The sequence below is a fragment of the Flexivirga meconopsidis genome (assembly GCF_026162425.1).
GTDB classification, from domain to species: domain Bacteria; phylum Actinomycetota; class Actinomycetes; order Actinomycetales; family Dermatophilaceae; genus Flexivirga; species Flexivirga meconopsidis.
The window spans coordinates 113530-226626 of the sequence record NZ_JAOBQJ010000003.1 but is presented as its reverse complement, the minus strand read 5'-3'; the positions used below and the strand labels follow the sequence as shown (position 1 = coordinate 226626).

At 67.9% G+C, this 113097-nt stretch carries 107 protein-coding genes, 1 tRNA gene and 1 riboswitch (2 of these 109 cut by a window edge); of the genes, 62 read left to right on the top strand and 46 right to left on the bottom strand.

What is annotated here, in order from left to right; all coding sequences use genetic code 11:
* The 4 genes from N2M23_RS10820 to N2M23_RS10805 all read left to right on the top strand — a co-directional run.
* Positions 1-417: the 3' portion of an NUDIX domain-containing protein gene (locus tag N2M23_RS10820; RefSeq protein ID WP_265445458.1), read on the top strand. It extends 3 nt beyond the left edge of the window; the window shows 417 of its 420 coding nt (coding positions 4-420); the start codon falls outside the window, past its left edge; its stop codon occupies positions 415-417.
* Between the two features lie 81 nt (positions 418-498).
* On the top strand, positions 499-1110 hold the full coding sequence (locus N2M23_RS10815) for a CDP-alcohol phosphatidyltransferase family protein (RefSeq protein WP_265445456.1): 612 nt from the start codon (positions 499-501) through the stop codon (positions 1108-1110).
* A complete protein-coding gene (locus N2M23_RS10810; protein ID WP_265445454.1) occupies positions 1107-2027 on the top strand; it encodes a phosphatidate cytidylyltransferase in 921 nt (306 codons plus the stop codon). The genes N2M23_RS10815 and N2M23_RS10810 overlap by 4 nt, the downstream gene beginning before the upstream one ends.
* 19 nt (positions 2028-2046) lie before the next feature.
* The gene (locus N2M23_RS10805) at positions 2047-3219 is read left to right on the top strand and encodes a lysophospholipid acyltransferase family protein (protein WP_265445452.1); all 1173 of its coding nucleotides are present in this window, start codon (positions 2047-2049) and stop codon (positions 3217-3219) included.
* Positions 3220-3305: 86 nt separating this feature from the next.
* Here the strand turns inward: N2M23_RS10805 and N2M23_RS10800 are convergent, their stop codons facing one another.
* Both N2M23_RS10800 and N2M23_RS10795 read right to left on the bottom strand, forming a co-directional pair.
* Positions 3306-3767 carry a phage tail protein gene (locus N2M23_RS10800; RefSeq protein WP_265445450.1) on the bottom strand — a complete coding sequence of 154 codons (462 nt, stop codon included), beginning with the start codon at positions 3765-3767 and terminating at the stop codon, positions 3306-3308.
* 21 nt (positions 3768-3788) lie between these two features.
* Entirely contained in the window at positions 3789-4445 is a 657-nt protein-coding gene (locus N2M23_RS10795; protein WP_265445449.1) for an isochorismatase family protein, read from the bottom strand.
* A gap of 183 nt (positions 4446-4628) precedes the next feature.
* On the opposite strand from N2M23_RS10795, the gene N2M23_RS10790 reads away from it, so the two are divergent.
* The 3 genes from N2M23_RS10790 to N2M23_RS10780 are packed head-to-tail and all read left to right on the top strand — an operon-like array spanning position 4629 to position 6629.
* On the top strand, positions 4629-5006 hold the full coding sequence (locus tag N2M23_RS10790) for a YciI family protein (protein WP_265445448.1): 378 nt from the start codon (positions 4629-4631) through the stop codon (positions 5004-5006).
* Position 5007: 1 nt separating this feature from the next.
* On the top strand, positions 5008-5394 hold the full coding sequence (locus tag N2M23_RS10785; RefSeq protein ID WP_265445446.1) for a YciI family protein: 387 nt from the start codon (positions 5008-5010) through the stop codon (positions 5392-5394).
* Positions 5391-6629: an RNA polymerase sigma factor gene (locus tag N2M23_RS10780; RefSeq protein ID WP_265445444.1), complete on the top strand. Its 1239-nt coding sequence runs from the start codon at positions 5391-5393 to the stop codon at positions 6627-6629. The genes N2M23_RS10785 and N2M23_RS10780 overlap by 4 nt, the downstream gene beginning before the upstream one ends.
* A gap of 22 nt (positions 6630-6651) precedes the next feature.
* On the opposite strand, the gene N2M23_RS10775 is transcribed toward N2M23_RS10780, so the two are convergent.
* The gene (locus N2M23_RS10775) at positions 6652-7209 is read right to left on the bottom strand and encodes a hypothetical protein (RefSeq protein ID WP_265445442.1); all 558 of its coding nucleotides are present in this window, start codon (positions 7207-7209) and stop codon (positions 6652-6654) included.
* A 56-nt stretch (positions 7210-7265) separates the two neighbouring features.
* Between N2M23_RS10775 and uppS the strand changes: the two genes are divergently transcribed.
* Positions 7266-8000 (top strand): polyprenyl diphosphate synthase, encoded by a 735-nt coding sequence (gene uppS / locus N2M23_RS10770; protein ID WP_265445440.1) that lies wholly within the window; start codon positions 7266-7268, stop codon positions 7998-8000.
* A gap of 179 nt (positions 8001-8179) precedes the next feature.
* Here the strand turns inward: uppS and N2M23_RS10765 are convergent, their stop codons facing one another.
* Genes N2M23_RS10765 through N2M23_RS10745 form a run of 5 tightly spaced genes read right to left on the bottom strand, consistent with a single transcriptional unit; the run spans position 8180 to position 13297 of the window.
* Positions 8180-8824, bottom strand: a complete 645-nt coding sequence (locus N2M23_RS10765; protein WP_265445438.1) for a response regulator — start codon at positions 8822-8824, stop codon at positions 8180-8182.
* Complete coding sequence (locus tag N2M23_RS10760; RefSeq protein ID WP_265445436.1) at positions 8821-9918, bottom strand: sensor histidine kinase; 1098 nt, start codon at positions 9916-9918, stop codon at positions 8821-8823. The genes N2M23_RS10765 and N2M23_RS10760 overlap by 4 nt, the downstream gene beginning before the upstream one ends.
* A gap of 36 nt (positions 9919-9954) precedes the next feature.
* Positions 9955-10533 (bottom strand): hypothetical protein, encoded by a 579-nt coding sequence (locus N2M23_RS10755; RefSeq protein WP_265445435.1) that lies wholly within the window; start codon positions 10531-10533, stop codon positions 9955-9957.
* A gap of 47 nt (positions 10534-10580) precedes the next feature.
* On the bottom strand, positions 10581-12587 hold the full coding sequence (locus N2M23_RS10750; protein WP_265445433.1) for an ABC transporter permease: 2007 nt from the start codon (positions 12585-12587) through the stop codon (positions 10581-10583).
* Positions 12584-13297: an ABC transporter ATP-binding protein gene (locus tag N2M23_RS10745; RefSeq protein ID WP_171152820.1), complete on the bottom strand. Its 714-nt coding sequence runs from the start codon at positions 13295-13297 to the stop codon at positions 12584-12586. Before N2M23_RS10745 ends, N2M23_RS10750 begins: the two co-directional genes overlap by 4 nt.
* Positions 13298-13406: 109 nt before the next feature.
* Here N2M23_RS10745 and N2M23_RS10740 point away from each other — a divergent pair, with 109 nt between their 5' ends.
* Genes N2M23_RS10740 through N2M23_RS10725 form a run of 4 tightly spaced genes read left to right on the top strand, consistent with a single transcriptional unit; the run spans position 13407 to position 16382 of the window.
* Complete coding sequence (locus N2M23_RS10740) at positions 13407-13844, top strand: fluoride efflux transporter FluC (protein WP_265445431.1); 438 nt, start codon at positions 13407-13409, stop codon at positions 13842-13844.
* The gene (locus N2M23_RS10735; protein WP_265445429.1) at positions 13841-14209 is read left to right on the top strand and encodes a fluoride efflux transporter FluC; all 369 of its coding nucleotides are present in this window, start codon (positions 13841-13843) and stop codon (positions 14207-14209) included. The genes N2M23_RS10740 and N2M23_RS10735 overlap by 4 nt, the downstream gene beginning before the upstream one ends.
* A 54-nt stretch (positions 14210-14263) precedes the next feature.
* Entirely contained in the window at positions 14264-15658 is a 1395-nt protein-coding gene (locus N2M23_RS10730) for an amino acid permease (protein WP_265445427.1), read from the top strand.
* Between the two features lie 49 nt (positions 15659-15707).
* Positions 15708-16382, top strand: a complete 675-nt coding sequence (locus N2M23_RS10725) for a class I SAM-dependent methyltransferase (protein ID WP_265445426.1) — start codon at positions 15708-15710, stop codon at positions 16380-16382.
* 1 nt (position 16383) lies between these two features.
* On the opposite strand, the gene N2M23_RS10720 is transcribed toward N2M23_RS10725, so the two are convergent.
* Positions 16384-16686, bottom strand: coding sequence for a hypothetical protein (locus tag N2M23_RS10720; protein WP_265445424.1), 303 nt, complete (start codon positions 16684-16686; stop codon positions 16384-16386).
* Positions 16687-17120: 434 nt separating this feature from the next.
* On the opposite strand from N2M23_RS10720, the gene N2M23_RS10715 reads away from it, so the two are divergent.
* Complete coding sequence (locus tag N2M23_RS10715; RefSeq protein ID WP_265445422.1) at positions 17121-17279, top strand: hypothetical protein; 159 nt, start codon at positions 17121-17123, stop codon at positions 17277-17279.
* Positions 17280-17322: 43 nt separating this feature from the next.
* On the top strand, positions 17323-18210 hold the full coding sequence (locus N2M23_RS10710; protein ID WP_265445421.1) for a crotonase/enoyl-CoA hydratase family protein: 888 nt from the start codon (positions 17323-17325) through the stop codon (positions 18208-18210).
* Positions 18211-18376: 166 nt separating this feature from the next.
* Here N2M23_RS10710 and N2M23_RS10705 read toward each other — a convergent pair whose 3' ends face one another.
* Positions 18377-20080, bottom strand: a complete 1704-nt coding sequence (locus tag N2M23_RS10705; protein WP_265445420.1) for an APC family permease — start codon at positions 20078-20080, stop codon at positions 18377-18379.
* A gap of 226 nt (positions 20081-20306) precedes the next feature.
* Here N2M23_RS10705 and N2M23_RS10700 point away from each other — a divergent pair, with 226 nt between their 5' ends.
* Positions 20307-20789 carry a MarR family winged helix-turn-helix transcriptional regulator gene (locus N2M23_RS10700; RefSeq protein WP_265445419.1) on the top strand — a complete coding sequence of 161 codons (483 nt, stop codon included), beginning with the start codon at positions 20307-20309 and terminating at the stop codon, positions 20787-20789.
* A 2-nt stretch (positions 20790-20791) separates the two neighbouring features.
* Here the strand turns inward: N2M23_RS10700 and tadA are convergent, their stop codons facing one another.
* A complete protein-coding gene (tadA, locus tag N2M23_RS10695) occupies positions 20792-21259 on the bottom strand; it encodes a tRNA adenosine(34) deaminase TadA (RefSeq protein WP_265445418.1) in 468 nt (155 codons plus the stop codon).
* A 16-nt stretch (positions 21260-21275) separates the two neighbouring features.
* On the opposite strand from tadA, the gene upp reads away from it, so the two are divergent.
* The gene (gene upp, locus N2M23_RS10690; protein ID WP_265445417.1) at positions 21276-21914 is read left to right on the top strand and encodes a uracil phosphoribosyltransferase; all 639 of its coding nucleotides are present in this window, start codon (positions 21276-21278) and stop codon (positions 21912-21914) included.
* Positions 21915-21993: 79 nt separating this feature from the next.
* Here the strand turns inward: upp and N2M23_RS10685 are convergent, their stop codons facing one another.
* The 4 genes from N2M23_RS10685 to N2M23_RS10670 form a co-directional block, all read right to left on the bottom strand.
* A complete protein-coding gene (locus tag N2M23_RS10685) occupies positions 21994-23610 on the bottom strand; it encodes a M4 family metallopeptidase (RefSeq protein WP_265445415.1) in 1617 nt (538 codons plus the stop codon).
* An 86-nt stretch (positions 23611-23696) separates the two neighbouring features.
* Complete coding sequence (locus N2M23_RS10680; protein ID WP_265445414.1) at positions 23697-24962, bottom strand: MFS transporter; 1266 nt, start codon at positions 24960-24962, stop codon at positions 23697-23699.
* Positions 24959-25519, bottom strand: coding sequence for an ArsR/SmtB family transcription factor (locus N2M23_RS10675; protein ID WP_265445413.1), 561 nt, complete (start codon positions 25517-25519; stop codon positions 24959-24961). Before N2M23_RS10675 ends, N2M23_RS10680 begins: the two co-directional genes overlap by 4 nt.
* A gap of 241 nt (positions 25520-25760) precedes the next feature.
* The gene (locus tag N2M23_RS10670; protein WP_265445411.1) at positions 25761-26744 is read right to left on the bottom strand and encodes a small ribosomal subunit Rsm22 family protein; all 984 of its coding nucleotides are present in this window, start codon (positions 26742-26744) and stop codon (positions 25761-25763) included.
* A 153-nt stretch (positions 26745-26897) separates the two neighbouring features.
* Here N2M23_RS10670 and N2M23_RS10665 point away from each other — a divergent pair, with 153 nt between their 5' ends.
* The 7 genes from N2M23_RS10665 to N2M23_RS10635 all read left to right on the top strand — a co-directional run bounded on the left by N2M23_RS10665 (position 26898) and on the right by N2M23_RS10635 (position 30877).
* On the top strand, positions 26898-27071 hold the full coding sequence (locus N2M23_RS10665) for a hypothetical protein (protein WP_265445410.1): 174 nt from the start codon (positions 26898-26900) through the stop codon (positions 27069-27071).
* Positions 27072-27081: 10 nt separating this feature from the next.
* Entirely contained in the window at positions 27082-27852 is a 771-nt protein-coding gene (locus N2M23_RS10660; protein WP_265445409.1) for a PH domain-containing protein, read from the top strand.
* A gap of 57 nt (positions 27853-27909) precedes the next feature.
* Positions 27910-28485 (top strand): peptide deformylase, encoded by a 576-nt coding sequence (def, locus tag N2M23_RS10655; RefSeq protein WP_265445407.1) that lies wholly within the window; start codon positions 27910-27912, stop codon positions 28483-28485.
* 25 nt (positions 28486-28510) lie between these two features.
* Positions 28511-29380 carry an SMP-30/gluconolactonase/LRE family protein gene (locus tag N2M23_RS10650; RefSeq protein WP_265445405.1) on the top strand — a complete coding sequence of 290 codons (870 nt, stop codon included), beginning with the start codon at positions 28511-28513 and terminating at the stop codon, positions 29378-29380.
* 84 nt (positions 29381-29464) lie between these two features.
* Positions 29465-29537: transfer RNA gene (locus N2M23_RS10645), tRNA-Arg, on the top strand.
* 142 nt (positions 29538-29679) lie between these two features.
* Positions 29680-30321, top strand: a complete 642-nt coding sequence (locus tag N2M23_RS10640; RefSeq protein WP_265445404.1) for a dihydrofolate reductase family protein — start codon at positions 29680-29682, stop codon at positions 30319-30321.
* A 52-nt stretch (positions 30322-30373) separates the two neighbouring features.
* On the top strand, positions 30374-30877 hold the full coding sequence (locus tag N2M23_RS10635; RefSeq protein ID WP_265445403.1) for a GNAT family N-acetyltransferase: 504 nt from the start codon (positions 30374-30376) through the stop codon (positions 30875-30877).
* A 73-nt stretch (positions 30878-30950) separates the two neighbouring features.
* Here the strand turns inward: N2M23_RS10635 and N2M23_RS10630 are convergent, their stop codons facing one another.
* The gene (locus tag N2M23_RS10630) at positions 30951-32501 is read right to left on the bottom strand and encodes an MFS transporter (RefSeq protein WP_265445402.1); all 1551 of its coding nucleotides are present in this window, start codon (positions 32499-32501) and stop codon (positions 30951-30953) included.
* Positions 32498-33055 carry a TetR/AcrR family transcriptional regulator gene (locus tag N2M23_RS10625; protein WP_265445400.1) on the bottom strand — a complete coding sequence of 186 codons (558 nt, stop codon included), beginning with the start codon at positions 33053-33055 and terminating at the stop codon, positions 32498-32500. The genes N2M23_RS10630 and N2M23_RS10625 overlap by 4 nt, the downstream gene beginning before the upstream one ends.
* A 64-nt stretch (positions 33056-33119) precedes the next feature.
* Between N2M23_RS10625 and N2M23_RS10620 the strand changes: the two genes are divergently transcribed.
* Together N2M23_RS10620 and N2M23_RS10615 are read left to right on the top strand one after the other, a co-directional pair.
* Positions 33120-34127, top strand: coding sequence for a ketopantoate reductase family protein (locus N2M23_RS10620; protein WP_265445399.1), 1008 nt, complete (start codon positions 33120-33122; stop codon positions 34125-34127).
* Positions 34128-34212: 85 nt separating this feature from the next.
* Positions 34213-35886, top strand: a complete 1674-nt coding sequence (locus N2M23_RS10615) for an HAD family acid phosphatase (RefSeq protein ID WP_265445398.1) — start codon at positions 34213-34215, stop codon at positions 35884-35886.
* A 123-nt stretch (positions 35887-36009) separates the two neighbouring features.
* Here N2M23_RS10615 and N2M23_RS10610 read toward each other — a convergent pair whose 3' ends face one another.
* Complete coding sequence (locus N2M23_RS10610) at positions 36010-38082, bottom strand: chloride channel protein (RefSeq protein WP_265445397.1); 2073 nt, start codon at positions 38080-38082, stop codon at positions 36010-36012.
* A 152-nt stretch (positions 38083-38234) separates the two neighbouring features.
* On the opposite strand from N2M23_RS10610, the gene N2M23_RS10605 reads away from it, so the two are divergent.
* The gene (locus N2M23_RS10605) at positions 38235-39692 is read left to right on the top strand and encodes an amino acid permease (protein WP_265445396.1); all 1458 of its coding nucleotides are present in this window, start codon (positions 38235-38237) and stop codon (positions 39690-39692) included.
* Position 39693: 1 nt separating this feature from the next.
* On the opposite strand, the gene N2M23_RS10600 is transcribed toward N2M23_RS10605, so the two are convergent.
* Together N2M23_RS10600 and N2M23_RS10595 are read right to left on the bottom strand one after the other, a co-directional pair.
* On the bottom strand, positions 39694-40620 hold the full coding sequence (locus N2M23_RS10600) for a GNAT family N-acetyltransferase (protein ID WP_265445395.1): 927 nt from the start codon (positions 40618-40620) through the stop codon (positions 39694-39696).
* A 25-nt stretch (positions 40621-40645) separates the two neighbouring features.
* Positions 40646-42064 carry a sugar porter family MFS transporter gene (locus N2M23_RS10595; RefSeq protein ID WP_265445394.1) on the bottom strand — a complete coding sequence of 473 codons (1419 nt, stop codon included), beginning with the start codon at positions 42062-42064 and terminating at the stop codon, positions 40646-40648.
* 157 nt (positions 42065-42221) lie between these two features.
* Here N2M23_RS10595 and N2M23_RS10590 point away from each other — a divergent pair, with 157 nt between their 5' ends.
* From N2M23_RS10590 to N2M23_RS10540, 11 genes are all read left to right on the top strand, one after another.
* Positions 42222-42428: a helix-turn-helix domain-containing protein gene (locus N2M23_RS10590; protein ID WP_171152762.1), complete on the top strand. Its 207-nt coding sequence runs from the start codon at positions 42222-42224 to the stop codon at positions 42426-42428.
* A 37-nt stretch (positions 42429-42465) separates the two neighbouring features.
* Positions 42466-43233, top strand: a complete 768-nt coding sequence (locus N2M23_RS10585) for a Clp protease N-terminal domain-containing protein (RefSeq protein WP_265445391.1) — start codon at positions 42466-42468, stop codon at positions 43231-43233.
* A gap of 164 nt (positions 43234-43397) precedes the next feature.
* Positions 43398-44135, top strand: a complete 738-nt coding sequence (locus N2M23_RS10580) for a beta-phosphoglucomutase family hydrolase (RefSeq protein ID WP_265445390.1) — start codon at positions 43398-43400, stop codon at positions 44133-44135.
* On the top strand, positions 44132-46507 hold the full coding sequence (locus N2M23_RS10575; RefSeq protein WP_265445389.1) for a glycoside hydrolase family 65 protein: 2376 nt from the start codon (positions 44132-44134) through the stop codon (positions 46505-46507). The genes N2M23_RS10580 and N2M23_RS10575 overlap by 4 nt, the downstream gene beginning before the upstream one ends.
* A gap of 92 nt (positions 46508-46599) precedes the next feature.
* Entirely contained in the window at positions 46600-47985 is a 1386-nt protein-coding gene (locus N2M23_RS10570; RefSeq protein ID WP_265446157.1) for a class II fumarate hydratase, read from the top strand.
* A 128-nt stretch (positions 47986-48113) separates the two neighbouring features.
* Positions 48114-49259 (top strand): magnesium and cobalt transport protein CorA, encoded by a 1146-nt coding sequence (locus N2M23_RS10565; protein WP_265445387.1) that lies wholly within the window; start codon positions 48114-48116, stop codon positions 49257-49259.
* Positions 49260-49416: 157 nt separating this feature from the next.
* Positions 49417-50433, top strand: coding sequence for a Gfo/Idh/MocA family protein (locus tag N2M23_RS10560; protein ID WP_265445385.1), 1017 nt, complete (start codon positions 49417-49419; stop codon positions 50431-50433).
* Positions 50430-51701: an ATP-grasp domain-containing protein gene (locus tag N2M23_RS10555; protein WP_265445384.1), complete on the top strand. Its 1272-nt coding sequence runs from the start codon at positions 50430-50432 to the stop codon at positions 51699-51701. Before N2M23_RS10560 ends, N2M23_RS10555 begins: the two co-directional genes overlap by 4 nt.
* 7 nt (positions 51702-51708) lie before the next feature.
* Complete coding sequence (locus N2M23_RS10550; protein WP_265445383.1) at positions 51709-52929, top strand: ATP-grasp domain-containing protein; 1221 nt, start codon at positions 51709-51711, stop codon at positions 52927-52929.
* Positions 52926-54179 carry an MFS transporter gene (locus N2M23_RS10545; RefSeq protein ID WP_265445381.1) on the top strand — a complete coding sequence of 418 codons (1254 nt, stop codon included), beginning with the start codon at positions 52926-52928 and terminating at the stop codon, positions 54177-54179. The genes N2M23_RS10550 and N2M23_RS10545 overlap by 4 nt, the downstream gene beginning before the upstream one ends.
* Positions 54180-54199: 20 nt before the next feature.
* Positions 54200-54784: a phosphoribosylanthranilate isomerase gene (locus N2M23_RS10540; RefSeq protein WP_265445379.1), complete on the top strand. Its 585-nt coding sequence runs from the start codon at positions 54200-54202 to the stop codon at positions 54782-54784.
* Here N2M23_RS10540 and pdxR read toward each other — a convergent pair.
* Positions 54747-56189 carry a MocR-like pyridoxine biosynthesis transcription factor PdxR gene (gene pdxR / locus N2M23_RS10535; protein WP_265445377.1) on the bottom strand — a complete coding sequence of 481 codons (1443 nt, stop codon included), beginning with the start codon at positions 56187-56189 and terminating at the stop codon, positions 54747-54749. The two genes, N2M23_RS10540 and pdxR, sit on opposite strands and share 38 nt — an antisense overlap.
* Before the next feature lie 147 nt (positions 56190-56336).
* Here pdxR and N2M23_RS10530 point away from each other — a divergent pair, with 147 nt between their 5' ends.
* Genes N2M23_RS10530 through N2M23_RS10480 form a run of 11 tightly spaced genes read left to right on the top strand, consistent with a single transcriptional unit; the run spans position 56337 to position 68265 of the window.
* Positions 56337-57674 carry a nucleotide sugar dehydrogenase gene (locus N2M23_RS10530; protein ID WP_265445375.1) on the top strand — a complete coding sequence of 446 codons (1338 nt, stop codon included), beginning with the start codon at positions 56337-56339 and terminating at the stop codon, positions 57672-57674.
* Positions 57671-58720, top strand: a complete 1050-nt coding sequence (trpD, locus tag N2M23_RS10525) for an anthranilate phosphoribosyltransferase (RefSeq protein WP_265445373.1) — start codon at positions 57671-57673, stop codon at positions 58718-58720. The genes N2M23_RS10530 and trpD overlap by 4 nt, the downstream gene beginning before the upstream one ends.
* A complete protein-coding gene (locus tag N2M23_RS10520) occupies positions 58702-59493 on the top strand; it encodes an indole-3-glycerol-phosphate synthase (RefSeq protein WP_265445372.1) in 792 nt (263 codons plus the stop codon). The genes trpD and N2M23_RS10520 overlap by 19 nt, the downstream gene beginning before the upstream one ends.
* Positions 59490-60671 carry a tryptophan synthase subunit beta gene (gene trpB / locus N2M23_RS10515; RefSeq protein ID WP_265445370.1) on the top strand — a complete coding sequence of 394 codons (1182 nt, stop codon included), beginning with the start codon at positions 59490-59492 and terminating at the stop codon, positions 60669-60671. Before N2M23_RS10520 ends, trpB begins: the two co-directional genes overlap by 4 nt.
* Positions 60671-61471 (top strand): tryptophan synthase subunit alpha, encoded by an 801-nt coding sequence (gene trpA / locus N2M23_RS10510; protein WP_265445368.1) that lies wholly within the window; start codon positions 60671-60673, stop codon positions 61469-61471. The genes trpB and trpA (N2M23_RS10510) overlap by 1 nt, the downstream gene beginning before the upstream one ends.
* Entirely contained in the window at positions 61468-62601 is a 1134-nt protein-coding gene (locus tag N2M23_RS10505; protein WP_265445367.1) for a DegT/DnrJ/EryC1/StrS family aminotransferase, read from the top strand. The genes trpA (N2M23_RS10510) and N2M23_RS10505 overlap by 4 nt, the downstream gene beginning before the upstream one ends.
* On the top strand, positions 62598-63728 hold the full coding sequence (locus N2M23_RS10500) for a DegT/DnrJ/EryC1/StrS family aminotransferase (RefSeq protein ID WP_265445365.1): 1131 nt from the start codon (positions 62598-62600) through the stop codon (positions 63726-63728). Before N2M23_RS10505 ends, N2M23_RS10500 begins: the two co-directional genes overlap by 4 nt.
* Positions 63728-64567, top strand: coding sequence for a sugar phosphate isomerase/epimerase family protein (locus tag N2M23_RS10495; protein ID WP_265445364.1), 840 nt, complete (start codon positions 63728-63730; stop codon positions 64565-64567). The genes N2M23_RS10500 and N2M23_RS10495 overlap by 1 nt, the downstream gene beginning before the upstream one ends.
* The gene (locus tag N2M23_RS10490; RefSeq protein WP_265445362.1) at positions 64554-65885 is read left to right on the top strand and encodes a M20/M25/M40 family metallo-hydrolase; all 1332 of its coding nucleotides are present in this window, start codon (positions 64554-64556) and stop codon (positions 65883-65885) included. Before N2M23_RS10495 ends, N2M23_RS10490 begins: the two co-directional genes overlap by 14 nt.
* Positions 65882-66958: an Ldh family oxidoreductase gene (locus tag N2M23_RS10485; protein ID WP_265445360.1), complete on the top strand. Its 1077-nt coding sequence runs from the start codon at positions 65882-65884 to the stop codon at positions 66956-66958. The genes N2M23_RS10490 and N2M23_RS10485 overlap by 4 nt, the downstream gene beginning before the upstream one ends.
* Entirely contained in the window at positions 66958-68265 is a 1308-nt protein-coding gene (locus N2M23_RS10480) for a Gfo/Idh/MocA family protein (RefSeq protein ID WP_265445358.1), read from the top strand. The genes N2M23_RS10485 and N2M23_RS10480 overlap by 1 nt, the downstream gene beginning before the upstream one ends.
* Before the next feature lie 43 nt (positions 68266-68308).
* Here N2M23_RS10480 and N2M23_RS10475 read toward each other — a convergent pair whose 3' ends face one another.
* Genes N2M23_RS10475 through N2M23_RS10415 form a run of 13 tightly spaced genes read right to left on the bottom strand, consistent with a single transcriptional unit; the run spans position 68309 to position 79194 of the window.
* Positions 68309-69019, bottom strand: coding sequence for a thioesterase II family protein (locus tag N2M23_RS10475; RefSeq protein WP_265445356.1), 711 nt, complete (start codon positions 69017-69019; stop codon positions 68309-68311).
* Complete coding sequence (locus tag N2M23_RS10470) at positions 69016-69708, bottom strand: beta/alpha barrel domain-containing protein (protein WP_265445355.1); 693 nt, start codon at positions 69706-69708, stop codon at positions 69016-69018. The genes N2M23_RS10475 and N2M23_RS10470 overlap by 4 nt, the downstream gene beginning before the upstream one ends.
* Entirely contained in the window at positions 69705-70394 is a 690-nt protein-coding gene (locus N2M23_RS10465; RefSeq protein ID WP_265445354.1) for a beta/alpha barrel domain-containing protein, read from the bottom strand. Before N2M23_RS10465 ends, N2M23_RS10470 begins: the two co-directional genes overlap by 4 nt.
* The gene (locus tag N2M23_RS10460) at positions 70391-71497 is read right to left on the bottom strand and encodes an acyl-CoA dehydrogenase family protein (protein WP_265445353.1); all 1107 of its coding nucleotides are present in this window, start codon (positions 71495-71497) and stop codon (positions 70391-70393) included. The genes N2M23_RS10465 and N2M23_RS10460 overlap by 4 nt, the downstream gene beginning before the upstream one ends.
* Positions 71498-71499: 2 nt before the next feature.
* The gene (locus tag N2M23_RS10455) at positions 71500-71874 is read right to left on the bottom strand and encodes an ectoine synthase (protein ID WP_265445351.1); all 375 of its coding nucleotides are present in this window, start codon (positions 71872-71874) and stop codon (positions 71500-71502) included.
* A gap of 27 nt (positions 71875-71901) precedes the next feature.
* Positions 71902-72690 (bottom strand): tryptophan synthase subunit alpha, encoded by a 789-nt coding sequence (gene trpA / locus N2M23_RS10450; RefSeq protein WP_265445349.1) that lies wholly within the window; start codon positions 72688-72690, stop codon positions 71902-71904.
* Positions 72683-73702, bottom strand: coding sequence for a hypothetical protein (locus tag N2M23_RS10445; protein WP_265445348.1), 1020 nt, complete (start codon positions 73700-73702; stop codon positions 72683-72685). The genes trpA (N2M23_RS10450) and N2M23_RS10445 overlap by 8 nt, the downstream gene beginning before the upstream one ends.
* Positions 73699-73956 carry an acyl carrier protein gene (locus N2M23_RS10440; protein WP_265445346.1) on the bottom strand — a complete coding sequence of 86 codons (258 nt, stop codon included), beginning with the start codon at positions 73954-73956 and terminating at the stop codon, positions 73699-73701. Before N2M23_RS10440 ends, N2M23_RS10445 begins: the two co-directional genes overlap by 4 nt.
* Positions 73953-75425 carry an AMP-binding protein gene (locus N2M23_RS10435; RefSeq protein ID WP_265445344.1) on the bottom strand — a complete coding sequence of 491 codons (1473 nt, stop codon included), beginning with the start codon at positions 75423-75425 and terminating at the stop codon, positions 73953-73955. The genes N2M23_RS10440 and N2M23_RS10435 overlap by 4 nt, the downstream gene beginning before the upstream one ends.
* The gene (locus N2M23_RS10430) at positions 75422-76192 is read right to left on the bottom strand and encodes a MaoC/PaaZ C-terminal domain-containing protein (protein ID WP_265445343.1); all 771 of its coding nucleotides are present in this window, start codon (positions 76190-76192) and stop codon (positions 75422-75424) included. Before N2M23_RS10430 ends, N2M23_RS10435 begins: the two co-directional genes overlap by 4 nt.
* 16 nt (positions 76193-76208) lie before the next feature.
* On the bottom strand, positions 76209-77429 hold the full coding sequence (locus N2M23_RS10425) for a beta-ketoacyl-[acyl-carrier-protein] synthase family protein (protein WP_265445342.1): 1221 nt from the start codon (positions 77427-77429) through the stop codon (positions 76209-76211).
* Positions 77426-78634, bottom strand: coding sequence for an aminotransferase class I/II-fold pyridoxal phosphate-dependent enzyme (locus N2M23_RS10420; RefSeq protein WP_265445340.1), 1209 nt, complete (start codon positions 78632-78634; stop codon positions 77426-77428). The genes N2M23_RS10425 and N2M23_RS10420 overlap by 4 nt, the downstream gene beginning before the upstream one ends.
* Positions 78631-79194: an anthrone oxygenase family protein gene (locus N2M23_RS10415; protein ID WP_265445339.1), complete on the bottom strand. Its 564-nt coding sequence runs from the start codon at positions 79192-79194 to the stop codon at positions 78631-78633. The genes N2M23_RS10420 and N2M23_RS10415 overlap by 4 nt, the downstream gene beginning before the upstream one ends.
* Before the next feature lie 225 nt (positions 79195-79419).
* Between N2M23_RS10415 and N2M23_RS10410 the strand changes: the two genes are divergently transcribed.
* Positions 79420-82617 carry an ATP-binding protein gene (locus N2M23_RS10410; protein WP_265445338.1) on the top strand — a complete coding sequence of 1066 codons (3198 nt, stop codon included), beginning with the start codon at positions 79420-79422 and terminating at the stop codon, positions 82615-82617.
* Positions 82618-82646: 29 nt separating this feature from the next.
* On the opposite strand, the gene N2M23_RS10405 is transcribed toward N2M23_RS10410, so the two are convergent.
* From N2M23_RS10405 to N2M23_RS10385, 5 genes are all read right to left on the bottom strand, one after another.
* Positions 82647-83651: a hypothetical protein gene (locus N2M23_RS10405; RefSeq protein ID WP_265445337.1), complete on the bottom strand. Its 1005-nt coding sequence runs from the start codon at positions 83649-83651 to the stop codon at positions 82647-82649.
* Positions 83652-83688: 37 nt separating this feature from the next.
* A complete protein-coding gene (locus tag N2M23_RS10400; protein ID WP_265445336.1) occupies positions 83689-84510 on the bottom strand; it encodes an NmrA family NAD(P)-binding protein in 822 nt (273 codons plus the stop codon).
* Between the two features lie 183 nt (positions 84511-84693).
* On the bottom strand, positions 84694-85980 hold the full coding sequence (locus tag N2M23_RS10395; protein ID WP_265445334.1) for an alpha/beta fold hydrolase: 1287 nt from the start codon (positions 85978-85980) through the stop codon (positions 84694-84696).
* Positions 85977-87473: an FAD-binding protein gene (locus N2M23_RS10390; RefSeq protein ID WP_265445333.1), complete on the bottom strand. Its 1497-nt coding sequence runs from the start codon at positions 87471-87473 to the stop codon at positions 85977-85979. Before N2M23_RS10390 ends, N2M23_RS10395 begins: the two co-directional genes overlap by 4 nt.
* A 30-nt stretch (positions 87474-87503) precedes the next feature.
* Positions 87504-89051, bottom strand: a complete 1548-nt coding sequence (locus tag N2M23_RS10385; protein WP_265445332.1) for a flavin-containing monooxygenase — start codon at positions 89049-89051, stop codon at positions 87504-87506.
* 197 nt (positions 89052-89248) lie between these two features.
* Between N2M23_RS10385 and N2M23_RS10380 the strand changes: the two genes are divergently transcribed.
* From N2M23_RS10380 to N2M23_RS10350, 7 genes are all read left to right on the top strand, one after another.
* On the top strand, positions 89249-89500 hold the full coding sequence (locus N2M23_RS10380) for a hypothetical protein (protein WP_265445331.1): 252 nt from the start codon (positions 89249-89251) through the stop codon (positions 89498-89500).
* A 10-nt stretch (positions 89501-89510) separates the two neighbouring features.
* Complete coding sequence (locus N2M23_RS10375) at positions 89511-90497, top strand: 3-oxoacyl-ACP synthase III family protein (RefSeq protein WP_265445328.1); 987 nt, start codon at positions 89511-89513, stop codon at positions 90495-90497.
* Positions 90494-91243 (top strand): 3-oxoacyl-ACP reductase family protein, encoded by a 750-nt coding sequence (locus N2M23_RS10370; RefSeq protein ID WP_265445326.1) that lies wholly within the window; start codon positions 90494-90496, stop codon positions 91241-91243. Before N2M23_RS10375 ends, N2M23_RS10370 begins: the two co-directional genes overlap by 4 nt.
* Positions 91236-91901 carry a 4'-phosphopantetheinyl transferase family protein gene (locus N2M23_RS10365; protein WP_265445325.1) on the top strand — a complete coding sequence of 222 codons (666 nt, stop codon included), beginning with the start codon at positions 91236-91238 and terminating at the stop codon, positions 91899-91901. Before N2M23_RS10370 ends, N2M23_RS10365 begins: the two co-directional genes overlap by 8 nt.
* A 39-nt stretch (positions 91902-91940) precedes the next feature.
* Complete coding sequence (locus N2M23_RS10360) at positions 91941-93572, top strand: acyl-CoA carboxylase subunit beta (RefSeq protein WP_265445323.1); 1632 nt, start codon at positions 91941-91943, stop codon at positions 93570-93572.
* A gap of 140 nt (positions 93573-93712) precedes the next feature.
* On the top strand, positions 93713-96685 hold the full coding sequence (locus N2M23_RS10355; protein WP_265445321.1) for an AfsR/SARP family transcriptional regulator: 2973 nt from the start codon (positions 93713-93715) through the stop codon (positions 96683-96685).
* 468 nt (positions 96686-97153) lie between these two features.
* Entirely contained in the window at positions 97154-98917 is a 1764-nt protein-coding gene (locus N2M23_RS10350; protein ID WP_265445319.1) for an AfsR/SARP family transcriptional regulator, read from the top strand.
* Positions 98918-98928: 11 nt separating this feature from the next.
* On the opposite strand, the gene N2M23_RS10345 is transcribed toward N2M23_RS10350, so the two are convergent.
* Positions 98929-100098 (bottom strand): calcium:cation antiporter, encoded by a 1170-nt coding sequence (locus N2M23_RS10345; RefSeq protein ID WP_425270235.1) that lies wholly within the window; start codon positions 100096-100098, stop codon positions 98929-98931.
* A 291-nt stretch (positions 100099-100389) separates the two neighbouring features.
* Here N2M23_RS10345 and N2M23_RS10340 point away from each other — a divergent pair, with 291 nt between their 5' ends.
* The 3 genes from N2M23_RS10340 (at position 100390) to N2M23_RS10330 (ending at position 103930) form a co-directional block, all read left to right on the top strand.
* Positions 100390-102219 (top strand): phosphoenolpyruvate carboxykinase (GTP), encoded by a 1830-nt coding sequence (locus tag N2M23_RS10340; RefSeq protein WP_265445317.1) that lies wholly within the window; start codon positions 100390-100392, stop codon positions 102217-102219.
* Between the two features lie 211 nt (positions 102220-102430).
* Complete coding sequence (locus tag N2M23_RS10335; RefSeq protein WP_265445315.1) at positions 102431-103069, top strand: hypothetical protein; 639 nt, start codon at positions 102431-102433, stop codon at positions 103067-103069.
* A 24-nt stretch (positions 103070-103093) separates the two neighbouring features.
* Complete coding sequence (locus N2M23_RS10330) at positions 103094-103930, top strand: aldo/keto reductase (RefSeq protein ID WP_265445314.1); 837 nt, start codon at positions 103094-103096, stop codon at positions 103928-103930.
* Positions 103931-104038: 108 nt separating this feature from the next.
* Here N2M23_RS10330 and N2M23_RS10325 read toward each other — a convergent pair whose 3' ends face one another.
* From N2M23_RS10325 to N2M23_RS10310, 4 genes are read right to left on the bottom strand one after another with little or no spacing between them, the layout of a single operon-like run.
* Positions 104039-104899 carry an ECF transporter S component gene (locus N2M23_RS10325; protein ID WP_265445313.1) on the bottom strand — a complete coding sequence of 287 codons (861 nt, stop codon included), beginning with the start codon at positions 104897-104899 and terminating at the stop codon, positions 104039-104041.
* Positions 104896-106467, bottom strand: coding sequence for an ABC transporter ATP-binding protein (locus N2M23_RS10320; RefSeq protein WP_265445312.1), 1572 nt, complete (start codon positions 106465-106467; stop codon positions 104896-104898). The genes N2M23_RS10325 and N2M23_RS10320 overlap by 4 nt, the downstream gene beginning before the upstream one ends.
* Complete coding sequence (locus N2M23_RS10315) at positions 106464-107561, bottom strand: energy-coupling factor transporter transmembrane component T family protein (protein ID WP_265445311.1); 1098 nt, start codon at positions 107559-107561, stop codon at positions 106464-106466. Before N2M23_RS10315 ends, N2M23_RS10320 begins: the two co-directional genes overlap by 4 nt.
* Positions 107558-108625, bottom strand: a complete 1068-nt coding sequence (locus N2M23_RS10310; RefSeq protein ID WP_265445310.1) for a hypothetical protein — start codon at positions 108623-108625, stop codon at positions 107558-107560. The genes N2M23_RS10315 and N2M23_RS10310 overlap by 4 nt, the downstream gene beginning before the upstream one ends.
* 73 nt (positions 108626-108698) lie before the next feature.
* Positions 108699-108821, bottom strand: a riboswitch (cobalamin riboswitch).
* Between the two features lie 44 nt (positions 108822-108865).
* On the opposite strand from N2M23_RS10310, the gene N2M23_RS10305 reads away from it, so the two are divergent.
* From N2M23_RS10305 to N2M23_RS10295, 3 genes are all read left to right on the top strand, one after another.
* Entirely contained in the window at positions 108866-109510 is a 645-nt protein-coding gene (locus N2M23_RS10305; protein WP_265445309.1) for a nucleoside/nucleotide kinase family protein, read from the top strand.
* A 161-nt stretch (positions 109511-109671) separates the two neighbouring features.
* Positions 109672-110277, top strand: a complete 606-nt coding sequence (locus tag N2M23_RS10300) for an RNA polymerase sigma factor (protein WP_265445307.1) — start codon at positions 109672-109674, stop codon at positions 110275-110277.
* Entirely contained in the window at positions 110274-111161 is an 888-nt protein-coding gene (locus tag N2M23_RS10295) for a hypothetical protein (RefSeq protein ID WP_265445306.1), read from the top strand. The genes N2M23_RS10300 and N2M23_RS10295 overlap by 4 nt, the downstream gene beginning before the upstream one ends.
* Here the strand turns inward: N2M23_RS10295 and glpK are convergent, their stop codons facing one another.
* On the bottom strand, positions 111162-112670 hold the full coding sequence (gene glpK / locus N2M23_RS10290; RefSeq protein ID WP_265445305.1) for a glycerol kinase GlpK: 1509 nt from the start codon (positions 112668-112670) through the stop codon (positions 111162-111164).
* 50 nt (positions 112671-112720) lie between these two features.
* Positions 112721-113097, bottom strand: the 3' portion of a protein-coding gene (locus N2M23_RS10285; RefSeq protein ID WP_265445304.1) for an MIP/aquaporin family protein. The gene runs 361 nt beyond the window's last position; the window shows 377 of its 738 coding nt (coding positions 362-738); its start codon lies beyond the right edge, outside the window — the gene reads right to left on this strand; its stop codon occupies positions 112721-112723.

Here is a 113097-nt window from a genome sequence, read left to right as displayed (position 1 = left end):
ATCCTGATCGCAACCGCGGTGCTCGTCCGCAATGAGCGTGTGCTCATGACACACCGTCATCCGGCGCGTGAGGCCTACCCGGACCGGTGGGCGCTCCCCGGCGGACACGTCGAACCCGGCGAATCCTCCCGCGACGCGGTCGTCCGGGAATGCCTGGAAGAGTTGGGCATTCACGTTCACGATCCTCGTCCGGTGCCGCTGACGGTGCACGCACCGCAACTGACGACAGACGGCTTCGTGGTCACCCGATGGGACGGTGAGCCAGCCAACCTGGCGCCCGACGAGCACGACGACCTGCGCTGGTGCCGGCGGGACGAGCTCGCCAACCTGCAGCTCGCACACCCGGAGTCCTTGCTCGACATCATCGCTGCCATCGACCTGACATCCGGGCGCACGGGCGGGCTGGGCTCCGCCTAGAGCGACAACGGGTACGCAACGTTTCCGCGCGTCGCCACGTCGGAACCGGCAGTATGCGACCAAGCGACGCAAGGAGGGGCGGTGCAAGGGCTCTACGCACTGAAGCCGTGGTACAGCAGGCGCTTGGGACGGGTCGTGCAATTCGCCGTTGACCGAGACCTCTCGCCTGATGTCTTCACGCTGCTCGGCGTCGCCGGCGCCGTGCTCGCCGCGATCTGCATCGCGATGGGCTGGTGGCTGCCCGCGCTGCTGATGCTCGCCGCACGCCTCGGCGGAGCCAATCTCGACGGCGCGGTCGCGCGCGCTCGAGGTGTCAGCCGGCCATGGGGCTTCGTGCTCAACGAGATCGGCGACCGCGTCTCGGATCTCATCGTCTTCGCCGGGCTCTTCGCGCTGGCCGCCCGCACCGACGGTGCCACCAGCTGGTCCGCGCTGCTCACTGTGACCGCCGCCGTCGCCGCGACCTTGCCCACGACTGCCTCCCTGGCCGGCGCCGGCGCCGGCGCCGGTGCGACGCGGCGCAACGGCGGGCCGTTCGGCAAGACCGAGCGGTGCCTGGCCATGGTGGTCGCCACCGCGTTCCCAGCACTGATCGGCTGGGTGTGCGGCGTCATCATCGTCGGTTCGCTACTCACCGCGACGCTCCGACTGCTCGGCGCACACCGGGAGCTGACGGAGCGGGTGACCGGGTGAACAACTGGCTGGTGGACACCTACCTGCGGGTGCTGCAGCTGGACCGCCGCTCGATGCGACTCGACGTCGACATGTGGTTCGTGCACCTGCACATCACCGGCCGAGGAGTGTTCTTCTTCTGGGTGACGCTCAGCATTTTGGCCGTCGCCGGGGTGGCCGTCTTCGCCTCTCGCAAAAGGGAATTGGTCACCAAGTGGGTGACCTGGGTGCTGATCCTGCCCGTAGTGGGCATCCCGATCTGGATCGGCAAGGGGCCTACGGCGGTGCTCTGCGCGGCGCTGGCGCTGATCGCCGTGCGGGAGTACGTCCGGCTCGTGCAGCTACCCCGAACGGACAGCGCCATCCTCTACGTGCTGGCGGTCGCCTACCCACTCTCCGCATGGTTGCGACCGGGTCTGCTGCACCTGGTGCCACTGATCGTGCTGTTGTGCGCCCTGCCATCGGTGCTAACCGGGGATCTGGAGCATGGCATCCGGCGGGCCGCATTCACCGGATTCGGCTCAATCTGGATCTGCTGGTCGCTCGCCAGCATGGTCCTCATCTGGCGTGACGCCTTCCTGGTCTGCTTCGCCGCCGCAGCGACCGACGTCGCAGCCTGGTGCGGTGGCAAGGGATTTCGCCGCTTCGCCTGGGCGCGTCGTCCGCTCTCCCCGCTCAGCCCCAACAAGACCGTCGGCGGGCTTGCGGGCGCCGTCATCGGCGCGTTCATCGTGCTGACTCTGCTCGGCACCATCACACCGGGCCTACTACTCGCAGTCGCAATCGGTGGCGTGCTGGGCGACCTGTTGGAGTCGATGTTCAAGCGGCAGGCCGGGGTGAAGGACGCCGGGGAATGGTTGCCCGGGTTCGGCGGTCTGCTGGACCGCATCGACTCTCTCCTGCTCGTCCTGCCCCTGGCCGCCGTCGCACTCGCCTAGCCCACCCGAGGAGTCAGTCATGTCATCGATCACAAGCGTCCTGCGGCGCCAGCTGTGGCGAGCCGTCTGCTCAATGGCTGGCGGGTTGACGACGAGCGGTGCGCCACAACGGTATTCGGGTGGACAGGTCATCGTCGCCAATCACGCCTCGCACGCCGATACTGCTGCGCTACTGGCCGCGGTGCCGGCCGCCAACCGCCTGCTGTTCGCGGCTGCCGCCGACTACTGGTTCGACGTCTGGTGGCGGCGCGCACTGATGTCAGGTCTGGCCGGTGGCCTGCCCGTACGACGGGACGGCGGCAGCGGTTACGCCGCTCTGCTCGACGCCGCGCGTGGACCGTTGGCGGACGGCCGCACGGTGGTGATCTACCCGGAGGGCACCCGCAGCACCGACGGGTCGGTCGGCCGCTTTCATTCCGGAGCGGTGCGACTGGCGCGAGACTGCGGGGTGCCGATCGTCCCGGTGGCACTGCTCGGCACCGGCGACGTGCTCGCCAAGCACGGGCGATTCCGCACGACCCCGATGGAAGTTCGATTCGGCCCACGGCTGGACGCGTCGACCGCCGATGCCGACCAGCTTCGCCAGGCTGTGATCGGCCTTCTGGGGCAAGGCCCGGTGGCGCAGTCCACCTCACCCGCTCAGCGCGCCGTTGCGCGTCTCATCGACGGAAACCGCGCAATTGCAGTCGGATTGGCGTGGGGATTTGCTGAGGCGATCAGTTGGCCGATCATGGCCGAGATGGCGTTGGTCTTCTTCGGCGTCGCCGATGCGCGCCGCATTCCGGTCCTCGCGGCGTCGACCGCCGCGGGCTCGGTGTGCGGAGTGGCGGTCACTGCCGCACTCGCCCGGCGCGGGATCCTGCCACCCGCGCCGCTGACGACCCCGAGGATGCGTGCGGCCGCGCGCGACCACCTGCGTGGCGGCGCGGCTGGCATCTGGCACCAGGCGCTCGGTGGGGTGCCGGTCAAGGTCTACGCGCGTGCGGCCGGCGAACTCCGGCTACCGACAACGCGATTCGTCGCGGCCACCGCAGCCGAGCGCTCCGCCCGTATGGCGGGGTGCGCCGCGGTCATCATGCTGCTCGAGCGTCCAGCGCGCCCCGTCATACGTCGGTTCTACGGGACGTACCTCGGCGTCACTGGCGTCGTCTTCGCCGGCACACTACGCAAGATCGTTCGCTATTGGGACTGAGCTGGGCTCGCTCGTCGGCGACCAGCACATCGCGCGCGCCCTGCAGATAGTTCTTGAGGACATCCTTCGGCGCAGTCACCACGGGCTCAGTGCTCGCCCTTGATCACGAAGTAGGAGCCGCGGATGGTCCCGGCCAGCTTCGACTTCTGCCGGGCGAACTTGAAGGCGCTCAGCTCCTCGGGCACCTCCATGCCATCGGACAGCTTGAAGCCCACGGCGCGCTTGCCGCCGTCGGCGAGTGTGTACATCACGTTGATCGACAGACCGCTCTCGTAGAAGAGGTAGGCCATCCGGATGCCGTCGACCTCGAACTCGGTCGCTTCCAGCACCGGCGAGGCGATGACGATGTCCCGTTCATCCTCGAGGATGCCGCTCACCCAGTCGATGGTCGGCTGGGCGTCGGCGGCCGGCTCGACGGTGAAGGTGTGGTCGTACTTGTTCTTGAAGTAGCGCGCCTCGTTGGCGCGCAGGCCGGCAAGCGCCTCGGCGACCGGCGAGGACTCCAGGCCGACGGTCGAGACGGTGTGGAAGTCAACGGCATACGACATGACGGTCAGGCTAGCGGCCCGTCATCGCCGGAAGAGGTCGCCGCTGGACTCGCCGATCTCCCGCTTGCGACGGAAGTAGTCGTTGATGACCGTGCGGTAGAGGTCGGCGTCGCTGCGGGCCCAGTTGCGCATCAGCTCGCAGCCGAGCGCGAGCGAGGTGATCGGGTGCGCGCCGGCCTGGACCATGCGAGTGATCGCCGACTCGTGGGTGACCGACGAGACGCCGCCGACCGCGTCGATGACCGGGTAGATCTCGTAGCCCTCCTCGAGCATGTCGAGGGTCGGGAACGCCAGGCAGACCTCGGTCCAGAGGCCGGCCATGATGATCTTCTTGCGGCCGGTGGCTTCGATGGCGGCCCGGAAATCGGCGTCCTCCCAGGAGTTCACGCCGGTGCGGTCGATCTGGTCGACGCCGGGGAGCTCGTTCATCAGCTCGGGCACCGTCGGCTGGTTGACGCCCATGTCGACCGCGACCGTAGTCACCACGGTCGGCACCTGGTAGGCGTGCGCGAGTTTGGCCAGGGTGATCGCACCGAGGTTGATCTCGTCGCGGGTGGCCGAACCAACGGTGGCGTACTGCCCCGGCTGAAAGTCGATCAGCACGATCGCACTGTTCTGTGGCGTCAGCAGGTGGTCGGTCTGCGGGTCGCGGATCGGCTCGGGTGCGGTCTTGGACATCGTCATCTCCTGCCAATCCTGGCGACACTGTGACTGGGGCGGGTGTCGCAGAGCCTAGCCGCCGGCGGGCTCGTCGGTCCCGAGAAAAGGATCGGGCACAGGTGTCGTATCCGGCACCATGCGTTCGTGGAGTTGATGTACGGCGGCCAACCCGGCCGCGAGAGGGCTTGGAGAGGAGACGAGATGCCGCAGTACCTGATCGCATTCAACGACGAGTGGGTGGGCGAACACACCCTGGAGGAACTGCGCGCCAAGAGCACGGCCGCACTACAGGTCGTCGACGAGATGAAAAAGGCCGGTGTCTTCGTCTTCAGCGACGGCGGCATCGGCGCGGAGACCGCGCTGTTCAACGTGTCGGCACGGGACGGCAAGCCGGTCTTCAGCGACGGCCCGTTCGTGGAGACCAAGGAGCACCTCGGCGGCTTCTGCGTTATCAAGGTCGACGACGACGCTGCCGCTCGCGACTGGGCCGGCCGGCTCGCGGTCGCCCTGGACTGGCCGCAGGAAGTGCATCGCTTCCCCGGTCGAGAAGAAATCCTGCAACTCAACGAAGGTGAGTGACATGCCCCGCTACATGATGTCGGTCTTCGGACCGACCGAACGCACCGAGTTCGGCGACTACGGCTCCAAGGAGGAGATGCTGCAGGCATTCGCCGACACTGGTGCCTTCAACGAAAAACTCGAAAAGGCAGGCAAATTCGTCTTTGGCGACGGACTCGCCGAAGCTACGACAGCTACTGTCGTCGACGGGCGGGCCGACCAACCGGTGCTCACCGACGGCCCCTACCTGGAGTCGAAGGAGCACCTCGGCGGGTTCTGGGTGATCGAGGCCGTCGACCTTGACGAGGCGCTCGCCCTGGCTGCCGAGGCGTCACGGGCGTGCCGCGGCAAGGTCGAGGTACGACCGTTCCAGACCGCCGAAGACTTCCAGGGTCTGTTGGATTCGTGACCTCGGCCGACGAGGCGATCGCTCGCGCACACCAGGACGAGTGGGCGCGGGTGGTCGCCGGCTTGGCGCGACGCTTCGGCGATCTCGATATCGCCGAGGAAGCCGCCGCGGAGGCATTCGCGACAGCTGTAGAGCGGTGGCCCGCTGACGGCATACCGCCGAACCCCGGCGGCTGGCTGACCACCACTGCGACGCGCAAGGCCATCGACCGGTTACGCCGAGAATCCCACCGCGACACCAAACACCAGGCCGCTCAGATGCTGTATGACGATTCGGTTCCGGAGCCGACCGGCCCCGTAGAGGACGACCGGCTTCGGCTGATCTTCACCTGCTGCCACCCGGCGCTGGCCATGGACGCCCGTGTCGCGCTCACTCTGCGGTTGCTCGGCGGCCTGACCGTCGCGCAGATCGCCCACGCCTTCCTCGTGCCGGAAACCACTATGGCGAGGCGGATTACGAGGGCCAAGAAGAAGATCAAGTCGGCCCATGTGCCCTATCGAGTGCCTAGCGCCGACGACGTTCAGACCCGCCTCGCCGGTGTCCTCGCCGTACTCTTCCTGGTCTTCAACGAGGGCTACCTGAGCAGCACCGGCGAGGCCACCGTGCGGGCAGACCTGAGCGACGAAGCCATTCGACTCACCCGGCTGCTGCGGTCCCTACTCCCGGACGACGGAGAGGTCTGCGGACTGCTCGCGCTGATGGTGCTGACCGACGCCCGCCGGACGGCACGCGTCTCGGCGACCGGCGAGCTCGTCACTCTCCAAGAACAGGACCGGCGGCTGTGGGACTGGGTGATGATCAAGGAGGGTCATGCGCTGGTGCGGGAGCGGATCGCGGCCGTCGCGGCGGGCGCGGAGCCACCTGGTCGTTATCAGCTGCTCTCCGCCATCAATGCCGTGCACACCGATGCGGCAGTCGCAACCGAGACGGACTGGGAGCAGATCGTCACGCTCTACGATCGGATGACGCGGGTCGACCCGTCACCGATTGTCCGGCTCAATCGTGCAGTCGCCGTCGCAGAAATCGACGGTGCGACTGCTGGACTGGCCGAAATCGATGCGTGGGCAGCGGAACTCGACGGTTACCACGCTTTCCATGCCGCGCGAGCGGACCTACTGCGACGGGTCGGCGAGGTCGGCGCGGCGCGCGCGGCATACGACCGGGCGATCGCGCTCGCCGGGAATCCGGCCGAGCGCGCCTACCTGAGCAGGCGCCGAGACGAACTCGGTCACTGATCCGGCGACCGACCAGGCATCGTCAGTCCGCCGATTCGCCGCGGTTGGTCCGTGCTTCTTTCATCAGCTCGATGTGGCGCGCGTGCAACTTGTCCGCCCGATCCTTGAGGGTCGGCACGCTATTACGCCAGGGCGAGCCCGGCACTCGAGCCGACTTCGGTGCTTGAACCTCGGCTGGTTGCAACGGTTTTCCGCTGATCTCGGCGATGCGGTCGGCGGACCCTGCTGGGAAGCCGGTGTTGACGATGCTGCCATCGGTCAGGAGCAACTTGGTCGTGTCGTCGTACCGGCCAGGGGTGAGGACCCGCTCCACGTCGGCCCAGCTGCGGCGCCGCCATGCGTCGACCGGTCGCCAGAAGGTGGGCGTGATCGCGGCCCGCACGACGCCGACACTGGCGACGAACCCGAGGGTGAACATGATCAGTGCGTTCACGATCTCGCCGAAGTCACGCACCGCGATCGCGCGCCCGACCACGAGGATCCCGATCGCGATGCACAACCAGGCAAACCGGCGCGCCCGCCGGGAGCGCCAAGGCAGGAACGAAAGTGACGTGCCGTCGTCAGAGACTTCGGGGAACACACCGGCATTGTGCTGCAGACCGTGCCCATTCGGTGCAGGTAGGCGATAGTGGTTGAATGCTCCGTCTGCCAGGTCGTGACCACCAACACGCGCCCGCGGCCGCGGCACGACCACGTCACGTCGGTCTGATCATGGACGGCAACCGTCGCTGGGCGCGCATGGCCGGTATGGCGAGTCCGAGCATCGGCCATCGCGTGGGCGCCGAACACCTCGGAGACCTGCTCGGATGGCTGCAGGCACGCGACATCGACCACGCGAGTGTCTACGTGTTGTCCGCGAACAACATCCGCAAACGAACAGGTGAGGAGCTCGACTACCTCTTCACCTTGATCGAAACCGTGGTGCCGCAGAAGGTTCGCGCATCCGGCCATTGGCAACTGCACATCGCCGGCGACCTCGGCCTACTTCCCGCGGCGTCCCGGGCCGCGCTCGACGCGGCTGTCGCCGAGACGGTGCATCGCCCTGGGCACCTCACGCTCGCCATCGGCTACGACCCGCAGCAGGAGATCGTCGACGCGGTACGCCGACTGCTCCCCCGCGGGAACCTCTCAGCCGATGACCTGACCGACGCAATCACCGCGTCGCTGCCAGGCGGTCCGATCAAGGACATCGACCTGGTGATCCGCACCAGTGGCGAGCGGCGCATCTCGGGCTTTTTCCCGTGGCAGAGCGGACGTGCCGAGATCCATTTCAGCGACAAGATGTGGCCCGCGTTCACCGAGCACGACCTCGATCTGGCGCTCGCCGACTACGCCCGACGGCAGCGCCGAGGGTCACCAGCGGCTCTATAGCCGGCTCACCCTCGTCATACGGGACGGGAAGGTGGAGCACGCGTTCTATCCGGTGTTCCCGCCGAACACCCATGCGGAGCAAGTGGTTTCGTGGCTGCGGGACAACACAGCTCTCGGCAGCGGCGCGTAGCCCCGGCTCGAGTAGGCAGCACTCCGCGGCTGACCGGGCTCCCCGGAAGTCATCGGTGCCTCTGCAACTGACCGGACTCCCACATGCGGGCCGCAATCTCCACCCGGTTCCGCACGCCGAGCCGGGCCTGGATGCTGGTCAGATGTGACTTGACGGTGCCGAGTGCGATCACCAGGTCGGCGGCGATCTCGGTATTGGTCCGGCCGCGCGCGACCAGTCGTGCAACGTCCAGCTCACGCTCGGTGAGATCGTCGACGCCGGGCACGTTGCGGACCTCGCCACCAGCGCGAGTGCGCTGCAGCAGCCGGACGGTCAGCTCCGGACTGATCAGCGCATCCCCGCTCGCCGCTGCCTTGATTGCTGCCACCAGCAGCGCGGGGCCCGAATCCTTCAACAGGAAGCCCGAAGCCCCGTATTCCAGTGCCGTGTCGACATATTCGTCATGATCGAAGGTGGTCACGATGACGACCTTGGTCAGCTCGCTGACCTGCCGCGTGACGGCAAGACCATCGAGCTTCGGCATCCGTATGTCGAGCAGAGCCACGTCCGGACGCAGTTGCCGGATTGCCTCCAGCGCCGCAAGGCCGTCTCCGCACTGCCCGACCACCTCGATGCCATCGGCCGCCTCGAGGATCAGCGCAAAGCCCATGCGCACCATCTCCTGGTCGTCGGCCAGGACGACGCGAATCGTCATCTCCTGTCACCCCCGATCGGCACCGTCGCCTCGACCACCCATTCTCCGTCGCGTCGTCCGGCGGACAGCGTGCCACCGACGACGGCCAACCGCTCACGCAACCCGGCAAGGCCGTAACCGCTGCCCTGGCCAATCCCGCGAACACCGGTGCCGTCGTTACTGATTCGCAACAGCGCTTCGTCCGGTGACAACGCTGTGAGGATCACCCGCACCCGCGTAGCAGCGCCCGCGTGCCGACGAATGTTGGTCAACGCCTCCGCGAGCACTCGCTGCAGCGCAGCGTCCACCTGCGCGGACAGAGCCACTTCGGCAAGGTCCACCTCCACCGGTGTCTGTGTCGTTGCAATGAAATCCGAGGCGAGGGATCGCAGGCCGGAGGTCCCGTGGCCGGTCGGACGCAGGTCCAGCGGCGCGGCGGGCTCGGTCCGCAACGTCTGCACCATCCCCCGGATCTGTTCCATGGCCTGCTGTCCGGACTCCTCGATGCGGGCCAGGGCCTGGCGCACGACTGGCTGGTCGGTGACCGATTGAGTAGCCTGCGCCAACACCACGATGCCGGTCACTTCGTGCGCGACGAGATCGTGCAATTCCCTTGCCATATCGGTGCGTTCGCGCAGCATCACCTCACGGCGCACATCCTCCGCATGCTGTCGCGACGCGCGCACCTGTAGGCCAATGCCCACAGCCGTCGCCATCGCAGTCGCCATACCCAGGGCGAGCAACACGCTCAAGTCCGGCACACCGAGCGGGCTGAGAATGCCTGCCGCGGCGATGATTCCGACATACACGAAGGCGACGCGGCTGCGCGCGACCGATGCCAGACAACCGGCAAGCACCACGAGCGACCAGCCGATCGACAGCAACCAGGACCCGCCCTGGGCCGCGACCACTTCCAGCACAAGGCCGGCAGTGGCCGCGCCAACGCCGGCCAAGGCGGGCACCGCGGCACCCCGCGCCACCCGGTCGGCAAGCCAGCCGACGGCGAATGCCAGCACGACCCCGCAGAGCGTAGCGGCACCCGGACTCGCGATCAGGTCGGCCAACGCGCACAGCACGAGCGGCGCACCGATAAGTACACGCAACGACCAGGGCATGTCAGGAGGGTATGACGAACGCGGCCGCGAGCCGAGTCACGACCGGGTCGCGACGTCGTCGGCCGTGAGCTCGACGTGGATGCCGTCTTCGGCTGCCCACGACTGTGCGACCCGCAGACCGGACACCGCTGGCACCCGCACCGCCTCCGGTGCAGCACCGGCCGTGGGACGAACCGTGAGACGCCGATCGTCCAGCGACGCCGGATAGGAGACTTTCTGACCATCCAGTCGGCCGAACCCGGTATACGAGCCGTCGGTTCGCAACACCGGCGTTGCCGCAGATCCGTCCGGGTAGGGCAGGGTGACGAAGAACGTCAGCCGCTCCGCCTTGCCGGTTTCCAGGTCCAGCTCCTGCACGAGCAGCTGCTCGGTCGAGACCCCCTCGGGGGGACTGAGTCGCAGGTATGCCGTGGACACTTCACCGTTGAAACGGCTCACGATGTAGGGCCGGCCACGCAGGTTGATGTCCTCGACGCGGCTGTCCGGCAGCGTGTCCGTGATGCGGCTGCGCAGCTCACCGGTCAGCGAGTCGGCTGACACCTTCTCGGCACCAACCAGACCACCGGCAAGGATTGCCGGAACAGCAAGGGGCAGAACGAAATAGCGAAACTTCATGATGAGTCCTTCGGAGTGTTGTGATTGGGTTTGGAGTGAGTCGACGGTCAGGCGGAGGCCGTCTTGTGCAGCAGCCCTCGGCTACCGCGCAAGGCGACGCACAGCCCCGCGACGCCGGCCGCCGCAGTGGCCGCGAGCTGCAGCAGTCCGCCGCCGGCGAGTGCACCCTCGCCCTTGGTGATCGGCAACGCGACGAACGCGCCGGCCGCCATACCCAGCGCGGCGCACAGCACCGCAGGTCCGACGCTCTCTGCGACCCGGGCCCGGTCGAGGACCCGCAGCGGGACGCCCGCCTGCCAGAGTCGGCGGTAGGTGCGTCGTCGGTCGAGCACTGCCGCCGCCGCGACGATGCCGGTCGAGGCGGCCGCCATCAGGAACGACAGGCCGAGGACGACCAGACTCGATCGGCGGAAATCCTTGCCGTAGACCGCATCCCGAGCAGTGACGTCCGCACCGGTCGCCATCGGTGTCGCCGGGAACGCCCGCTGTATGGCGGCACGCGCGCGCTGCTGGGCGGCCGGGTCGTGCGGCAGCTGCACCATGACCGAGCGCGTCTCGCCCTCGCCGGTGCTGGCGAAAATCGTTGCGCCAGAGCCATCCCCGGCACTCACCCGCGGCTCGACACCCGCGTCCCGCAGCGCCGCCCGTGCCGTGGTCAGCGCGGGAGCGGTCTGCGACTGGGTGACTGCGATGTCCAACCGGTCGGCTACGCCGTAGACCACCTGGTTGCCGGCCGGCGCGAAGAGCGCGAGGAAGCCAGCCACGAAGCAGGCCAGCACCAGACCGGAGATGGCCCGCCACCCGCTGCGCGGGTCGGCCTGGAGCCGGCGGCCGGCGATCATGGCCCCGGCGTTGCCGGTGCGGTGTCCGTGGTGCACCTGCCACGCTCCCCACAGCCGCAGCACCACTGGACCGATCGCGCCGAACACCGCGAAAACGACTGCAAACACGACGATCACGGCTGCGAGGTCCGCGCCCTTGTCCCGCGTGACCACGAAGAATGCGCCGAAGGCGGCGACCGCGGCGAGGATCCGCCACCAGATCGGGAACCGGGCGGTGTGCTCGGCGGTGATCGCAAGCGGGTTGCGCAGGATGCGGCTCAGTGGCAGCAGCGCACTGGCAGCGGTGAAGACCAAGGCACCGAGCAGCACCAGGACGGTGCCGGTGATACCCGGCCACAGCTGCCCGACCGCGAGTCGCGAGCCGTCGACCGGCACCTGCGCGAGCAGCGGCAGCGTGGACCACGACGCGACGATCCCGGCGAGACCACCCACGAGTGCAGGCGCGTCCGCCTCCAGGACGGTCAGCCCGGCAAGCTGCCGGCGCGAGGCGCCGGCAAGGCGCAGGGTCGCCAGCCGCTGGGCGCGCCGCCCGGCACCCAAGCGCGCGGCGGCACCCACCAGGGTCAGCACCGGCACCAGGAGCAGCACCGTCGCGACCTTGCCGAGCGCGACGTACTGCGCGATCGTGCTGTCGCCCCCGGCCGGGGTGCCGGCGAAGCCGGCGATGGGCGTGGGCGGGCTGAAGTCGCCGGGGTAGCTGACCAGGCTCCAGCCGGCACCGTGCAGTGTCGGGTCGCCCGTCGTCGTGCCGACGACGGCCACCAGTTGATCCGGACCGGTGAGCCCTTCGGTGCCGATCCGCCCGGAGACCTTCCCGAAGGGCTGCACCTTCGCCGGGAGATCGGCCAGCCGATCGGCCAGCGCCGGCGACACCCACGTCGTGCCGGCCCGTGGGAAGGCGTTCATCCCGGGCGGCGCGGGCAGCGCGGCCCGCGGTCGGTCGCTCGCGAGCCGTATGACGGTCACCGGCTTCTCGTCGAGGTATGTCGTCGAAGTGACCTGCGTCGCAACCGGATTCGACGCGGCAGCCGGACGCAGCCACGCCGTGCGATCGCCCCGGTCCGCAAGCGCGAGGTTGACGCCCAGCGTCAACAGCGCGACGGTGACAGCAAGGGCGACGGTCGCCGCAGACAGCCACCAGGTGCGACGGTCGGCGGGCCCGCCACCGCGGCGCAGCCGTCGCGCGAGCTGGAGCACAGCAGAGTTGTTCATGCCATCGCCCCTGCGTGCACGTCGGTGATCCGTCCGTCGGTGAGGCGCAGCACCACATCGCAGCGGGCCGCCATCTCCGGGTCGTGGGTGACCAGCACCAGCGACGAGCCGAGCTCGCGCCGGGTGCGGTGCAGCAGGTCCATCACCTCGTGGCCGGTCCGCCGGTCGAGGGCGCCGGTCGGTTCGTCAGCGAGCAACACATCCGGGCGGGTGACCACGGCACGGGCAATCGCGACCCGCTGTTGCTGACCTCCGGACAGCTCGCCCGGGCGGCGGTCGCCGAGCCCCGGCAGTCCCAGTGGCTCCAGGAGGTCGTGCGCGCGGCGACTCGCCTCGGCATACGACACACCCGAGAGGAGCAGCGGCAGCGCGATGTTCTCGACGGCGGTCAGCTCGCCCAGCAGTTGTCCGGACTGGAAGACCAGCCCAAAGTCGCTGCGGCGCAACGCGGCCCGCGCTTCGGAGCCGAGCTGGGACACGTCGACCGCCCCGCGTCGGCGACCGCGCGGGTGGAAGGTCACGGTCCCCGCATCAGGCCGCAGAATCCCGGCCAGGATGTGCAGCAAGGTCGTCTTCCCGGACCCGGACGGACCCATCAGGGCGACCGAGGCCGCTTCCGGAATGACGCAGTCGACGCCGTGGAGCACGGGCTGGCCGCCGTAGGCGTGACCGATCCCGTGCGCAATGAGCACAGTGTTCGTTGAATTCATGTCTGGGACAGTAGGTTTCGGCATACCCACGCCACATCGGCCAGATCGCCGGTCTTCGTGGCGACACCTCGGCCAAAAGGCCTACCCGACACGCGAGAGGATGCAGACAATGAGCACCGAGTCCGCGCGACCGCCGCACCTGCGGGCCACGGCACTCGCGCTGGTGCTCGTCGGCGGCTTCTGCGGGACCGCGGCCCGTGACCTGCTACAAAAGGCCTTCCCGCACAACGCAACCGGGGTGCCGTGGGCCACCTTCGGCATCAACCTCGCCGGCGCGTTCGCCCTCGGTGTGCTGCTGGAAGGCCTGGCACGCACGGGCGGCGACCCGGGTCGGCGCCGTCGCCTCCGGCTGCTCGCGGGCACCGGCTTCTGCGGCGCGTTCACGACCTACAGCTCGCTCGCTACCGACACCGTGCAGCTGTGGGAGGTCGGACATCGCACCACCGCCGGCATTGCGTATGCCGCAGGCACCGTCCTCGCCGGTCTCGTCTGCACCTGGCTCGGCCTCATGGTGGCCTCCCGCACCGCCCGCGGAGGTGCACGGTGATCCTCGTGCTCACCTTCCTCGCCGGAGCGGTCGGCGCCGTCGCTCGCTTCGTCGCCGACGCCGAGCTGCGTCGTCGCCTGCTGCCGAACGGTCCGTGGGCGACCGTGGTGATCAACGTCTCGGGGTCACTGGTCCTCGGCGCGCTCGCTGCCTGGGCGCACCGTTCGGCATCCGGGGAGTCCGCGCTCGCCATACTCGGCACCGGATTCTGCGGCGGCTACACGACTTTCAGCACCGCCAGCTACGAAACCATGCGGCTGATCGAGCAGCGCCGTTACACCGTGGCCGCGCTGAGTGGTGCCGGTGGCCTGGTCCTGGCGGTCGCCGCCAGCCTCCTCGGCTGGGCGGCCGTAGCCGCTTCCTGAAGTGATGTGACGCCCAACACTCCCTACTGATCAGTCGCGGCTTACCGTGTGCGGATGCAACCTCCCAGTGAGAACGGCCTCGGCAGCGGCCTCAAACCCCGTCACGTCACGATGATCTCCATCGCCGGAGTCATCGGTGCAGGCCTTTTCGTCGGATCCGCGAGCGCCATCAAGCTCGCCGGCCCCGCCGTGCTGATCGCCTACGCGCTCGCCGGCACCCTCGTCATCCTCGTCATGCGGATGCTCGGCGAGATGGCGACCGCCTCGCCCGACACCGGCTCGTTCTCGACGTATGCCGACCGCTCCCTCGGCCGCTGGGCCGGTTTCTCGATCGGCTGGCTCTACTGGTGGTTCTGGGTGCTCGTCATACCGGTCGAAGCAACCGCCGGCGCCGGAATCCTCGCCAACTGGACCGGCTGGCCGCAGTGGATCTTCGCGCTGCTGATCACCGCACTGCTGATGGGCAGCAACCTGCTGTCGGTCGGCAACTACGGCGAGTTCGAGTTCTGGTTCGCGCTGGTCAAGGTGATCGCGATCGTGGCCTTCATCGCGATCGGCCTGTGCGCGATCTTCGGGGTGCTGCCCGGTTCGCACACCTCCGGCGTCGGCCATCTGACCTCCGAGGGCTTCATGCCGTTCGGGCTGGGCGGCGTCATCGCCGCGATGCTGACCACGATGTTCACCTTCATGGGCACCGAGATCGTGACGATCGCGGCCGCCGAGTCGCCCGACCCGGTTGGCGGGATCCGCAAGGCGGTCAACTCGGTGATCTGGCGCATCTCGTTGTTCTACCTGGGCTCGATTTTCGTTGTCGTTGCACTGGTTTCGTGGCAAGACCCGAAGCTCGGCAGCGAGGGCTCCTACCAGGTGGCACTCGACCGGATGGGCCTCGGCGGCCTGTCGACGGTGCTCGACATCGTCGTGCTGACCGCGGTCGCGTCGTGCCTCAACTCCGCCCTCTACACCGCCTCCCGTATGGCGTTCTCGCTCTCCCGCCGCGGAGACGCGCCGAAGGCCTGGTCCTCGGTCACCTCGCGGGGCGTCCCCGCCTGGGCGATCACGATGAGCACCGTCGTCGGCTTCCTCGGCGTCATCGGCAACTACCTGCTGCCCGGCAAGATCTTCGGCTACCTGCTCGCCAGCTCCGGCGCGATCGCGCTGTTCGTCTACCTGGTGATCGCCGGGTCGCAGATCGTGATGCGTCGGCAGCTGCAGGCGCAGGGGGTGCGGCCGCCGGTGCGCATGTGGGCCTACCCCTATCTGACCTACGCGACCATGATCTTCATCGTCGCCGTGCTGGTGACGATGGCGGTCCGCGACGGCCAGCGGCTCGAGCTGTGGCTGTCGGTCGCCCTGGGCGCGATCGTGGTCGCGGCCGGGATCGCCAAGCACGGGCTGAGCGAGAAGGCCGACACCCCGCCGGCAAAAGTGGACACGCACGCAAGCTGACCGGCTGCCGTCGAGCTGGGGCGCCCCGGGCCGGGTTAGTTTGGTCGGTATGACGACAGATCAGTCCGACTCAGGGGACGTCGCCGCGTCATACGACGCAGTGGCGAAGGACTACGCCGCGGCCATCCGTGGCGAGCTCGGAGGCAAACCACTCGACCGTGCGCTGCTCGCTGCGGTGGCCGAGATGTGCGACGGCGGCCGAATCGCCGACATCGGCTGCGGCCCGGGACACGTCGCGCGCCACCTCGCCGACCTCGGCGCCGACGTGATCGGGCTCGACATCTCGCCGGCGATGATCGAGATCGCGCGGGCGGACAACCCCGGCGTGAAGTTTGAGGTCGAGTCGATGACCGACCTGTCGGAGGCGGACGGCAGCCTGGCCGGCGCGGTGCTGTTCTACTCGATCATCCATCTCGGCGAGGCGGAGCGGGCACGCGCGTTCGCGCAGGTGACTCGAGTCCTGCGGCCGGGCGGAATCGCGTTGGTGGCGTTCCATATTCGCAGCGAGGACTTCGCTCCCGGGCAGACCAATCACGTGCGCACCTGGTTCGGCCACGCGGTCGCCTTGGAGGGTCACTTCCTGGAGCCGGAGGAGGTCATCGAGGAGATCGCCGACGCGGGTCTCGACATCGTGTCGGTGACCACGCGCATGCCGCACCCGGACACCGAGTTCCCGAGCGAACGCGCCTATGTGCTGGCTCAGAAGCCAGCGCCCGAGGCCTGAGTCAGGCCAGGCCGCGGCGCAGTCGGTCCAGCGCGGCGCGCGCGCCGTCGGCATCCAGCGCGCCGCCGACGACGTCACCAAGGGTGCTGGGCGGGCGCTGGTCGGCAAGCTCGTCGACGGTCATCGCGCCATCCGCCTGCACCTCGGGCATCCGCACGTCCGGCACCGGCTCCAGCGACTCCCGCCGCCGCTGCACCGCCTCGACCAGCCGGCCATAGGCCGCGGCGTCTCGCGCGTCGGCGAGCCACGCATCGGCTGCCTCCGCGACCTGCCGGTCGTGCCACTCGCGCGCGCCCTGCACCATGTGCCGACGATAACTCCCTCACCCTCCTCCCGCGACTGACAGCCTTCTCGCCGACTGACGCCTCGATCGGGGCCGTCACTCGCGGATCCCCGCGCTCAAGGACGGGTCGACAATGCACACAGCACAGGTCGTGCGGATGCCGAAACGGTTTCGACTTATGCACGCTCCCGAGGGACCCCGCGTGCAAACGGCGCAACCGTTTCGACTTATGCACGCTCCCGAGCGACCCCGCGTGCAAACGGCGCAACCGTTTCGACTTATGCACGCTCCCGAGCGACCCCGCGTGCAAACGGCGCAACCGTTTCGACTTATGCACGCCCCTCCCACGAAGCACGCCGACCCGACCCCGCCGATTGCCTTGGACAGCAATGCTTTCGGTGATGCGGGTGGAAGAGTGCGAGACTGAGGGCACCAATCGACCCCGGGGGTTTCTCATGCGTGACTGGCCGGCCTCGGCGAAGCTCGTCGTCGCCCTGCTCGTGTTGTTCATCGTCGTGCCGATGATCTTCCGGCTGGTCTGGCTGGCGATCGTCGGTGCCGCGATCGTCGGAGTCGGCTACCTCGCCTACCAGGCGCTGGGCCGCAAACGCTGACCACGGCGTAACTTCCGTCTCGTCATACGTCAGGATGAGGCGTATGACGACTGCGAGCTTCGAGACGATCGACTACCAGGTCAGTGACGGCATCTGCACGATCACCCTCAACCGGCCCGACCAGCTCAACGCGTTCACCGTGCAGATGGCGAACGAACTGGTCGAGGCCTTCACCCGGGTCAACACCGACGACGACGCACGCGCGGTCGTGGTGACCGGCGCCGGGCGGGCGTTCTGCGCCGGCATGGATCTGTCGGTCGACGGCAACGTCTTCGGCCTCGGCACCGACCCCGAGCCGACGATGGCGGACATGCAGGAGCGGCTCGACGACCCGCGGATCCTGGAGAAGGTGCGCGACACCGGCGGCCGGGTCAGCCTGGCGGTCTACGCCTGCACCAAGCCGGTCATCGCCGCGATCAACGGGCCGGCCGTCGGCATCGGCGCGACGATGACCCTGCCGATGGACATCCGGTTGGCGTCCGACAAGGCCCGCATCGGCTTCGTCTTCGGCCGCATCGGCATCGTGCCGGAAGCCTGCTCGTCGTGGTTCCTGCCACGCATCGTCGGCATCTCGCGGGCCCTGGAGTGGACCTACAGCGCCGACATCCTCACCGCACAGGAGGCGTATGACGGGGGCCTCGTCCGATCGGTCCACGCACCCGAGGAGTTGCTCTCTGCGGCATACGAATTGGCGCACCGCTTCGTCGACGGCCACTCCCCCGTCGGCGTCGCCCTCACCCGCCAGATGATGTGGCGCAACAGCGCCCAGCCGCACCCGGTCGAGGCACACCGGGTCGACTCGCTGGCGATGTATTACACCAGCTTCGGCGACGGTGTCGAAGGCGTGGCGGCGTTCAACGAGAAGCGGCCCGCCGACTTCACCGCCAAGGTCTCCACCGACATGCCGGCGTTCTATCCGTGGCAGGACTGACCTCCACCGACTGACGTCTCATTCCCGCGAGTGACGTCCGATGCACTGAGTGACGACGCTGCACTGACGTCACTCGTTGCGAACGACGTCACTCGACGAAGCAGCGCGCGGCGGCCATCCGGCCACCGGGCGCTGCCTCATTGCACGAAACTCAGTGCGCAGAAACTCAGTGCGCGGACGCGCCGAGCTCGACCTCCTCGGCCTGCGCCTCCGCCTGTGAGTGCTCGATGTAGACATCGACCTGGTCGCGCGGCAGCTGGACGTAGTAGGCCCACGCCATCACGATGACGCTGAACACGAACGTCACCGGGAAGGCCGTGCCGAAGTGCAGCACGCCCTGACCGCCGCCGTAGTCGCCCAGCCAGGAGATCAGTGCCAGGCCGCCGAGCCACGGGATGTACCAGCTGCCGGCCTTCCAATCCCATTGCGGTTGCTGGCCCTTCGCGGCGTTGACGACATACATGACACCGAGCAGGACCACACCGAGCAACACCGCCATGAAGAGCTTGGAGTTGGTCTCCCAGCCCGTCCAGTAGACGATCAGGTTGGCCGACCAGAACGCGAAGAACGCGATGACGTTGCCGCCGGGCAACCGGAACGGCCGCTCGTGCTCCGGGATCTGCTTGCGGAAGGTCATCAGCACCAGCGGCCCGGAGCCGAAGGACAGCACCGTCGCCGAGGTGATGAAGCCGACCAGCTGCTGCCAGCTCGGGAACGGCAGGAAGAGGATCAGCCCCACGAAGAACGCCAGGATCATGCTGATCAGCGGGACGCCGTTGTTGGTGGTCTTGGCCAGCGCCTGGGGCGCGTTGCCGTTGCGGGCCATCGCGTAGGAGATGCGCGAGGTCACCGTGGTGTAGATCAGCCCGGTGTCGGCGGGCGACACGATCGCGTCGATGTAGAGGAGGGTCGCCAGCCAGCCGAGGCCGAGGATCGTCGCGATCGCCGCGAGCGGGCCGAAGTCGTCGGCGAAGTTGACCTGGCTCCAGCCCTTGGCGAGGTCGCCGCCGGACAGCGCTCCGATGAACGCCACCTGCAGGAGCACGTAAATCAGCGCGCACAGCAGCACCGAACCGATCACCGCGAACGGCACGTTGCGGCGCGGGTTGTCGGTTTCACCGGCGAGCTCGATGCCCTGCCGGAAACCGAGGAACGAGAAGACGATTCCGGAAGTGGCGATGGCCGTGAACATCCCGTGCGCACCCATCGGCGCAAAGCCCTTGCTGGTGAAGTTGCCACCGTCGAAGTGGGTCACCAGGAACGCCACGATGACGATCGCGATGATGATCAGCTTCCACCAGACCAGGATGTTGTTGACCCGCGCGAACCAGCGCACGCCGAAGTAGTTGATCACCACGAAGACGGCCATCGCGATGATCGCCACGACCATGCCGAGACCGGTGAGCGTGTGCACCGTCACCGGAGCGTCGCTGCTGCACGCGTCGACGCACTTGACGGCGGTGAAGTCGGCATATTTGGTCGCGTAGGTGAGCGCGCCCTCGACCTCGATCGGGGCCACCGCCATACAGGCAACCCAGGTGATCCAGCCGGTCATGTAGCTGGCGAACGAGCCGAAGCTGATGTGCGGGAAGCGCACCACGCCACCCGACAGCGGGAACATCGTCCCGAGTTCGGCGTAACACAGGCCGATCAGCAGGATCATGAATCCGCCGAGCGCCCACGAGATCGTCGCGGCCGGGCCGGCGGTCTTGGCGGCGTTCATCGCACCGAACAACCAGCCCGATCCGATGATCGAGCCGACACCGGCGAAAAGCAGGCCGATGCGCCCGACGTGCCGGTTCAGTTTGGGTTCCCCCGCGGCCGAGGGACTCGCGCCCCCGGGTGAATCCTTGTCAAGGATCGATGACAAGTGCACTCATCCCTTTCCCACCACGTATGCCGTGGCCCGCTCGAAAGACGGGCGACCCCGGATCGATCGGATCCATCGGCCACCAATGCCGAACGGCGACGCTACTCGCCGGATCGGGGGGCCGTGGGGTACTCAGGAGTTACACATCAAACGTTATCTCCCCGCAACAATTGCACTCGGCAATCGTTTCGCCGGCCGGAGCGAACGGGGATCGTACGATGCAGGCGTGTCCGACCGTGACGAGCCCGCCACCGACAGCACCGACGAACTGGTGACTTCTCTCCTCACTGCATCACGCGTGCTGGTGGGGGTGTCCGCGCGGTCACTCGCAGACGTCGCCGAATCACTGACGATGACGCAGTTCCGGCTGCTGGTGGTGCTGTCCAACGCCGGCACCGTCCGGCTCAATCAGCTCGCCGACGCGCTCGGGGTGAACGCCTCCACCGCACTGCGCACCGTCGATCGGCTGATCGCGGCCGGCCTGGTCAGCCGCACCGAGAACCCCGACGACCGGCGCGAGGTGCGGCTCAGCCTCACCTCCGATGGAGCGGCGACCGTGGAGCGCGCGACCGACCGACGAAGGACCGAGCTCGCCCGGATCGTCGACCGTATGCCGCAGACCCGGCGCCGCGAGATCGTCAAGGCGTTGATCGCGTTCAACGACGCCGCGGGCGAGCCGGAGGCGACCCCGCACCGGCCCGACTGGTGACCTCAGCGGCGCCGCCGGTCGCGGAAGAAGTCGGTGAGCAGTTGAGCGCATTCGTCCCGTCGTACCCCGCCGACCGCGTCGACCCGGTGGGGACTGGGGTTCTCGGCGATCACGTCCCAGGCGCTGCCGCAGGCGCCCGCCTTGGGGTCCCACGCACCGAAGACGATGTGTGAGATGCGGGACTGCATGATCGCACCGGCGCACATCAGACACGGCTCCAACGTCACCACGAGAGTGCAGTCGTCGAGTCGGTAGTGTCCGAGTTTGCTTGCGGCAGAACGGATCGCAACGATCTCCGCATGCGCCAGCGGGTCCGCGTCGGCGACCCGACGATTCGGGCCGACGCCGATGACCTCGCCGGCGGAATCCACGATGACCGCACCGACCGGCACATCGTCAGAGGCGAGCGCGTCGCGCGCCTGCACGAGCGCATCCGCCATCCAGAGGTCGGCGTCGGCTGGGCTGGTCACGACTAGAGTCTGCGGTATGCGCGTCGAGCAGGCCAACCACCCATTGATCGCCCACAAGCTGACCTATCTGCGTGACAAGCGCACGGACAGCCCGACGTTCCGGCGGTTGGCCGAAGAACTGGTGACTTTGCTGGCGTACGAGGCGACCCGCGAGGTCCGTGTCGAGCCGTTCGAGATCGAGACGCCCGTCGGTCCGACGACCGGCATCAAGCTGTCGTCGCCGAAGCCGCTCGTCGTACCCATCCTGCGCGCCGGCCTCGGCATGCTCGAGGGCATGGTCCGCTTGCTGCCCAGCGCCGAGGTCGGCTTCCTCGGCATGCAGCGCAACGAGGAGACCTTCGAGGCGATCACCTACGCCAACCGCTTGCCCGACGACCTGTCCGGCCGGCAGTGCTACGTGCTCGACCCGATGCTCGCCACCGGGGGCACGCTCGCCATGGCGATCCGCTATCTGGTGGAGCGCGGCGCCGACGACATCACCGCGGTCACCCTGCTGTGCGCCCCCGAGGGGATCAAGGCGCTCGAGGACTCGCTCGTCGACATCGACGTGCCGATCACCCTGGTCACCGGCGCGGTCGACGACCACCTCAACGACGACGGCTATATCGTTCCGGGTCTTGGCGACGCCGGCGACCGCCTGTACGGCGTGGTCTGACCTTCACTCTGTCACAACGAAACTGACCGGCTTGCCCGCGATTGCGGGCGAGCCGGTCAGTTTCGTTTGCGCGACGAGATCAGGCGACCTTGACCGCCTTCAGCGCGTTCGCGACCTGGGTGCAGTCGGCCGCCGTCGTACCGGCCACCCCGTTGGTGACATTCGCCGAGCACGCCTGCTTCAGCGCGGTGCCGAGCGAGGAGTAGGTGGCGTTGGAGGTCAGCATCGTCTGGGCGGTCCAGTAGATCTGGGACGCCTTGCCGATGCCGATCCCGGTCACCGTCGTGCCGTTCAGCGAGCCGCCGTCGACCAGCAGCTCGGCGGCCTTGTTGCCGACGCCGGAGTTGGTGTGCACCCCGCCGTAGTCGTTGTACTCCGTCGGCGTGGTGGTGGTGGGCTGCCAATAGGTGCCCTTGTAGGTGTCCGGCTGCTGGTAGGCCGTCGGGGTCTTCATGTCCCGGATCACGCCGAGCGAGCTGCCCTCGCCGATCTTCCAGCGGTTGGCAGCGGTGTCGTCGGCGCTGCCGTTGCCGAGATCCATGAACTCACCGAAGATGTCCGACATCGACTCGTTGATCGCGCCGGCCTCGTTCTCGTAGGCCAGGCCGTTGGTGTTCGACGTCACGCCATGCGTCATCTCGTGCCCGGTGACGTCGTCGGTGGTGACGCCCTCGCCATACACCATGGCGGAGATCTCGTCGCTCCAGAACGCGTTGGCGTAGGGGCAGCTGCTCCCCGAGATGCACTGCCGGACGCTGCCGCGCAACGCCTTGCCCTGTCCGTCGCCGTAGTCCACACCGATGAGCCCGGTGAGGTCACCGGCTGAGGTGTTGCGCGCGTAGAAGGTGCTGGTGTCGCCGAAGTAGTTGTAGACCGAGTTGGCGTCGGCGACGGTCGAGGTAGCCGACCCCTCCGTGCGGGTGGGTGCATTGCGGAAACCGTTGCCGCACTGCAGGTCCGAGGTGTAGACGGCCTGGTAGCGCTTGGCGTCGCACACCACACGGTTGATCTCGTAGCGGGTGGGTGTGACCGAGAGGATCCGGCTGGTGTCGTTCGCCGACACCAGCACCTTCCAGCCTTCGAGCGGCGTGGAAACCGTGAGCTGGTAGGCCGGTTCGGCCACGGTGCGAGTCGACGCACCGGATGCTGCCACCGCGGGTGCGAACCAGACGCTGTCAACCACCTTGACGCTGGCGCCCTTTGCATCGGTCACTGTCTTCGCGGTGCGCTGTGCGGCGGCGGAGTTCTTCTTCAGCGCCTGCGCGGTCGGGAAGGCACCGGTGGTGCCGGTCGCGACATTGCCCATCGACTGAATGAGCTTGCCCTGCTTGTCGACCGCATTGGTGATCGAGGAGCCGAACACGACGTGACCCCCGATGACCTGTTGGAAGCGAGCCACCGAGCCGCTGCCGAGGGACTGGCCGCGCACCTTGCGGAAGTCGGCCGACTTGTCCGAGTTGAACGTCGCCGCGAGTTCCTTGGAGACAGTGGCATTTCCGACGGTCGGGCGGCTGTCGCCCGGGGTGACGCTGCGGACCGCGCCGTTCGCGGCGTGCGTGACTCGATCCGGCCCGCCCGTGGGTCCGGCCGACGGTGCCGCCGCCAGGGCCATCGGGCTCGCTGCGATCAAGGCGACTGCGCTTGTGGCACCGGTCGCCATCGCAAGCCGAACGTGACGAGTACGTCGTTGTGACATGGGGTCTCCATTGCGGTAGATCCGATTCGGGGGTAGGGGTGAGCGTGCTCGACTCCCTGCCGCGAAACAACAGACTTGGCAAGTCTTTACGCTTTCTTGGTCAAGTCCTGTCGAACCGTTGAACTCTCCGGCTCGTCGTCCTGTCGGCGCAGTCCCCAGACCTGCGGCACGAGCAAGGTCGCAAGCGAGAGCGTCGCGTATGCCGCGCCGGCGACGATTAGCAGGGTCTCGACGTCGACCCGGTCCGCCAGCCAGCCGAAGGTCAGCGTGCCGACCGGGATAGCGACGAAGGAGCCGAGCATGTCGTAGCTGGACACTCGCGACAGCACCTCGCTGGGGATGCGCTCCATCATGGCGACGGTCCATCCGGTGCTGAACGTCTGAGTGCCCATCCCGCTGAGGAATGCGACCACCATCAGCGGCAGCGTCGCTGGTCGAATCCCCAGCATCAGCAGCGGAATCGCGAAGAGAGACATCCCCGTCATACCTGCTCGGAGTGGGTGTCGCAGGCGCACCCGCAGCAGGACCGCGGACATCACCAGCATGCCGACGGCTTCCGCGCCGACGACCACACCCCACCCGCGAATGCCGAGATCCGGGTCGTTCTTGGCGATCACGGGACCGATGACGACCCAGGCGCCGATGTGGATGGCGTTGAGTACCCCGAAGGCGGCGACGATCACCCACAGCCAGGTGCGGGAACTGAATTCGCCCCAGCCCTCACGCAATTCGGTGAGGATCGGGGTGCCGCGACGGATCGTCGACGGCAAGGACACCCGCGCCAGCAGCACACTCGCGATCAGGAAGGTGGACGCGTCGATGCCGATGGCGAGCGCCGGGCCGGTCGCCACGACGAGCGTCGTGCCGACGATCGGACCAACAAAAGTGCCGCCGTTGCGCACGAAGGACATCAGTGAATCCGCCTGTTGCAGGTGATGACGACCCACCAGCTGCGGGATCAGCCCCTGCTGCGCGGGCATCGAAAATGCAGTGACCCCACCGGAAAGCGCGCCGAGGACGATCATCGAGCCGACGGTCGCCCAGCCAACTGCGAGCGATGCCGCCATGACCCCTTGGATCACCGCCATCGCCAGATAGCAGCCCTGCATCACCGCACGCCTCGGCAGCCGATCGGCGATCACACCCCCGAAGAGCAGGAAGAGCACATTGGCGCCCATCTGCGCTGCAAGCACCAGACCGAGCGCTCCGGCGGAGTTGTCGATGTGCAGCACCGCGAACGCCAGAGTCACCGGCGTCATCATGCTGCCGATCATGTTGATCGAGCGGGACAGGAAGAACCAGCGGAAGTTCCTCTCCTGCAACACCTCCAGCGACTCGCGCAACCCGCTCACGGCTCATCCCCGTCGGGTTCGGTGTCGTCCCGGAGCTGGAAGAGGTTGGTCTGGAAGTTCACGTGCACGGTGCCGTCAGCGCGGGGGCGTTGTGCCTCGTCGTGCACCAGCCGCGATGCCTGATCGACGAGTTCCATTGCCCGCTGCCAGGTTTCGGGGGTGACCCATACTTCGGCATCCGAGCTGGCCGCCTTCGTGTGCGGCTTGCGCCGGGCGAGGCGGCGGCGCAACTCCTGGTAGGCGGCCTCGACATACAGCCGCTGCTCGTCCTCCCCTGCCGATGGGCGGCCACCGGCAGGGCGTTCGTCGGCGTGGAGATAGCGGTACCTTTTCGCCATCCCGCCGCGCACCGACTCGGTACCCACGACGGACACCTCGCCTGCGTCGGCGAGCAATCGCACGTGGTAGCTGGCGTTCGCCTGGCTGATGCCGAGCTCCCGAGCCAGCTCTGCGGCGCTCAACTCGACACCGGTGAGCAGGGACAGCATCCGCAAGCGCACCGGATGTGCGACGGCCCGTAATCCGGTCAGCCGTCGCGCCTCATCCTCCAAAGACATGTTTGGGAGTATGTCGCGGCCGCCTCCGACCGTCAAACACTTATTTGAAGGTCCCGCCATACCGCCAACCGACCACTCACGCAATCCCTCGCCGAGAGGACCACTTATCGCCGGGAGGCACACTTATTTCGCGGGTTTTGGCCCTGGATATATGAGCCTGTGGGCGATAAGTGAGCCTGTCGGCGAGGAGGCAGACTGCCACAATGCCCCTATCCCCTCTCCCCTCGGCCGGAGGAGAGGGTCAGACGGGCCAGGCGTCGCCCCAGCGGGCATCCCGAGCCTGCCGGTAGTCGCCACCGCGGCGCTTGGTCACGACGGCACGGCCGGCAGTGCCGTCGGGGCGACACAGCTGCAGCTCGACCAGACCCTTGCGCTTGACCGGGTGCCGGAGGATGCGCGCCTCATCGGGAGCGCTCGCGCCACCTTCGTCCGAGCCGGAAGCGAGCGCCACGACATACGCGAACTTCTCGTCCTCGTGCCCGAGCTCACCGCCCTTGAGCCGCCGGTGGATCGCCGACCGCTCGACCCGGGCACTGAAGTGACACCAGTCGGGTGCGACCAGTGGGCAATCGAGTTGGTGCGGGCAGGGCGCCACTAATCGCCAACCAGCAGAACGCAATTCGTCGCGAACCGCCATGATGCGCGCGTAACCGTCAGGCGTGCCCGGTTCGACCACTGCGACGGCGCGCCGCGCGGCCGACATCGCTGCCCGCGTGACGCCCAGTTGATCGGCGGCAGTGAGCTCGGACAGCACATAGGACACCGTCACCAGATCGGCGGGCGGCGCCGCGCCCCCGGCCAGCCAACGTCGGAACTCCACACCGCCCGGCTCGTCCGAGCGAAGCCGCTGCCCGAGGCGCAGCGCCGGCTCGACCTGGTCCAGCACGGTGACCGTCGCGTCCGGCCATTCCTCCAGGGCCGCCCATGCCGCCGCGCCCGTTCCGCCCCCGAGATCGACGACGGACTCGATCCCGCCCAGCTGAAAGGCGCTGTGCTGCAACAGGTTCTGGCAGGCTGCAAAGGTGGCCGGCATGCGGTAGAGCGCATAGGCCAGCACGTCGACCTCGGACGCCAGGATCGGTGCCTGCGCGGCGCCGCCCGCCCGGTAGCGGCCGATCAACCGATCGACCGACGCGGTGAGTTTCGCCAGCGGCACCCCGGCACTCTGCGCCTCCAGCGCATCACGCAGCCGGAAGGCCGCCGGTCGGTGGGGGTTCGCGGACACCGCGGCATCGTACTGACGCGTCGGCTCCGTCATACGTCCGGCGACACACCCGGAGTCGTCGCATGCTAGCCACTTACATCACATCTGCCACAATCTTGCTGAACTGTGCCTCACCGAAACCGAGGCGCCGCCCAACGCTCGCCCGGAGGAATCATGGCCCTGGACAAGGTCAAGAAGGTCGTGATCTGGGTGGTCGTCGCCTTCATCGCCTACGCAATCTTCACCTCGCCGACCCGGTCGGCCGACATCGTGCACAGCATCTGGCAGATCCTGTCCGACGGCGCCGGCAGTGTCGGCACGTTCTTCGACCGGATCCTGGGCCGTTAGCCGCTCCCGGATGGATCACGTCGATCCACACGCCAAGCGCGCACTCTCGCGCTACCTGCTCGACGACGAACACCTGGTGGTCGCGCAGGGTCAGCACTGGGCATCCCTCGCCGGTCCCGTCGGTATGGCGGTCGCCGGCTTCTTCCTGGTGCTGCTCGCCGGATTCACCGCACCCGCGAAGCTCGGCGTGCTGACCGACTTCGCCTGGAAGCTGTGGTTCATCCTCGTCCTCAATGCCGCAGCTCGCGCGCTGATGTGGCGGATCGACTGGTTCGCGGCCACCGACAAACGGCTGATCCTCACCTACGGCCTGATCAAGCGTCGGGTGGCGATGATGCCGCTGCCCAAGGTCACCGACATGTCGTTCAACCGCAGCGCGCTCGGCCGCGCGCTCGGCTACGGGCAGTTCGTGCTGGAGAGCGCCGGGCAGGAGCAGGCGCTTCGGCAGATCGACTTCATCCGCGACCCCGAGCACACCTACCGGCGGATCTGCGGGGAGATTTTCGGCGAGGCCGAACCCGACGATGCGTCATACCGGCCTGGCGAGGACGACGACCCGACCGACCCCTACCTGCACCTGCAACTGGCCGGTGCCCGCCCGGGTGACGCGCGTTACGACCCGACCGATGTGCCGGTGCGCCCGGTCGGTGCGTTCGTACAGCGGCCGGAGAAGCCGCGGCGCGGCGGTCTTCGACAACGGATCCTGCGCGGCCCGACTGAGGACGACGATGTGCCGTTCGGGCACGAGGGCGACACCGGTTGGACCAAGCACAACGATTAATCTGCGGTGTCGACACCCGCGCGCTCCGGCGCGGCTCACCAGCAGGAGTTGAGGTTCATGGCGGTCCGTCCGATCACGATCATCGGGCACAAGGCGTTGCATCAGCCGACCAAGAAGGTCAAGGAGATCACGCCCGAGGTGCGCACCCTGGTCGCGGACATGTTCGACACGCTCGACGCCGCGAATGGCGCCGGTCTCGCCGCCAACCAGGTCGGCGTCCGGCTGCGGATCTTCGTCTACGACTGCGCCGACGACTCCGGCATCGACCAGCGCGGCGTCGTCATCAACCCGGTGCTGGAGAAGGGCACCGTGCCACCCGGCGATCCGTCGCCGGAGGACGGCGCCGAGGGGTGCCTCTCCGTGCCCGGCGAGCACTTCCCGACCGCCCGATCGGACTGGGCGCGGGTCACCGGCACCGACCTCGACGGCAATGAGGTCGTCGTCGAGGGCCACGGCGGCACGCTCGCGCGCTGCCTGCAGCACGAGACCGACCACCTCGACGGCAAGCTGTATGTCGAGCGTCTCTCCCCGACCTACCGCACGCAGGCCCGTGAGGCGATCAAGCGCCGCGGGTGGGAGGCGGCGCACCTGACCAAGTGGGATCCCGCCACCCAGGAAGCCGAAAAGGTCTGACCTGTAGTCGGTTTAGGGTGTGGGCATGCGAGCCGAACCGATCGCCAAACCACACGCATTCCACGCCGAGGGCCCGATTTGGTGGCCCGAATGGTCCCTCGAAGGGCCCGGTGAGCTGCGCTACGTCGACATGTTCGCCGGCGACGTGCTGACCGTGCGCGGCGACGCCGTCGAGCGGGTGCACGTCGGCAAGATCGCGGCGGCATTGCGGCCCCGCGGCAAGGGTGGCGCGCTGGTTGCGTTGGAGCGCGGTTTCGCGTTGTCCGACAACAACGACCTGTCCGATCTGCAGGTGATGCAACCGATCTGGGCCGACGACGCGGTCCGCTTCAACGACGGCGGATGCGATCCGATGGGCAACTTCTACTGCGGCACGATGGCGTACGACCAGACGCCGGGTGCCGCGTCGCTCTACCTGCTGACGACCGACGGCATGGCATCGCCGGTGCTCGGCGACCTCACCATCGCCAACGGGATCGGCTGGTCACCCGAGGGCGAGACGGCATACTTCAACGACACCCCGACCCGGACGATCAGCGCGTTCGACTGGGAGCCGGAGACCGGCCTGACCGAGCGCCGCCCGTGGGTGCAGCTGCCCGACGACGTCGAGGGCAACCCCGATGGGCTGTGGGTCGACCAGGAGGGCGGCGTCTGGATCGCCCTGTATGGCGGCTCGGCCGTGCACCGTTACGTCGACGGCAAGCTGTCCGAGGTCGTCGAGGTGCCGGGCGTCACCAACGTCACCGCGTGCACCTTCGGCGGAGCCGACCTGCAGACGCTCTACATCACCACCAGCCGGGAGAACGTCCCCGACGGCGAGCAGCCGCTGGCCGGAGCCGTGTTCAGCTGCAAACCCGGCGTCGGCGGTATGCCGGTGGCCCCTTTCGGAGCCTAAGCCGCACCTCACGCCGGCTCGATTTCGTTCCTGCCCCAATGCTCCGGTAGAGTGTCTCGTCGTTGCCGCGTGAGCGTGCGACGGGCACCCGTAGCTCAACGGATAGAGCATCTGACTACGGATCAGAAGGTTTGGGGTTCGAATCCCTACGGGTGCACGTACTGAGTTGAGACAGTGCACGAAGGCCCTGGCGAGCGGATGCGCTCACCAGGGCCTTCGCTTTGCCCGCGTTGGTCAGTGACCCTGGCTAGAGTGCGCCTGATCGCAGGTCGCGATCCACCGCCCTCGAGAGGCCTCCGATGTCCAAGAGCAGGATCCACAACCTCTTCGTCTCGCTCGACGGCTATGCCGCAGGGGACGAGGTCACCGCGGACAAGCCGATCGGCGACGCGCAGGCGCTCTTCGCGGACTTCGACGGCCGCTTCATCCACGGCCTCGGGGCGGTCGACGCCCCCGTCACGCTCGACCGGGCACTCAGCACGACCTGGGGACAGGGCATCGGCGCCGAGATCATGGGGCGCGGCAAGTTCGGGCCGCAGACCGGGCCCTGGCCGGACGACGACTGGCGTGGCTGGTGGGGTGACGAACCGCCTTTCCGGACACCGGTTTTCGTGCTGACCCACTATCCACGACCGGCGATCGCATTCGACAACGGGACCGTCTTCCACTTCGTCGACGCCGACCCTGGGGAGGCCTTGCGGCTCGCCCAGGAGGCAGCTGACGGGCAGGACGTGCGCATCGGCGGCGGCCCGGACACCTACCGGCAGTTCCTCGCGGCGGACCTGGTCGACACGATGCACATCGTCACGGTCCCGATCGTGCTCGGCCACGGCAACCCGCTGTGGACGGGGCTCGGCGGCATTGAGCAGCGGTTCGACATTGAGACGTTCGCGTCCCCCAGCGGCCGCACACATCAGCTCTGGAATCGCAAGCCGCGCTGACTCACCGGCAATTCGGTTGCCGGTCCGGCCCTCGGTCAGGCAGCCTGCCCAGATGTTGATCCGCCGGGAGCTGCCCGCTGACGAGTCCGCGCTCCGCGCCATCCACGACGCCGCGTTCGGCGCCGATCAGTCGGTCGAGTCGCGCATCGTCGACGACCTGCGTGGCGCGGGCGACGTCATACCGCAGCTGTCGCTGGTGGCGGAGCTGGAGGGCAGGCCCATCGGTCATGTCCTCATCAGCCGCGCAAAGCTCGGCGACGACAAATCGCTCGGGCTCGGGCCGCTCGGGGTGCTGCCCGACGCGCAACGGCAGGGCGTGGGCGCCGCACTGATGCACGCCGTGCTCGCCGCCGCTGACGCGATGGGTTATCCGGAGGTCGTGCTGCTCGGAAACCCTTCGTACTACTCAAGATTCGGCTTTCGTCTCGCGGGCGAACTCGGCATCGAACCGCCGGTCGTCCAGTGGGCCCCGCATTTCCAGGTGCGCACCCTGGCGGCCTGGGACGACCGGCGCCGAGGGTCGTTCAGCTACGCCCCCGCCTTCCCGACCGTATGACGGGGGCCCCGCACCGGCTGCACGCGCACTTTCCGACAACGGTCGCGCACATCGCACGTGCGAAGCGCGCCCGTCAGTGGTGCCCGTCGGTGACCTGCAGGTCGCGCGGGGTCAGCCACCAGACCAGCGCAGCGGTGGCGCCCATGACCACCGCTGCCCAGAGGCTCGTCGTGGTGAGTGAGTCGGTAAACGCAGTCTGCGCATCGATCAGGAAGGCGTGCCCACCATCACCGAGCTGCGGGGCGAGTTCGGTTGCCGATGCGAGCGATTCGCGCGCTGCTGCCGCTGTGCCGGACGGTACGCCCAACTCGGCCAGGCGACTCGGGCTGAGTTCGTCGCGGTAGACGGCGGCGGCAACACTGCCGAGCACCGCAACACCGAGCGTTGCACCGATCTCGTAGCTGCTCTCCTCGACCGCAGCCGCGCTACCTGCCTCGTGCGCCGGCGCACTTGCCATGATCGCAGCCGAACCGACGGCCAGCGACATCTCGCCGACGCCGATCAGGGCCGTGCCAGCAGCGAGAGCGCCGTAGGAGAGAGGGTCCGGCGCGGCATACAGCACCAGGTAGCCGAGGGCGGCGAGCACCAGTCCGCCGGCAAGCGGCAGCCGCATGCCCACTCGGGCCGCGATCGCCGGACCGCTGAGGGCACCGACCAAGCCCCCGATCGCAAGCGGCAACAACGCGATTCCCGCCTCCAGGGGCGATCGTCCGTCGACCAGTTGGAGCCATTGCGCGCCGAGCAGGACGACCGCGACGAGGGCCATCGTCGAACCGAGAGCGGTCACGGTGCCGGCGGTGAAGCCGCGGTAGCGGAACAGCCGGACCTGCAGGATGGGCCGCTCGGCGCGCAGGCACCGGCGCACGAACATCGTCAGCGCCACCACCGCGAGCACCAGCGCGACAACCCCGGGCAGGTCGATGCCGTGCTTCGCGACCTGCTTGATGCCGTAGATGAGCGCGACCATGCCGACCATCGACTGCGCGGTCGCGACCAGGTCGAGCGGTGCCGGCTTGTCCGACCGGCTGCTCGGCAACAACAGGAAAGCGCCCGCAATCGCCGCGACCATCACCGGCACGTTGACCAGGAACGCCACGTGCCAGCTGAAGTGCTCCAGCAGGAGGCCGCCGACGATTGGTCCGACAGCGGCGCCGACCGCCGCCATCGAACCCCAGACAGCGAGTGCCGTGGCGCGCTCGCGCGGGTCGGTGAACAGCACCCGCACCATCGACAGGGTCGAGGGCATGATCATCGCGCCGCCGACACCGAGCAGCGCACGCAACGCGATCAGCGCCGCCGGACTGTCGACAACCAGCGCACCGGCGGACGCGAGTCCGAAGATGGTGAAACCACCGATCAGCATCGACCGGCGACCCCACCGGTCGCCGAGCGCGCTGACAGTGACCAGCAGGCCGGCGAGCACCAGCGAGTAGACGTCGATGATCCACAGAGTCTGGTTCGCGCTCGGCCGCAGGCTCTCGCCGATGCTCGGCAGCGCGACATTGAGGATCGTCATATCCATGGCAACTACGAGCAGGCTGCCGGCAAGCACCGCCAACCCGGCCCAGCGCCGCGAGGGAGCGTGCCGCTCTGCGGACTTCGTCGCCGTCTCCACAGCAGTCATCGGTTCGTGACCCCCTCGAACAGTGTCGTGACCACCAGATCTTCCAGGCCACGTCGACCGACATCCCCGAACCGCAACGCGTCTCGCGCAGCAACCAGTTGGCCGAACATCGACCAGCCCAGCCAGCGGACGGGCACATCCGAGCGCAGCAACCCGGCCCGCTGGCCCGCGGCGAGCAGGGCCGTCTCGCGGTCGGTCAGCTCCTCCGAACGGCGGGCGAGCTCGGGCACCTGCTCGAGGAAGACATCGGTGAGCGCGAAACCGTACTCGTCTGCCTCTGCTACGTATTCATGAATGAGCGTGCGCAGGGCCCGCTCGATCCGGGACGCGTCACCGGACGCCGCGGCAGCCTCCGCGTCGGCCGCATCCAAACCGCGTTCCCAGCGGTCTGTCGCCCGCTCTCCGAGCTGTCGCAGCAGGTCCTCCCGCGAGGCGAATCGCCGGTTCAGGGTTGCCCGGCTGATGCCGATCTGCTCGGCGATTGTCGCCATCGACGCACCGTGGTTGGCATTGAGTACCGCCACCGCGCGGTCGAGCAGCTCCGTCGTGTTCATGAGACAATATTGCCTCAACTGAGGCGCTATTGTCCACGCCGTTCAGAGCCCATAGCCTGTGCCGGTGCCTCAACTCACCGCTCTGGTCCACGGTCTCGGCAGCGTGGGCGGCGTGCTCGCCGGCGCACTCGCCGACGGCGGCGCTCGCGTGCAGGCATTCGCCCGCGGGGAGTCTGCGGAACGGATCCGGACGGCCGGCGGATTGACCCTCCGCGACGCCCGTGCCGGAAGGGCCGAGCGCGTCATACCGGTTGAAGTGCTCACACCGGATGCCGATCTCAGTCAGGTCGACCTGCTGATCGTCTCGGTCAAGACGACGGGGCTGCCCGATGTGGCACGCGCTCTCCATGGGCGCCTGGGCGACAACACGGTTGTGATGTCGGCGACCAACGGCATCCCGTGGTGGTTCTTCGACGGGCTGCCAGGGGCGCCGGAGGCTGCCAATGTTCCGTTGCTCGACCCGGCCGGCATGCGCCGGATCGCACCCGCCGATCGGGTGCTCGGCTCGGTGGTGCACTTTGCCGCCAGCCGGCCCGAACCCGATGTCGTGCAACACAATGCGGGAGACGAGCTGATCCTCGGCGCGCCCGACCCGAACGCCCGCACCCGCGACGTGACCGACCGTGTCGCAGCCGCCTTCGCAGCAGGGGGTCTGTCGATACGCCGCAGCGACGCGATCGAGCGCGACGTGTGGTTCAAGCTGTGGGGCAACCTCACCATGAACCCGCTGAGCGCGGTCACCGGCGCCAGCACCGACCGCCTGCTCGCCGATCCGCAACTGCTCGACTTCGCCACCCGGTGTATGCGTGAGATGCAGCAGGTCGGCGAACAACTCGGCCTGCGCATCGATATGGAGCCGCAGGACCGGCATGCGATCACCCGCAGCCTTGGCACGATGCGCCCGTCGATGCTGCAGGACGCGGAGGCCGGCCGGCCGATCGAGTTGGACGCGTTGGTCGGCGTGGTCGCGCAGATCGCCCGCGCCGTGCGGGTGCCCACGCCATACATCGACGGCCTGCTGGGACTCACTCGTGTCTTCGCCCGGGCGCACCACCTCTACCCGGAGGTATGACGGGAGTCCGCGATTCCCCCACACGCACCCGCCAACGGCAGTAGCGTCAGTGAGTTCGGGTAGCTATCCATCTCCGGGAGAGTCCATGCTTCGTCGTCGTGCAGCCGTCGTCACCGCAGTCGCAGTCGCCGCCGCGACACCTGCCATCGCGCTGAGTTCGCCGGCCGGCGCGACCCCACATCCCCCTGCCCCCGCGTCAGTGCACCGTCAACCGACGGCTCGCGCGCTCAACTCGATCGCCGATCGCTTCCTCGCGCCGCGCACGAAATTCACCATGCAGCCCGACGGTTCGAGCGGGAAAACCCAAGGCGGAGAAGGCATCCCGAACATCGACTCGGTCAAGTCCACCATCCGCACCTACTACAACGCGACGAGCGCAGGCATCGCCGACAAGACCGCCTCGCCATACATCACCGAGATGACCCGGCTCCTGGGCACCCGGGAGAAGTCGCTGCAGCGGCTCTACCAGCAGAGCGCGCAGCACGGCAAGAAGCCGGCGATCGTGCTCGACGCCGACGACACCACGCTGTGGACCTACGACATGGAAGACGGCGCCATGCACTTCAACTACGACCCTGCCCTGCAGGACCAGTGGGTGCAGGGCCAGCGCTTCCCCGCCACACCGGGCATGGTCGATTTCGTGAAGCGGGCGCAGCAGGCCGGGTTCACCGTCTTCGGGCTGACCGGTCGAAGTGACGACCAGAAGGCCGCGACCCTCGGCAACCTGGCCAAAGTCGGCTACACCGGCTTCACCGCCGACAACTACTTCACCAAGTGGACCGGAAAGGGCGCCAGTCAGCAGCCGTCCTACATCCACTGCGCGACGGCGAAGTGCACAACGGTGGAGTACAAGGCCGGTACGAGGCGGCACATCGAGGCGATGGGTTACGACATCGCATTGAACGTCGGCGACCAGTTCTCCGACCTGCAGGGCGGCTTCGCCGACCACAACCTCAAACTGCCGAACCCGACCTACTACCTGCCGTCACCCGACCTACCCGGTGTGCGCGAGCCGCAGCTCGCCCCGCGCACGAGGTTCACCATGCAGCCCGATGGATCGAGCGGGAAAACCCAAGGCGGAGAAGGCATCCCGAACATCGACTCAGTCAAGTCCACCATCCGCACCTACTACAACGCGACGAGCGCAGGCATCGCCGACAAGACCGCCTCGCCATACATCAGTGAGATGCAGCGACTCACCCTCCTCGCGACACCGCTGGTCCAGGATGCCTGCCGTGTGGCCGGCAAGCTCGGTGCGAAGCCGGCGATCGTGCTGGACGCCGACGACACCACGCTGTGGACCTACGACATGGAAGACGGCGCCATGCACTTCAACTACGACCCTGCGCTGCAGGACCAGTGGGTGCAGGGCCAGCGCTTCCCCGCCACCCCCGGAATGGTCGCGCTGGTCAACGCAGCCGCGTCGTCCGGCTGCACGATCATCGGACTGACCGGTCGGGGCGACAGCCAGAAGGCCGCGACCCTCGGCAATCTCGCGAAGGTCGGCTACTCCGGCTTCACCACCGACAACTACTTCACCAAGTGGACCGGCGCCGCCCAGCAGCCGCCTTACATCCACTGCGCGACCGCCAAGTGCACGACGATCGAGTACAAGTCCCAAACCCGTTCGTATGTCGAGAGTTCCGCCGGTGGCGGTTACACGATCATCGCCAACTTCGGCGACCAGTTCTCCGACCTGATCGGCGGGCACGCACTGGCGCCGGTGAAACTGCCGAACCCGACCTACTACCTGCCGTGAGCCGGAAGGTGTCTGTCGGCACCCGCCAAGGTGGTCTCGTCATCGCCTGTTCCTACTTCGCGCTCGTCCAGGATCACCTCGTGCACTGCGACCAGATCGGCAGTCTGCTCGTGGCGCCGGCGGTCAGCCGAAGATCCGCTGCACGCGGGTCAGCGCGGACGCCGGGGTGAGCACCGCGAGCCGGTCGCCGGCCCGCAGCACTTCGTCGGCCTGCGGCAGCACGACGGCATGGCCGCGGGTGATCGAGACGATGACGACCGAGCGCGGCAGACCGAGGTCCCGGACCGCTCGGCGGACCGCAGGAGCGGTCGTCCCCACCTCGACATCGACGAGCTGCGCGTCTCGGGTGGCCGCGGACACCGCCCGCACGGACGCGCGCATGGTGCGCTCCCAGCCCTGGACCAGCTCCACCGCGGACACAATGCCCACCGGGCGAAAGTCGTTGTCCAACACCGGCACCCAGCCGTGCTCGCTCGCAGGCAGCGCTTCCAGCGCCGCGTCGAGGCCGGCGTCGGTCGGCAGCGTCATCGCTTCCGCGTCGAGGTGGCCGGTCAGTGACTCGGCGCGCCGAGCCGCAGGCAGGTCGCTCAGGTCGGCGAGCTGCACGACCCCGAGGAACGCTCCGTCGTTATTGACAACCGGCGCACCGGGCAGGCCCGAGCCGGAAAGGTGCACGACCGCGTCCGCGACCCTTGTGCCGTCCGGCAGCACCAGCCGCGGCGCACGCATCACCTCGGCGACCCCGACCGCCTTGTCAGTGGCCATCCCGAAGCCGAATCGATGTGCGGGAGAGTCGGATCGGTGCATCAACTGGCTGCGATAGATCGACGTGCTGCCGACCACAAGGGAGGAAAAGGCGAGCGCCACCATCGCCGGCGGTAGCACACCGATCGTGCCGGTCATTTCGGCAACCATCAGCAGCACCGACACCTGCGCATGGGCGATTGCGCCGAAGCAGGCCGCCATCCCGACGATCACGAACGCCAGCTGCACGTCGGTGCCGATCCCCACCTGATGACCCAGCCGCCACAGCAGCGCGCCGGTCGCGCCGCCGATCACCAGGCCGGGGCCGAAAATGCCTCCGGATCCGCCGGATCCGATCGACATGCTCGTGGTGAGGATCTTTGCCAACGGCAGGACCAGGACAATCAGCAACGGCATGTCGACCAACACGTGGAGGTCGAGCTCGCCCTGCAGTGCGCCATACCCGGTGCCGAGCGCACCCGGCACCTCCAGCCCGATCAGCCCGACGACGACACCGGCGACCGCCGGTTTGACCACCCGCGGCATCGGCACCCGGTTCCACCAGTCGGTCAGGCCGTAGAAGCTCCAGGTGTAGAGCCGGCCGACCAACCCGGCCGCGACACCCACGACCGCGAAAAGCGCTAGCTCCCAAGGGTTTCCGACACCGGCATCGGGGTTGTTCCCGAAGACTGGAGTGAATCCTCCCGTGGCGCTACAGAAGATGCCATACCCGACGGAGGTCGCCACGATGCTCGGTAGCAGCGCCTCGATCTCGACATCCTCGACATACAGCAGCTCCGCGCCGAGCATCGCGCCGCCCAGGGGCGCCTTGAAGATCGCGCCGATGCCCGCAGCGATGCCGGCTGCCACGCAGATGCGTGCATCGCGCGGGGTGAGGTTGAGCGCGCGGGCCAGTGTTGACCCGAATCCGGACGAGATCTGGGCGGTCGGGCCCTCGCGGCCGCCCGATCCGCCGCTCGCGATGGTGATGATGCTCGCGACGAGCTTGACGACGATCACCCGCGGTCGCACACCCTTGGGGTTGGCGTGCACCGCCTTGATCGCCGAATCAGTGCCGTGTCCCTCGGCTTCCGGAGCCCAGGTGAAGACCAGCAGACCGGAGATCAGGCCGCCGGCACCGACCACGAGTGGGATGGCCCACGGCCGGCTGAACCCGCTGCCGGGTTGATAACCGCCTTCGCCGGCGACACCCGGAGGCCGGTAGCCGCCGAGGTCGGTCAGCAACAGCTGCGTCCCCCACGTCAGGCCGTAGTAGAAGACGATCGCACCGAGCCCGGCAACGCCGCCGATGAGCATGCCGAGCGCCAGCCATTTACGCAGGTACGGCGCTTGCCGCACTCCCGACAACGCCCTGCCGAGGATGCGGCGGCCACCACCGGTCACGGAGTCGATCGCGATCATCGTCGCCTTTCGCCGGGAACGTCGCGTCATACATATAATTGCAGAGCGCAATTATTGCCTATGCGCATAGCTGCCGAGCCCGATTCCGTGTTCGGCGTCACTTCCGGGTACCGTCGCCTGGCGACCTCGGCTCTCCCGAACGGACTCATGCCGGGGTCGACGTGTGTGAAAGGACCACTGCAGTGACCATCGACGCGAGCCAGCGCGAGGACGACACAGCCGCCGCTCCGCGTGACGCCGGGGACTCCGGCTACGCCAAGGGCCTGAAGAGCCGGCACATCCAGATGATCGGCATTGGCGGCGCCATCGGCACCGGCCTGTTCCTCGGAGCAGGTGGCCGGTTGCACGACGCCGGGCCCTCGCTGATCCTCAGCTACGCCATCTGCGGCGTCTTCGCACTGTTCGTGGTGCGCGCGCTCGGCGAGATGGTGGTGCACCGGCCCTCGTCCGGCGCATTCGTCTCCTACGCTCGCGAATTCGTCGGCGAGAAGGGTGCGTATGCCGCCGGGTGGTTCCACTTCCTGAACTGGTCGACGACGGTGGTCGCCGACTCGACCGCGATCGCCCTCTACTTCCACTATTGGGGCTTCTTCTCCGACAACGTCCCCCAGTGGCTGATCGCGCTCATCGCGCTGGTCGTGGTGCTCGTGGTCAACCTGGTCGGCGTCGCGCTCTTCGGCGAGCTGGAGTTCTGGTTCGCGATCATCAAGGTCGCCGCGCTGGTGATTTTCATGCTGATCGCGATCGGCGTCATCGTCTCCGGCCACCACGTCGGCGGCACCGCGCCCGGCTTCTCGGTGATCAGCGACAACGGCGGCTTCTTCCCGCAGGGTGCCTGGCCGATGTTCGCGCTGATGCAGGGCGTGGTCTTCGCCTACGCCTCGATGGAGCTGGTCGGCGTCGCCGCAGGCGAGACCCCGGAGCCGCGCAAGGTGATGCCCAAAGTGGTCAATTCGATCATCTGGCGCATCGCGATCTTCTACATCGGCTCCGTCATACTCCTCTGCCTGCTGCTGCCCTACACCTCGTTCAGCTCCGGCGAATCACCTTTTGTCACAGTGCTGTCCAAGCTCGGTGTGAGCGGTGCGGGAGACGTGATGAACGTCGTGGTGATCACCGCGGCCGCGTCGTCGATGAACTCCGGCCTCTACTCCACCGGGCGCGTGCTGCGCTCGATGTCGCTGGCCGGCACCGCACCACGCTTCACCGGCCTGATGAGCAAGACGCATGTGCCGTATGGCGGGATCGCCGCCACCGCGGCTGTCGGTGTGCTCGGGGTGGTCGTCAACTACCTGCAGCCGGGCAAGGCCTTCGAGATCGTGCTCAACCTCGCCTCGGTCGGCATCATCGGTGTGTGGTCCATGATCATGATCAGCCACCTGATGTTCGTCCGGAAGGCGCAGCGCGGCGAGATCGAACGTCCCGGCTTCCGGCTCGGCGGAGCACCGGTGATCAACATCGTCACTCTGGTCTTCCTGGCCGCGGTGCTGGTGCTGATCGGCACCGACGGTGACATCGGCACCTGGACGATCTGCCTGGCCCTGCCGCTGGTCGCGGCCGCGATGGTCGGCGGCTGGTTCGCGGTGCGAAAGCGCATTGATTCCAGCGTGTTCGACGAGGAAGGCTCCGGCGTCGCCTGACTCACGTGCGGCGCGGCCGCCTCGGCAGCTCGCGCCGGAACACCTGGTCGGTGGTGAGGTAGCCGACCGCGTCATACAGCTGCTTGGCGCCGGTGTTGTGACCCCACACGTTGAGCGCAAGCGTGCCGCGACCGGCGATGCGGGCCTGCTCGGCGCCCGCGCGCAAGATCTGGGTGGCATAGCCCTTGCGGCGGTGCGCCGGGGCGACCTCAATGTTGAAGATGAAGGCACGCTCGGGCTGCACCCCGACCCAGAGCATCCCGACCTCGGCGTCGCCTGCGCAGGCGGCCCATATCCAGTGCCCGGGGGTCTGCAGGCCGTCGGGCAGCAGCCGCGCGAACGACTCTCGCGCGGCCCTCTCCGCCGCAGCGAGATTGGGTGCGGCGCCCGCAGCCAGTAACTCACTCGCGTAGTGGTCGACCGCGAACCGGGCGAAGTCGGCATACCGCGCCGGAGTCATCGGACGGAGCGTGAGGCCCTCCGCGGGCGGCACCGCGTCGACGTCGATCTGCATGTGTGACGCGATCAGCCGGTCGTCGGCCCGCCGGAGCGCCGCGGTCACCGGGTCATGCCGAAACACGCTGAAGGTGAAAGCGTTTCGGTCCAGATCTCGTATGACGTCAGGCAGCTTCCCGGCGACGGCATCGGCTGCTGCGTCAGGCACCGCCAGGTCGGCGACCACCACCGCGTCCGGCCGGCGGACCAGCCACACCCACCCGGCTGCGGCGTCCGCGGTGGTGACCCGCCATACGGCATGGTCGAGGGCGAGTGCGCCATCGGTGATCGCGCGCGCGAGGGCGCCATCGACCGCCCGGTCATAGCCGACCTCACCGGCGGCTCTGCGGACCTCCCGCAGGTGCTCGCCGGCCGCTTGCCGCCACTGCGGCAGCTCGGCGGCGTCGATCGGTCGCCACTGCGCATCGCTCATGGCAGTGGTCTACCGCACGGCACCGTCAGGCGCGGGCCTGATAGGTCTGCCCGGTCATCGACTCGAGCTCCTGACCGGTCGTCTCCGGGATCTTGGTGCGCACGAAGAAGAAGGACGCGACCGCGAACGCGGCGTAGATGCCGTACATCAGACCGAGGCCGATGCGGTCGGAGAGCCACGGGAACGACACCGAGACCAGGAAGTTGCACAGCCAGTTGCTGACCGTGCCGATCGCCAGCGCGTAGGAACGCTGGGTGTTGGGGAACATCTCCCCGAGCAGCACCCACACGATCGGGCCCCAGGTGGCGGCGAAGAAGATGACGAAGAGGTTCGCGCCGATCAGCGCGACGATGCCCCATCCCTGCGGCAGCGTGACCTCGCCGTTCACCTTGTGCGCGGTGAAGAACGCGGCCGACGCCATACCGAGGCCGACCGTCATACCGACCGAGCCGACGAGCAACAGCAGTCGCCGGCCGAACCGGTCGACCCAGAGGATCGCGACGAAGGTGAACGTCACGTTGATCACCGAGGTGATCACCGACGTGCGGAAGGAGTCGCTCTCGGAGAAGCCGACCGACTTCCAGAGGGTGGTGGAGTAGTAGAAGATCGCGTTGATGCCGACGAGCTGTTGCAGACCGGCCAGGATGATGCCGACCCACACCAGCGGCTTCAGCCCGAACCGCGGCCCGGCGATGTCGGCGAAGCTGGTGCGGTCCTCGGCCTGGATCGACTCGCGGATCTCCTCGACCTTGCGGGCCGGGTCCGGCTCGCCCATGTCGGTGAGCACCAACTCCGCCTCGCGTCCCTCGCCGATGCGCACCAGGTAACGCGGCGACTCCGGCAGCGCCATGGACAGCGTGCCGTAAATGACGGCGGGGATGACGCCGACCAGGAACATCCAGCGCCACGCGCTGAGGCCAAGCCAGAGCTGGTCGGACGCGTCGCCCGCGGAGTTGGCGAGCACGGCGTCGGACAGCAGAGCCGCGAAAATACCTATGGTGATTGCGAGTTGGTGCACCGACGTGAGCGCCCCGCGCATCCGCGCGGGTGCGATCTCGGAGATGTACGCCGGGGAGATCACCGAAGCGACGCCGATGCCGAGACCGCCGACGAGCCGCCAGAACATCAGCTCCCACACCGTGCCGACCAGCGCTGAGCCGACCGAGCTGGCGAAGAACAGGCCCGCCCCGATGAGCATGACCTTCTTGCGTCCGATCCGGTCGGCGAGCTGTCCGGCATACCAGGCGCCGGCGGCGCAGCCGAGCAGCGCGATGGCAACCGTGAAGCCCTTGACGAACGCACCGAGCTCGAAGCCGCTGCCGATGGCGTCGACGGCGCCGTTGATGACAGCGGAATCGAAGCCGAAGAGGAAGGCGCCGACAGCGGCGGAAACACTTGCGGCTACTACTTTTCCGCGACTGGCGTCGGACTGATGCGCGGTCATGGGAGGTCCCCCTCGGTCACGTCCGGTCGGCTCGATCCGCCAACGCTAGCCGACGGGCGGGCCCGCGTGGGCCGCGCGGGCGTCCCAGGAAACACGGCTGCCAATTGATGTCATGTTTAGTTGACACGGATGCGGATGTCAGGATAAGTTGACGGGCATGGACGACGATCAGAAGCTGGCCGAAGCAGCCGCCAGCAGCAATCCGGCCCAGGGTCTCGCCGCGGTTCGGGCGCTTCGCGCGCTGGCCGACCGCCTCGAGGACGTGCAGGTGCGCAATGCGCGCGAGCAGGGCTGGAGCTGGCAGGCGATCGCCGACGTGCTGCACGTGAGTCGGCAGGCCGTCCATCAGAAACACGCTCGATGAGCGTCGAGCAAATCTCGAACTTCAAGGAGTTTCAACCATGTTCAACCCAACAAATTCTGAGATCAGGATCGCCATGATGCAGGCGGCCGACGAGCAGCGCGAGCTCGGCCACGACCAACTAGGGGCAGATCACCTCCTGCTGGGTCTGCTGAGCAACGTGCGCGGATCGGCATACAAGCTGCTCACCCAGCACGGCGTGAGCTATGAGCTGGCGCGGCAAGTGGTGGTCGACAAACACCGCGAAGAGCCTGAGGACCAGTCCGATGCCGCGCCACACCCGGGGGATGCGTCAAGCAGTCTTGACGACGACCGGGAGGCGCTGCGCGCCATCGGCATCGACCTCGACAAGGTGCGCGCCGCCGTCCGCGATACCTTCGGCGACGACATCACCGACGGCTGGGGCGAGCGCCGCGGGCCACGTCGCGGCGGTCCCGGCCGCCGGGGACGCGGCCCGGGCGGGCACGGTCAGCGAGGAGGTGGTCCGGGCTGGGCACCCTTCGCCGAAGACTTCGGGGAGTGGGGCCGGCCCGGCCGCGGGCGTCGTGGCCCGCGCAGCCGGCGAGGCTTCGGCAACATCAGCCCCGGCCTGCAGGACGTCATGCGCGAGCTGAGTGAAGGCCTCCGGTCGGAGGCTGTCGAGAGCATCGGCACCGGGCGTGCGCCGAACCTCAGCGGGGCGCGGTTGTTGTCCGCGCTGCTGCACACCGACGACCCGGTCGTCGGGGCGATTGTCGAGGCGGCCGACAACCCGCGGCAACTCATCGCCGATGCCGACGAGCTCGCCGGCAAGGCACCGACCACCTGATCAGACCGACCCGGCGATGGCTGCGTTCACGCCGCGCGCGAGAACGCAGCCATCGCCACGCTATGCACCTGCTTGGCGGGCCCGGCGGGCGGCGCTAGCCTGCCACCTGGACCGCTTCACCGGACCGTCGTCCGGGGAGCACTGTCGACCAGGGAAGCCGCCTCATGCTCGGTCTGCCGGACACCATCACCACCTGCCTCTTCGATCTCGACGGGGTGCTCACCGACACCGCGAGTGTGCACCGCACGGCGTGGAAGCAGATGTTCGACGAGTATCTGAAAGCCAAGGACGGTAACGACTTCCAGCCGTTCACCGACGACGACTACAACCGGTATGTCGACGGCAAACCCCGCCAGGACGGCGTGCGCGACTTCCTGACGTCCCGACACATCACGCTGCCGGATGGCGACCCCGACGACGAGCCGGCCAAGGAGACGGTCTGGGGTCTCGGCAACCGCAAGAACGCCCTGGTGCAGTCCACGATCAAAAAAGACGGGGTCACCGTCTACGAAGGCAGCCGGCGTTACCTGCAACTCGCCCAGCAGGCCGGTCTGCGCCGGATCGTCGTATCGTCCAGCGCGAACACCGCGATGGTCCTCGAGGTCACCGGACTCGGTGAGTATGTCGAAGGTCGCGTCGACGGCGTCACCCTCGCCGAGCAAGACATCAAGGGCAAGCCGGCGCCCGATTCCTTCCTCGCCGGCGCGAAGCTCGCCGGTGCCACCCCCGACCAGTCCGTGGTCTTCGAGGACGCGGTTTCCGGCGTACAAGCCGGCCGCGCAGGCAAATTCGGCTACGTCGTCGGTGTCGACCGGGTCGACCACGCGGACGAGCTGAGGAAGAACGGCGCCGATGTCGTCGTCCAAGACCTTGCCGAACTGATCGATCAGGAGAACGCATGACGACCGGCCCCGACACCAAGAGCGAATTCACGGTCGAGCCGTGGCGGGTGCGTGAGATCGGGCTGCACCCCGGCAACCTGGCGCAGTCCGAGTCGGTCTTCGCGCTGTCGAATGGGCACATCGGAGTGCGCGGCAACTACGACGAGGGCGACCCGTCGGGTTTGCCTGGCACCTATCTGAATTCGTTCTATGAGAAGCGCCCACTGCCCTACGCCGAGGCCGGCTATGGCTACCCGGAGGAAGGGCAGACGGTCGTCAACGTGACCGACGGCAAGCTCATCCGGCTGCTGGTCGACGACCAGCCGCTCGACCTGCGCTACGGCGTGGTCCGGCACCAGGAGCGGACCCTCGACATGCGCACCGGGTTGCTGCACCGGGATCTGATCTGGGAGACCACCGCCGGCAAGAAGGTCCGCGTTCGCTCGACCCGACTGGTGTCCTTCACCCAGCGTGCGATCCTCGCGATCAACTACACGGTGGAGGCCGTCGACCAGCCGCTGCGCGTGGTCATCCAGTCCGAAATGGTTGCCAACGAAGAGATTCCGGTCACCTCGAAGGATCCGCGAGTCGCGGCGGCACTCAAGGACCCGCTCGTGCCGGAGGAGCACTCGTTCAGCGGCAATCGGTCATCGTTGATCCACTGCACGAGGGCCAGCGAGTTGCGTCTGGCCGCCGCCTGCGACCACATCGTGCACGGGGACGACGTGCACAGCAACACCTACGTCGAGCCGGACTGGTCGCGCACCACGATCGGCACCGAGCTGAAGCCCGGTGAAACCGTCGGCGTGACGAAATTCGTTGCCTACGGCTGGAGTTCGCAGCGCACGCTGCCGGCGCTTCGCGACCAGGTCGACGCCGCACTGTCGGCCGTCCTGCACACCGGGTGGGACGGGCTCGTCGCCGAACAGCAGGCGTATGTCGAGGAGTTCTGGGACGGCGCCGACGTCGAGGTCGACGGCGACCCGGTCGTGCAGCAGGCGGTGCGCTTCGGGTTGTGGCATGTGCTGCAGGCCGGTGCCCGGGCCGAAGGCCGCGCCATACCTGCCAAGGGACTGACCGGTCCCGGCTACGACGGGCACTCCTTCTGGGACACCGAGATGTTCGTGCTGCCGGTGCTGACCGCGACCGCCCCGCTCGCCGCGCGGGATGCGCTCTGGTGGCGGCTGTCCATCGCCGACCTTGCCGAAGAGCGTGCAAAGACGTTGAAACTCAAGGGAATAACCTTCCCGTGGCGCACGATCCGTGGACAGGAGTGCTCGGCTTATTGGCCGGCTGGTACGGCCGCATTCCACATCAATGCCGATATCGCCGTGGCTGCGGCGCGTTACGTCTTCTGGACCGGGGATGACGAGTTCGACCACGAGGTCGCCCTGCCGTTGCTCGTGCGCACCGCGCGGCTGTGGGCCGACCTCGGCTATCACGGCGACGACGGGCGCTTCCACATCGACGGAGTCACCGGCCCCGACGAGTACAGCGCGATCGTCGACGACAACATCTACACCAACCTGATGGCAGCCCGGAACCTGCGTTACGCGGCCGACGTCACCGAGCGCTGGCCCGAGGAAGCCAAGGCGCTCAATGTCACCGAGGCGGAGGTCGCCGACTGGCGCGCCGCGTGCGAGACGATCGCGATGCCGTTCGACGCCGAGCGCGACGTCTACATGCAGGACGCCGATTTCACCAACCACCGGGTGTGGGACTTCCAGGAGACCTACACCAACGATTCCTACCCGCTGTTGCTGCACTACCCCTACGTCGACATCTACCCGCAGCAGGTCGTCAAGCAGGCCGACCTGGTGCTCGCAATGCACTGGTGCGGCAACGAATTCACCCCCAAGCAGAAGGCCAGGGCGTTCGAATACTACGAGGCGATCAACTGTCGCGACTCGTCGCTGTCGGCATGCACGCAGGCAGTCGTCGCCGCGGACGTCGGGCAGGTCGAGCTGGCGCACGACTACCTGACCGAGGCGGCCCTGATGGACCTGCGCGATCTGGAGCACAACACCAAGGACGGCGTGCACGTCGCCTCGCTCGCCGGCGCCTGGCTCGCGCTGGTGTGTGGCTTCGGCGGACTGCGGGACTACCACGGTGAGCTCAGCTTCGCGCCGACGCTGCCGGAGACCATCACCCGCCTCGCCTTCACGGTGCGCTGGCACGGCTGCAAGATCCGGGTTGAGGTAACCCACGACCACACGACCTATCACCTCGAAGACGGCCCGGACGCGCACACCGAGGTCAAGCACTACGGCAAGAAGTTCCTGCTGCGCACCGGCAAGCCGGTGTCGAAACCGACCCGGCCCCCCAAGCCGCTGACGCCGCGGCCGACGCAACCGGTCGGGCGCGCGCCGATCGTGGCCGGGTCACTGCACTAGATCCGGCAGGCGCAGACTGGGAGCAGGCCTTCGACAAGCAGAGGAGCGCTCCCACAGTGACCGAGCAAACCGAGCAGACCCCGAACACCCTGATGACCCGCATCGAGCACGACTCGATGGGCGAGGTGCGCGTGCCCGCGCAGGCGAAGTGGCGTGCGCAGACCCAGCGCGCGGTCGAGAACTTCCCGATCTCCGGGCGCCCCATCGACCCCGAGCTCATCGCGGCACTCGCCGCGATCAAGGGCGCCTCGGCGGCGGCGCGTGCCGAGCGCGGGATGCTCGACACCGACAAGGCGCGGGCGATCGCCGACGCCGCGGCGGCCGTCACCCGCGGCGAGTGGAACGAGCAGTTTCCGATCGACGTGTTCCAGACCGGGTCGGGCACGTCGTCCAACATGAACGCCAACGAGGTCATCGCCTCGCTCGCGCAGGAGTCGCTCGGTGCGCCGGTGCACCCCAACGACGACGTCAATGACCCCTTCTCCTCCAACGACCAGTTCCCGGCGGCGATCCACATCGCCGCCGCGCGCGCCGTCGTACGCACCCTGATCCCGGCGCTCGAGCACCTCGCTGAGGCGCTCGAGGCCAAAGAGACCGAGTTCGCGGAGGTGGTGAAGTCGGGTCGCACCCACCTGATGGACGCCACCCCGGTCACTCTCGGCCAGGAGTTCGGCGGATATGCCACACAGATCCGCCTCGGCGTCGCGCGCCTGCAGGACTCGCTCCCCCGTGTGGGCGCTCTCCCCCTCGGTGGCACCGCCGTCGGCACCGGCATCAACGCGCCGAAAGGCCTTGCTGCAGAGGTTATTTCGCACCTGGCGAAGGACCTCGACCTGCCGCTCACCGAGGCGGCAAACCACTTCGAGGCGCAGGGCGCGCGTGACGCTCTCGTCGAGCTCTCCGGCATGCTGCGCACCATCGCGGTCGGCCTGACCAAGATCGCCAACGACATCCGCTGGATGGGCTCGGGGCCGCGCACCGGCCTCACCGAGATCTTCCTGCCCGACCTCCAGCCCGGCAGTTCGATCATGCCCGGCAAGGTCAATCCCGTGCTGGCGGAGGCGGTTTGCCAGGTGAGCGCGCAGGTTGTCGGCAATGACGCGGCCGTCGCGTGGAGCGGCGCGTCCGGCAACTTCGAGCTCAACGTGATGCTGCCGGTCATCGCCGACAACCTGCTGCAGTCCATCGGCCTGCTCGCCAACGTGTCGGTGCTGTTCGCCGACCGCTGCGCCAGCGGCATCACCGCCAACGTCGAGCGCGACCGGGAGTACGCCGAGTCGTCGCCCTCGATCGTGACCCCGCTCAACCACTACGTCGGGTATGACGAGGCAGCCGCAATCGCCAAACAGTCGCTGAAGGAGGGCAAGACGATCCGGCAGGTCGTCATCGAACGCGGCCACGTCAAGGACGGCTCGATCAGCGAGGCGGACCTGGACCGGGTGCTCGATGTGCTTGCGATGACCCGCCCGCAGGAGTAACCGTCCGCCCCCTCGCCGAGAGGCTCACTTATCAGCGACAGGCTCACGTATTCGCGGTCCGAACACCGCAAATACGTGAGCCTCTGGACGGTAAGTGAGCCTCTCGGCGAAGCACTACCCTGGCAATCGTGCCCAGCTGGAGAAACCGTGCGTTCCTGCCCACGTCCGTGTTGCCCTCGCGCAACCGGCCGGCGGAAGAAGACGCACCCGAACGCGCGCTCCAGCCGCGTCGTGACGACGAGGTGCCGGTCGAGGAGTCGGTCGTCGAGAAGGCGGTCTACCTGCACGGCCGGCGCCTGGAGGCGCCGCACTCGCTGCGCGAGGCGATGCACCGGCTGCACGACCCCGACAAGGCGATGGCCTGGATCGGCCTGGTGCACCCGACCGAGGCGCAGATCACCGACATGGCCAAGGTCTTCGACTTGCACCCGCTGTCGGTCGAGGACGCGATCGTCGCCCACCAGCGACCCAAGCTGGAGCGCTACGACGACACGCTCTTCGTGGTGCTGCGCCCCGCCATCTACCTGGACGAGTCGGAGACCGTCCAGATCGGCGAGCTGCACATCTTCATCGGCCGCGATTTCGTGCTGACGGTTCGTCATACCGACCGCCCGAACCTGGCGGCGGTGCGGCACCGGATGGAGGCCGACCCGGACTTGCTCGCACTCGGCCCCGAGGCCGTGCTCTACGCCATGATCGACTTCGTCGTCGACGGCTACGCACCGGTGATCGCGGGCCTGGAGAACGACATCGACGAGATCGAGAACCAGGTCTTCGAGTCCGACCCGGCGGTGTCCCGGCGCATCTACGAGCTTTCGCGTGAGGTCGCCGAGTTGCAGCGCGCCACCAAGCCGTTGTTGCAGATCGTGCGCGGCCTGGAGCGCGGCTTCGACAAGTACGGCACCGACGAGGAGTTGCAGCGCAACCTGCGCGACGTCGCCGACCACGCCACCAGCGTGGTGGAGCGGGTCGACGGCTTCCGCAGCAACCTGGCCGACATCCTCACCCTCAACGCCACCCTCGTCGCGCAGACCCAGAACGAGGAGATGCGCCGCCTTGCCGAAGCCGGCATGGAGCAGAACGACGAGGTCAAGAAGATCTCCGCCTGGGCGGCGATCCTCTTCGCACCGTCACTGATCAGCGGCATCTACGGGATGAACTTCGAGCGTATGCCGGAGCTGTCCTGGCCGGTCGGCTATCCCATCGCGCTCTGCCTGATGCTCGTGGTCTGTGGCGTGCTCTTCCTGGTCTTCCGCAGACGAAAGTGGTTGTGACCGGGAGTCATCCGGCGCGCGAGTGCGCGTGAGGTAATCAATCCGGGGCGGAGAATGGTCCGCTGCCGAACGGCCCGGTTGGTATGGCTCGCGGCCGGAAGGACGAATCAAGCTGTCGTCATCCGAACAAGTCGAACCACTCCACGAAGGCCGGAACATGACGACACAGCACCTGAATCTCGTCCAGGAACCTGCACCACGTCCCGTCGTGATCGTCGGGTACGGCCACGCGGGTCGAAACCTCCACCGCAACGCACTCGAGCAGCTGGGCCGACCGGTAGACCTGTATGCCGTCGACCCGGCATACGATGCCAGCCCGGACGACGTGCCGCTGCTGCCCGACCTCGCCGACTGCGGCACGATCGCACCGATCGGCGACATCGTCTTCCACGTCACCACTCCCCCGGCTGACCACGTGCCGACGGTAACCAAACTGGTCGAGTTGGGCGCCCGTTCGATCATCGTCGAGAAGCCAGTCGCGCGCACGCCCCGGGACGCCTGGTTACTGCGGTCGCTCGGCCGCAACTGCGAGATCGTGCCGATGAGCGTGTGGCCGCACAGCCGGGTCACCACGCGCGTCATCGAGCTGTTGGCCGCAGGCACGATCGGCGCGGTGCGATCGCTCGACTTCGAGCAGAACAAGCCCCGCTTCGCCCGCCCCGACGGGCACCGCTCCGCCTTCAGCGTGGAGTTGCCGCACCAGGTGCTGCTCGCCCTGCACCTGGCCGGCGGCGACGCCACCGTGGCACAGGCCGCCAGCCGCCCGGCACCGGAGCTCGGCGGCACCGGCTGCATGATGGGCGGTGCCGACCTCACCCTGCTGCACGACAACGGGGTCATCAGCACGCTGCGCTCAGATCTGACTGCGCCGGAACGACGCCGCCGGCTGCGGGTGACCGGGGACCGGGGTGAGATCATCGCCGACTACCCCCTGGGTGAGGGCTCGCACTGCGGTCAGGTGCGGGTCAGCGACCGACCCGGCCGGGCGCTGATCGAGGACCGGCCGATCGACCAGTTCCTCGACGCGGCGTACTCGTTCTTTGACGGCAACGGGCCGCGCCCGGTGTGCGGCCTGCGACTGCACCAGCAGACCACCGTGCTGCTCGCTGAGGCCGAGACACTGGCACTGGACAGCGTGCTCGACTCCTACGACCGCGAACTGGTGCTGTCATGAGCGCCGTACTAGTGAACGCGATCGCAGGCACGGTGGCGGCGGACCCGCGGCCCCGGTTCGTCGTGCTGGAGCCACGCTCGAGTGGCCTGCGGCTGCTGAAGCACGCGGCTCGCTTGGGGCATCCGGTCGTAGTCGTGGTCGGTGCCGAAGGCTACGCCCTGCTGGCCGACCAGGTGGTGGAAGACATCACGGAGATCGTGCGGGTCGACACTGCCGACATCGCCGCGACCGGTCGCGCCCTGCGCGAGCTGCACCGCCGTACCCCGATCGGGGCGCTGTTCCCCGGCCAGGAGCAGGCGGTCCAGCCGGCCGCCCGACTCGCGGTCGAGCTCGGCTTGCGGACGCCGGGGCCCGTTGTCGCCCAACGACTTCGGCACAAGCACCTGATGCGTGACGCGGTGCGCAATGCCGGAATCGACCAGCCGCGCTACGTGGCGGTGACAGGATCAGCCGCAGTGCGCGCGGCGCTGCGCGTGACCGGCACACCGAGCGTGGTGAAGCCAGTCGACCAATCCGGCAGCCTCGGGGTGCGCAAGGTCGAGACCGTCAGCGACGCGCGAGCCGCGATGGCGCAGATCGCGCGTCTGGTTGAGGTTGACGAGGACCATCCGATCCTGGTCGAGGAGTACGTCGAGGGCCCGGAGTTCAGCGTCGAAGGCGTCGTAGCCGACGGAACTGTGCACGTGGTCGGGGTCACCGAGAAGCGGCTCGGCTCGGAGCCTACCTTCGTCGAGATCGGGCATCTGGTGCCTGCTGGTATCGACGATCGCTGCCAGCAGGAACTGCGCGAATATGCCCGAAAAGTGGTGCATGCATTGGGTCTTCGACTCGGACCGTTCCACCTGGAAGTTCGGATGGGCGTTCGCGGGCCGATGCTGATGGAGGTCGCGGCGCGACTCCCGGGCGATCGTATCCCGGACCTGTGGCTGCGTGCCGCGGGCGCGGACCTGTACGCCGCGACCGTCGCGTCATACCTCGGTGAGGAGGTGCGCCTGGACGTTGCCCGACCGGACCAGCACGTCGGCATCCGCTATCTGGACCTGGACGGATCTGAAACATCAGCGCCGTTGGCAGCCCAGATCGGCTCGGCTGCGGACGTTTTCGAGCAAGGTCGGCTGAGGCATACCGGCGTCGGACAAGTCGCGTGCTCCGCCCGACGCCTGGCATATGCGATGGCGGCATCGGCGCAGCGCGAACCCGTGCTGGCCGCGCTCGATCATGCGATCAGCGAGTACGCGACCGCCGCCGATCTGGCCGCTGCCGGCTGAGCCCGCTATGTCTCGACACGTGCTCATCCTCAACCGCTGGACCAACCGGTTCGCCGAGTATCACCGGCACCTCGATCACGAGCGCACGGCGGTCAGTTACCTGACCACGCAGGCGGGCGCGCACCGGCTTTCCGACCGTGCCGAGGAGATCCGCGTCGTCGATGACATCGACGACATCGACGAACTCACTCGCCACGCAACGGAACTCGCGACACTGCACGGCGGTTTCACGCACATCGTCGCGCTCTCGGAGTTCGACCTCATCCACGCCGGGATCCTGCGTGACCGGCTCGGCGTGCCGGGTCGCGGGGAGCGCGACGTCGCGCTCGTGCGAGATAAGGTCGCGATGAAGCACGCCGTGGCAGCCGCTGGACTGAGGGTGCCCTGGCATCGGCCGGTCGACGGGCGCGATCACTTCGCAGCGATGGCCGATGAACTCGACTACCCGGTCGTGGTCAAACCACGACTCGGCGCCGACAGCCAGGAAGTACACGTCCTCACCGACGCGGCAGCAGCGCACGGGTTGCTCGAATCCGACTCTCCACTCGATGGTTTCGAGTGTGAGGAGTTCATTCAAGGCGAGTTCTACCAGGTCGATGGCGTGGTTGCGGACGGTGAGCTGCGACTCTCCCGCAGCTGGCACTGCCTCGCGTCCTGCCTCGACTTCGCAGGCGGACTGCCGTTCGCCTCGGTAGCCAACGACGACGCCGACCTGGAGCGCCGCATCACCGACTTCACCGTTCGCGTCACGCAGGCGCTGCGTCTTGTGGACGACGTCTTCCACCTCGAGCTCTTCGTCGAACACGGCACCGGAGACCTGGTCTTTCTCGAGGTCGGCGCCCGGGCGGGCGGTGGCCAGGTCCGCTTCGTCTGGGATGAGGTGTATGGAGTCGACCTGGTGCGCGCCTCCCTGCTCTGCGCGGTCGGTGACCGCGCCGCGTTGCCGGCACCCCCCACCAGTAATCAGGTGGCCGGCTACCTGATGATGCCGCAGCCACCGATGCGGCCCTGCACAGTGCACTCGGTGAGTTCGTTGCGCGGCACCATCGACGGGCTGTATGCCGAGGAGTTGCCTACTCCCGGAACGGTTCTCGCTGGAAACGGCGGCGCCATACACACTGCGGGGGTGTACCGGTTCGCGCTGCCGACTGCCGCGGAGGTGGAGGCGGCGATCGCTCGGACGCGCGAGGACTACCGCATCGACTGGTCATCCGCCGGTGCGGCATGAGCACGCTGCTGTCGCCACCGCAGGCGGCCCCGGCCCAGCCAACGTTATGGCGGCACCAGGACTTCCTTCGGCTGTGGTTCGGCCAGACCGTCGCGCTGTTCGGTGAGCAGATAACCCTTCTGGCACTGCCGTTGACCGCAATCACGATGCTGCACGCTGGTCCCGGCCAGCTCGGACTGCTGAACGCCGTGCAGTTCCTACCGATCGCGGTTGTCACGCTGATCGCCGGCGTGCTTGCCGACCGGGTGCGCAGGCGACCGCTGCTGATCATCGGCAACATCGGCCGGACGATCACGCTGGCGCTCGTGCCAATCGCCTTTCTCACCGGCCAGCTGACGATGGGCCTGCTCTATCTGGTTGCGTTCGTCACCGGAGCGTTCACCGCGCAGTTCGACGTCGCCTATCAGTCCTACCTTCCAGCCGTCGTCAAGCCGGAGCAGCTGATCGATGCGAACAGCAAACTCCAGTCGAGCGCGTCGGTCTCCCAGGCCGCCGGCCTCGGAGCAGGCGGCCTCATCGTGCAGCTGCTCACCGCACCCGTTGCGATTGCGGTGAATTCGGTCGGTTACTTCATCTCGGTGACCGCCCTGACCAGGATCCGTACACCCGAGCCCGCGCCGACCGACACCGGTCGCTCGGTGCTCGCGGACTTGCGCGAAGGCCTGCAGATCACCTGGTCCGACCGCCTACTGCGAAGCGTGATGCTGCAGTCGGCATGCTTCAACTTCTTCTGGGACATCGTCTTGGTGCTCATGCCGTGGCATGTGGTCACTGGCCTCGGGCTGCCCACGGCGGTGCTCGGGCCGTTGATTGCCGGAGGCAGTCTGGGCGCGTTGGTCGGATCGGTCCTCGCCCCCAAGATCGGTCAGCGGTGGGGCGCCGGGCGCGCCATGGGAATGGGAATGGTCCTCGGCTCGGTCGTCTTGATCCTGCTGCCGATCGCATCCGGTCCAGCCCCGATGGCGTTGCTCCTGATGGCAATCGCATACATCGGCAACGGACTTGGAATGGTGTTGTTCAACATTCACTCGATGAGCCTGCGGCAATCCAGGGTTCCAACTCAACTGCTCGGCCGGGTCAGCGCGACCTATCGGTGCGTCGCGTTCATCGTCATACCGCTCGGCGGCCTGGCCGCAGCAGTTCTGGCGGCGACCACCGGCGGTCGCACAGCACTCGTAGTCGCAGCAGCCGGGTTAACCGTCGGTGCAATGCTTTTCAGCCGGCTCCGCGTCGTCCGCGAGGCCACGTGATGTACGTGAAAGTTTGCGGGTTGACCGACCCGGAATCGGTCGCGGCAGCTGTCGAAGCTGGTGCCTGCGCACTCGGCTTTGTGATGTCACGGAGCGTCCGTCAGATCCAGCCAGCAGATGTCCGCATTCTCCTGCGTAAATGCGCGGTCCCGGGCCACGTCGAGACCGTGGGTGTGTTCACCGACGAGGATGACACTGCGATCAGGACCTCCGTAGAGGAGGCCGGAGTAAGCGCGATACAGCTGCACGGACTCCATACCTCCCACCGATTTGAATCACTGAAACCTCTGGGACGCAAGCTTATTCGGGCAACCGCGGCTCAGGAGACAGACGCGCCGAGTTGTGGTGCGTATGGCGAGGACTTGCTTATCCTCGACGGCCCGGTGCCGGGATCCGGCGACACCTGGAACGCCGACACACTGACAGCGCAACCGCAGGGGCGATGGCTCTTGGCGGGCGGTCTCACCCCCGACAATGTTGTGGCCGCAATCCGACGGTTGCGACCCTTCGGCGTCGATGTCTCCAGCGGCGTCGAACGCACGCGTGGCGTGAAGGATCCGGACCTCATCAGGCGCTTCGTCCGACACGCGCAGTCGGTGGACTGACCTGCCACTTGCGGGACCGGTCCATCGCCTGAGCAGCGAGCCCGAGCTCGGTAACCGCATCACCCAGACCGCTCGCTGACACGCCCGCGTATGACAGGATCAACGACGCTGGGGGGCTCGCGGTGTGCGCCCAGAAGTGCGCGCCCCCGTCGACTTGAACGCCGCGCCGGGCGGCCGCGGCGACGAAGTCGGCTTCGTCCATCCACCGCGGCAACAGCAGCTGCGCATGCACTCCCGCTGCGTTCCCGGTCAACTGTGCATGGGGAAAATGGCGATGCAGCGCCGAGACGAACAGCTCGCGTCGGCTGCGGTAGCGCAGGCGCACGCGGCGCAGATGCCGGTCGAACAGTCCGCTGGTGACGAATTCTGCTAAAGCGCACTGCTGCAGAGTGTCGACGCCGAGGTCACGGACCCGTCGAACTGCAGCCATCTCCTCGCGTAATGCTTCGGGCACCACCAACCAGCCGAGCCGCAACCCGGGGGCCATCGTCATACTTGTTGTGCCGCCATAGATGACACGTTCAGGGTCCAATGCGTGCAGTGCAACGGTGCGGGACGCCGCATCCAACCAGAGGTCTCCGTCGTAGTCGTCCTCGACAATCCAGCCGTCGACCTCTCGAGCCCACTCCACCAGTGCGGCACGTCCCTCGCCGCTCATCGTCTGACCGGTCGGGAACTGGTGGGCAGGTGAAACCACGACCGCTCGCACCCCGCTCTCCCGAAGCCGACGCATATCGAGGCCGGCACGGGTCAGCGGAACCGGAACCGGCTCCAGGCCACCACGCTGCAGGAAGGTACGCACGGCCGCGGAGCATGGCTCTTCCATCCCGACCTGGCGAAGCCCACGGTCCTGCAGGACTTGACTTATCAATGAAATCCCCTGCGCGAAACCCGCTGTAATCGTTACAGATTCGACTGTCGCGGCTGCGACGCGAACTCTCGCCAGGTAGCGCGCCAACACTTCCCGCAGCCGTGGCGAACCATCAGGGTCGACATACCCCAGCTCGGACTCACCTGCAGCCGCCAATGCGGTGCGATAACAACCCAGCCATTCGGCGTGCGGGAAGTCCGGCACGGGGCCGCGCTTACACCGCAGATCCCACCGAATGCGAGCTGGCGTGAGTGCCCGGATTGCTCCGGCCGGCTTTTCGGCACCCTGGTCGGCAACCAGGGTCCCGGAGCCGCGGCGGCAGAGCAGAAAGCCTTCGGCAGTCAACTGCTCGTACGCCTCGACCGCGACACTCCGGGAGATGCCCAGATCCGCCGCAAGCTGACGGGTCGACGGCAGCCGACTGCCCGCGGGGAGCAGGTCGTTCTCGATGCGTGACCGGATCGCTTGCTGCACCTGATGGGTCAGCGAGTCGACGGCGGACCGGTCAACCTCCAGGGTCATGTGCCAAGACATGGAAGCAGCGTGGGCCGCGAATCTATATGAGATCTCCACGATTTCGATCGATCGGTCTGTATCGCCCTGTGCCAAGTGGTCTGTCGAGTGTGGCCGCTCCGCGGTGCCATTGAGGAAACGGCCACCACGACTCGCAGGGAGAAGATCATGAGCTTGTTGACTCCGGGTTTCGAGACGGACGCCCGGACCGTGTCCGTGGCGCAATTCGACACCGCGCTCTCGGACCTGACCCTTCGAATCGGCGTCGTCGGTTTGGGGTTTACCGGCCTGCCCTTAGCCCACGGTTTCGCCGATGCCGGACTCGAGGTTGTCGGTGTCGACCTCGACGCGCGCAAGGTTGAGCTGCTGACCGATGGCATCTCCTACCTGCCAGACGTGACCGTTGCAGACCTTGCCGACGTGCACGGCAAGCTGCACGCCTCGACTGATTGTGAATCCCTCGCTGGCTGCGAGGCGATCATCATCTGCGTGCCCACACCGGTGACGGCACAACACGGGGCCGATCTCAGCGCGGTATGGTCGGCGACGGATGCCGTGGCGCCATACCTGCAGCTCGGGACACTGGTGGTGCTGCAGTCCACTGTCCCTCCCGGCACAACCGAACGGATGGCACGTCGCCTCGCCGCTGCGAGCGGCCTGGTGCCCGGCACCGACTTCCACGTCGCCGTAGCACCCGAGCGGGTCGACCCCGGGAACACCGACGGTTGGACGGTCACGAACACCGCGAAGCTGGTCGGCGGTCTTACCCCGGAGTGCACCCGACGGGCGACCCTGCTTTTCGAGTTGATTTGTACGACGGTGTGCCCGGTCTCCACGCCAGCAGTCGCCGAATTATCAAAGGTGTACGAGAACACCTTCCGCATGGTCAACATCGCGCTCGCTTTCGACCTCGCCGACCTGTGTCGGCCGCTCGGTATCCGACCGCGGGAGGTGATCGACGCTGCGGCAACGAAGCCCTTCGGATTCCTCCCCCACTATCCCGGCCCGGGCGTCGGTGGTGAATGCATCCCGGTCGATCCCAACTTCCTCTTGGAACAGGCTGCCGCACAGGGCACCTCGATGCCCGTCCTCAGCGTCGCGCGGGATCGGATCGTCAACCGCCCATGCGAGACAGTGGATCGATGCGTCGAGGTGCTGCTTGATGCAGACATACGGGTCTACGGCGCTCGCATCATGGTGGTGGGTATCGCGTACAAGCCGGGGGTTCCGGATCTGCGCAACGCTCCAGGGGTAGAGATTCTTGCCAGACTCGCACGGCTGGGTGCCGAGGTTTGCTACCACGACCCGCTCGCCCCGTCAGTACACATCGACGGCGAGGATCACTACTCGGTCCCGTGGAACGACCAGACGATCAGCCGTCAGGACTTGGTGGTGCTGGTCACCGCGCACGGTCCGCTGCTCACCGACCCACGATGGGACTTTGCTGCCCGGGTGCTGGACACCAAGGGTGAATTGCGGCCCGCCGCGAATGTGCAGCTGCTGTGACCGGCGCACCGCTTCACCGGGCCACCAAGGAGCTGACCGCTGGGCGGACCCTGTCGGCCGACCTAGCCGATGCGGCGTTCGCCGAGCTTCTTGATAAATCCTCCGAGGCCGATACCGCTATCTTCCTGACAGCGTTGGCACATAAGGGAACCCACGTGGACGAGCTGCTCGCGGCGCTCCGGGCCCTGCAGGATCGGGCCATCGCGCCCGCCGACGCACCGTCGTGCATCGACATCGTCGGCACAGGTGGCGATCACAGCGGATCAGTCAATGTGTCAACCATCTCAGCCATCCTTGCGAGTGCGGTCGGAAGCACGGTCGCCAAGGTGGGAAACCGGGCGGCCACCAGCCGATGCGGCAGTGCCGACCTGCTCGAAGGACTCGGTGTGCCAACCGACTACGGCCCACATATCGCTGATCGGCTGCGCCGGCATCACTTCGCCTTCCTTTTCAGCAGGGCGGTTCATCCGTCCCTGGACCGACTCGCGTCTGTGCGTCGATCATTAGGATTTCCAACCATTTTCAATCAACTAGGACCGCTGGGAAACCCGGTCCCGCTGGCCGGAGCGATCATTGGTGTGACCACTCCAAGCGACCAGGAACTATTGGCCGAGGCAGTGTCCCGCCTGGGGCGAGTGAACACGTGGATCGTGCGCGGCGCCGATGGCATGGACGAACTGACCACGACGGGTGTCGCGCGGGTGCTAACGGTGTCCACCGGCCGGTCAGACCGGTTCGTGCTCGACCCCGCTGAGTGGGGGATGGCGCCTGCGACGATCGGCGAACTTGCTGGAGGCAATCTCGCGACCAACATGGTCCTAACCCGTAATGCATTGGCCGGCAAGGGTTCTCATGCCATACGGCAGACATGTGCTCTGAACGCGGCGGCTGCCCTGCATGTCGGCGGGCGAGGTGATCTCGATACCTGTCTTTCGTTGGTCTCGGACGCTATTGCCTCAGGTGCAGCAATCGATCAGCTGCGACGTCTCAGCCAACCATCAACCGACTGCCCGGAGGAGAACGTCACATGTATCTCGACGAGATAATCGCTCACAAGCAACGGGTCTGGTCCGGTGACCCTGCGTCACCGACTGTGACAAAGCGTCCTAACCACGGCCGATTTGCCGCCGCCGTGGCTCTGCCCGGCATGTCGGTCATCGCAGAGGTGAAGCCGGCCTCCCCTTCCAAGGGACAACTGCTGTCCACTGATGACGCCGTTCCAGTTGCCCGCAAGTACGCTGCCTACGGCGCACGGGCCGTGTCGGTACTGGCCGAGGATCGCTTCTTTGGCGGCTCTCCGGAGTTGGTGAAGAGAGTCTCGACCGATCGGGGAGTCGATGTCCCAGTCCTCTATAAGGATTTCGTCGTCGACCCCCGACAGGTGAGCCTCGCCGCAAACTCGGGTGCGGCAGCCCTGCTCATTATCGTGCGGGCCGTCGACGACGAACTGCTCGGTGAACTGCTCAAGGATGCCGCGGAGGCGGGCCTGGACGCGCTCGTGGAGACCTTCTCCGAGCAAGACGTCGAGCGAGCCCTGTCGGCGGGCGCAACGATCATCGGAGTTAACAATCGTGACCTTCAAGATTTTTCGGTGGACCTCGACCGCGGCGCCAGGATCCGGGAAAGCGTTCCCCGCGGTGTACTGACCGTCAGTGAAAGCGGCATCGGGACCGCCGACGATTTGCGCCGGGTCGCCGAAGCAGGCTTCGATGCGTGCCTCGTCGGTGAATCCTTGCTCCGCGCCGCAGACCCTGGAGTAGCTCTTCGCACACTGCTCACGGGCGACCCATCTCGCAGCCAAGCGGGGGTGGCAGCATGACTACCCGCTTCGGTGACTACGGAGGGCAGTTCGTAGCCGAGACGCTCGTGGCGCCACTAGAGGAGCTCTGCGAAACCTACGATCAGGCTCTACAGGATCCGATCTTCCGCGCCGAACTGGACCATCTGCTCACCACATTTGTCGGACGTCCCACGCCCCTGACCAGGCTGCAGCATCTGGGAATCGAACCGCACGGAGTCACGATGTGGCTCAAGCGGGAGGACCTGACGCACACCGGCGCGCACAAGATCAACAACGCAATCGGTCAGGCGCTGCTCGCCCGACGCCTGGGAAAGCGGCGGATCGTGGCGGAGACCGGCGCCGGTCAACACGGCGTTGCCGTCGCCGCAGCGTGCGCGTACCTCGGCCTCGACGCGACCATCTACATGGGCAGTGTGGACGCTGCTCGGCAACGGCCAAACCTACAACGCATCGAGTTGTTGGGCGCCACTGTGCAACTGGTCGACCAAGGCACCGCGACGCTCAAAGATGCGGTGAGCGAGGCGATTCGCGACTGGATCGGCAATCCGGACACGACCCACTATCTGCTCGGTTCTGCGCTCGGGCCGCATCCATTTCCGCGGATGGTCCGCGAATTCCAGTCGGTGATCGGCCAAGAGGCGAAGCAACAATTCCTCGACGCGACCGGACGGCTTCCGGATGCTGTGGTCGCTTGTGTCGGCGGGGGTTCCAACGCGATCGGCATCTTCAGCGCGTTCCTCGATGATCGAGTGCGCCTCGTCGGGATCCAAGCGGCTGGCGATGGCCGCGGCGCGCGCGGTAAACATGCAGCGCCGCTCGTCTACGGAACCCCCGGAGTGCTGCAGGGCATGCGCACATACCTCCTGCAGGATGACAACGGACAGGTCGAACTCACGCACAGCATCGCGCCCGGTCTCGACTACCCGGGTGCCGGCCCGGAACACAGCCATCTCAAGGACATCGGCCGGGTGGAGTACCTCACTGCGGATGACAACGAAGCGCTTAATGCGTTCGTGGCGTTGTCCCGCAATGAAGGAATCCTGCCGGCGCTGGAGTCGTCCCACGCTGTGGCCGGTGCCCTGCGCATCGCCCCGTCGCTGCCACGCGGCAGCCAGCTACTTGTCAACCTGTCCGGCCGCGGCGACAAGGATCTCACCACTGCGATGGACGCCCTCGACACCCGAAAGGACGCATGATGGAACGCTTGGCGAAGACCTTCGCGGCGACGGCCGAACGCTCCGAGACAGCCCTGGTCGCCTATCTGACCTGCGGCTATCCCGCGGGCGCCGAGATGGCCGGACTGATCACCAGCGTCGCCGACGCGGGCGCGGACATCGTCGAACTCGGAGTGCCGTTCTCCGACCCGATGGGCGACGGACCGGTCATTCAGCACACGGCCGCCCACGCTCTCGCTGCGGGTATGACGCTGCCGGGAGTGATCGAGACGGTACGAGAGGTGCGAGAGAACGGGGTCGATACGCCCATCGTCCTGATGGGCTACAGCAATCCCTTTCTGCGCTATGGGCTGACCACGTTGTATGCCGACGTCGCGGCCGCAGGAGCCGACGGCCTGGTCGTCCCCGACCTACCGGCATACGAAGCCGGCGACTGGATCAAGTGCGCGACGGAGAGTGACCTCGCCCAGGTCTTCTTCGCTGCGCCCACGAGTCGTCCGGAGCGGCTGGAGCGAACCGTCGCGGCAAGCAGCGGCTTCCTCTACGCTCTCGCCACGAACGGCGTCACAGGAAGCCGCGCAGAGCTCAATCCGGCCATCGGACAGTACCTGGATGGGGTCGCCGCAATCGCCGGAACTCTCCCGGTCTGTGTCGGATTCGGAATTTCTCGCCCCGAGCACGTGCGGTCCCTACACGGGCGCGCCGCAGGGGTCATCGTGGGCAGCGCTTTGATGCAACGGCTGGATGACGCCCGCACGGCATCGGCACGGGAAGACATGGCGAGCGGCTTCATCCGCGAATTGAAGGGCGCTTGCCGATGAGCGTCATACCATTCTTCACCGGTGCGCGTTCAATCGAACGCGACTGGCCGAACCTGGAACAACGACTCACCGAAGTCATCGCTAGGGGCCAATTCACCTATGGCGCCGTGGGCATGGAGCTTGAGCGCGCAGTTGAGCGATTCACCGGCGCGCGCCACGCGATTGCTGTGGCCAACGGCAGCGACGCGATCGTCATCCTGTTGCGAGCCGTGGGCATCGGACCGGGTGATGAGGTAATCGTGCCCGCCTACACGTTCTTTTCGACGGCGAGTTCGGTGGCCCTGGTCGGTGCCGAGCCGGTCATGGTCGATGTCGTCTCCGGCTCCTACGCGATGGACCCAGGCGCTGCACGTGCCGCCATCGGTCCCCGCACTAAGGCGATCATGCCGGTCCACCTGTTCAGCCAGATGGCCGACATGGCACCGCTGCGCGCACTCGCCGCTGAGCACGGTCTACTCCTGCTCGAAGACAGCGCGGAGGGTATTGGCATGTTCCAGGGCGGCCGCCATGCCGGGCTGCACGGTGCGGGTGGCGTGCTGTCGTTCTTCCCGACTAAGACTCTTGGCGGCCTCGGTGACGGGGGCATGCTGCTCACCGATGACCATGCGGTTGCCACGGCTGCACGCCGGCTGCGGGCGCACGGAGCACAGGCCGAAAACCCCGACGAATACGTCGAACTCGGCTACAACAGCAGGCTGGACGAGTTGCAGGCGGCGGTGCTACTGACTCGACTGGAACACCTGCCCGCGGACATAGCCCACCGCGCTGCCCTCGCCGCCCACTACGACCGGCGGCTGGCGGGCCTGATGCCCGCAGTGCGCACCCCGCGCTTGCTGCCGACGAGCGAGCCCGGCACTCAGGTCTGCTACGTCTACCTGATCGAGGCGCGCGATCGGGATCGGCTCGTCGACCACCTCGCCGAACACGGCATCGGCACCGAAACCTACTACCCCGTGCCGGTACACCGCCAACCGGCTTTCGCCGGTCGCATCGGCACCCGTTTCCCTTGTCCGACAGCAGAATCCGCAAGCGAGCGGGCCGTCGCCCTACCGATGTACGCCGATCTGGCCCACGCCGACGTCGACTACGTCTGCGACGTGATCCTCGATTTCTACCGGGAGGGCCCATGAGCATCGACACGCTGACCGTGCCGTACTTCGACTGGTCGAGCCGATTCGCCGACGACGCCTCTGCGATCGTCGACTTGGTGCGCCGGGTGGCCATCGAGGACCGCTTCATCCTCGGACCGGCAGTCGCCCGACTCGAAGCCGCAATCGCCGAGCGCACCGGCGCTGCGCACGTCATCGCCACCGCGAACGGGACGGCCGCGCTGGTTCTCGCGCTGCGGGCGCTCGGCATCGGACCCGGACAGTCGGTGGTCACCCCCGCATATTCGTTCATCTCCTCGGCCAGCACCGTGGCCCAGGTCGGGGCCAGGCCGATCTTCGCCGACGTGGACGAGGCGACGATGGCTCTCGACCCAGATGCGGCAGACGCAGCTTGCGAAGCGGACACGGCCGCACTACTACCGGCATACCTCTACAGCCACGCCCCTGACCTACCGCGACTGACCGAAATCGCCTCCTTCCATGGTCTTTCGGTGATCGAGGACAGTGCGGTCGCGCTCGGCACGCAGGTCGCCGGCGTCCCGGCAGGACGGCACGGTGACATGGGAGTCTTCTCATTCTTCCCGGCCAAGCCGGCCGGCGGGATCGGCGACGGCGCAGTCCTCCTCACCGATGACGAGCGGCTCGCGCGGACAGCAGTCATGCTGCGCAACCACGGGCAGCAGCCCGGCGAACGATTCGTGCACCGACTGATCGGTTACAACGCCCGCATGGACGAGCTGACCGCGGAGTTCGTCCTCCGCAGACTCGACAACCTTGACGAAATCCTTCGGCGCAGAAGGCGCGTCGCCGACCTGTATCGCGAGCGCCTGAGCGACCTGACGCCCCTGCTGACCGTTCCGACCTGTGACCTGCGCGACCGCGCGGTCTATACCTACCCGGTGCGCTGTGCCGACCGCGACCGGTTGCGAGCATACTTGCGCCGCAACGGGATCGAGACAAAGGTCTACTATCCACGACCGCTGCCACTGCAGCCGGTATTCGCCCACCTCGGGTACCGTGCCGGGCAGTTCCCGGTCGCCGAACGCCTGTGCCGCGAAACGTTCACCCTCCCGCTACATCCGCGGATGGCGGACTCAACGGCAGAATTTGTGTGTGACGCGATCCGTCGGTTCTTCGGGGCGCAGTGATGAGTACCCGACTATGTGGCATCGGCGACGAAGCCGCGCGAGCCCTCCCCGATCAGCTGGACATCCTCGACTCGTGCGGGATGACCGCGATCGAGTTGCGCACCGTCGACGGACGGTTGCTGCACGAACTGCACCGGGAGCACCTCGAGGACCTGGTCCGGACTGTGCGCGAGCGGGGATTCGAAGTGCCGGTCATCGACACACCGATCGGCGGATGGTCGACCTCCGTCATGACCGACGAGCGCGCGGAGCTGGCGCTGCTCGCGCAGTACGCCGAGATCGCACGCCGTTTCGGTGCGCGGCTGCGCATCATGTCCTACCCGAACGACGGACTGTCGGAGCACGAGTGGGCTACACAGGCGATCCGCCGTGTTCGTCGACTGGTCATCGAGGCCGATGCTCTCGGAGTCACCCTGCTGCACGAGAACTGCGCCGGGTTCGGCGGCGCTGGCCCCGATCAGGCATGCCGACTACTCGAGGGGGTCGGCGACGGACTCGACGTGATCTTCGACGTGGGCAATGGTCTCGCCTACGGCTACGACGCCGTCGCATACCTCGACGCGGTACTTCCGGCGGTCCGACATGTGCATGTGAAGGACGGGGTCCGAAGGACCGACGGCGCGGTCTTCCTGCCTCCCGGTCATGGCTCGGCGCGCTTGGCCGAGTGCCTGGAGATCCTGCGGCGACGGGGCTTCGACGGCTGGTACAGCCTCGAACCACACGTCAGCCACATACCGCATCTACACCAGACCGGCTCGCCTACCGAGCTCACCCAGGGATTCGTCTCCTGCGCCGGAAACTTCCGACACATCTTGGAGGACAGCCATGTTGCAGCCTGACTTTGCGGATCGGGCATTGCGGTCGGTCATCCCGTTCGGCCCGAGCGACCTCGCCTGGCTCATTGAGCTACTCGAGGTCCCATCGGTCTCGCCGCTGGAGGGCGGTGACCCCGCGCAGACGCGGCGAGCACAACAGATCGTGCGAGCCGGTGCCGAGGAGCTCGGCTTCGAAGTCGTCGAATGTTCTTCTCCCTCGGTCGATCTCTTTCTCGAGACCGACGAGGTGCCACAGATCGTTCGTGATGCGGCCGAGGCTGACCCACACGGCTTTCTGCGCGACCAGCCGTCGCTCGTTCTACGGATGGGCCGGGAACAACCCGAGCAACGGCGCCTGATCGTCAACTTCCACGTCGACACCGTCGGACCGCACCTCGAGGTCACCTTCGACGGTCGTGTGCTGCACGGCAGGGGCGCTGTGGACGACAAAGGCCCCGGCGTTGCCGCAGCCGCCGGCATCGCCTCCGCCTTCGCCGAACACCCTTGGCTGGCAGACGAGATCGAAGTCCGGCTGACGAGCGTGCCGGGTGAGGAAGGTGGCGCGATGGGTGTTTACGGCACCAAACACCTGGTGGACCGCGGCCACGTGGGCCGGCTGATGGTTTTCGCCGAACCCTCTGGGAACCGAGCAATGGACCACTGCACCTCGGCGATGACCTTCCAGATCGAGGTGGCCGGAGAGGACAGCACCGACGACCACCCGGAAGCCGCCCACAACGCGACGATCGCACTGGGCTTCCTCGCCGAGTTCCTGGCGCGGCGCTTCGGACCAGTCGCACGCGGTCTCGACGCCAAGCTCTGCATAGCCGGGCTAGAGACCGGCACCGCGCACAACCGGGCATACGGATCAGGCCGACTGCTGCTGAATATCGCGTATGCACAGGAAGATTCGGCGCAGGCATTGCAACAAGACTTGCTCGACCTGGTGGACGCGGCAGGTGCCGAGTTCGCCCGGACCCACCGTGAGAACCCGCTCGCCCTGCGCCTGGTGGATGAATGGGGCGAGGTGGTGCACGGCTCCTGGCTCAAGCGAGACCTGCCAACCCTGGCCAACCGGGACGCGGAGATGGAGACGGTGTTCCGCCTGGCCGGCCTGCCCCGGCACGACGGCATCAGCGACGGCTCGGCCTTCACCTGCGACGCGATCTGGGCCGGTGCACCCGGCCGCTACGTCGCCGTGTGCGGCCCGGGTCGGCTGTCCACAAACAGAGCACACACCCCGGAGGAGTTCGTCGAGATCGCGGACCTGCGCGATTACGCCCAACGGATCAAGGAACTGGTGGTCGCCTTCGGCAATCGTCAGCGCGAGGTGGCAGCATGATCATCAGCCACGAGGACCTGCACGATTTCGTGCGCGCGGTGTTGCTGCGGCACGACGTACCCAGCGACCAGGCGACGGTGACCGCCGACGTCCTCATCTACGCCGACCTCCACGGGTTCAGCACCCACGGCTGCGCCGGGCTGGCCCCGATCTACGTGCCCGGTCTACGGGAAGGACGCATCGACGCCCGCGCCCGTCCGCAGCTTGTGCAGGACGGTGGAGCGTGCTGCGTCGTCGATGGTCACCGTGCTCTCGGCCACGCCACAGCGCAGTTCGCAACCGACCTCGCGGTGCAACGAGCGCACGAGCACGGCGTAGGCATCTGCACCGTCCGCAACAGCACTCACTTCGGCAGCGCTGGCTACTACGCCCGACGCGCTGCCCTCCGCGGAGTCGTGTCGATGGCGATGACCAACTGCGGTAGTCAGGGCGTGGTGCCCCCGCTCGGCGGGACCACCAAGCTGCTCGGGACCAACCCGATCGCGGCAGCGGTGCCGGCGCCGGGCGGGCCGCCGTTCGTGCTGGACATGAGCACCACGACAGTCGCCAGCGGGAAGGTGCGCGAGCGGCAGGCGGCGGGAGCACTGGTGCCCGAGGGCTGGCTGCGCGATGCCGTGGGTCAGCCGGTGACCCATCCGGACGATTACTTCAGCGGCCGGGCGGCATTGACCTGGTTGGGCGGAGACCTGACGCGCGGTGCGGTCAAGGGCTTCGGGCTCGGCGTGCTCGTCGAACTGCTCTGCGGCCCACTGGCCGGTGCGGATGCGGGCACCGATGACTGCGACTCCGACGGGATCGGGCACGTGGTGATCGCGATCGACCCAGAGCGCCTGGGTGTGGGTATGGCGTTGCCGACGCGCAGTCGTGAGGTCCTGGACCGGCTGCTTCGCGACGAGCCCGCTCTCGACGGGACACCGGTCAGCTACCCGGGCGCACCCGACGCGCAGCGTGCCGCTCTTCATCGACGCGACGGGATTGCCTTGCAACCGTTCTTAGTTCGCCAGCTCGAGGAGCTGGCCGAGGATCTGAATCTCACCCTGCCCGTGGTCACCTCACAGCAAGGAGCGGCCTGATGCGTATCGCCATCATCGGATTGGGGGTCATCTCCCCATACTTCCGGCGCGCCGTCGAACGATGCCCGGACACCGAGCTCACCGCGGTCTGCGATCTGGACGAGAGCAGGTTCGGCGACATACCCGACCACGTCGCCCGCTTTACCGACCATCACGACCTGCTGGCGGCCGGGCTGGCCGACGCGGTGATCCTCACCTTGCCGAACTCGGCACACGCGGAGATTGCCGGAAACGCCCTGGTCGCAGGCGTGCACGTCTGCTGCGAGAAGCCGCTGACTGTCCTTGCCTCCGATGCTGAGCGTCTGACGGCCCTCGCCGAGCGGCACGACGTCACGCTGTTCACCGCCTTGCACCGACGCTACAACCGGAACATTCAGCAGGTGGCACCGTCCCTGCTCTCAGGGCCGAAGGTGACGGCGGTGACCGCCCGATACCACGAGAACATCGAGGAACACACGGGTGCCGAGCGCTGGTACCTCGATCGGGACCGATGCGGCGGCGGTTGCTTGATCGACAACGGTCCCAACGCAATTGATGCCGTGCGGTCGCTCGTGGGCGATCTCGACGTTGTCGACGCGACCATCGGAGACGTCCGTGCCGGCGTTGAGTTTCGGGCCAACGTCGACCTGATCAACCAGGACGGAGTGCCGGTCCGGGTCGAACTCGACTGGGGGCTGGCGAACGGCGAGGTCAAGGACGTCACGCTCGACCTGGCCGACGGGTCCCAGCGTGTGGTCGACATGCTGGCCGGATTTCCTGGCTTCAAATCATCGCTGGAGCATGAATACGACGGCATAGTCGAGGATTTCGTCGACACGGTCGTTCGTCACCGCACCGACGATGTCGGGCAGCAGCTGGTCCGGCTGGTCGACGACGCCTACCGCATCGCGCGCCGAAAGGAGCTCCGCTCCGGCATGTCGGCAAAAGCGCCGGCGCATGCGCGCTTCGTCAAGCTGCTCTTCCACCGCAGGGACGAGCGCGGCATGGAACTGTCGGAGTGGACCAGCCGATGCGTGCGCAGCGGCGAGATCCACGAACTGCTGACCACAACCGACCGGCCGCAGCGAGCCGGTGACCGGGTCGATGCCGCCGGGTTCCTCGGCTTCGCCGAGTTCGTCGAGGCGACCGTCGTCGAGCGTGGCGACAGGGTGAAGGTCAACGACCGCGAACTCGGCACGGTGGCCGGTTTCGACGAGTGCCACCACCCCAACCACTACAACATCATCCTCGACGCGCCGGCGGTGGTGACCGCGGAGGACCTCGACCTGCGGGTAGGTGACGCACTCACCTTCGAGGAACCGGCGTGAACGGCGCCCGCCGGGTCGTGGCCCACCACCACTCGGCGGTGCGCTATGCCGAAGCGCGGGAAGGGGCCGGACACGTAGCGAGGAGGTCGCGCAGCGCGGCGCCGACCCGGTCACCGCAAGCGGTCGGGAATTGATGATCGGCGTCGAAGGTACGCCGGTGGATAGTTGCGGCATACGGCGCCCAATGGTCGAGCATCGCCGAGGGTGCGAGCGGGTCGTCCACGCCGCCCCACACGTGCAGAGGGACATCGAGTGGATGCGCACGCCGGAGGACTGGGTCGGGCGCGTAGCTGCACACCAGCCGAAGATCTGTACGCAACGGGCCGACGATCAACCGTGCGAAGGGGCCGCGACACAGCGCGGCATCGACCGCACCGAGGTCGGCCAACCGGGTGAGGAATGCGTCGTCGTCCAGGTCGAGTAGGTGCTCGAAGAGGACCCCAGTCGGGACGTGCGGCGGCCGGGAACCCATGACCACGACCGCTGCCGGTGGCTGCCCGGCCGCAATGGCGACTCGTGCGGCCTCGTAGGCGAGCAGGCCACCGAGGGAGTGGCCGATGAGCACCGTCCGTCGGCCGGACAGCACGCGGCTGGCAACCTCGCCAGCGACGGCCTCAAGGTCGAATCTGCCCACTTGGGAGCGTAACCGGCGAATGTTGGGACAGACCACCGACTCGCTGGGCAGCCTCCAGGATCGCGTCATCGTCGCAGACCCGCCGGCCGGAGGCAGGCAGACCGCGACCGGACCGGTCATAGCGTGACTCCCGCGGGGCGGCGGAGACGGCCCCACTCAACGGGGTCCGCCGAGGTGAGCAGTGCTGAGCCGACCAGCAGTGCCTCGTAGCCGCGACGCAACAGCGCCTCGGCGGCCTGGACGGACACGATGCCGCTGGCACTCACCGCGATCGCCGGCCTGGCAGCGAACACCGCGTCGGCGAGCCGCATGCTGCGCTCCGGGCCTTCCCCATCGGTCTCCCGGACTCGGATGTCCCGGTTGTTGACGGCGACGACGCACGATCCGGGGTCGTCCAGAGACACGACCTCGGCGGCCGACGTGACCTCCACGAAGGGCGCCAGTCCCAGGTCGACACACTGCATCACCAACGCGTTGAGACCGGACGGGGGCAACAGGCCCGCGGTCAGTAGCACCGCGTCGGCTCCCAGGTCGCGTGACCGGGTGACCTGATCTCGACGAGTGACGAAATCCTTACGCAGGATGGGAAGTTCGGTGAGCGCGCGAGTTGTCGACAGGAGTTCGTCGTCCCCGCCAAACCAGCTTCCGGTTACCACCGAGATGCAGCCCGGGCCGATTCGGTGGTAGGTGTCGACCACGTCGCCGACACTGCGTCGGCCCACCAGCGGCGATCCGTCGGGCTTGCTCCGTTTGACCTCTGCGATCAGCGGCCGTTCCCCGTCCTGCAGGGCATCGACGAACCGACTCATGACGCCTTCCGGGTCTCGGCCATGACCGTCCATGCATCGGCGACGGCCTGCACGGCAGCGGCATTGATGAGGCCGTCGCAGTCTCGGGCAGAGCCATCGACGTCGACCCCAGCAAACCTGGGGTGCCTCAACACACCATCGTGACCGGTCGGGACCACCCCACCGAGGCCACCGGCCAGCATGACCGGCAGCGTCAGTTCGTCAAGCATTCGGTGCACCGTATCTGCCCCGATCATGCTGCCGGTGCTGCCGATTCGACCGTTGCGCACCGCGTCGAGGATGAAAGCCGAAGTACCCGCCCGGGCGTACGCACCTGCGAATCTGCCGTCGAGGCAGGTGTCGCCGTCACAATGCAGCACCTTGAGCACGGACACGTGGTCGCCCGATGCGGCGACGATCTCCTGCACGACGCTGGGTGCCTGGAAGGCGTGCAACTGCACCGCGCGGATCCCGGTCTCCGACAGGCAGCCGGCGATCGCGGCCGCATCCCCCTCGAAAGTCACCAGACAGGCGCGGACTCCACACCATTCGGCGGTCTCACGCAGTGCGGCGAGCTCTGACTCAGGGAGGCTGAACGGGGATCCGGGCACCCGCCACCAGAGGCCGACGAGGTCCGCCCCGCCAGCCGACGCCTGCTCGATCTCATAGCTGCAGGTCGCCCCGCAAACCTTCAGTTGAGCGGTCATCGCAATCCCATCAGTGCTGCCAGTCGGTTGTACTGGATGTCGTTGGTACCGGAGTAGATCGCCCCGCCCGCCGCGTCGCGAAGCTGCTGCTCCACCCCGAACTCGGTCAGGTAACCGCGGCCGCCGAAGAGTCTCGTGGCGCTGATCGCAGTCTCCAGATTCGCCTCGCTCGCAGTCAGTTTCGCAATCGCCACCTGTGCCGACGCATCCTCGCCGGCGTCGATGCGTCGGGCTGCGTCCCTCAGCCAGAGCCGCGAGGTGTCGACCGCGATGCGCATGTCGACCACGCGGCGGGCGACAGCCTGGTAGGACGCGATCGGCGCGCCGTACTGAGTGCGTCCCCGCACCCACTCCACGCTCTCCTCCAGTCGTCGAGCCATCTCGCCGACGTTGATCGTGAAGGACAGCAGGATCTCGCGCTGCATGACATGGTCGAGCACCAAAAAACCGCGACCGACACCACCGATCACATGGTCGCGCGGCACCCGTAGGTCCGCCAGCCGCAGCTCTCCGACCGGGGAGGTGCGCAGACCCATCGTCGGCAGGGTTCGCACGACCTGCAGACCGGGTGCATCCGCTGGCACCAGGAAAGCGGTCAGCCCGAACGGACCTGGGTGGTCGCTGGTCCGCGCGTAGATGACGTAGTAGTCGGCGATGCCGGCGTTGGTGACGAAGGTCTTGCTGCCCTCGATGACGAAGTCCTCGCCGTGGGGAACGGCCCGGGTCGCCATGTGCAAGGCGTCGGAGCCGCTGGACGCCTCGGTGATCGCGTGAGCACCGACCAGGCTGCCGTCACAAACCGAGGGCAGGTAACGATGCTTGAGGTAGTCGCTGCCGAACGACTCGAGTGGTACCCCGGTGCTGGCGACCGCGGTGGCGGCCGAAAAACTCAGCCCCGCATCAGGATTCGCGTGTCCGAGGCGCTCGAAGGCGTCGAGCGCCTCGGACAGCGAGTGTCCTGCACCCCCGAACTGCCGCGGGAAGATTTCGCGCAGGACCCCCGTGGCGCGGACGCGGTCCCAGGAGGTGGCGGTGAAGCCGCCCTCCGAGGAGGGCAGCCCGGAGAAGTCGAACCGGATCGCGGGTGACAGGACAGAGGTCATAATCAGTAGCAGGAGTAGCCGGCGTCGTCGAGCACGTGCTGCTCGTTGCCGACGATCGGCGGGTTGAAGACGGACAGGAGCACCAGGTCGCTTTCGTTGTCGGCGACGAGCTCGTGCGGGTCATGGTTGTTCAGCGCGTAGAGCACCCCCGGAGTTATCTCGTGTCGAGTGCCGTCCGCCTCGACGACGGCTCCACTACCGCTGATGCAGTAGCAGGCCTCGATGTGGTTGCGGTACTGCAGCCGGGACACCGTTCCCTTGGTGACCACGGTGTGCGCGAGCGCGAAGCCGAGGCCGTCGTTCTCGACGACCATCCGGTAGCTGTCACCGTTCCCCCAGGCAACGCGCGGACTGTCGACCTTCTGACGAATCAACATGATGAGTTCCCTTCTTCCAGGTAGCGCTCACACCCGTGAGCTGATCTTGCGAAGCAGCCCGAGGCGACTAAGGAACGCCTCGAACGAACCGAGCACATCGCCTCCGATGCCCTCTTCCACCGCCTCGACGCAGGCGGTCCCGATGACCGCCGCATCCGCACCTGCCGCGCCGATCGCGTCCAGATGTGTGGAGTCCCGCACCCCGAAGCCGACTGCGATCGGAGCGGTGGTCCATGCGCGCAACCGGCTGACCGTCGTGGCAACCGCGTCGTTCGCGGTGTCGAGGGTGCCGCCGGTACGTCCGTACTTCGACACGAGATAGATGTATGCCGGGGCTCCGTTCGCTGCGGCGCGCAGCGTGCGCTCGTCGGACACGCCCGCGTAACAGGTGGTCACCACCGCAAGTCCGAGTGCACTTGTCACCCTGTCGTGTTCGGCCCTCATCCGCGGCGGTAGACCGTGCACCAGAACCGCGTCCGCCCCCGAATGGTGAACTGCTGTCAGTCCCTCCCCCATCCCGACCTCGCGCAACGTCGCCGACCAATCGGTGAGTAGGGCAATCCGACTGTGCCGCAACGTTGGTCGCACGCGGGCGACCAGCGATAGCACGTCGACCATCCCCACACCTCCGCCTAGGGCACGATCCGCCGACCGGCGGATCGTGGGCCCGTCGGTCGGCGAGTCCGGGAACGGCACGGCCAGCTCGACCCAGTCCACCTCGTGCTCGTCGGCGCTGCGCAACAGCCGTTCCGTAGTTGCCAGGTCGGGGTCGCCCGCGGTGAGGAAGAGCACCACCCCGGGGCGGCGGTCAGACACCGGACGCCACCGTTCGAGCCGCCAAGGTCTCCATCAGCGAGGACGCCAGACCGGACGCGATGGTGTCCTGTGCGGTGTCGACCGCGTCGCGGAACGAGTTGTTGCACCCGGCAAGCTGGAGCAACAGCGCGGCGTTCAGCACCACAGTCGCGGTCGCTGTGCGGCACGCGCGGCCGTCCACGACCTCGGCGAGATGCTCGACCGCGCGCTCGGGGTCGACCGGCGCAAGATCGGCCAACCCGCCATCGCCGGTTGCGAATTCGCCGGGCTCGATCACCCGCACCTCACCGTCCGGGTGGACGACCAGGGACCGCGAGCAACTGACCAGTTCGTCGATACCGCACTGACTGGACACCAGGGTGATCTCCCTGCCGGGGACAACCTGGACCAGCCGGCTCATCTGCGACATCCGAAACGACGCGCTGACTCCCGTCAACTGCGCGGTGACCGGAACGTCGGCCAAGAACGGACCGACCTGGTTGAGGAAAGCCCCGAACGAGCGCATCCCGAGGGGAACGATGCGCCGGGCTATCCGGACCAGCTGGGCCGGATAGACCTGGTGGCCGGTGAACGCGATGCGGTGCGCCTGTGTGTGCACCCGAATGTCGTCGTTCGACTTGGCGACCGGGAAACCGGCCCGCTCGACGATCTCCGTTGCGCCAACCGCACTGCTGTAGCCGCGGGATCCGGTCTTAACGACATGGGCGCCGGCCGCGGCAGCCACCAGGGCCGATGCCGTGGATACGTTGAAGGTTCGCGGACCTCCTCCGGTGCCAACGATGTTCACCGACTCGCCAGGCACTGTCGTGCGGTCGGCGGGAGCCTGCAACGACCGGACGAAACCCACGAGGGTCGCGCCATCAACGCCGGGGAGGCTAGCCGCGGTGAGCACTGCGGCCAGCTCGGTCGGACTGACTTCGTCACGGTCGAGTCGTCGCCACAGAGCGGCCCACAATGGTTGCTCCGCCGGCTCCTGGCGGATCAACCGGCCGAGCAGCTCCTGGGAGCTCATGCCACCGTGCGGACGCTACCGGCGCGTTCGACGAACTCGGCGATCGAGCCAATCGAACGGAAGTTCTCCGGGTCGAGGTCCTGGTCGGAGATCACGGCGTCGAAGGTCGTCTCGATCCAGGCGATCATCTTCAGCATGCCGAGGCTGTCCAGGATGGCACTGTTCAGCAGATCCAGATCGGTGGGGATCGCCTCGCCGGGCTGGCCCAGGAACTCTTGCGCGACGTACTTCTCCAGTTGCTCGATGACGGTCATGCGATCTTCCTTTCGGTGTCTGCCACCTCGCGGTGCGCGCGGCGGCGGTCGATCTTGCCTGTCGTGGTCCGCGGGAGCGGCCCGGTACCGAGATGGAACGCGCCGGGAACACCCGCACGATGAAGACTTCCGCTGCAGTGCAACCGGAGTGCAACACCGAGGCCGGGGGTCAGCTCGGTCACCGATACGACGACCGAAATTCGCTGTCCAGAAACAGGATCCGGGGTTGCGAGGGCGGCTGCCTCACGCACTGCCTCGTGTCGGCACAGCACCACCTCCAGCTCGTCGAGGTCGATCAGCACCCCGCGCACCTTTACCTTGCGGTCGCACCGCCCCTCGTAGTGGCACAACCCGTCAGTGTCGCGTCGGATCCGGTCGCTGGTGACGAAGAACATCGCCCCGCTGTCGGCCCGGGTGATGAACGACGCTGCGTGGAGGTCGCCGTCCGAATAGCCATCAGCCTGGAACGGCGTGCGTACGACCAGCCGACCGGTCCCGGCTCCGTCGACCGGTCGTCCGTCGTCGTCGACGAGCAGGGCGGTCACTCCGTCGATCGGTCGCCCGATCGGCAACGGCACCTGCGGCCGCGGGTCGGTGGGAGTGATGGTGTGCAAGAAGCTGTCGTTGGTCTCCGTCGCGCCATACACGTTGTGCAGCAACGCCTTCGGGAAGATCAGACGGACGCCGTCGAGCGTCTCCTGGGTGATGCGGTCCCCGGTGACGATCACGTGCTCGACGCAGTCGAGAGGGCCGGCGGCAGCTTCCAGCATCTGGTGGAAGAAGAGCGGCACGGCCTGGACCAGCCGCACCCGGTGCCGGGCGATCTGATGTAGCACCTCGGCACCGCGCAACGCAGTCTGCTCCCCGATCAGCACGCTGCTACCGCCGGCAGCCAGCGTCGCCCAGACGTCGAGCAGCGACAGGTCGAAGTTCAGTGGTGCCAACGAGAGCGACGCACGATCCGGTCCAAGATCGAACGTCGTCCGACCCCACCGCAGGAACCGCGCGACGGCGGCCGCGCCGAGCCGCACGACCTTCGGGGTGCCGCTCGACCCGGATGTCGTCAGCATGAGTGCGCAATTCGACGGACCAGACGCCGACTCGACCCTGGTGATCGGGTCCGGACCGGATACGTCCGCCAAGAAGCCGCAACCGGACTCCTGCAGCGCCTGTCGACGGGTCGCGCCGGGCAGGAGTGGCGACAGCAGGAGCGTGGGTATGCCGAGCTCGGCCGCCGCCAGCACAGTGCCGATGACCGGGACAGACTTCTCCGCGAGCACCGCGAGCCCAGTCTCGGGAGTGACTCCTGCGGCGGTCAGCTGTTCGCCGATGCCGTCGGCGAGCCGTCCCAACTCGGCAAAACCGACCTCCTTGTCCGACGTCACCAGAGCGGTGCTGCAGCCGTCCCGCTCGATAGACTGCCGGATCGCACGCGCGAGGCCGGTGCCGTCGAGTGCCGCGGTGCTCATCTCACTGCTTCCTGCGAAACCCGCAGCCAGCCGGCCTTGATGACAGGGCCGCGCTCGGAGGCCACCGCGACCCGGAACTCGCCCGGGTCGACGGTGCGGCCGATGGACAGCCGAACGATGTCGTCGACGACGACCGGCTGCGCGAAGCGAACACCCACGGCGGTCGCGCGGCGGGGTGCGCGCGCGAGCACTAGGCCGACGATGCTCATGCCGTGCGCAATCGTGCCCTCGAAGCCTGCGGCTCGTGCGGCTTTCGGCACCAGGTGAATCGGATTGTCGTCACCGGAGATTCGGGCGTAGGCGCTGATGAAGTTCTGGCCGACGCCGACGTGGCGGACACGGGGTTCCCCCGATGCCGCCGCGGGTTGGTGCCGGGGCGCGGCGGCGACCACTGGCTCCGCGGTGATCCCAGCGAGCAGCACGGTTCCGTGCAGGCTGGCGAGCGCCGTACCGTCCGCTATGTCAGTGAGCGTCGCCTGCAGCGCGACGGTCGTCCCTGTCGGGTGCGGGCGCTGCGGTGCCGCCTCGGCGGTGACTCGGATTTCTCGCCCGGCGAGGGAGGGAACGTGCAGTTCGATCTGCTGGTCGAGGTGGACCAGCGAGGTGTGTGCGGCGAACCGTTCTTCGACCAGCCTGCCGATGTGCGGGTGGGCGATGATGAAGGCACGGAGCAGTTCGACCCGCCCCGGTTCGGCACCCAGCAGGGTCTCCAGCTCGGCGTCGGCGCCCTCACGGGCGATGCGGGTGGGCAGATCGATGACGGTCATGACGTTCCCTTTCTGGTCAGCCGACCACGACGGATGCGTTATGCCCGCCGAAACCGAAGGAGTTGGACAGCACAGGTGCGCGGCGCACCTGGCGGGGGGTGTCGTGCACCACGTCGAGGCCGAGCTCGGCGTCGGTCGTGGCGTGGTTCGCGACGGGCGGCACACGACCCGCTGCGAGGGCGGAGAGCGATGCGATGACCTCGGCGGTGCCGGACGCGCCGAGCATGTGTCCGGTAACCCCCTTCGTCGCGGTGACAGGCGGCACCGCCGCGTCACCGAAAACACCTCGTAACGCTCGCGCTTCGGCGGCATCGTTCAACTTGGTGGACGTGCCGTGCGCGTTGACGTGCCCGATGTCGGTGGTCGCGCAGCCGGCGTCGCGAAGGGCACCTCGCATGGCGTCGATCGCGCCGAGCGACTGCGGGTGCGGCGCGGTCAGATGATGCGCGTCGGACGTCGCGGCATACCCGAGCAGGCGGCCGTGGACAGTAGCGCCGCGGGAAATCGCGTCCGCCTCCCGTTCGAGTACGACGAACGCGGCTCCCTCACCCATGACGAACCCGTCCCGGTCGACGTCGAACGGTCGACAGGCAGCCGCCGGCGCGTCGTTCCGGGTGGACAACGCGTCAAGGGTTCCGAACGCGGCGATGGTGACCGGGCTGATCGTGGCCTCGCAGCCGCCGGCTAGAACGACGTCCACGACATCGGCCCTTAACAGCGCCCGAGCCAGGCCAAGCGCGTCGAGCCCGCTCGCGCAGGTGGTCGCCACTGTGTACGCCGGACCGGTCCAGCCGAAGGACATCGCGATGTTGGCGGCGGCCGCGTTAGGCATCGTCAGCAGCGGCATCAGCGGGCTCACGCCCCCGGCACCGCGTTCGGCAAACTTCACGCTCTCCTTGTCGCTGGTGGTGCGGCCACCGACAGCGTTGCCGACGACTATGCCGACGCGGCTTCCGCGCATCGCCCCGATCCCCGCGTCGTCGATCGCCTCTCGGGCGGCCGACAGCGCATACTGGGTGAACAGGTCACTGCGTCGAAATGCCTTACTGTCAACACCATTCGGCGCTTCCAGTGACGGCACCTGACAACCGATCCGGACGCGATGGCGGGTCGCGTCGAAGCGGTCGATGGGTGCGGCCGCAGAGCGTGCGGCGAGCAATGCGTCCCAGAACGCATTGACGCCGCAGCCGGCGGGGCTGACCACCCCGCGGCCGGTGAACACCACTGGCGCAGTCATGCTGCCAGGCCCTGTGCCTGCGCCGCGGCGGCGAACGCGCCCAGCGCCTCATCGATGTGGTCGCGGTTGTGCGCCGCCGTGATCGCGATGCGCAACCGCGCCATACCGGGCTGTACGGCGGGAGTCACGACCGGTAGGCCGACGACGCCGTTCTCCCTGCACCGGGTCGCGTAGTCGTATGCGGCCTCGTCGCTGCCGATGATGAGCGGCACGATCGCGGTCTCGCTGTCGCCGACATCGATGCCGATCTCCCGCACCTTGTCGCGGAAGCGCGCCGACTCCTGCTGGATCAACGTCACCCGATCCGGTTCGGCGTCCAGCACGCGCAGCGCCTCCAGCGCGATCGCGGTCTGCGCCGGCGGCAGCGCCGCGGAGAAGAGGAACGGCCTCGCGGCATACCGCAGGTGATAGGTCAGCTCGGGGGACCCGACCACCCAGCCGCCCACGGACGGGATGCCCTTGGACAGCGTGCCGACCTTGATGTCGGCGCCGCCCGGCATATCGAAGTGCTCCTCGATGCCGCGCCCGGTGGCGCCGATGACGCCGAGCCCGTGTGCCTCGTCCACCATCAGCAGTGCCCCGTGCCGGTCGCAGACCTCGCGCAACTGCGGTAGCGGCGCGATGTCGCCGTCCATCGAGTAGACGCTGTCCACCACGACCAGTCGCAGGCCGTCGCCGGTCAGCGCGGACAGCCGGCGGTCCAGGTGTTCGGCATCGTTGTGCCGGAAGCGCACCACGTCGGCACCGCTCAGGTTGCAGCCGTCGACGATGGAGGCGTGATCCAGCTTATCGACCACGACCGTGTCACCCGGCCCACAGATCGCACCAATCACCCCCACGTTGGTGGCATAGCCGGATCCGAAAACCAACGCCGACTCACGGCCCAGCATCCGGGCAACCTGCGCCTCGAGTTCGTGGTGCAGCGGGGTGGTACCGGCCAGCGCCCGCACCCCGTGGGCGCCGGTGCCAAAGGTCGCCATCGCGGCGGTCGCAGCATCCGCCAGCCGCGGGTCGTGCGCGAGACCGAGATAGCTGTAACCGGACATCATCAGTAGGCGTTCGCCCTCGACATCGACATACGGTCCGCCGGGCACCGGCCGGTAGGGCATGAAGCTGTTGCGCCGATGGGGCGTCGACTCGAGGCGCCCCACCCATCGCTGGGTGCGTTCGGCCCGCGCCTGGAGGAGTTCGCGGGAGGTGGTCATCGCGAGCCCGTCAGGTCGCGCTGCCGCGGGGCCGGCACGAAATGCTGTTTGCCGTCCACGTCCTGCCCACGGCCCCGAATCAGGCCGACCGCGCCGGCGATCAGCAGCGCGGCGCCGATCGCGGACAAGACCGCGCGGACGCTGTTGGCGTTGGTCCAATTGTTGAGGTAGTCATGCCAGAGTTGGGCGGCCGAGGGGTCGTGCGCGTTGACGGCGGCAAGCTGGTCGTTGAGCGGAACGTTGTAGGCGATGGTCAGGCCGAAGCCGAGCAGGTAGAACGCCCCGCCCGTTGCCGCGACCAGATCCCATCGGGTGCGCCGACCGCGAAAGGCACTGGCCACGAGGTAGACGCCGGCGAGGGCGCCCCCGAAGAAGCAGATCATGAACGGCGGCTGCACGGCGTCGCGGTTGAACTGCTGCATCTTGAGGATGCCGCTCACGTCACTCATGCGCCGAAAGTCCGGCATGAGCTTGGCCGAGAAGAGGATGTAGACACCGGCGGTGACGGCGCTGCCGACGGCACCCGCCGCCGCGATGATGCCTCTCGCGCGTGACTTCATGGACTTGGGTCCTTCCCGATCGATGATGCTTGCGGTGGTGGCTGCCTTACGTCGACACCATCCGCCGGTGCCGCAACACCGCCGCAATGTCGTGACGAGATCGGCGGTATGACGCCCGCCGCGGCGCAAGGTCGGTATCCTCGGGCTCGGCGCCGGACCGGCGACCGGTGGGGTGGTCGCCGAACCCGTTGGCTGGTGCCCCGACTACGTCCTGGGGGAAAAGCCGTGACGCGACATCGGTTGCGCCTCGTCGGAGAGGTGACGATCGTCCGTTCCGACGGACGGGAATTGCGGCTGCCCAGTCCCAAATCGCAGGCTGTGCTGGCCCGGCTAGTGATCGACCGGGAGACCGGCGGTTCGGCGCGCGACGAGCTCGCGGCGGTCGTCTGGCCGGACGGCGCGCCGGACACGTGGAGTTCGGCGCTGCGGAGCATCCTGACCCGGGTGCGACGCTTCCTCGCCGAGGCCGACGTCGGCGACACCGACATCGAGTCCCGCAATGGCCGGCACCTGGTGCGGCTGCCGGCCGCGCTGGAGGTCGACCTTGAGGAGTTGTCCGCATTTGTGCTGGACGGCGAACGATCCGCCGAGCCCGATCCCGCTCGGGTGCAGATCCTGCTGGCCACACTCGAACGGTCCTTCCTGCCCGACAACACCAGCTCATGGGCCGACGAGACCCGGTCCCATATCGATGAATTACGCTCCAAATGCTACGAATTCGCCGCCCTGCAGCTCACCAAGGCCGGCGATTTCGCGCGGGCGGAGGCGATCGCACGTACCGCAGTCGAGGCCGCCCCGTTGCGGGAAAGCGGCCATCGGGCGTTGATGCGCGCCCAACTCGCGGCCGGCAACCGGGCGGACGCGCTGCGGACCTTCGCCCACCTCAAACGGTTACTGGTCAGCGAGCTCGGGGTGGCCCCGTCCGAAGCCACCGGACAGGTCTACCTGACCGCCCTCGGCACCGACGCGGGCGAGCAACGCCGGTCGCGGGACACCGGCACCGATGCACCGTTCGTCGGCCGCTTGGACGACCTGCGCGCGCTCACCGCGACCTGGCAGTCGGCCGAACAACAGCCCCGGCTGATGCTGGTCACCGGGGAGCCCGGCATGGGCAAGACCCGCCTCCTGCAGGAGTTCGTCCGCACCGCGTTGACCCCCGAGGACACCGCGATCTGGTGCCACGGCAAGGCAGCGTCACCGGCGCACTCCGCACTCGCTGAGGGAGTGCTCTTCCTGGCCGACGCGCTCTCCGCGGAGCCCGGCGAGCAGGTATCAACGGCGACCGAGGCGGTGCGCAGGCATCGCTTCGGCGAGGATGCCGACACGCTGCTGTCCGCGGCTCTCAAGCGGGCGGTAGTCGCACTTGCCGTCCACCACGGCCCCCTGCTCGTCCTGCTCGACGACGTGCCTGCGATCGACGACGTCAGCCTGAGGGCGTTGTATGACGCCGTGGTCGAACACCCGGCACTGCCCATCACCATCGTCGCGACCTCTGACCCGACCCAGGCGCTGAAACCGGGCCGGGCCGCACTGCTGGCCGCCGGCGAGACGGTCTGCCATACCCAGCACCGCGCACTGCGCCGGCTGGGGCCCTCACAGGTGCACGAAATCACCTGGCAACTCGCACCGCCCGAGGAGGGCGACGAGCGGTCGGTCGGCGAACTGGTCCGCCGGTCCGGCGGCAATCCCTACCTGCTGCTGTCGCAGCTACGGCCCGACGGCGCCGGGGTCGACACGCTCAGCTACTACTGCAGCCGCCGTCTCGACGGGATCAGTGGTTCGAGCCTGCGCTTCCTGCAGGTCGCCGCTACCTCAGCCGACTCGTTCGAACCCGAAATCATAGGTGCCGCAGCAGGATTCGATGATGCGACGACTTCGATCGCGGTCCAGGAGCTGAGCCGGCGCCAGTTGCTGATGGACGGCGACCAGCCCGGCACCTGCGGGTTCGTGCACGGCCTGGTCCGTGAGTCCATCTACCGCGATCTGCCCGAGTCGCAGCGCCGCAGAATGCATCAGCAAATCGCCGACCAGATCTGGAGCCGGCGATCCCACGTGATCTCCCGTTACGCCGACGAGCTCGCCATACATCTGGAAGGAGCCGGTGAGTCCGGACAAGTCGCGGCCGACGGCTACCTGCTGGCGGCCAGTCGTGCACGCTCGGTAGGCGCCGACCGACGAGCCGAGGAACTCCTGCACCGGGCGCTCAATGCGCTGCCGGAGTGCGATGGGCGGCGCGCCCAGGTCAACCTCGACCTCGGCGAGCTCGCCCTGGCGTCGGCCCGGTCCACCGCGATCGGACACATGATGAGCGGGGTATACGACGCCATGGCCGGCAACTCGGTGACCACCGCGCTCTCAGCGACGTCGATGCTGGCCGACGCCTACACCGCCGGCGTCCGCGACACGAGCGACCTCGGCCGGCAGCACGATCTCGTCGCCCTGATCGAGATGATGAGCGAGCAACTCGAGCGGGTGCCCGACGAGGAACTGCGGACGATGACAGCGCCCGCCCTCGCAGTCGTGGCCCACGGCATACGGCTCCAGGCCGCGGGCAGCACCGGGTTGCAGGCACGACTGACCGAGCTGTGTCTCGACCGGGTACGCGGTCCGGTCACCCCGGTCGATGCCACTCCCGCCGAGCGCTTCGCTCGCGATCTCGGCACGCTGGCCGACCATGTCGGCGACCGCGCCGCGTCGATCGCCGCAGGCGAGCACGGGCTCGCCTGCGCCTCGGTGCTCGGCTCGGCCGAGCGCTACGCGGTACACCGCGGTGCGCTGTGCAACAACGACGCGACCGACACGGTGACGCGATCCGAGGCAGCCCGGAGCGGACGAGACACCCCGGCGCAGTTCGCGGCCGACCATCGACAGCTGTGGGCGAACGCGCTCCTGCGACAGAGCCTCGGTCTGCAGGGCGCCGGCGTCGGGCGGGACCCTCGCGAACCGGGGGACATCGCGGCGGCGCACCTGCTATCCGGGAGGGGCACCCAGGCCAGACACGCGGTGGCGGTCGAGTTGCGCCGTCGCCGCGACCGCCACTCACCATTCGCCCTGTACGACGAGGGTCTCCTCGCGTTGACGGTCGTCCCGACCGGCTCGGAGGCCGAACTGCGCACCGTGCAACACCGACTCGACGCGTGGGCGGGCCTGACCTGTGCAGCCGGCCACGACCTCTATGCCGGGCCGGTCTCGCTACACCAGGGCCGGGTGGCCGCCCGTCTGGGGTCGTTCGACCGAGCCGAGCGGGAGCTCACCAACGCACTGGAGCAACTGGCGACCTGGGATCACACCGATCTGTGGGTGGCGCTGGCGTGTCACGAGCTGTCCCGAGTGATGCTGGCCAGGGGTGAGCGCGGCGACGAGGCGGCCGCCGACGAGTTGGCACGTGAGGCCCGTGCGCTGATCGCCGACGCGGTCGGCTGACATCGGCGTTCGCCCACGTCAGCGGTTAGTCAGCCGGCGCGTTCGAAGGTCCCCGACGGCGCGGCGGTCTCGAAACCGGGCAGCCGCCGGTGCCACCGCCGCACGAGGTCGGGGCGTGGCTCGGCGCTGGTAACGATCAGGCTCAATCGGCTGGCGCCGACCAACCATTCCAGGCCGATCACGGACGATTTGTCGAGATGCTCGACATCGCGCAGCAGCAACACGGTCTCCGCAGCGGCGGAGAGCTCCTGCAGCGTCTTCAGCAGGTCGTCCAGTCGCCGGTGGACCGGCCGGGAGGTGACGCCGTCGGCTGTGCCCGGCACGGCCGGCCAGCGCGCCCGATCGACCGGACGCCTGCGGGCATACGACTCGACGAGCGCCTGCAACGCGTGCAGTGGCCGGCTCCGATCGCCCAGCACGGCTCGGTGCGAGAGCACCAGGCGCCCGCTGTGGTGCGCAGCGATCAGGAGACCGGCCAATTGCTGGTCGACGACTGCGGGGTCGCCGGTCAATTGACGTACCCGCCCGCGGCGCGGGAGGTCTGCGACGACCGCCGGTTCCGGGGTGCGTAACGCCCAGGCGAGCAGCGGGCGGTCGGCAAGCGCCCCAGCCGCACGGAGCTGCGCCAAGGCCAAGACCGGTTCGGCGCCGCCCTCTCGGACCCTGGTCAGCTCCCACCGGCCGGCCACCATGGGGCCAATGACCGGCGCCAACTGCGCGCCGACGAGTAGTCGCCGGGGCTCGGCAGCCAGCAACCGCCCGGCCAGGTCGGTCGGACCGTGGCCAGGCGGTTGCCCGCAACTGTCGATGGGTAACACCACGGCCGAGTCGGTGCGGGACAGGCTCCGCAACCAGCGGGCCACTGCGAGCACCGACGGCACGACGGCTGACCGGCCCGGACCGGCCGCGGCCGGTCCGGGCCGGCTCGACCACTGCGACGGCAGCAGCTCACCGACCGCGCCGGTGGCGCACACGAGCACCGTCCGCGCAACCGGCTCTACGCCGGCCGACGGTGGCTGGAGGTCCAGGTCCATGGGACGAGGTCGTGGTCGGCGCCCGGCTTGCCGGCGGTCAGCCGACCGGCTGCGGCTGGGCGTCCCAGACGCCGGTCGCCGCGGCCTCCCGCGCGTACTCGCGGAAGTCGCGCGGCGCCCGGCCGAGCGCTCGCTGCACGCCGTCGGTCACCGAGGCGTTGCGACCGTCAAGGATGAGCGCGAACAGGTCGGCGAAGTCGGCCGGCAGACCTTCTTTCTCCAACTCGGCGACATACTCCTCGTGGGTGACCGGGGTGTATTCGATGTCCCGGCCGGTCGCGTTGCTCAGCTCGCGGGCGACCTCGGTGAAGGACAGTAGCCGAGGCCCGGACAACTCGTAGAGCTGGCCGTCGTGACGCTCGTCGAGCAGTGCCTCGGTCGCGACGTCGGCGATGTCGTCAGCGTCGACGAACGGCTCGACCGCGTCGCCCGCCGGGATGTTGATGTGGCCGGAGCGCACCGGGTCCAGGAAGAAGCTCTCGTCGAAGTTCTGCATGAACCAGTTGCAGCGCACGATGCTCCAGGCGAGGCCGCTGCCCTGCACTACCTGCTCGCACTCGACAGCACCTTCCTCACCGCGCCCGGACAGCAGCACCAGCTTGCGGACGCCAGCCTTCTTGGCGTGCTCGCAGAGTGCGGAGATCAGTGCCGGCACCCCGGGAAATGCCAGGTCCGGGTAGTAAGTCACGTAGGCGGCGGTGACGCCGTCCAGTGCGGCGTCCCAGGTGGATTCGTCATCCCAGTCAAATGCGGGTGTGGTAGAACGCGATCCGACTCGGTGGTCGATTCCGCGCTCCGCGAGCCGCTCGGCAACGCGCCGGCCGGTCTTGCCGGTGCCACCGATCACGAGAACGGTCATGGTGTCCAACTCCTTCGTGGGGTCTGGTGCTCAAGGAAGCGCCGTTCGGTGGCGCACGTCCAGTGCACTTCGGGGACCCATCACCGACCTATACCGGATCCATATTCGGTATGACGCAGGCCGCGTCCGGGTACGCCGAAGCGCCGGCCCGGGCGGTCCGCCCGGGCCGGCGCGCAGCTGCCGTCATACGATCCGGGAAAGCACCTCCTCCACCGCTTCGGCGACAACCTCGGGTTCCTCGAGCGGCAGGCTGTGACCGGCAAACGGCACCACCCGCACTGACGTGCCGAGCAGCTGCGCCGTCTGCTCGACGCCCGCGCCGCCGACCACCTTGTCCTCGTCGCCGCGCGCGACGACGACCGGCAGTTGCAGCTGCGCACACTGCGCGGTCAGGTCGACGTGCTGGGTGGCGCGGAAGTAGGCCGCGCGCACGCCGGACGGCGTGTCCGCCAGGTCGGCCGCGATCTGATCCCTGGCGGCGATCCGCCGATCCGGGCCCATCGTCGCGGACAGGATCCGGTGCGCGAACCGCGGCCGCCGCAGCGCGGCGGTGAGGAGGGGTGAGCCCATGAGGGCGACCTCGGGCGGTGCCGCGCCAGAGTCCTGCGCTGCGGTGCCGAGTAGCACCAGACCGCCGACCAGGTCGGGTTCGTGATGTGCGAGCTGCAACGCCGCGAGCCCGCCGCCGGAGTGTCCCACACAGACCGCGCCCTCGACATCGAGAGCCCGCAGCACCCGCCGAAGGTCGTCGGCCAGCACGGTGAGGCTGACCGGGGCCGTGCCGGTGCCGGAGTCCCCGTGCCCGCGCAGGTCGAGGGCGATCACCCGCCGGCCGGCGTCAACCAGCCGGCTGCGCACCCCGTTCCAGGCGGACGCGCGCGAACCCCACCCGTGCACGAGTATGACGGGAGCCCCGTCCCGCGGACCGTGATCGTAGGTGTGCAGTCCCGCACCGTCTGCGGCTCGTACGATCCGCTCGATCGGTGGCGCGCTCGTCACTTCGGCGCGCTCCTGCGCGAAAAGCTCCGCAAGGCGGCGGAAGGCCGCGCGGGTAGCGGTCGAGTGCTCCTCACCGACATCCTTGACCCGGGCGAGTTGGCGCACCCAGCCCCGCGGCTCGACGTCGAAGGTGAACGACAGCCGGCTGCGACCAGGCCCGGTCGATTCGATCCGGAACTGCCCGACGCCACGGAAAGCTCCCGAATACCGTTGCTCCAGAAGGGATTCCGGCACGACCTTGGTCGTCCGGCCGGAGAACCGGATGCGCGGTCCGGGTTTGCCGACTCCACCGGGGAAGACCGTCATGGTGCTGACGGTGCCCTGCTGCCCGACCGGCCGCCGCGACTCGAAGGTGTTGTTGGTGTTCCACCAGGCGCCGGCGCCGGATAGCTCCTGCACCAACTGCGCCCACGTGTGGCGGGCGTCCGTCGGCAGGTCGACCGCGTCGGTCACCCTGTAACGGAGCGTCATTTGGCACTGCTCCGAGAGAACATGCCCTGGCCCGGGGTGAGGATCCCGCTCGGGTCGAAGCGATCGCGCAGCGACTTCAATGTCGTGTAGCGCGCGCCGAAGTGCCGCATCCAGTCACCGATCGACATTTCGATGGCTCCGATGATGTAGCGCTTCCCGCCGCGGTCGACCAGCCAGTCGTAGATCCGCCGGTTCTTAGCCATCGCCTCCGCCACCGGCGGCGCGTCGGCACCAGGAAAGGACAGCATGTCGAAGAAGAAGTGCACGCCCGACCGCGAGTTGCCGAGCGCGAACGCCGGCGACTTCAGCGTCTTCTCCTGCAGCGGGGCAATGATGCAGAAGCCGGCGCCGAAGTCGGCTGGGGTCAGCTGCGTCTCGACGTACTGCAGGAACTCCACCACCTTCTCCTTGGTGACCAGCAGGTTGAGCCATGGTTTCGGACCCGACCAATGGCCGCTGGAGACCATCGCCGCGGCGAACTCGTCGACCCGGAACGCCCAGCTCTGGTAGGGCATCGATGCGGTCGTGCGCCGGGAGCGCACGTCCTTGGCGTTGGCCAGCGCAGCCGGTGCGGCGGGCAGCTCGGGCGCGGTGTGGAAGCTGCCAACCTCGATCGAGTAGGCCCAGGACTTGCCGTCGTCGGTGCTGATCAGGCTGCCGGCGTGGTGGTCGAAGCAGTCGGCCTCCATCAGCGCGACGTGGTCGGCGACGAACGTCGCGGCGTCGTCGTAGTAGAGCGTGGTGATCGTCGCGGTCTGCTCGGCGGGCGCCATCGAGATGCCGAGCCGGGTGATGATGCCGAATTGGCCGGCGCCGGCCCGCACCGCGTCGAACAGCGCCTTGTTCGAGGTTGCCGAGGCCCGCACGATGCTGCCGGTGCCGGTCACGACCTCGACCCAGGTGACCAGGTCGCTCTGCAACCCGAAGCGCTGCACACCGCCGCCAATTCCGCCCACCGACACGGTGCCGCCGATCGACAAGTGCAGATAGTCGGTCAGCGCTGGCACTCGGGCGCCGACTTTCGCTGCGGCAGTGGCCAATTCGGCCCAGGTCACCCCGGCGTCGACGTCGGCGACCCTGGTGTTGACCGAGTGCACGGTGCGAAGCCCGCGGGAGTTGATCTGCACACCGCCGGCGGTGAGCGCCTGACCGAGGCAGGAATGCGACTCGAGCAGCCCGGTCTCGCCGCTCTGCCCGTTCATCGCGACCGAGATTCTCCGGTTGCGGGCGAACCGGATCATCGCCGCGATGTCGTCGGCACCGGCCGGAGTCAGGACGGCGTACGGGCGTGCGGTGCGCATGCCGCCGAAGTCGTGGCTGTAGCCGTCGACGGCCGAGGTGGTGAGCGTGCCGCGCAGCTTGGGCACCGGCATCGCCGTGGCGTCGGAGGGCAGCGTGGTGGCCCAGCTGCGGCTCGCCGGGAGCCAGGCGAGCACGGTCGCTCCAGCGGTGGCACCGATCATGGTGCGTCGGCTGACGTTGGTCGTCGTCATGGTGGTGTCCTCTCCTTGGTGAGTTGGCGCTCAGGCCGACGCCCGCACGGGCGTGGTGACGAGTGCGTAGTCCGCGGCGCGGAAGTTGCGGGTCTGCTTGCGGAAGGTCCAGGTAAAGGTCGGCCATATCGACGGGTTGTGACCGGTCGAGTCCTGGTACCAACTGGTGCATCCACCGGACTGCCACACGGTGCCCTCGAAGCGGTTCTGCAGCCATTCGACATACGACCGCTGTACCTCCTCGCGCACCTCCAGGGCGGCGACTCCGCGGTCCTGCATCGTGCGTAGGGCACCGAGCACATACTCGATCTGGGCCTCGATCATCACCGTCTGCGACGAGTGCCCGAGGGCAGTGTTCGGGCCGAGCATGAGGAAGAGGTTGGGGAAGCCGTGCACGGTCGTGCCGAGGTATGCCGACATGGTCTGGCTCCAGGCGTCGGTGAGCGACTGACCGTCCCGGCCGACGATACGGTCGGCCACCGGACGCTTCGTGGCTTGGAAACCGGTAGCCAGCACCACGACGTCGGCCGGTCGCTCGACGCCATCGGCGACGACACCGGTCTCGGTAAAGCCGGTCACCGCGGACGGCACGAGCGTCGTGTTCGAGGCGGCGAGCGCCGGGTAGTACGCGTTGGAGAAAAGGATGCGCTTACAGCCGACGGTGTAGTCGGGAGTGAGCTGCTCGCGCAGCTGCGGGTCTTCGATCTGTTCGCCGAGCATCTTCAGTGCCTGACCCTGCAGGGTCTTCTCCATCACCGCAGGACGGGACAACATCGGGATCAGCACCTCCCGGCCGTATTTATTGAAGTTGCGCCGGAACCGTTGGTAACCGGGCAGATTGCGCCGCACCCACTTCTCCCGGTCGGTGATCTCCTTGTCTGGTTTCGGTGCCACCCAGGCCGGAGTGCGCTGGTAGAGGTCGAGTGACTCGACCTGCGGCTGGATCGCTGGCACCACCTGGATCGCGGACGCGCCGGTGCCGACCACCGCCACACGTTTGCCGGTCAGGTCGATTTCGGCATCCCACGCCGAGGTGTGCACGATCCGCCCGGTGAAGTCGGCGACGCCGGGCACGTCAGGCAGAGACGGGTCGGACAGGTAACCGGTGGCGTTGACCAGCACTCGGGCGCGGTACTGCGTGTCGCCGGTGTGCACCGTCCACACCGATTCGCGCTCATCCCAACGGGCTTCGACGACTTCCTGGTTGTACCGGATTTGATCGCTGATGCCGAAGCGCTCGGAGCACTCTTGCAGGTAGGCGAGGATCTCCGGCTGCTTGCCGAACGTGTGTGCCCAGGTCGTGCTGGGCGCGAACGAGAAGGAGTAGAGCAGTGACATCACGTCGCAGGCGCTGCCGGGGTAGGTGTTGTCCCGCCAGGTGCCTCCGAGCGTGCTGGCGCGCTCCAGCACGACGGCGTCGTGGATGCCTTCCTGCCGCAGCCGGATCGCCATCCCGATGCCGGAGAACCCTGCGCCGACGATCAGCACGGCGTGGGTGTGTTCGCCCGACCCGGACAGGTCGTCCACCGGCCGGGGGCTCACGGTGCCGACGGTCCGGTCGGCGACGGTTGCTGTCATGGTGCTGCCTTTCGCTGCGGGACACGGCAGACGGGCCCGGATGGCTCGCCGTCGGATCCGAGACTGCGGGCCGCGCGCAACAGCGGCGCAACGTGCGCCGGTCTTGCGTTCGCGTTGCGCCCGGCCCGTTCACTGATCGACGTCCAGCAACGTCGCCGCGCACTGCCGGTGCGCCGGCGCAAGCGAAGGAGAAAACGATGACCCTGACCCTCAGCGAGTTCCTTGCCCAGATCGAGGCCGTCTCCGGCGCCACCGACGTCGACCCGGACGCCGCTCTGGTGGAGATCTCCGACATCGACTCGATGGACATGATGGAGTGGCTCTACTCCTTCCAGTCCGAGCACCCGGAGGTCGGTGCCGACCCGGACATCTTCGAGAATGAGGACGGCTCGACCACGCTGCGGATCGTGCACGACCGCCTGGTCAAGGTCGCCGCGGCGGCCGCCTGACATGCAGCACATGCAGATCACCGGTTGGGGCAAGGCAGTCCCCGACCGGGTCGTCACCAACGCCGAGCTCGCAGAGAAGTTCGACATCGATGAGGAGTGGATCGAGAGCCGATGCGGCATCCGCGAACGCCGTTGGGTGCGCGACGGTGAGACCACCGCTTCGCTGGCGGTGGACGCCGGCCGGGCCGCCCTCGAACACGCCGGGCTGACCGCCGACGACATCGCTCACCTCGTGGTGGCGACCGCGACCCCGGAGCAGCCGTCGCCAGCGACCTCCGCGTTCGTCCAGCACGAGCTCGGGGTCGCCGGTAGCGCGCACGACGTCAACGCCGAGTGTTCCGGCTTTATGTACGGGCTAGTCCACGCCTACGCACTGATGCGCGTCGACCCTCGCCCAATCCTGTTGATCGGCACCGACACTCACTCACTGACCGCCAATCCGGAGGACCGCGACCTCGGCATCCTCGTCGGTGACGGTGCAGGTGCCGTCGTGCTCACCCCGGGCGAGTCCGACTGGGTGCTCGGTTGGGATCTGGGGGCCGAGGGCCGCTGGACCTCGAGCCTCCAGGCGGTCTGCGGCGGTAGTCGCATGCCTCCGTCCAAGGAGGCCATCGACGAGGGTCTGCACTACGCCAAGATCAACGGCAACGAAATCTACCTCAACGCCGTCCGGCTGTCGGTCGCCACCGCACGACGGACGCTCGACAACGCGGGCGTCGAGGTCGAAGATCTGGCGCTGGTCATCCCGCACCAGGCGAACATTCGCATCATCAACTCGATAGCCTCCCACGCCGGACTCGACCCGGACCGGGTGTTCACCAACCTGGAGCGGTATGGCAACACCGCGTCGGCTTCGATCCCGATCGCCCTCGACGAAGCGGTCGGCGAAGGCCGGATCCAGCAGGGTGACCTGATCATGTTGATGGGCTTCGGTGCCGGAATGACCTGGGGATCGATGGTCCTCCGGTGGGGTGGGGAATCCAAGGAGGCAGCATGAACATCGCACAGAAACAAGCAGATTCGCCGCACATTGCCCTTGTCACCGGCGCGTCCGGCGGCCTGGGCCGGGCGATGGCGATCGAGTTGGACCGCCTTGGCTGTCGGGTCGCGGTGCACTACAACTCCTCGCGCGATGGCGCCGAGAAGACCGCTGCGGATCTGCACAACCCGCACTGTGTCCTCGGGGGCGACATCTCGTCGTGGGAGCAGGTCCAGCGAATGCAGCAGGAGGTGACCGAGCAGCTCGGCGTCGTCGACGTGCTGGTCAACAACAGCGGCGTGCGCAAGGACGCCCTGATGGCGATGCAGAACCCGGACGATTGGGCGCAAGTCATCCAGACCAACCTGGTCGGCAGCTTTCACGTCGCCCGGGCCTTCCTGCCGGCGATGCTGAAGGCTCGGTGGGGCCGGGTGGTCAACGTCGTCTCCCCATCGGGGATCGTCGCGACCCCGGGTCAGACCGCGTACTCGGCGTCCAAGGCCGGCCTGATCGGTATGACGCGCACCCTCGCCGTCGAGTGCGCCCGTCGCGGCGTGACGGTCAATGCGCTCTCGCCCGGTTTCGTCATCACCGGCATGACCGAGTCCCTTTCCGACAGTGTGAAAGACGGCATGCGCACGCGCATCCCGCTCGGTCGGTACGGCACGCCCGAGGAAGTCGCGGAGGTGCTGGGGATGTTCCTCGGTGCCGACTACATGACCGGCCAGGTCGTGAGTGTCGACGGCGGTGTGACACTTGGCTGAGCTGCTGATCACAGGTGACGGTCTGCGGGCGATCCTGCCGCCGACCGTCGCCTGTGCACAGCTGCTGGGCGAGAGCACCGACGCAGAGGTTCGCACCGACGAACAGCACCTGGTCGGGCGCGGGGCACGGGCGATGCAGTCGGTGCTGGCTCGCCGTTGCGCACGGGAGGCGCTGGGTGAGATCGGCTTCGCCCACATGCCGATCGGCCGACAGGACTCGGGCGCGCCAGCCTGGCCCGTGGGCATCGTCGGCTCACTGACCCATACCGACGGATACCTCGGTGCCGCAGTCGGATTGGGCCGCCATCACCGGGCGATCGGCATCGATGCGGAGCCCAACGAACCAGTGGGCGGGGCGCATCGTGCCTTCACCACCGAGGACGAGATCCACCAGCTCGCAGAGCTGGGCCACTACTTCGGCAATGAAATTGCTTGGGAGCGTTTGCTTTTCAGCACCAAGGAAGCCGCCTACAAGGCATTCCACACATTGACCGACCGGACCCTCCCGATGACAGGGGCGCGCTCGCGGGTGTTTCCGGACGGCACCTTCGTGGTGACCACCACCCGCCCTAATCGACACCGTGGCGAGCGCTGGGACTGGCCGGGGCGCTGGTGCCGCTACGACGATTTCCTGCTGGCCGCAGTGGTCGTGTCCTGACCGTCGGGTCACCGCAGCCCCAACCCAAAGGAGCCAAGCATGAGCCAGTTGCAGACCGCCGACGACGAACAGCCGACGCGCCCCGCGCTGCGGGTGATCCCGCCGAGCCCCCCGGACGCAGCGCCGACATCGCCCACCATGCAGCACGGCATCATCCGGTTGCGGCGCATGCGTGACGAGGTGCGCTCGACGACCGACCGGGCCAGCGAGGTGCAGCGTGGCCGCGGCAAGCTGACCGCCCGCGAGCGCGTCGAGCATTTCTTCGACTCTGGCACCTTCCACGAGATCGAGGGCTTCCGCCGACATCGCGCGACCGACTTCGGGATGGCCGACCGGCGACCGCACTCCGACGGCGTCATCACCGGGTGGGGCATGGTCCATGGCCGCCGAGTCTTCGCCTACGCCAGCGACTTTCGCATCTTCGGTGGGAGCCTCGGCGAGGCGCACGCGCAGAAGGTGCACAAGCTGATGGACCTTGCACTACAGGCCGGCGCGCCGATCGTGTCGATCAACGACGGTGCAGGTGCCCGCATCCAAGAAGGGGTCAGCGCACTGGCCGGCTACGGCGGCATCTTCCGTCGCACCGTCGCCGCATCCGGGGTGGTGCCACAGATCAGCGTGATGGTCGGTCCATGCGCTGGTGGCGCGGCATACGCTCCCGCGCTGACCGACTTCGTCTTCGCCGTGCGGCAGACGTCGCAGATGTTCGTCACGGGCCCGGACGTGGTGACCGCGGTGACCGGCGAGTCGATGACCGCCGAGCAATTGGGCGGCGCCGACATACACAGCGCCGCGTCGGGCGTCGTCAGCTTCGTCTACGACGACGAGCGCGAGTGCCTGGATGACGTTCGCTTCCTGCTGTCGCTGTTGCCCGCCAATAACCACACCCCTCCCCCGGAGGTGCTGCCCGAGGACCCCGCGGTGCAGGTCGACCTGGCCGAACTGGTGCCGGCCGAGCCGCAAAAGTCCTACGACGTGCTGCAGGTAATCGAGACACTGGTCGACGACAGCGAGTTCATCGAGGTGCACGAGACCTGGGCGCCGAACATCGTGTGCGTCTTCGCCCGGATCGACGGGCAGACCGTCGGCATCGTCGCCAACCAGCCGACCCGGCTCGCCGGCGCGATGGACATTTCCAGCTCGGAGAAGGCCGCACGGTTCGTCACCCAGTGCGACTCCTTCGGCATTCCGATCATCACGCTGGTCGATGTGCCTGGCTTCTTGCCCGGCACCGACCAGGAGCGAGGCGGCATCATCCGCCACGGGGCCAAGCTCATCTACGCATATTGCAATGCGCAAGTCCCGCGCATCCAGGTCATCATGCGCAAGGCGTATGGCGGCGCGTACATCGTGATGGACTCGCGCTCGATCGGCGCCGACCTCTCCTTCGCCTGGCCAACCAACGAGATCGCGGTGATGGGCGCAGATGCAGCCGCAAACGTCATCTTCCGCAAGGAGATCGCCGGCTCGGATGAGCCCGAGGCAACACGTGCCCGCCGCGTCCAGGAGTACTCGGAGCAGCTCATGCACTCGTTCTATGCCGCCGAACGTGGGCTGGTCGACGACGTCATCGAACCCGATGAGACCCGAGCAGCACTGATCGAGGGCCTCGCGATGCTACGGAGCCGGGGCGAAGCAGCCCAACGTCGGCACGGTAACCCTCCGTTGTGACCACGCATCGAGACCGTTCAAAGGAATCTGCCCACATATCAGACCGGCTGTCATACTGTGCCGAGGGCGGACGCGCGGGAGGGACCGGTGTGCTGACGATGGTCGATGACCAATCACATCCGGACAAGACTGGCCCGCCGGTGACATTTCGCGTGCTCGGATCGCTGGATGTCCTGGCCGGCGATGTCGTGCTGCGCCCGACCAGCGGCCGGCAGCGGGCTGCCCTTGCGGCGCTCCTTCTGTCTGCCGGACGAACGGTGCCGGTCGACACCCTCATCGACGCCATTTGGGACGAGGACCCGCCCAGCACTGCTCGCAACCAGGTCGCAATCTGCGTCGCGGCGCTGCGCAAACAACTGAAAGAGCACACCGGTCGCGACGACCTGATCCACACCAAACACCCTGGTTACCTGCTCGATCCAGGCAACTGCATCATCGACGTCGATGAGTTCCAGAAGCTGCGGGTCGCCGCCGCGTCACAGAGCGCGGAGGGGCAACCTGCGCAGGCATTGGAGACCGTAGACCAGGCCCTGCAAATTTGGCGCGGAGCCGTCCTTGACGGACTGGTCATCGAGCAACTGCGACCCGAAATCGAGCAGCTGAGCAATGAGTTCGTCGATCTGCATGAGGACCGCGGATCGCTTCTACTCGAACTCGGCCGAGATAAGGAGGCGCTGCGCGAGCTCACAGCGGTGGTCGACAAGCACCCGCTACGCGAGTGCGCCCGCGCGCTGCTGATGCATGCGCTTTACCGGGCCGGTCAGCGCGCGGAGGCACTGAGGGTGTTTCGGGAGGGTCGCCGACGGCTGGTTTCGGAGCTCGGCATCGAACCAGGACCTCAGTTGCAGACCATGCACGAGCGGGTGCTACAGGACGACGCCGAACTGGCCGCGACGACACCCGAATCCGCCTCTGCAAGCGGCCCGACGGCAGAGCCGTCACTCGATCGACCCGCTCAGCTCCCGGCGCCGGCACACGCTTTCACCGGCCGAAACCGCGAGTTGACCCTGCTGGACTCGCTGCTGTCCGAGGACCCCGCTACCCCGCCCATCGCCTTGGTGACCGGTGTCGGCGGTGTCGGGAAGACCAGTCTCGCCGTGCGCTGGGCCACCCGCAACGCCCACCGTTTCCCCGACGGCCAACTGTTCATCGATCTGCGCGGGTTCTCCGAGAACGATCCGCCGGTCAGTGCCACCGCCGCGCTTGATGCAATGCTGCGGGCTCTGGGGGTGTCTGTCGCGCAAATCCCTGCTGGCCGTAGCGACCGGTCGGCAATGTTGAGGTCCGCGCTCGCCGATCGCTCCGTACTGATCGTGCTGGACAACGCGCACAGCCACGGACAGCTGACGTCGCTGATCCCGGGCGAGGGCGCCTCGCGGGTCATCGTCACCAGCCGCGGCACCGTCAGCGACTTGGCCGGGGACCACGCGGTGACCCACATCGAGCTGACAATGCTCGCCACCTCCGACGCACACACGATGCTCGGGCGCATCGTCGGCTCCGAACGAGTCGAGCAGGAGGCAGCAGCAGCCGACGAGATCGCCGACTTGTGCAACGGTCTGCCGCTCGCGCTGCGCGTCGTCGGCGCCCGCCTGTCAGCTGGGCCGCACATCCGACTCGAATCGTTCGCCCGGCGGTTGCGTGACCAACGCCGCCGGCTGGACGAACTGAGCCAGGACGAACGAGGCGTCCGCGCCAGTCTCTTCCTGTCCTACCGATCCCTCTCTCACCAGGCAGCGACTCTGTTCCGCCGGCTCGGCCGTGTCGAGGTGCCCGATTTCGCCGGCTGGGTAGCGAGCGCTCTGATGGACGTCGACCCCTGGGACGCCGACGACCTGCTGGAACAGCTGGCGCAGGCTCAACTGCTTGAGGTGGTGGTTCGCGGCGATCAACCCGGGGTGCGGTACCGCATGCAGGACTTGGTCTGGCTGTACGCCCGCGAACTGGCCGGGGAAAGCGTCGACGACGACGCAGCGCTCGAAAGATTCCACCGCGCGTTCGCACAGCTGGCGCGCGGAGCCGCGCTGCTCGTGGACCACGAGGACGTCGACCATCCCGATCAGACCGAGCCGGTCCTACCGCAACCGGTGATCGAGGAGGTGCTGCAACACCCGGAGCATTGGTTTGCCCAGGAGCGCTCCGCGATTCGTGGTGCGGTGAACAGCACCAGAAGTGGCAAGTTCGTTCGTTACTCGTGGCAGACGGTGAGTTCGTTGGCGACCTATTTCGAGACCGGTCGCTATCTCGACGACTGGCACGACTGTGTTTCGGCGGCGTTGGAAGGTTGCCGCGTAGCAGGCGATAAGCATGGCAGCGAGGTGATGCTCCGTTCGCTCGGCGTGGTCGCGTTCTACCGAGGTCGGTTCGACCTGGCCCGCGAGCACCTCGAGGAAGCCCTGGCCATGCTCGAAACCAGCGACCGCATCGGCCAGGCCCGCGTGCGCCGGTTGCTGGCTTCGATCGCTCGCGCCGATGGCGATCTCGATGCCGCTTACAACTACTGCGACCCGGTGGTCAATGAACTCCTGCGGATGGGCCAGATCCGGAGCGCAACCCACGCCATGGGACTGCTCGCTCAGATCGAGTCCGAGCGCGGCAACCACGACCGCGCGATCGAGTTATCGCAGCGTGCCGTCACTCTCAGCCGCGAGTCCGGCACGTGGCGGGCCGAGGCACAGAGCCTCTACTGGATGGCGTTCGCTCTGATGTCCCGGCACGACCTGGAGCGCGCGGCTGCCGCGTGCGGTGAGGCGCTGTCGTTGGCCATCGAGGGCGGAGATCGCACGGGTCGGTTGCACGCGCTCACCTTGTTGGGCGAGATCCATGCCCGCCGCGGTCTGCTGCCGGAAGCCGAGCAGGTGCTGGGTGAGGCGCTGGACATCGCGGTCGAGCGGGCCGACCCGATGGCTTCGGGGCGTTGCCACCTGATGCTGGCGTGTACCGCATGGTTGTCCGGCCTGCCCAGCGCGGAGAACTCCGCCAGTCTGGCAGTCGCCGCGTTCGAGCGCGCCGGGTCGACGACCTGGATGCATCGCGCCGACCGCGTCAAGGAAATGCTGGCGACCCAATCGTCCGCCTCCGGCGACGAACTTTTCCAACGCCTGCGCGACTGACGACAAACTCGAGCCTGCCACGCCACGCCTCACGCGACACCAGACGCGGCCCGCCGCAGCTGGAAGCTTAAGGAGGGCCGCGTCTTGGGGCGGATGGTGCGGCTCAGCGGGCACCCCCCACACCATCCGGCCAGGGCCAGATCGCGGTGGTTGAGTCGGTCGCGGAGGGGGTCTGCGACGCGTCGGCACTGTGTGCGCCGGCCACCCCACCAGACAGTCCACCAACGAGCAGAACAAGTGCAATCACGCGGGACAACTTCATCGTCGTGCCTTCCAGGTAAGCGCCCTAGCCCCCCATGGGCGAGCAGCTGTCAACGACACTAGACAGCCGATCCGGTCCGTCGGTTTCGTCTCAATTTCGTTGCTGCGGGACTGGATGACGAAATCCGGATGACATGACCTTGTCGCACCATGACTTCGGTGCACGGACGCTGGGAGGGGCGCCGGACCGAACGAATGGAGTGTCAGATGCGGATCCGATTGCTCGGGCCAGTGCGTGTCGAGCGCGACGGCGCAGAGGTGCCGCTCACCGGCGCCAAGGTGCACACTCTGCTCGCTGCTCTAAGCCTTTGCGCCGATCGCGTCGTACCGGACGACGAGCTGGCTGACTTGCTGTGGGCACAGCATCCCCCGGCCACCATGAACGCCCAGCTGTACACCTACGTTTCCAGGCTGCGCAAGGCTCTTGAGCCAGATGTCGCGATTCGACGGTGCCCGCCCGGTTATCTCCTGGAGGCGAGGCAGACTCGGATCGACGCAGTCGAATTCACCATCCACGCGCGAGCGGGGCGCGATGCCCTGCGCGACGGCCAGCCGGCGGTCGCCTGCTCCGAGTTGGACGCGGCACTCGCCCTGTTCACCGGTTCGGTGGTCGCCAACACCACTGAGACGCTGCGGGTGCGCGAGGGTGAGCACTGGTCGCGGCAGTTCGATCAGCTTCAGCTGACCCAGTTCGAGGCGACTCTAGAACTTGGCCGGCACGAGGAGGTCCTGCCGCTTCTCGCCAAGACCGTCCGGGACCGGCCCTTCTGCGAGCACAGCCGCCGCCTCTACATGGTCGCGCTGGCTCGGGGTGGGCGGACTGCAGACGCCGTGCAGACCTATCACGAAGCGCGCACTCTGTTGGGCGAGGAACTCGGTGTCGACCCGGGTCCAGAACTCATCCACACCTACGAGGCCGTGCTTCGCGGCTCACTGGAAACCCCAGTCGCCGTCACGCCGTCGACCCGGCCTAACCACCGGCCCGCGCCACACACGTTGCCGGTCGACCCGAGCGGATTGGTCGGACGGGACGAGCTGCTGCACCGGCTGCAGGATGTCCTTGACCGTCGTACCCCGCTGAAGACGGCGCGCCGCTGCGTCGTGTCCGGGATGAGCGGTGTCGGCAAGACTGCGATCGCGGTGCGCGCGGCGTACGGCGGCGGTGAGGACTACCCCGATGGGCACCTCTACCTTTCGATGTCCGACGCTGACGGCCGCCGCCGGACACTCGAGGACAGCTTGCGTTCTCTGCTGACATCCCTCGGCTGCCGTCCGGCCGGCGACGCCGACGGAATGCGAGCGCAATACCGTTCGGTGTCAGCGTTGCGCGGGGTGCTCCTTATCATCGACAACGCGACCGACGCCGCCGAGGTGTGCGACCTGCTGCCTGCCGGGGACCGTTCGGCTTGCTTGATCGTTGGACCAAGCCAGTTGGCGGTCCAACTCGGCTTGGCGCATGTGCGGATCGATCCGCTCGACGAGGACGCCGCGACGGTCCTGTTGACCAATCTCCTGTACGCCGACGAGCGCACCGCCGATGATGTCGCGCTGCGAACCCTCGCCCGTCACTGCCACGGGCTTCCGTTGGCACTACGTGCGGCAGCAGCCAGGTTGGTCAGTCAACCGGCCTTGTCCCTGCCAGCCCTGCTCGGCGAGCTCAACGGCGCAGCCCCGCTCGAGGCGCTCACCGTTGGTGATCTGTCAGTGCGGGCCAGCTTCGAGGCGTGGCGTCGTCGCACTGCGCCCGAGCCTTGGCAAGCGCTGCGCCGCGCCGCCGACACCGACAACCCCGAGGAGGCGCTGGCCGCGCTGGCTTGCGACTCGATGCTCGTGCCTCGACCTGATGGATCGGGACTGCATATTCACCCGTTGCTTGCGGAGTTCGCGCAGTTGAGCCGGTCCGCGCAGCAGCGCCTGGTGTTGCCGTCCCCGGGACGGACTCGGCCAGCGGTCGGGGGTGCGGTCGCCTGAGGGCGCGCGCTCTACGGATTCGCTGCCAGGAAGACGAACGCCACCAACAACACCAGATGTATGCCGCCCTGCAAGCGCGTGGCGCGGCCCGGCACGATCGTGAGGATCCCGACCGCTGCGGTGATCGCAAGCAGCACGATCTGGGTCGAGCCGAGGCCGAGGTGCAGCGGGGTCGGCAGCCAGATCGAGGCGAGCGCGATGACCGGGATGGTGAGCCCGATCGAGGCCATCGCCGAGCCGTAGCCGAGGTTGAGGCTGATCTGCAGGCGGTCCCGCTGCGCCGCGTTGACCGCCGCGAGGGTCTCCGGTGCAAGCACGAGCAGCGCGATGATCACGCCGACGAACGAGTGCGGCAACCCGAGTGCGCCCACCCCGTCTTCGATCGGCTTGGACTCCACTTTGGCCAGTCCGACGACCGCGACCAGCGAAACCAGCAGCATGCCGAGGCTGAGCAGCGCCTCGCGGTTGCTCGGCGGGTCGGCGTGCTCCCCGTCATACTCCTGGGTGCTGGGGTCGTCGACCGGGCCGGCGCCACCGGTCGACCCGACCGCCAGCGGGCGATAGTCCTCGCGCGCGACCGGCAGGAAGAAGTCACGGTGTCGGACGGTCTGGGTCACCACGAACAGGCCGTAGAGGGCGAGCGATGCGATTGCGGCGAAGGTCAGTTGCGAGCCGGAGAATTCCGGCCCGGACACGCTGGAGGTGAAGGTCGGCAGCACCAGGCAGACCGTGGCCAGGGTCAGCACGCAGGCCAGCGCGGCGCCGGTGCCTTCGGCGTTGAACGTCACCGTGTCGTGCCGAATCGCCCCTACCAGCAACGAGATTCCGACGATGCCGTTGCAGGTGATCATCACCGCAGAGAAGACTGTGTCCCGCGCGAGCGTGCTGGCGTCCGAGCCGCCACTGACCATCAACGTGACGATGAGCGCGACCTCGATCACGGTCACCGCGACCGCGAGCACCAGTGACCCGAAGGGTTCGCCGACCCGGTGCGCAACGACCTCCGCGTGGTGCACGGCCGCCAGGACCGATGCGCCGAGCAGGATCGCGACGATGGCGATCCACGCAGGGCCGATGTGCTTACCCCAGGTGAACGGGAGTGGGACCAGCGCCAGGATGGGCGCCCAGACGGTCCAGCGGGTCAGTAGCGATCGCACTCGGGACTGGCTCACCTGCACCATTGTCCCGGACGGCTGTGGGTGCTGCGTCATACGTCCGATCGCTCATCTTCACTAGGCGGAGTTTGTTGGTTTTTGTGCGGCGAGGAAGCCGTGCGACGCCGACGTGAACAGCACCCACCATGAAGTGAACAAACCCCACTACATGTGTGACACGGATCACATTTAGGTCCCACGCGCTGGTTGGAGCCGGCTCGGGAGCGCGGCGTACGTTCGCGGGAGTGGTTCTCACTGGGCGCCTGGATCGGGCGGCCGACCACTTCCCGTGAGCCGACAACAAGGACGGTCTTTTCGATGACTACCGACACTCCCACCGCGCCGGCGGGCACCGGCACCTCCCACCCCGGCCTCGCCGCCTGGGTCGACGAGGTCGCGGCGCTCACCACCCCCGACCGGGTGCAATGGATCACCGGCAGCGATGAGGAGTGGCAAGAGATCACCGACAAGCTGGTCGCGGCCGGCACCTTCACCCGACTGAACGAGCAGACCCACCCGAACAGCTTCTACGCCGCCTCCGACCCGACCGACGTCGCGCGCGTCGAGGACCGCACGTTCATCTGCTCGGTGGACGAGAAGGACTGCGGCCCGACCAACAACTGGATGGCGCCGGACGAGATGAAGGCGATCATGACCGACCTCTATCGGGGGTCGATGAAGGGCCGGACGATGTACGTCATCCCCTTCGTCATGGGTCACCTCGACGCCGAGAAGCCGATGTTCGGTGTCGAGATCACCGACAGCGAGTATGTCGTGGCGTCCATGCGCGTCATGGCCCGCTGTGGCACCAAGGTGCTGAACCGCATTGAGGAGCTTGGCGATTCGGCCAACTACGTGCCGGCGCTGCACTCGCTCGGCGCACCACTCGAGCCCGGCCAGGAGGACGTGCCCTGGCCGTGCAACCAGACCAAGTACATCGTGCAGTTCCCCGAAGAGCGCACGATCTGGTCCTACGGCTCGGGGTATGGCGGCAACGCCCTGCTCGGCAAGAAGTGCTATTCGCTGCGCATTGCCTCGGTGATGGCGCGCGACGAGGGCTGGCTCGCCGAGCACATGCTGATCCTGAAGCTGATCTCCCCCGAGCAGCAGGTCTACTACGTTGCCGCGGCCTTCCCGAGTGCGTGCGGCAAGACCAACCTGGCGATGCTCGAGCCGACGATCCCGGGCTGGAAGGTGGAGACGCTCGGCGACGACATCGCCTGGATGCGCTTCGGCAAGGACGGCCGCCTCTATGCCGTCAACCCCGAGTTCGGCCTGTTCGGAGTCGCGCCGGGCACCAACGAGAAGACCAACCCCAACGCGATGCGCACGCTCGCCAAGGGCAACTCGGTCTACACCAACGTCGCGCTGACCGACGACCTCGGCGTCTGGTGGGAGGGCCTGGAGAACGAACCGGCACACGCCACCTCCTGGAAGGGCGAGGACTGGACCCCGGACTCGGAGGAACTCTCGTCGCACCCCAACTCGCGCTACTGCACCCCGATCGACCAGTGCCCGATCCTGGCCGACGAGTACGACGACCCGCAGGGTGTGCCGATCTCGGCGATCCTGTTCGGGGGGCGCCGCAAGACGACGGTGCCGCTGGTGACCGAGTCGCGCGACTGGGTGCACGGCACGTTCATGGGCGCCACCTTGTCGTCCGAGACAACCGCGGCCGCGGTCGGCCAGGTCGGCGTCGTACGCCGTGACCCGATGGCGATGCTGCCGTTCATCGGTTACAACGCCGGCGACTACTTCGGCCACTGGATCAATGTCGGCAAGGACGCCGACGCCGCGAAGCTGCCGAAGATCTTCTACGTCAACTGGTTCCGTCGCGATGAGGACGGCGGCTTCTTGTGGCCGGGCTTCGGGGAAAACTCCCGGGTGCTGAAGTGGGTCATCGAACGTCTCGAGGGACGCGCGGCGGCCGTCGAGACCCCGATCGGTCACGTGCCGACCCCGGAGTCGCTGGACATCGAGGGCCTGGACCTGACGCCCCAGCAGGTGGAGGCCGCGCTCGCGGTCGACCCGGAGGAGTGGAAGGCCGAGATCCCGCAGATCGAGGAGTGGTTCGCCAAGTTCGGCGACCAGCTGCCGACCCAGCTGCAGGTGGAGCTCGACGGGCTGAAGGCGCGCCTCGGTTTGTAGTCGTCACCCGCGGGCCAGAATCCGGGGGATCGGCTCGTCATACCGGATCGGGCCTGTGCGGAGTCACCGCACGGGCCCGATCCCTTTTTCGTGCTTACGCGCCGTCCGCCGCCTCGGCGTGACATTCGTCCTACGTCCGAGTGCCGATCAGGCGGCGAGCACTGTTAGCGTCGTACTCGACAGATTTCTCGCAGAAGGGGCTCCGAGAGCAATGGCGGACACGACCACGGTCACTCGTCGGACGCTTGCCAAGGGCGCAGCCTGGTCGGTGCCTATCCTTGCCGTCGGGTCGCCGGCCGTGGCGGTGACGGCGTCCTGCCCGTGCGCACAGCTGCCCACGACCGCGTCCGGCTGGACGACCCGAGTCGCCCAGGGCTCGGTGGACGGGACGGTCGGGACCGGGAACAGCGGGTATGTCACCAACTGGAACAGCAGCCCACCGCTCGCGTCCGGGTTCGCCTTCACCTCCGGACTCAACAACACCAGCTCGACGGCGTCCGCCGTCGTCACGACCTCTGCAACGATCCAGACCTGCCCGCGCGCGAAGTACACCATTTCCTCGCTGACCATCGGCGCCGGCTACGGCAACAACAACTCCACCACGAGCGTCGGACAGAGCATCATGGTGGACATCGGTGGCACCACGATCTTCGGTCCGCGCAGCACCCGAGGAACCGGCGCCCTCGCGATCAGGTCGGGCCAGTCGTATCAGACCACCGGCGCCACCTACAGCAGCGATACTCGCGGCACCGTCACAGTGACGATCACCTTCACCCTCGCCCCGATCGCAGCCGGCAAGGCCGCCGGTGACGACATCAGCATCGCCCTTCCCACGATCACCTGCAGCTGACCGGTCCCAGGTAGCGTTGATCGGGTGAGCATCCCGACATACACCCTCAATGACGGCAGCACACTCCCCGCGATCGGCTTCGGCACCTACCCGCTGAAGGGCGACGACGGCATCGGCGCGATCACCAGCGCTCTTGGAGCCGGCTACCGATTGCTCGACACCGCAGTCAATTACGACAACGAACGCGAGGTCGGCGAGGCGATCCGGCGCTCCGGTCTACCGCGCGAGCAGGTGCAGGTGCAGTCCAAGATCCCCGGCCGCGATCACGGGTATGACGATGCCCTCGCCTCGATCCGCGGCTCGCTGGAACGACTGCAGCTCGACTACCTCGACATCCACCTCATCCACTGGCCGAACCCGAGCGTCGGCAAGTTCGTCGAGGCGTGGAAGGCGCTCGTCGCCGCGCGTGAGGAGGGGCTGGTCAAGACCATCGGCGTCTCCAACTTCACCGGCGCGCACCTGCGGCAGGTCATCGACGCGACCGGCGTGATCCCGGCGGTCAACCAGATCGAAATGCACCCCTACTTCCCGCAGGTGGAGATGCGAAAAGTCAATGACGACTTGGGGATTCGCACCGAGGCATGGAGCCCGATGGGCAAGCGACAGGCGCCGTTCGACGAGCCACCGGTCGCCGAAGCGGCCGCCGCGCACGGTGTCACCCCGGGCCAGGTCATCCTGCGCTGGCACCACCAGCTCGGTTCGCTGCCGCTGCCAAAGTCGGCCACGCCCGAGCGGCAGCGCGCCAACCTGGACGTCTTCGGCTTCGAGCTGACCGACGACGAGGTCGCCGCGATCACCGCACTCGGCAAGTCCGACGGCCGGCTCTTCGGCGGCGACCCCGACACCCACGAGGAGATGTAGCCGCCGACAGGCTCACTTATCGTCCGCAGGCTCACTTATTCGGCCACGTTCGCCGCCGGATAAGTGAGCCTCTCGGTGATAAGTGAGCCTCTCGGCGGGGGGGGGTGGTCAGTCGGCGCTGCGGAGCGGGTCGAAGGAGGCGCGGCGGGCGGCCCGGCGAAGGACCGACAGCACCGGACGGCCGAGCACCGCGAGCGCGACCGCGTTGGTGATCGCGCGGCCGGTGTCCCAGCCGCCGGTCGAGGTGACCAGCGTGTAGACGCCGAAACGGTGCAGGTTGGTCCAGAGCGACGCGCCCGGCACGTAGGCGAGGTTGGCGTGCTCGGCGAGATCGGTGCCGGCGACGAAGGGCCAGAAGTAGAGGTTCATCAGGGCGCCGAAGAGGTAGGCCGCCACGACGCCGTACCCGATGAGCATGACGATCTCCCGCACGCCGCGCACCCGGCGCGGCAGCAGGCCGGCGCCGCAGCCGATCCATGCCGAGCAGATCATCTGGAACGGCAGCCACGGTCCGACCCCGGCGGTCAGCAGCGCGGAGGTGAACATCGACGTGCAGCCGAGCACGAACCCGAATCCGGGACCGAACGCCCGCCCGGCGAGGATCAGCAGGAAGAACACCGTCTCGATGCCGGCGGTGCCGGCACCGACAGGGCGCAGCACCGCATCGACGGCGGACAACACCCCCAGCATCGCCAGGGCCTTGGAATCCATTCCGCCGTCGGCAAATTGGGCGAGCACGATGACGACAAGGATCGGCAGCGCGATCGCGAAGACCAACGGAGCGTCCCCGGCGTGCGCCTGCCCGCCGGTCGCCGGATGCGCCAGCAGCGGCCAGGCGAACATCGCCAGTCCGGCGATCGAGGCGAGCACCAGAGCGACGACCGACCGGGGGCCGAGCGGCACCGCGCTGCCGCCGAGCCGGGTGACCAGGTCCCGGTCGGGCGGGCGGTTGCGGGTGGTGGCGCTCATCGGGCAACACTGTCCGGCATTGCCCGGGCCACCTGGTCGACGGTCAGGAAAGGTTGCGGGGCAAGGATTTTGGCCACCTGCGGCGCGAAGATCGGCGAGCTGGCGATCACCTCGGCGGTCGGGCCGTCGGCGATCACCTCACCCTCGGCCAGCACCACGACCCGATCGGCGGCCTGCGCCACGAACTCCACGTCGTGCGTCGCGACCAGCACCGCGTGCCCTTGTGCGGCAAGGGAATCCAGCTGCTCCACGAGCGCGGCCTTGGCACGATAGTCGAGCCCGCGGGTGGGCTCGTCCAGCAGCACCACCCGCGGCCCGGCACTGAGCTGCACGGCCAGCACCAGTGCCAGCCGCTGCCCCTCGGACAGGTCACGCGGGTGCTGTGCGCCGTCGATGCCCGGTGCGAGCGCGTCGAGTATGTCGCGGGCCTGCGGCCCGGCGGCCGCACACTCGGCATCGACACTTTCCAAATAGAGCAGGTCCGACGCGGTCTGCGGCACCAGACCGACCAGGCCCCGCTGCGACGCCGTCTCGATGCCGTCCACCCGCACCGATCCGGCGGCGCGCGGCCCGCTGCCCTGCAATGCCCACTGCAGCGACGACTTGCCCGAGCCGTTGCGCCCCATGAGTGCGGTCACGCTGCCGGCGTGCAGGTCGACGTCGACCTGGCGTACGGCGACCCGGTCGCCATACCGCACGGTGACGCCGCGAGCCTGCAGCACGACGTCGCCCGGCGCACGCCGGGTCGTCGTCGGCGCGGTGAGCGAGTCCCGGAGCGGCCGCGCCGCCCGGCGGGCGTCCCGCACCGACAGCGGCAGCGGGGCCCAGCCGGCCAGCCTCCCCAGCTGTATGACGGGGGGCGCGACTGGCGAGTCGATCATCATCGTGGCGGGGTCTCCCGCGCGCACCGCGCCACCCCCGGGCAGCACGATGACCGAATCGGCATACTGCACAGCGCGTTCCAGCCGGTGCTCGGCCATCACCACCGTGGTGCCGAGGTCGTGGACGAGACGGGTGATCGCCGCCAGCACGTCCTCGGCAGCACCCGGGTCGAGCGCGGAAGTCGGCTCGTCGAGCACCAGCACCGATGGGGCTGACGCCAGGGCTGCGGCGATCGCGACGCGCTGCTGCTGCCCGCCGGACAACGCTGCGAGCGGACGCGCTCGCAGCTCGGCAATGCCGAGCAGGTCGAGGACCTCTTCGACCCGCTTGCGCATGGTCGCCGGTGGGACGGCGAGTTGCTCCATGCCGTAAGCGATTTCGTCCTCGACAGTGTCGGTGACGAAGCCGGCGAGCGGGTCCTGGCCGACGCGGCCGACGACATCGGCCATCTCCCGTGGCGGGTGGGTGCGGGTGTCGTAGCCGCCGACGGTGACCCGGCCGGACAGCCGACCGCCGGTGAAGTGCGGCACCAGCCCGTTGATCGTGCCCAGCAGCGTCGACTTCCCGACGCCGGTGCCGCCGACCAGCAGAGCGAGCTCGCCCTCCTCGATGTGCAGGTCGACGTCCGCCAGGGTGGCCGGACCATCGTCGGCGTAACGCACCCCTAGGCGCTGCAGGTCGATCATGCGGTTGCCTCCCTGGTCCGCGACAGAACGGGCGCGGGTGACGCGACCACGGCCAGCAGGCCGGCACACGCGGCCACCAGCGGGAGCACGCCAAAGACCGGCCACGTCGCGGGCAGCGTGTCCGGGTGCAGGTCGGCGGGCGCGACGTCGGTGGCCCACACCATCAGAGCCGCCGACAAGGCGCCGCCGGCCGCGACGCCAATTGCACTCAGGTCAAACGGATCCGGCCGATAGCGGGTGACCCGCCGCCCGATCGACGACACCACGACACCGGCGACACCCAGCACGAGCCCCGCGATGAACACCGGCCATCGACGCGTTTCCGGCGCTCGCTCGTCGAAGAGCCCGTAGGCGCCGACGCAGACGCCGATCAGTCCGACGATCGTCATCGCGCCGGTCAGCAACCGGCGTCGGGACGACGCACTTCCGTGCCGTCCGTAGCCGCGCGAGTCCATTGCCGCCGCGAGCGCCAGCGAGCGGTCCAGGGCGTCCGCCAGCACAGGCACGATGGTCATCCGCACCAGGTGCCGCCGGCTGGTCGCGGCGTCGTGCCGCAGCCGCTGCGCGCGACGCACCCGGCCGAGGCTCTCCGCCAGCTGCGGGAAGACCGAAACCGCAACAACCACAACGGTGCCGATGTCGTAGAGCCCCATCGGCACCGACTTCAGCAACCGCTTGGGGTTGGCGAGCGAGTTGGCCGCGCCCAGGCAGACCACCATGGCGGCGAGGTGCAAACCGTCATACAACCCGTCGAGGAGCGACGAGGAATAGATCGGCCCCAGCAAGTGGATGCCGGCAGCGAAGGAAGGCAACGGGATCGACGGCAGGTCGATCAGGACGGTGCCACCGCCCGGGCCGCCGAGGAGCACCCGAAACAGCATGCGTATGGCGACGATCGCGGCACCCAGCGCGAGATAGACCCGCAGCGACCGCGACCACGGCGCATCGCCGCGGCGCAGCAGCACAACGAAGCAGGAGACTCCGATCAGCAACAACAGCAGGATCGGGTTGGTCGTGCAGGCCGCCGCTACCGCGAGGCCGAGCGCCCAGATCCACCAGGCGACCGGGTGGACCGAGCGCGGCAGTCGCCTCACCCGGAGGTGCGGCGCCGGACGATCGCCACCGCAGCGCCGCCGACTGCGAGCGCGGCGAGCACACCACCGCCGATGAGCGTCGTGGCGTTGAGCCCCGAGGACTTGTCCTTCTTGGCGTCGTCGATCATCTTGTCGCTGTCGCCGATCGCCGGACCGCCGGCCGCGACGGCGCCGTCGGACCCTGTGGCGCTCGCACCGGCCGCGGCGCTCGACGACGAGGACGGCGACGCGGATGACGACGACTTCGCGGACGCGGATGACGAAGCTGACGGTCGCGCGCCCGACGAGGCGGAGCCGGTCGCGCTCGCGCCTGCCGAGCCGGGCGCGGCTGACGACTTCCCGGCGGCCGCGCCGGCCGACCCTGCCGCCGACCGGGCCGCGGACCCCTTGCCGCTCGAACCAGCCTGCGGCGCAGTGGTTTTCGACCCATCGGGGCTGCCCGCCGGCGGGTTGGTGGCAGCCGGGCGGGTGGCGCCGGGCGCGGTCGTCTTCGGAGCGGGCTTCGCGGTGCTGCTCGGCTTGGGCGCCGGAGACGCGGCGCCCGGGCGTTTCGGCGCGACGCCCGGTGCGGGCGCCGACGTCGCTGTCGAGGAGAACCGGAACCCGACGAAACCGCCTGCCGTCACGGTCTGTTCGCTCACGCCTGCACTCGCGAACGCCCACTTGCCACCGTTGGCTGCCTGCCAGACGCTCCAGAATGTGTTGCCCGGCCTGACGCAACCCTCGTGGCCACCGCCGGGCAAGGTGCGCGAGGCGGCCGGCTCGCCGTAAAGCCGACAAAGGAATCCGGGCTGTCGCTGCATCCACTGGATCGGGATGCCGGCCGCCTGCACCGCGTCCAGGTCGGTCGCGCCCCCGCCGACCCCGGGCGCGCAGCGGATCGCGATCCCCTTGCCGATCGCGCCGAAGTCGACCACCACCGTGACGCCGGAGGCGTCCTTGCAGTAGCCGTTGTAGCCGGCGGCCTGCGCCGGAGCGGCGCTGCCGACATACGCAAGGGTGGTCGCGCAGCCGGCGAGTGCGACGGCGGTGGCCGAACGCAGCAGACGGGATGGGGCGGGCATGGGGTCCTTTCGGGGACACGGGCCCTCATGCGACGGTGCGCCTGAGACTGCAACCCGCGACAGTCGTTCTCGCTCAACTCAGCTGCTCAGGTATTCCGGCTCGCGACGAGGTCGCTCACGGCTGCGCGACAGCGCCGGACTCACACCGGCTTCCCCTGTCACAGCTGCGGTGCCGATCGGCACCAACTAAAAAACGGTAGCACTTGCGCCGCCACCGCCCGTGCCGCAGAGTCACCGGTCATGACCGCCGGCACACCTGCGCTGCTCACCGTGGACGAGGCAGTGGACGCGCTGCGTGCGGCACTGCGTCGCCGGACCCGAGTGCTGGCCGGCCTCACCGGCGCTCCCGCGGCCGGCAAGTCGACGCTCGCGGCGCGGCTCGCCGAGGCCGCCGAAGCCTGCGGCCTACGCACCGTCGTGGTGCCGATGGACGGCTTCCACCTGGCGCAGGAGGTGCTCGACGCGCGCGGCTGGGGCTCGGTCAAGGGTGCGCCGCACACCTTCGACGCCGCCGGGTACGTCGCCCTGCTTCGTCGGCTGCGCGGCGAACCGGGCACGGTGTGGGCGCCGGAGTTCGACCGCTCGCTGGAGCAGGCGATCGCCGGTGCCATCGAGGTCGGGCCACAGGTGCAGGTGGTGATCACCGAGGGCAACTACCTGCTCCTCGACGGCCCGCCGTGGGACGGCGTACGCCCGCTGCTCGACCTCGCCTGGTATGTCGAAGCCCCCGACGAGTTGCGCCGGCAGCGGCTGATCGCGCGGCACGAGCACTACGGCCGGTCCCGGTCCGAGGCCACCGACCGGGCGCTCGGCACCGACGAACGCAACGCCGCCCTGGTGCGGGCCTCCCGCGGGCGCGCGAGCGCCGTCATACGAGTGGAGTGAGCACTTCGACACCCGAAGCATGCAACCTCGGGACCCGCCATACGTCCTCCCAGGGTGACCACATTCGCAACACCCAACGCAGCGGGCACCGGCCGGCGCTGCGCAACACCGGTGTGGCCGGTCACGGATGGCACTGGATATCGTCGAGGAGGTCACCCGCGATGACTGTGGTCAGCGACTCGCTCGGGGCGACCTACGGCCAGGCGCGTGCTACTTGGGAGGAGCGGTTCGGTGACCGCGTTCGCATCCGGACGCACCGGGCGATGAGCGCAGACGCGCCGGTCGATCTCGCCGAGCTCTACCGCACCCATCACCTGCAGATGGTGCGCCTGGCCCGGCTGCTGGTCGACGACACCGCGAGCGCGGAGGACGTCGTCCAGGAGGCCTTTCTCGGCATGCACCGCAACCAGGCGTCGCTGCGCGACTCCGGTGCCGCGGTCGGTTACCTGCGCCAGGCGGTCGTCAACCAGGCTCGCTCGATGCTGCGTCGTCGACGCACCGTCCGCGAGCACCTGAAGGTCGCCGAGCCGGACATCGCGCCGGCCGCGGACAGCGATGTCCTGCTGGCCGAGGAGCACCAGGAGGTGCTGCGGGCGGTCGGCCAACTGCCGCAACGGCAGCGTGAGGTGCTCGTGCTGCGCTACTGGTCGGACATGTCCGAGGCAGAGATCGCCGCCGCGCTCGGCATCAGCAAGGGAACAGTGAAGTCACAGGCAAGCCGGGCCATGGCGGCCCTCACCACGATCATGCAGGGAGGCGACCAATGACTGCGCACGACGACTTGGAGCGCCGCCTGCGCGAGGCATTCGAGGCCAAGGCGTCGCAAGTCACCCCCGAATCCCTCGACCGGGACCGGGAGTCGGACTTCGAGCGGCAGCTCGCCACGACCGCGGCCCGCCGCGGGCCGCGGCGGGGAGTCCTGGCCGGTGCCGGGCTGCTCGCCGCCGCAGCAGCGGCGGCCGGCGTGCTCGCCCTGACCATCCAGCCGGACGACAACGGCCGGGTGGTCGACGCGGCGCGCACCGTCACCCAGAGCAGCAGCGTCACGGCACCGACGTCGGCACCCACCGCCTCCGGCTCGACGGGTATGACGCAGCCCACGCAAGGCACGCAGCGCACCGCCCAACCCGGCCCGCAGCAGCCGCAGGGCAGCACCACGACCGCGCCATCGCCCGACCGGGCGACGCCAACGACGACGCAGAGCGCGCCGTCACCGACCACATCCAGTGCGGAGCCCTCGCCGTCCTCCGAGCCGGTCAGCCCGTCGGCTGCCGGCTCCACCCCGGACCGCTCGATTCAGCTGGCGCCACGCGCCGCGGCGCCGCCGCTGATGTCGAGTGATCTGCCGCAGGCGTCGGGCCTCGCGCCGGATGTCACCTACGACGGCCCGGTGCCGCTCTTCGCAACCCTCGAGGACGGCAGCGGCGCGACCTACAGCATCCCGATGCCGGCCGGCACAAAGTGGCTGGTCATCAACGGCTCCGGCCCGCGCTACCGGATCCTGTCGGCCCCGAGCTCGATCGCCGACTACTGGGCGGCGGCCCTGCCCGGGCAGGGCTGGGTGCAGTCGGGCGCCGGCTGGACGTTCCCGGGCACGTCATACACCGTGTCGCTGTCGGGCGACGTGGTGTTCGCCGGCTACGGCGGCTAGCTACTCCGCGTCGACCCAGTCGAGCGTGCGCTGCACGGCTTTGCTCCACTTGGCCATCAGCCGCGTGCGGTCCTGCTCACTCATCTGCGGCTCCCACCGCTTGTCCTCGGCCCACTGCTTGGTCAGCTCCGCCTCGTCCTTCCAGAAGCCGACCGCCAGGCCCGCCGCGTATGCCGCGCCGAGCGCCGTTGTCTCGGTGATCTTCGGCCGGATCACCGGCACGTCGAGCAGGTCGGCCTGGAACTGCATCAGCGTGTCGTTGCCGACCATGCCGCCGTCCACCTTGAGCTCGGTCAGGTCGACGCCGGAGTCGGCGTTCATCGCGTCGACGACCTCCTTGCTCTGGAAGGCAACGGCCTCCAGCGCGGCCCGGGCGATGTGTCCCTTGTTCGCGAAGCGGGTGAGCCCGACGACCGCGCCGCGGGCGTCACTGCGCCAGTGCGGCGCGAACAGCCCGGAGAACGCCGGCACCACGTAGACGTCGCCGTTGTCCTCGACCGACTTGGCGAGGTCCTCGACCTCCGGCGCGGCCTTGATGATCTGCAGGTTGTCCCGCAGCCACTGCACGAGTGACCCGGTGACCGCGATGGAGCCCTCGAGCGCGTAGACCGGCTTGGCATCGCCGATGCGGTAGCAGACGGTGGTGAGCAGACCGTTCTTGGACAGCACCTTCTCCTCACCGGTGTTCAGCAGCACGAAGTTGCCGGTGCCGTAGGTGTTCTTCGCCATACCCGGCTCGAAGCAGACCTGCCCGAACGTCGCCGCCTGCTGGTCGCCGAGGATCCCGGCGATGTCGACTCCGGCGAGCACACCGCGCTCGCGCACCTTGCCGTAGACCTCCGAGGAGGACACGATCTTGGGCAGCATCGACTTCGGCAGGCCCATCTCGGCGACGATGTCGTCGTCCCAGTCGAGGGTCTCCAGATCCATCATCAGCGTGCGGGAGGCGTTGGTGACGTCGGTCGCGTGCACGCCACCGTTGACGCCGCCGGTCATGTTCCACAGCACCCAGGTGTCCATGGTGCCGAAGAGCAGGTCGCCGGCTTCGGCCTTCTCGCGTGCACCCTCGACGTTGTCCAGGACCCAGCGCGCCTTCGGTCCGGCGAAATAGGTCGCGAGCGGCAGGCCGGTCTTGGCCTTGAACCGGTCCGGCCCCTCGCTGCCGGCCAGTTCCTGGCAGATCTTGTCGGTGCGGGTGTCCTGCCAGACGATTGCGTTGTAGACCGCCTTGCCGGTGTTCTTGTCCCAGACCAGCGTCGTCTCACGCTGGTTGGTGATGCCGACCGCGGCGATGTCGGAGGCAGACAGGTCCAACTGCGCCAGCGCCTCGGCGCACACCTTGCGAGTGTTGTCCCAGATCTCCTGCGGGTTGTGCTCGACCCAGCCCGCCTTGGGGAAGATCTGCTCGTGCTCCATCTGGGCGACGGCCTTGATGGCACCGTCCTGGTCGAAGATGATGCAACGGGTGCTCGTCGTGCCCTGGTCGACCGATGCGATGTACTTGCTCATATTCGCTTCCTTCGCTCAATTCTATTCTGTCGTATGACGATTGACGTCGCTCAGCTGCTGTACCAGTGGAAGATCAGACCTCCGAGGATGCCGCCGACGATCGGGCCGACGACCGGGATCCACGCGTAACCCCAGTTGCTGGAGTCCTTGTTCGGGATCGGCAGCACCGCATGCGCGATGCGTGGGCCGAGGTCACGCGCGGGGTTGATCGCATATCCGGTGGGGCCGCCGAGGCTGGCACCGATGCCGACCACGAGCAAGGCCACCGGAACGGCTTCCAGAATCGTGCCCTTGCCACCGTCCCAGGCTCCGAAGCTCAGCGCACCGAAGACCAGGATGAAAGTGCCGATGATCTCGGTGACCAGGTTCCAGGCGACGTTGGGGATCAGCGGGCCGGTCGAGAAGACCAGGCTGGGCGCATCTCCGC

What these genes read in the sequence shown, in the direction of transcription:
- N2M23_RS10440 (WP_265445346.1), bottom strand. Translation starts at nt 73,956, where the DNA reads ATGACCGTCATCGAGCAACTGGAGAAGTACGTCGCGCAAGAGTTCCTG.
- N2M23_RS10430 (WP_265445343.1), bottom strand. Translation starts at nt 76,192, where the DNA reads ATGACCGTCATCGATCTGCCCACCCGCATCGCCCGTGAGGGCGCCGAC.
- N2M23_RS10765 (WP_265445438.1), bottom strand. Translation starts at nt 8,824, where the DNA reads ATGACGATTCGCGTCGTCCTGGCCGACGACCAGGAGATGGTGCGCATG.
- N2M23_RS10460 (WP_265445353.1), bottom strand. Translation starts at nt 71,497, where the DNA reads ATGACCTCTGTCCTGTCACCCGCGATCCGGTTCGACTTCTCCGGGCTG.
- N2M23_RS10555 (WP_265445384.1), top strand. Translation starts at nt 50,430, where the DNA reads ATGAGCGCCGTACTAGTGAACGCGATCGCAGGCACGGTGGCGGCGGAC.
- N2M23_RS10585 (WP_265445391.1), top strand. Translation starts at nt 42,466, where the DNA reads ATGTTCAACCCAACAAATTCTGAGATCAGGATCGCCATGATGCAGGCG.
- N2M23_RS10345 (WP_425270235.1), bottom strand. Translation starts at nt 100,098, where the DNA reads ATGGTGCAGGTGAGCCAGTCCCGAGTGCGATCGCTACTGACCCGCTGG.
- upp (WP_265445417.1), top strand. Translation starts at nt 21,276, where the DNA reads ATGCGCGTCGAGCAGGCCAACCACCCATTGATCGCCCACAAGCTGACC.
- N2M23_RS10570 (WP_265446157.1), top strand. Translation starts at nt 46,600, where the DNA reads ATGACCCGCATCGAGCACGACTCGATGGGCGAGGTGCGCGTGCCCGCG.
- N2M23_RS10325 (WP_265445313.1), bottom strand. Translation starts at nt 104,899, where the DNA reads ATGAGCGCCACCACCCGCAACCGCCCGCCCGACCGGGACCTGGTCACC.
- N2M23_RS10340 (WP_265445317.1), top strand. Translation starts at nt 100,390, where the DNA reads ATGACTACCGACACTCCCACCGCGCCGGCGGGCACCGGCACCTCCCAC.
- N2M23_RS10445 (WP_265445348.1), bottom strand. Translation starts at nt 73,702, where the DNA reads ATGAGCTCCCAGGAGCTGCTCGGCCGGTTGATCCGCCAGGAGCCGGCG.
- pdxR (WP_265445377.1), bottom strand. Translation starts at nt 56,189, where the DNA reads ATGTCTTGGCACATGACCCTGGAGGTTGACCGGTCCGCCGTCGACTCG.
- N2M23_RS10795 (WP_265445449.1), bottom strand. Translation starts at nt 4,445, where the DNA reads ATGTCCAAGACCGCACCCGAGCCGATCCGCGACCCGCAGACCGACCAC.
- N2M23_RS10420 (WP_265445340.1), bottom strand. Translation starts at nt 78,634, where the DNA reads ATGACCACCTCCCGCGAACTCCTCCAGGCGCGGGCCGAACGCACCCAG.
- N2M23_RS10480 (WP_265445358.1), top strand. Translation starts at nt 66,958, where the DNA reads ATGCGTATCGCCATCATCGGATTGGGGGTCATCTCCCCATACTTCCGG.
- N2M23_RS10405 (WP_265445337.1), bottom strand. Translation starts at nt 83,651, where the DNA reads ATGGACCTGGACCTCCAGCCACCGTCGGCCGGCGTAGAGCCGGTTGCG.
- glpK (WP_265445305.1), bottom strand. Translation starts at nt 112,670, where the DNA reads ATGAGCAAGTACATCGCATCGGTCGACCAGGGCACGACGAGCACCCGT.
- N2M23_RS10370 (WP_265445326.1), top strand. Translation starts at nt 90,494, where the DNA reads ATGAACATCGCACAGAAACAAGCAGATTCGCCGCACATTGCCCTTGTC.
- N2M23_RS10385 (WP_265445332.1), bottom strand. Translation starts at nt 89,051, where the DNA reads ATGACAGCAACCGTCGCCGACCGGACCGTCGGCACCGTGAGCCCCCGG.
- N2M23_RS10675 (WP_265445413.1), bottom strand. Translation starts at nt 25,519, where the DNA reads ATGTCTTTGGAGGATGAGGCGCGACGGCTGACCGGATTACGGGCCGTC.
- N2M23_RS10400 (WP_265445336.1), bottom strand. Translation starts at nt 84,510, where the DNA reads ATGACCGTTCTCGTGATCGGTGGCACCGGCAAGACCGGCCGGCGCGTT.
- N2M23_RS10785 (WP_265445446.1), top strand. Translation starts at nt 5,008, where the DNA reads ATGCCCCGCTACATGATGTCGGTCTTCGGACCGACCGAACGCACCGAG.
- N2M23_RS10750 (WP_265445433.1), bottom strand. Translation starts at nt 12,587, where the DNA reads ATGAACAACTCTGCTGTGCTCCAGCTCGCGCGACGGCTGCGCCGCGGT.
- N2M23_RS10720 (WP_265445424.1), bottom strand. Translation starts at nt 16,686, where the DNA reads ATGGTGCAGGGCGCGCGCGAGTGGCACGACCGGCAGGTCGCGGAGGCA.
- N2M23_RS10485 (WP_265445360.1), top strand. Translation starts at nt 65,882, where the DNA reads ATGATCATCAGCCACGAGGACCTGCACGATTTCGTGCGCGCGGTGTTG.
- trpA (WP_265445368.1), top strand. Translation starts at nt 60,671, where the DNA reads ATGGAACGCTTGGCGAAGACCTTCGCGGCGACGGCCGAACGCTCCGAG.
- N2M23_RS10630 (WP_265445402.1), bottom strand. Translation starts at nt 32,501, where the DNA reads ATGACTGCTGTGGAGACGGCGACGAAGTCCGCAGAGCGGCACGCTCCC.
- N2M23_RS10395 (WP_265445334.1), bottom strand. Translation starts at nt 85,980, where the DNA reads ATGACGCTCCGTTACAGGGTGACCGACGCGGTCGACCTGCCGACGGAC.
- N2M23_RS10470 (WP_265445355.1), bottom strand. Translation starts at nt 69,708, where the DNA reads ATGAGTCGGTTCGTCGATGCCCTGCAGGACGGGGAACGGCCGCTGATC.
- N2M23_RS10730 (WP_265445427.1), top strand. Translation starts at nt 14,264, where the DNA reads ATGCAACCTCCCAGTGAGAACGGCCTCGGCAGCGGCCTCAAACCCCGT.
- N2M23_RS10640 (WP_265445404.1), top strand. Translation starts at nt 29,680, where the DNA reads ATGTCCAAGAGCAGGATCCACAACCTCTTCGTCTCGCTCGACGGCTAT.
- N2M23_RS10595 (WP_265445394.1), bottom strand. Translation starts at nt 42,064, where the DNA reads ATGACCGCGCATCAGTCCGACGCCAGTCGCGGAAAAGTAGTAGCCGCA.
- N2M23_RS10500 (WP_265445365.1), top strand. Translation starts at nt 62,598, where the DNA reads ATGAGCATCGACACGCTGACCGTGCCGTACTTCGACTGGTCGAGCCGA.
- N2M23_RS10335 (WP_265445315.1), top strand. Translation starts at nt 102,431, where the DNA reads ATGGCGGACACGACCACGGTCACTCGTCGGACGCTTGCCAAGGGCGCA.
- N2M23_RS10725 (WP_265445426.1), top strand. Translation starts at nt 15,708, where the DNA reads ATGACGACAGATCAGTCCGACTCAGGGGACGTCGCCGCGTCATACGAC.
- N2M23_RS10505 (WP_265445367.1), top strand. Translation starts at nt 61,468, where the DNA reads ATGAGCGTCATACCATTCTTCACCGGTGCGCGTTCAATCGAACGCGAC.
- N2M23_RS10610 (WP_265445397.1), bottom strand. Translation starts at nt 38,082, where the DNA reads ATGACGCGACGTTCCCGGCGAAAGGCGACGATGATCGCGATCGACTCC.
- N2M23_RS10545 (WP_265445381.1), top strand. Translation starts at nt 52,926, where the DNA reads ATGAGCACGCTGCTGTCGCCACCGCAGGCGGCCCCGGCCCAGCCAACG.
- N2M23_RS10305 (WP_265445309.1), top strand. Translation starts at nt 108,866, where the DNA reads ATGACCGCCGGCACACCTGCGCTGCTCACCGTGGACGAGGCAGTGGAC.
- N2M23_RS10625 (WP_265445400.1), bottom strand. Translation starts at nt 33,055, where the DNA reads ATGAACACGACGGAGCTGCTCGACCGCGCGGTGGCGGTACTCAATGCC.
- N2M23_RS10560 (WP_265445385.1), top strand. Translation starts at nt 49,417, where the DNA reads ATGACGACACAGCACCTGAATCTCGTCCAGGAACCTGCACCACGTCCC.
- N2M23_RS10745 (WP_171152820.1), bottom strand. Translation starts at nt 13,297, where the DNA reads ATGAATTCAACGAACACTGTGCTCATTGCGCACGGGATCGGTCACGCC.
- N2M23_RS10490 (WP_265445362.1), top strand. Translation starts at nt 64,554, where the DNA reads ATGTTGCAGCCTGACTTTGCGGATCGGGCATTGCGGTCGGTCATCCCG.
- N2M23_RS10310 (WP_265445310.1), bottom strand. Translation starts at nt 108,625, where the DNA reads ATGCCCGCCCCATCCCGTCTGCTGCGTTCGGCCACCGCCGTCGCACTC.
- N2M23_RS10805 (WP_265445452.1), top strand. Translation starts at nt 2,047, where the DNA reads ATGTCATCGATCACAAGCGTCCTGCGGCGCCAGCTGTGGCGAGCCGTC.
- N2M23_RS10475 (WP_265445356.1), bottom strand. Translation starts at nt 69,019, where the DNA reads ATGACCGGTCCGGTCGCGGTCTGCCTGCCTCCGGCCGGCGGGTCTGCG.
- N2M23_RS10435 (WP_265445344.1), bottom strand. Translation starts at nt 75,425, where the DNA reads ATGAGCACCGCGGCACTCGACGGCACCGGCCTCGCGCGTGCGATCCGG.
- N2M23_RS10665 (WP_265445410.1), top strand. Translation starts at nt 26,898, where the DNA reads ATGGCCCTGGACAAGGTCAAGAAGGTCGTGATCTGGGTGGTCGTCGCC.
- N2M23_RS10590 (WP_171152762.1), top strand. Translation starts at nt 42,222, where the DNA reads ATGGACGACGATCAGAAGCTGGCCGAAGCAGCCGCCAGCAGCAATCCG.
- N2M23_RS10520 (WP_265445372.1), top strand. Translation starts at nt 58,702, where the DNA reads ATGTATCTCGACGAGATAATCGCTCACAAGCAACGGGTCTGGTCCGGT.
- N2M23_RS10360 (WP_265445323.1), top strand. Translation starts at nt 91,941, where the DNA reads ATGAGCCAGTTGCAGACCGCCGACGACGAACAGCCGACGCGCCCCGCG.
- N2M23_RS10760 (WP_265445436.1), bottom strand. Translation starts at nt 9,918, where the DNA reads ATGCCCTGGTCGTTGCGTGTACTTATCGGTGCGCCGCTCGTGCTGTGC.
- N2M23_RS10300 (WP_265445307.1), top strand. Translation starts at nt 109,672, where the DNA reads ATGACTGTGGTCAGCGACTCGCTCGGGGCGACCTACGGCCAGGCGCGT.
- N2M23_RS10685 (WP_265445415.1), bottom strand. Translation starts at nt 23,610, where the DNA reads ATGTCACAACGACGTACTCGTCACGTTCGGCTTGCGATGGCGACCGGT.
- N2M23_RS10380 (WP_265445331.1), top strand. Translation starts at nt 89,249, where the DNA reads ATGACCCTGACCCTCAGCGAGTTCCTTGCCCAGATCGAGGCCGTCTCC.
- N2M23_RS10710 (WP_265445421.1), top strand. Translation starts at nt 17,323, where the DNA reads ATGACGACTGCGAGCTTCGAGACGATCGACTACCAGGTCAGTGACGGC.
- uppS (WP_265445440.1), top strand. Translation starts at nt 7,266, where the DNA reads ATGCTCCGTCTGCCAGGTCGTGACCACCAACACGCGCCCGCGGCCGCG.
- N2M23_RS10580 (WP_265445390.1), top strand. Translation starts at nt 43,398, where the DNA reads ATGCTCGGTCTGCCGGACACCATCACCACCTGCCTCTTCGATCTCGAC.
- N2M23_RS10320 (WP_265445312.1), bottom strand. Translation starts at nt 106,467, where the DNA reads ATGATCGACCTGCAGCGCCTAGGGGTGCGTTACGCCGACGATGGTCCG.
- N2M23_RS10390 (WP_265445333.1), bottom strand. Translation starts at nt 87,473, where the DNA reads ATGACGACGACCAACGTCAGCCGACGCACCATGATCGGTGCCACCGCT.
- N2M23_RS10425 (WP_265445342.1), bottom strand. Translation starts at nt 77,429, where the DNA reads ATGACTGCGCCAGTGGTGTTCACCGGCCGCGGGGTGGTCAGCCCCGCC.
- N2M23_RS10295 (WP_265445306.1), top strand. Translation starts at nt 110,274, where the DNA reads ATGACTGCGCACGACGACTTGGAGCGCCGCCTGCGCGAGGCATTCGAG.
- N2M23_RS10575 (WP_265445389.1), top strand. Translation starts at nt 44,132, where the DNA reads ATGACGACCGGCCCCGACACCAAGAGCGAATTCACGGTCGAGCCGTGG.
- N2M23_RS10350 (WP_265445319.1), top strand. Translation starts at nt 97,154, where the DNA reads ATGCGGATCCGATTGCTCGGGCCAGTGCGTGTCGAGCGCGACGGCGCA.
- N2M23_RS10790 (WP_265445448.1), top strand. Translation starts at nt 4,629, where the DNA reads ATGCCGCAGTACCTGATCGCATTCAACGACGAGTGGGTGGGCGAACAC.
- N2M23_RS10650 (WP_265445405.1), top strand. Translation starts at nt 28,511, where the DNA reads ATGCGAGCCGAACCGATCGCCAAACCACACGCATTCCACGCCGAGGGC.
- trpB (WP_265445370.1), top strand. Translation starts at nt 59,490, where the DNA reads ATGACTACCCGCTTCGGTGACTACGGAGGGCAGTTCGTAGCCGAGACG.
- N2M23_RS10635 (WP_265445403.1), top strand. Translation starts at nt 30,374, where the DNA reads ATGTTGATCCGCCGGGAGCTGCCCGCTGACGAGTCCGCGCTCCGCGCC.
- N2M23_RS10375 (WP_265445328.1), top strand. Translation starts at nt 89,511, where the DNA reads ATGCAGATCACCGGTTGGGGCAAGGCAGTCCCCGACCGGGTCGTCACC.
- N2M23_RS10455 (WP_265445351.1), bottom strand. Translation starts at nt 71,874, where the DNA reads ATGTTGATTCGTCAGAAGGTCGACAGTCCGCGCGTTGCCTGGGGGAAC.
- def (WP_265445407.1), top strand. Translation starts at nt 27,910, where the DNA reads ATGGCGGTCCGTCCGATCACGATCATCGGGCACAAGGCGTTGCATCAG.
- N2M23_RS10755 (WP_265445435.1), bottom strand. Translation starts at nt 10,533, where the DNA reads ATGAAGTTTCGCTATTTCGTTCTGCCCCTTGCTGTTCCGGCAATCCTT.
- N2M23_RS10465 (WP_265445354.1), bottom strand. Translation starts at nt 70,394, where the DNA reads ATGACCGCTCAACTGAAGGTTTGCGGGGCGACCTGCAGCTATGAGATC.
- N2M23_RS10600 (WP_265445395.1), bottom strand. Translation starts at nt 40,620, where the DNA reads ATGAGCGATGCGCAGTGGCGACCGATCGACGCCGCCGAGCTGCCGCAG.
- N2M23_RS10715 (WP_265445422.1), top strand. Translation starts at nt 17,121, where the DNA reads ATGCGTGACTGGCCGGCCTCGGCGAAGCTCGTCGTCGCCCTGCTCGTG.
- N2M23_RS10415 (WP_265445339.1), bottom strand. Translation starts at nt 79,194, where the DNA reads ATGAAGTCACGCGCGAGAGGCATCATCGCGGCGGCGGGTGCCGTCGGC.
- N2M23_RS10740 (WP_265445431.1), top strand. Translation starts at nt 13,407, where the DNA reads ATGAGCACCGAGTCCGCGCGACCGCCGCACCTGCGGGCCACGGCACTC.
- N2M23_RS10495 (WP_265445364.1), top strand. Translation starts at nt 63,728, where the DNA reads ATGAGTACCCGACTATGTGGCATCGGCGACGAAGCCGCGCGAGCCCTC.
- N2M23_RS10615 (WP_265445398.1), top strand. Translation starts at nt 34,213, where the DNA reads ATGCTTCGTCGTCGTGCAGCCGTCGTCACCGCAGTCGCAGTCGCCGCC.
- N2M23_RS10660 (WP_265445409.1), top strand. Translation starts at nt 27,082, where the DNA reads ATGGATCACGTCGATCCACACGCCAAGCGCGCACTCTCGCGCTACCTG.
- N2M23_RS10550 (WP_265445383.1), top strand. Translation starts at nt 51,709, where the DNA reads ATGTCTCGACACGTGCTCATCCTCAACCGCTGGACCAACCGGTTCGCC.
- N2M23_RS10530 (WP_265445375.1), top strand. Translation starts at nt 56,337, where the DNA reads ATGAGCTTGTTGACTCCGGGTTTCGAGACGGACGCCCGGACCGTGTCC.
- N2M23_RS10800 (WP_265445450.1), bottom strand. Translation starts at nt 3,767, where the DNA reads ATGTCGTATGCCGTTGACTTCCACACCGTCTCGACCGTCGGCCTGGAG.